This window comes from Emticicia agri, assembly GCF_004168285.1.
Taxonomy (GTDB): Bacteria; Bacteroidota; Bacteroidia; order Cytophagales; family Spirosomataceae; genus Emticicia; species Emticicia agri.
In genome coordinates this window covers 1-115343 of the sequence record NZ_SEWF01000019.1, presented here as the reverse complement: position 1 = coordinate 115343, position 115343 = coordinate 1, and the positions used below count along the sequence as shown (strand labels likewise).

75 protein-coding genes (1 of these 75 running past the window's edge) are annotated in these 115343 nt (G+C 38.8%); 27 read left to right on the top strand and 48 right to left on the bottom strand.

Annotation, left to right across the window (positions count from 1 at the left end; translation table 11 throughout):
* The 6 genes from EWM59_RS14235 to EWM59_RS14210 all read right to left on the bottom strand — a co-directional run.
* Positions 1-938, bottom strand: partial view of a TolC family protein gene (locus tag EWM59_RS14235; protein ID WP_130021667.1) — the 5' portion only. It extends 406 nt beyond the left edge of the window; 938 of the gene's 1344 nt are visible here — the first part of the coding sequence; its start codon is at positions 936-938; its stop codon lies beyond the left edge, outside the window.
* A complete protein-coding gene (locus EWM59_RS14230) occupies positions 938-1786 on the bottom strand; it encodes an efflux RND transporter periplasmic adaptor subunit (RefSeq protein WP_229239362.1) in 849 nt (282 codons plus the stop codon). The genes EWM59_RS14235 and EWM59_RS14230 overlap by 1 nt, the downstream gene beginning before the upstream one ends.
* 8 nt (positions 1787-1794) lie before the next feature.
* Positions 1795-2025: an FXYD domain-containing ion transport regulator gene (locus EWM59_RS14225; RefSeq protein ID WP_130021663.1), complete on the bottom strand. Its 231-nt coding sequence runs from the start codon at positions 2023-2025 to the stop codon at positions 1795-1797.
* A 51-nt stretch (positions 2026-2076) separates the two neighbouring features.
* Entirely contained in the window at positions 2077-5292 is a 3216-nt protein-coding gene (locus tag EWM59_RS14220; RefSeq protein ID WP_130021661.1) for an efflux RND transporter permease subunit, read from the bottom strand.
* Positions 5293-5369: 77 nt separating this feature from the next.
* Positions 5370-6194 carry an aldo/keto reductase gene (locus EWM59_RS14215; RefSeq protein ID WP_130021659.1) on the bottom strand — a complete coding sequence of 275 codons (825 nt, stop codon included), beginning with the start codon at positions 6192-6194 and terminating at the stop codon, positions 5370-5372.
* Positions 6195-6398: 204 nt separating this feature from the next.
* Entirely contained in the window at positions 6399-7316 is a 918-nt protein-coding gene (locus tag EWM59_RS14210) for a helix-turn-helix domain-containing protein (RefSeq protein WP_130021657.1), read from the bottom strand.
* Between the two features lie 216 nt (positions 7317-7532).
* Between EWM59_RS14210 and EWM59_RS14205 the strand changes: the two genes are divergently transcribed.
* Both EWM59_RS14205 and EWM59_RS14200 read left to right on the top strand, forming a co-directional pair.
* Complete coding sequence (locus EWM59_RS14205; RefSeq protein ID WP_130021655.1) at positions 7533-7868, top strand: PadR family transcriptional regulator; 336 nt, start codon at positions 7533-7535, stop codon at positions 7866-7868.
* A gap of 78 nt (positions 7869-7946) precedes the next feature.
* Positions 7947-10451 (top strand): PspC domain-containing protein, encoded by a 2505-nt coding sequence (locus EWM59_RS14200; protein WP_130021653.1) that lies wholly within the window; start codon positions 7947-7949, stop codon positions 10449-10451.
* 186 nt (positions 10452-10637) lie between these two features.
* On the opposite strand, the gene EWM59_RS14195 is transcribed toward EWM59_RS14200, so the two are convergent.
* From EWM59_RS14195 to EWM59_RS14175, 5 genes are all read right to left on the bottom strand, one after another.
* The gene (locus tag EWM59_RS14195; protein ID WP_130021651.1) at positions 10638-12554 is read right to left on the bottom strand and encodes a histidine kinase; all 1917 of its coding nucleotides are present in this window, start codon (positions 12552-12554) and stop codon (positions 10638-10640) included.
* A 68-nt stretch (positions 12555-12622) separates the two neighbouring features.
* The gene (locus tag EWM59_RS14190; RefSeq protein WP_130021649.1) at positions 12623-13315 is read right to left on the bottom strand and encodes a hypothetical protein; all 693 of its coding nucleotides are present in this window, start codon (positions 13313-13315) and stop codon (positions 12623-12625) included.
* Positions 13316-13623: 308 nt separating this feature from the next.
* Positions 13624-15069, bottom strand: a complete 1446-nt coding sequence (locus EWM59_RS14185; RefSeq protein ID WP_130021647.1) for a hypothetical protein — start codon at positions 15067-15069, stop codon at positions 13624-13626.
* A gap of 11 nt (positions 15070-15080) precedes the next feature.
* Positions 15081-16439 carry an OmpA family protein gene (locus tag EWM59_RS14180; protein ID WP_130021645.1) on the bottom strand — a complete coding sequence of 453 codons (1359 nt, stop codon included), beginning with the start codon at positions 16437-16439 and terminating at the stop codon, positions 15081-15083.
* Between the two features lie 192 nt (positions 16440-16631).
* Complete coding sequence (locus EWM59_RS14175) at positions 16632-17384, bottom strand: LytR/AlgR family response regulator transcription factor (RefSeq protein ID WP_130021643.1); 753 nt, start codon at positions 17382-17384, stop codon at positions 16632-16634.
* Positions 17385-17803: 419 nt separating this feature from the next.
* Here EWM59_RS14175 and EWM59_RS14170 point away from each other — a divergent pair, with 419 nt between their 5' ends.
* Positions 17804-18025, top strand: coding sequence for a DUF2795 domain-containing protein (locus tag EWM59_RS14170; protein WP_015028821.1), 222 nt, complete (start codon positions 17804-17806; stop codon positions 18023-18025).
* A 64-nt stretch (positions 18026-18089) separates the two neighbouring features.
* Here the strand turns inward: EWM59_RS14170 and uvrA are convergent, their stop codons facing one another.
* From uvrA to mutL, 8 genes are all read right to left on the bottom strand, one after another.
* Complete coding sequence (gene uvrA, locus EWM59_RS14165) at positions 18090-20933, bottom strand: excinuclease ABC subunit UvrA (RefSeq protein WP_130021641.1); 2844 nt, start codon at positions 20931-20933, stop codon at positions 18090-18092.
* Positions 20934-21011: 78 nt separating this feature from the next.
* On the bottom strand, positions 21012-21224 hold the full coding sequence (locus EWM59_RS14160; RefSeq protein ID WP_130021639.1) for a hypothetical protein: 213 nt from the start codon (positions 21222-21224) through the stop codon (positions 21012-21014).
* Positions 21225-21227: 3 nt separating this feature from the next.
* Positions 21228-21713: a DUF6932 family protein gene (locus tag EWM59_RS14155; RefSeq protein ID WP_130021637.1), complete on the bottom strand. Its 486-nt coding sequence runs from the start codon at positions 21711-21713 to the stop codon at positions 21228-21230.
* A 49-nt stretch (positions 21714-21762) separates the two neighbouring features.
* Positions 21763-23697: a 1-deoxy-D-xylulose-5-phosphate synthase gene (dxs, locus tag EWM59_RS14150; protein ID WP_130021635.1), complete on the bottom strand. Its 1935-nt coding sequence runs from the start codon at positions 23695-23697 to the stop codon at positions 21763-21765.
* Positions 23698-23939: 242 nt separating this feature from the next.
* The gene (locus tag EWM59_RS14145) at positions 23940-25061 is read right to left on the bottom strand and encodes a tail fiber domain-containing protein (protein ID WP_130021634.1); all 1122 of its coding nucleotides are present in this window, start codon (positions 25059-25061) and stop codon (positions 23940-23942) included.
* Between the two features lie 206 nt (positions 25062-25267).
* Complete coding sequence (locus EWM59_RS14140; RefSeq protein WP_165372182.1) at positions 25268-26176, bottom strand: rhomboid family protein; 909 nt, start codon at positions 26174-26176, stop codon at positions 25268-25270.
* Between the two features lie 37 nt (positions 26177-26213).
* Positions 26214-26867 carry a rhomboid family intramembrane serine protease gene (locus EWM59_RS14135; protein WP_130021632.1) on the bottom strand — a complete coding sequence of 218 codons (654 nt, stop codon included), beginning with the start codon at positions 26865-26867 and terminating at the stop codon, positions 26214-26216.
* A gap of 10 nt (positions 26868-26877) precedes the next feature.
* Positions 26878-28779 carry a DNA mismatch repair endonuclease MutL gene (gene mutL, locus EWM59_RS14130; RefSeq protein WP_130021631.1) on the bottom strand — a complete coding sequence of 634 codons (1902 nt, stop codon included), beginning with the start codon at positions 28777-28779 and terminating at the stop codon, positions 26878-26880.
* 331 nt (positions 28780-29110) lie between these two features.
* On the opposite strand from mutL, the gene EWM59_RS14125 reads away from it, so the two are divergent.
* From EWM59_RS14125 to EWM59_RS14105, 5 genes are all read left to right on the top strand, one after another.
* Positions 29111-29635, top strand: coding sequence for a DUF2911 domain-containing protein (locus EWM59_RS14125; RefSeq protein WP_130021630.1), 525 nt, complete (start codon positions 29111-29113; stop codon positions 29633-29635).
* Between the two features lie 34 nt (positions 29636-29669).
* Complete coding sequence (gene prmA, locus EWM59_RS14120; protein WP_130021629.1) at positions 29670-30503, top strand: 50S ribosomal protein L11 methyltransferase; 834 nt, start codon at positions 29670-29672, stop codon at positions 30501-30503.
* Positions 30504-30709: 206 nt separating this feature from the next.
* Positions 30710-35473 carry a hypothetical protein gene (locus tag EWM59_RS14115; RefSeq protein WP_130021628.1) on the top strand — a complete coding sequence of 1588 codons (4764 nt, stop codon included), beginning with the start codon at positions 30710-30712 and terminating at the stop codon, positions 35471-35473.
* A 183-nt stretch (positions 35474-35656) separates the two neighbouring features.
* On the top strand, positions 35657-37552 hold the full coding sequence (locus EWM59_RS14110; protein ID WP_130021627.1) for a tetratricopeptide repeat protein: 1896 nt from the start codon (positions 35657-35659) through the stop codon (positions 37550-37552).
* A gap of 121 nt (positions 37553-37673) precedes the next feature.
* Positions 37674-38072, top strand: coding sequence for a MerC domain-containing protein (locus EWM59_RS14105; protein WP_165372181.1), 399 nt, complete (start codon positions 37674-37676; stop codon positions 38070-38072).
* Here EWM59_RS14105 and EWM59_RS14100 read toward each other — a convergent pair whose 3' ends face one another.
* From EWM59_RS14100 to EWM59_RS14080, 5 genes are all read right to left on the bottom strand, one after another.
* Positions 38073-38420 (bottom strand): hypothetical protein, encoded by a 348-nt coding sequence (locus tag EWM59_RS14100; protein ID WP_130021625.1) that lies wholly within the window; start codon positions 38418-38420, stop codon positions 38073-38075. It lies immediately after the preceding gene.
* Positions 38421-38457: 37 nt separating this feature from the next.
* Positions 38458-38838: a DUF596 domain-containing protein gene (locus EWM59_RS14095; RefSeq protein WP_130021624.1), complete on the bottom strand. Its 381-nt coding sequence runs from the start codon at positions 38836-38838 to the stop codon at positions 38458-38460.
* A gap of 171 nt (positions 38839-39009) precedes the next feature.
* A complete protein-coding gene (locus tag EWM59_RS14090; protein WP_130021623.1) occupies positions 39010-39366 on the bottom strand; it encodes a hypothetical protein in 357 nt (118 codons plus the stop codon).
* Positions 39367-39410: 44 nt separating this feature from the next.
* Positions 39411-40817 (bottom strand): serine hydrolase domain-containing protein, encoded by a 1407-nt coding sequence (locus EWM59_RS14085; protein WP_130021622.1) that lies wholly within the window; start codon positions 40815-40817, stop codon positions 39411-39413.
* 174 nt (positions 40818-40991) lie between these two features.
* Positions 40992-41366: a hypothetical protein gene (locus EWM59_RS14080; protein WP_130021621.1), complete on the bottom strand. Its 375-nt coding sequence runs from the start codon at positions 41364-41366 to the stop codon at positions 40992-40994.
* Between the two features lie 412 nt (positions 41367-41778).
* Between EWM59_RS14080 and EWM59_RS14075 the strand changes: the two genes are divergently transcribed.
* On the top strand, positions 41779-42225 hold the full coding sequence (locus EWM59_RS14075; RefSeq protein WP_130021620.1) for a thioredoxin family protein: 447 nt from the start codon (positions 41779-41781) through the stop codon (positions 42223-42225).
* A gap of 99 nt (positions 42226-42324) precedes the next feature.
* On the opposite strand, the gene EWM59_RS14070 is transcribed toward EWM59_RS14075, so the two are convergent.
* Positions 42325-43530 carry an RsmB/NOP family class I SAM-dependent RNA methyltransferase gene (locus EWM59_RS14070; RefSeq protein WP_130021619.1) on the bottom strand — a complete coding sequence of 402 codons (1206 nt, stop codon included), beginning with the start codon at positions 43528-43530 and terminating at the stop codon, positions 42325-42327.
* Positions 43531-44150: 620 nt separating this feature from the next.
* On the opposite strand from EWM59_RS14070, the gene rpoB reads away from it, so the two are divergent.
* From rpoB to EWM59_RS14055, 3 genes are all read left to right on the top strand, one after another.
* Complete coding sequence (gene rpoB, locus EWM59_RS14065) at positions 44151-48008, top strand: DNA-directed RNA polymerase subunit beta (RefSeq protein WP_130021618.1); 3858 nt, start codon at positions 44151-44153, stop codon at positions 48006-48008.
* Between the two features lie 84 nt (positions 48009-48092).
* Entirely contained in the window at positions 48093-52406 is a 4314-nt protein-coding gene (gene rpoC / locus EWM59_RS14060; protein ID WP_130021617.1) for a DNA-directed RNA polymerase subunit beta', read from the top strand.
* 311 nt (positions 52407-52717) lie between these two features.
* Positions 52718-53281: a fasciclin domain-containing protein gene (locus tag EWM59_RS14055; RefSeq protein ID WP_130021616.1), complete on the top strand. Its 564-nt coding sequence runs from the start codon at positions 52718-52720 to the stop codon at positions 53279-53281.
* A 93-nt stretch (positions 53282-53374) separates the two neighbouring features.
* Here the strand turns inward: EWM59_RS14055 and EWM59_RS14050 are convergent, their stop codons facing one another.
* The 3 genes from EWM59_RS14050 to secA all read right to left on the bottom strand — a co-directional run bounded on the left by EWM59_RS14050 (position 53375) and on the right by secA (position 58051).
* Positions 53375-53932, bottom strand: a complete 558-nt coding sequence (locus EWM59_RS14050; RefSeq protein WP_229239361.1) for a methylated-DNA--[protein]-cysteine S-methyltransferase — start codon at positions 53930-53932, stop codon at positions 53375-53377.
* A gap of 225 nt (positions 53933-54157) precedes the next feature.
* The gene (locus tag EWM59_RS14045; RefSeq protein ID WP_130021615.1) at positions 54158-54694 is read right to left on the bottom strand and encodes a hypothetical protein; all 537 of its coding nucleotides are present in this window, start codon (positions 54692-54694) and stop codon (positions 54158-54160) included.
* A 30-nt stretch (positions 54695-54724) separates the two neighbouring features.
* The gene (gene secA, locus EWM59_RS14040) at positions 54725-58051 is read right to left on the bottom strand and encodes a preprotein translocase subunit SecA (protein WP_130021614.1); all 3327 of its coding nucleotides are present in this window, start codon (positions 58049-58051) and stop codon (positions 54725-54727) included.
* Between the two features lie 307 nt (positions 58052-58358).
* Here secA and EWM59_RS14035 point away from each other — a divergent pair, with 307 nt between their 5' ends.
* A complete protein-coding gene (locus EWM59_RS14035; RefSeq protein ID WP_130021613.1) occupies positions 58359-61280 on the top strand; it encodes an FAD-binding and (Fe-S)-binding domain-containing protein in 2922 nt (973 codons plus the stop codon).
* 61 nt (positions 61281-61341) lie between these two features.
* Here EWM59_RS14035 and panB read toward each other — a convergent pair whose 3' ends face one another.
* From panB to EWM59_RS14015, 4 genes are all read right to left on the bottom strand, one after another.
* On the bottom strand, positions 61342-62157 hold the full coding sequence (gene panB / locus EWM59_RS14030; RefSeq protein WP_130021612.1) for a 3-methyl-2-oxobutanoate hydroxymethyltransferase: 816 nt from the start codon (positions 62155-62157) through the stop codon (positions 61342-61344).
* 127 nt (positions 62158-62284) lie between these two features.
* Positions 62285-63556: a murein hydrolase activator EnvC family protein gene (locus EWM59_RS14025; RefSeq protein WP_165372180.1), complete on the bottom strand. Its 1272-nt coding sequence runs from the start codon at positions 63554-63556 to the stop codon at positions 62285-62287.
* Positions 63557-63587: 31 nt separating this feature from the next.
* Entirely contained in the window at positions 63588-64418 is an 831-nt protein-coding gene (gene lolB1, locus EWM59_RS14020) for a lipoprotein insertase outer membrane protein LolB1 (protein ID WP_130021610.1), read from the bottom strand.
* 106 nt (positions 64419-64524) lie between these two features.
* Positions 64525-66249, bottom strand: coding sequence for a tetratricopeptide repeat protein (locus tag EWM59_RS14015; protein WP_130021609.1), 1725 nt, complete (start codon positions 66247-66249; stop codon positions 64525-64527).
* A 283-nt stretch (positions 66250-66532) separates the two neighbouring features.
* On the opposite strand from EWM59_RS14015, the gene EWM59_RS14010 reads away from it, so the two are divergent.
* Positions 66533-68587, top strand: a complete 2055-nt coding sequence (locus EWM59_RS14010) for a tetratricopeptide repeat protein (RefSeq protein ID WP_130021608.1) — start codon at positions 66533-66535, stop codon at positions 68585-68587.
* Between the two features lie 3 nt (positions 68588-68590).
* On the opposite strand, the gene EWM59_RS14005 is transcribed toward EWM59_RS14010, so the two are convergent.
* The 5 genes from EWM59_RS14005 to EWM59_RS13985 all read right to left on the bottom strand — a co-directional run bounded on the left by EWM59_RS14005 (position 68591) and on the right by EWM59_RS13985 (position 76092).
* Positions 68591-69418 (bottom strand): NAD(P)H-binding protein, encoded by an 828-nt coding sequence (locus EWM59_RS14005; RefSeq protein ID WP_130021607.1) that lies wholly within the window; start codon positions 69416-69418, stop codon positions 68591-68593.
* Between the two features lie 60 nt (positions 69419-69478).
* A complete protein-coding gene (locus tag EWM59_RS14000) occupies positions 69479-70084 on the bottom strand; it encodes a Uma2 family endonuclease (RefSeq protein WP_130021606.1) in 606 nt (201 codons plus the stop codon).
* 110 nt (positions 70085-70194) lie between these two features.
* Positions 70195-71700, bottom strand: coding sequence for a lipopolysaccharide biosynthesis protein (locus tag EWM59_RS13995; RefSeq protein ID WP_130021605.1), 1506 nt, complete (start codon positions 71698-71700; stop codon positions 70195-70197).
* 29 nt (positions 71701-71729) lie between these two features.
* Positions 71730-75038, bottom strand: coding sequence for a VCBS repeat-containing protein (locus EWM59_RS13990; protein ID WP_130021604.1), 3309 nt, complete (start codon positions 75036-75038; stop codon positions 71730-71732).
* 178 nt (positions 75039-75216) lie between these two features.
* Positions 75217-76092, bottom strand: coding sequence for a pirin family protein (locus tag EWM59_RS13985; protein ID WP_130021603.1), 876 nt, complete (start codon positions 76090-76092; stop codon positions 75217-75219).
* Positions 76093-76382: 290 nt separating this feature from the next.
* Between EWM59_RS13985 and EWM59_RS13980 the strand changes: the two genes are divergently transcribed.
* Positions 76383-76721: a winged helix-turn-helix transcriptional regulator gene (locus EWM59_RS13980; RefSeq protein ID WP_130021602.1), complete on the top strand. Its 339-nt coding sequence runs from the start codon at positions 76383-76385 to the stop codon at positions 76719-76721.
* Between the two features lie 43 nt (positions 76722-76764).
* Here EWM59_RS13980 and EWM59_RS13975 read toward each other — a convergent pair whose 3' ends face one another.
* The 6 genes from EWM59_RS13975 to EWM59_RS13950 form a co-directional block, all read right to left on the bottom strand.
* On the bottom strand, positions 76765-77832 hold the full coding sequence (locus EWM59_RS13975) for a DUF4249 domain-containing protein (RefSeq protein WP_130021601.1): 1068 nt from the start codon (positions 77830-77832) through the stop codon (positions 76765-76767).
* Positions 77832-80351, bottom strand: coding sequence for a TonB-dependent receptor (locus tag EWM59_RS13970; RefSeq protein WP_130021600.1), 2520 nt, complete (start codon positions 80349-80351; stop codon positions 77832-77834). Before EWM59_RS13970 ends, EWM59_RS13975 begins: the two co-directional genes overlap by 1 nt.
* Before the next feature lie 216 nt (positions 80352-80567).
* Positions 80568-83897, bottom strand: coding sequence for a VCBS repeat-containing protein (locus EWM59_RS13965; protein WP_130021599.1), 3330 nt, complete (start codon positions 83895-83897; stop codon positions 80568-80570).
* Positions 83894-87235, bottom strand: coding sequence for a VCBS repeat-containing protein (locus tag EWM59_RS13960; protein WP_130021598.1), 3342 nt, complete (start codon positions 87233-87235; stop codon positions 83894-83896). The genes EWM59_RS13965 and EWM59_RS13960 overlap by 4 nt, the downstream gene beginning before the upstream one ends.
* 92 nt (positions 87236-87327) lie before the next feature.
* The gene (locus tag EWM59_RS13955) at positions 87328-88809 is read right to left on the bottom strand and encodes a RagB/SusD family nutrient uptake outer membrane protein (protein ID WP_130021597.1); all 1482 of its coding nucleotides are present in this window, start codon (positions 88807-88809) and stop codon (positions 87328-87330) included.
* A 41-nt stretch (positions 88810-88850) separates the two neighbouring features.
* Positions 88851-91865 (bottom strand): SusC/RagA family TonB-linked outer membrane protein, encoded by a 3015-nt coding sequence (locus EWM59_RS13950; protein ID WP_130021596.1) that lies wholly within the window; start codon positions 91863-91865, stop codon positions 88851-88853.
* A gap of 775 nt (positions 91866-92640) precedes the next feature.
* On the opposite strand from EWM59_RS13950, the gene EWM59_RS13945 reads away from it, so the two are divergent.
* The 3 genes from EWM59_RS13945 (at position 92641) to EWM59_RS13935 (ending at position 98463) form a co-directional block, all read left to right on the top strand.
* Positions 92641-95571, top strand: coding sequence for an FAD-binding and (Fe-S)-binding domain-containing protein (locus tag EWM59_RS13945; RefSeq protein WP_130021595.1), 2931 nt, complete (start codon positions 92641-92643; stop codon positions 95569-95571).
* Positions 95572-95787: 216 nt separating this feature from the next.
* Complete coding sequence (locus EWM59_RS13940) at positions 95788-96879, top strand: alpha/beta hydrolase (RefSeq protein ID WP_130021594.1); 1092 nt, start codon at positions 95788-95790, stop codon at positions 96877-96879.
* 105 nt (positions 96880-96984) lie between these two features.
* Positions 96985-98463: a leucyl aminopeptidase family protein gene (locus tag EWM59_RS13935; protein WP_130021593.1), complete on the top strand. Its 1479-nt coding sequence runs from the start codon at positions 96985-96987 to the stop codon at positions 98461-98463.
* Between the two features lie 29 nt (positions 98464-98492).
* Here the strand turns inward: EWM59_RS13935 and EWM59_RS13930 are convergent, their stop codons facing one another.
* Entirely contained in the window at positions 98493-99029 is a 537-nt protein-coding gene (locus EWM59_RS13930; protein WP_130021592.1) for a cupin domain-containing protein, read from the bottom strand.
* Positions 99030-99323: 294 nt separating this feature from the next.
* Here EWM59_RS13930 and EWM59_RS13925 point away from each other — a divergent pair, with 294 nt between their 5' ends.
* Positions 99324-100838 carry a serine hydrolase gene (locus EWM59_RS13925; RefSeq protein ID WP_130021591.1) on the top strand — a complete coding sequence of 505 codons (1515 nt, stop codon included), beginning with the start codon at positions 99324-99326 and terminating at the stop codon, positions 100836-100838.
* A 37-nt stretch (positions 100839-100875) separates the two neighbouring features.
* On the opposite strand, the gene EWM59_RS13920 is transcribed toward EWM59_RS13925, so the two are convergent.
* On the bottom strand, positions 100876-102420 hold the full coding sequence (locus EWM59_RS13920; RefSeq protein ID WP_130021590.1) for an ELWxxDGT repeat protein: 1545 nt from the start codon (positions 102418-102420) through the stop codon (positions 100876-100878).
* Between the two features lie 190 nt (positions 102421-102610).
* On the opposite strand from EWM59_RS13920, the gene EWM59_RS13915 reads away from it, so the two are divergent.
* Complete coding sequence (locus EWM59_RS13915; protein ID WP_130021589.1) at positions 102611-104449, top strand: tetratricopeptide repeat-containing sensor histidine kinase; 1839 nt, start codon at positions 102611-102613, stop codon at positions 104447-104449.
* 2 nt (positions 104450-104451) lie between these two features.
* On the opposite strand, the gene EWM59_RS13910 is transcribed toward EWM59_RS13915, so the two are convergent.
* Positions 104452-105093: a response regulator gene (locus EWM59_RS13910; protein ID WP_130021588.1), complete on the bottom strand. Its 642-nt coding sequence runs from the start codon at positions 105091-105093 to the stop codon at positions 104452-104454.
* A gap of 247 nt (positions 105094-105340) precedes the next feature.
* Here EWM59_RS13910 and EWM59_RS13905 point away from each other — a divergent pair, with 247 nt between their 5' ends.
* The 3 genes from EWM59_RS13905 to EWM59_RS13895 all read left to right on the top strand — a co-directional run bounded on the left by EWM59_RS13905 (position 105341) and on the right by EWM59_RS13895 (position 109009).
* Positions 105341-105919, top strand: coding sequence for a hypothetical protein (locus EWM59_RS13905; protein WP_130021587.1), 579 nt, complete (start codon positions 105341-105343; stop codon positions 105917-105919).
* A 268-nt stretch (positions 105920-106187) separates the two neighbouring features.
* Entirely contained in the window at positions 106188-106574 is a 387-nt protein-coding gene (locus EWM59_RS13900; protein WP_130021586.1) for a BlaI/MecI/CopY family transcriptional regulator, read from the top strand.
* 35 nt (positions 106575-106609) lie between these two features.
* Positions 106610-109009 carry a M56 family metallopeptidase gene (locus EWM59_RS13895; RefSeq protein WP_130021585.1) on the top strand — a complete coding sequence of 800 codons (2400 nt, stop codon included), beginning with the start codon at positions 106610-106612 and terminating at the stop codon, positions 109007-109009.
* 160 nt (positions 109010-109169) lie between these two features.
* Here EWM59_RS13895 and EWM59_RS13890 read toward each other — a convergent pair whose 3' ends face one another.
* Entirely contained in the window at positions 109170-109952 is a 783-nt protein-coding gene (locus EWM59_RS13890; protein ID WP_130021584.1) for a 3-keto-disaccharide hydrolase, read from the bottom strand.
* Positions 109953-110940: 988 nt separating this feature from the next.
* On the opposite strand from EWM59_RS13890, the gene EWM59_RS28580 reads away from it, so the two are divergent.
* The 4 genes from EWM59_RS28580 (at position 110941) to EWM59_RS13875 (ending at position 112311) form a co-directional block, all read left to right on the top strand.
* A complete protein-coding gene (locus EWM59_RS28580) occupies positions 110941-111072 on the top strand; it encodes a hypothetical protein (RefSeq protein WP_262709277.1) in 132 nt (43 codons plus the stop codon).
* A gap of 9 nt (positions 111073-111081) precedes the next feature.
* Positions 111082-111315 (top strand): T9SS type A sorting domain-containing protein, encoded by a 234-nt coding sequence (locus EWM59_RS13885; protein ID WP_130021583.1) that lies wholly within the window; start codon positions 111082-111084, stop codon positions 111313-111315.
* A gap of 110 nt (positions 111316-111425) precedes the next feature.
* The gene (locus tag EWM59_RS13880; protein ID WP_130021582.1) at positions 111426-111800 is read left to right on the top strand and encodes a T9SS type A sorting domain-containing protein; all 375 of its coding nucleotides are present in this window, start codon (positions 111426-111428) and stop codon (positions 111798-111800) included.
* A gap of 121 nt (positions 111801-111921) precedes the next feature.
* Positions 111922-112311 carry a hypothetical protein gene (locus EWM59_RS13875; RefSeq protein ID WP_130021581.1) on the top strand — a complete coding sequence of 130 codons (390 nt, stop codon included), beginning with the start codon at positions 111922-111924 and terminating at the stop codon, positions 112309-112311.
* A gap of 180 nt (positions 112312-112491) precedes the next feature.
* On the opposite strand, the gene EWM59_RS13870 is transcribed toward EWM59_RS13875, so the two are convergent.
* The coding region (locus EWM59_RS13870; protein WP_130021580.1) for a BspA family leucine-rich repeat surface protein at positions 112492-115343 on the bottom strand (2852 nt) is incomplete at its 5' end.

Genomic DNA, 115343 nt, shown 5'->3' with positions numbered 1-115343 from the left:
TGTCTGATAATGTTTCTTTGTTCAATGGTTTTCAGTACATCATTTCCATTGATATTTTGCTGAAACAAATGTCTTCCGGCAGTCGTAAATCCGCCTGAAGCAACCAGTTGTGGTTTTAGATTAGACTGAATAATTGGCGTTCTGAGCGCAATAGCTTCTCTTTGTTGTTTGAGGGTAAGCAAATCATACCGTTTGTTATAGGCATTGCCTACTAAATCCTGATTTGAAAGCGTAGGCAGACTTTCGTCCGGTAAGTCCTGAAAATCATAGTCGCCTGCCGGGAGGTTCAACCGACGAATCAGAAAAATCTTGTGGTTTTGTAAGAGGTTCTTTGCGGTTATTACCTGTTGTTCGTCCAGACGTGTCTGGGCTTGTTGCTGATACAGCTCATTAGGTAATCTTAAACCTGCTTTCACGAGGTCGGTTAATATGGTGTCTCTTTCCTGTGAAAGGTGCCAGTTCTGGGTGGCAATCTCTATTAGTCGTCTATCTAAAGACAGTTGTAAAAAAGCAAGGCTTAAATCGTTGATTACCTGCTGGCGGGTAAATTTCAGTTGCGAATTAGCAGCTTCTTCTGTTTTCTGCGCTACCTGTACCTGAGATTTTCTGGCACCCCCATCGGCTAACACATAATTACTGTTTGCCTGAAAATTCAGACCTGTAAAGGTACTGGCCACTAAAGAAGGGGTTGCTATCGTGAGCAGGTTACTGCCTGACTGAAAAGTAAAACCTCCGTTAAAAGTAGCATTAGGTAAAAACATATTTTTGGCACCATAGACATCCCACTTAGCTGACTCAATGGTATTCTGTGCTTTTCGGATACCCACATTCTGCTGAATAGCCATTTGCAAGGTTTCCTGAAAACTTAATACTTTGGTTTGTGCCGAAAGACTGACACTATAACACCCTATACATATAAGCAAAAAGACTCTTTTCATTATTTCGTTTGCGGTTTATTCGCCACTTTTACCAGTGAACTATCTATTAATGAATTACCGACATTCAGGGCTACTACGTCTCCTTCATTCAAGCCGGAATAAACACGGTATTGCAACCCGTCGCCTGCACCAATTTTAATAGGTCTGTAATAAATACGATTGTCTTTGATAACAGGAGCGAAATATTTTTCTCCTTTTACTACCAGTGCCTGTGCCGGAATACTGATAAACTCCTGCGCAGGTAAATGAATCAGTACTTTCAGGAAACTACCTGCCAGTATCTGGTTATTGGCATTGTTATATTCTATCTCGGCCAGCATCATACGTGTGCGGGCGTCTAATTCGCCTGTCATACGTGTAATTTTAGCGTGTAATGTGTCGGCAGAACCCGGTATAAGCATATCAACAGGTGTTCCCGGGCGTACCGTTCCGGCATCTGCCTGTTCAATAAAAATAGTAATCCTTAAACGATTCACCTGCGAGATAGTAGCCACAGGCAAAGCACTGCTTTGTGATGAAGTAGCTGCTTGTAATAAAGCGCCTACATCGGCATAACGGGCTGATACATTTCCGGCAAATGGTGCTTTGATGGTTGTATAAGATAATTTTTCTTTTTGAGCATCTAATCTTGCCTTAGCCATTTCTACATCTGCTCGGGCTTTATCTGCTTCCTGGTCGGTTACATATTTTTTAGCCAATAATGATTCTATTCTTTGCAGATAGCTTTGCTTTTGCTTCAGGTCGGCCTCTAAAGCTAATTTTTCCTGCTCCAAATCAGGCGACTCTATGATGGCGATGGTTTGGCCTGCCTTTACGTCTTGTCCTTTATCTACATATAGTTTTTGCAGATAGCCACTTATTTGGCATAAAGGGTTACTGATTGGTAAGGGCGTGCTTCCGCAGAAAGCATAAGGGTTCTGCCTGATTTTTGCTGACTGATAGTAGTAGTAGTTACGGTTACTCCTTCAGATTTGGTGGTAGCAGGAGGCTCTGCAGAACCACCTGTGCAGCTTATCACAAAAATCCCGACGACTACCAAGACGATAGCTAATAATCCGATTCGGCGAAGATTTTGTTGATTTTTCATAATATATATCTGTTTTTGAATGTCTGTTATCATGTCTCTGATTATCTGTTTTTATGCTACTACATGCGTAGTTTCTTCCTGGTCTTCTAATAAACTTACTTTAGCCTTTGCTTTGCCTTTATATAAACCTGCATAAACAGCCGGAACAACAAAGAGTGTAAAGAGTGTGGCGATAATCAAACCACCGATTACGGCACGAGCCAGCGGGGCGTTTTGCTCAGAACCTTCTCCAAGACCAATCGCCATCGGAATCATACCTAAGACCATCGCAAGGGCAGTCATCAGAATAGGACGAAGACGGGTTTTTCCGGCTTCAATTACAGCTTTTAGTACTGAATAGCCTTCCGACCGTAAATCATTCGCATAACTCACTAAAAGCGTAGCATTAGAAGCCGCAATACCAACCGCCATAATAGAACCCATCAGCGACACTACATTAATAGTTGTACCTGTAGCATACAGAAACAAAAGAATACCTACTAAAGCACCCGGAATAGCTACCAATACAATCAATGGGTCTTTTAGCGACTGGAATAAAACCACCATTAATACATATACCAACAAAATAGCCAATACCAGACCCTGTGCCATATTTGTAAAAGATTCGTTCATAACCTGTCCTTGTCCTCTTACGGTAATACCAAATCCTTTGGGTAATTGTCCCAGCCCTTTCACAATGCGGTCAATATCAGCCGAAACCGAACCTAAATCTCTGCCTTCTACATTGGCCGAAACATTGAGTACCCGCTGAATATTTTCATGATTAATCTGGCTTGGCATTACACCCGGTTTTATGTCTGAAACATTGCGTACTGTCTGGGCAATTTGTCGTGGCACATCAGTTGGTTGAACGGTTGAATTACTATTTAATGCACCTGCTGCGGCACTGGTAGTTAAGGGTAGATTCATTAAATCACTTACCGACTGAATTTTGGACGTAGGCGATTTTACTACTACCGTATAGTTCACGTTATTGGCCGGATTCAGAAAGTAAGAAGGAGCAAACAACCCACTCGACGATAAGTTTACCAATAGGTTACTGGCTACGTCTCTCTGGCTTAAACCCACCTGTGCGGCTCTGATACGGTCAACATCAACTTTCAGGGTAGGGTAGTCTAATACCTGTTTTATAGTAACATCTTTCAAGCCTTCTACTTTTTTGAGCGAATCTCTCAGCACTTTGGCTAACTCATAACCTTTGTTATAATCATTTACTTCTACCTGCAAATCAATGGGCGAACTTAACCCAAAGTTTAATACCTGACCTACCATGTCAGCAGTCTGAAAATAGGATTGTGTACCGGGGAAATCGTTATCTAATGCTTCTCTTATTTTGTTCCGGTAAATTTCGGTCGGCTTATGGTCTTTTTTGAGCGAAATCATAATTTCAGCATCCATACCATTCACATTATCCGACTGCACGTAGGCTAAGTTAAAGAAAATCGGTACCCCTATATTGGCACTTATTGTACCTAATTCTTCGGGCGGTATTATTTTCTTTACCGCTTCCTCAATCCGCTCAACATACTTTTCTGTTTCTTCAATACGTGTACCGAATGGGGCTCTGAAATGTAACTTCATAAATCCTGTATCGGTAGTCGGAAAGAAGTCTGTACCAACCCTTGGAGTTACTAAAATTACTGTTAAAACCACTAAGACCAAAGAACCAATTAATACCCAACCTTTTCGCTTCAAGGTTTTGCGCAATCGGCTACCATAGGAATTTTGCAAGCGTTCAAACTGATGGTCTCTCCAACGGTCAAATTTTGTGGTATGTGCCTCATGAGCACCTGCTGAAAGCATTAATCTTGATAATAAGGGAACAAGCGTTCTTGACAATACATAAGAGGTAAGCATGGCTACCACCACCGATAGGGCCATTGGCACGAATAAATACCCTGCAGGGCCTGTAATAAATAATACCGGAATAAACACAATACATATAGAAAGTGTAGCTACCAAGGCAGGCGTAGCAATATCAGCTGCACCATCTAATATAGCTCTTACCAATGATTTACCCATACTCAGGTGTCGGTGGATACTTTCTATGGCTACAGTAGCATCATCTACCAACATACCAACTGCCAGAGACAGTCCTCCGAGCGTCATAATATTGAGCGAATTACCCGTCAGGTCTAATACCACAATGGCTGTCAGAATAGCCAATGGAATAGAGGTAACTACAATAAATACGTTTCTCCAGTTACCCAGGAAACCAAAAATCATGAGACCTACCAGAAAAATAGCCAGACCCATTTCGTGCAAAACGTTCTCAATAGCAGCACTTACAAATATACTCTGGTCAAAATCAGTCCCTACTTCCAATCCTTCGGGGGCTACTTCCTTGATTTTCGGAATCATGTTTTTAGATGATTCAACGATAGTGAGGGTCGAGGCACTTGATTTCCGCAGGATAGTCAGATAACTGGCGTGTTTACCATTGATACGTACAATATTAGTCGGGTCAGCAAAAGAGTCTGATATTTTGCCTACATCTTCTATCTTGATAGTTTGCCCGTTGATTACTTTTACAGGTATATCGTAAAACTGGTCAATTGTGCTTGGGCTGGCATTCAGGGCAATGTTATATTCTGTTTGCCCCATTTTGGCAGTACCAGCCGGAAGAATAACGTTTGAGCTTTGTAAGGCAGAGATAACATCAGCGGCAGAAAGACCTTTGGCCGTTAATTGAGCAGGGTCAATATCTATATTAATCTGGCGTTGCTTACCCCCATAAACGCCGGGTGTCTGTAAGCCCGGAATAGTAAATAAACGCAATCGTAAAAAGTTATTGGTATAATCGGCCACAGCATCTTCGCCCATAGTTTCACTCGAAATAATCATGTGCAATACAGGTAAATTCGAGGCATTATAAGGCAATAGCACGGGAGGCTGCATACCCGGAGGCATCTGGCGTAGTGCCGTAGAAGATACTGCTGAAATCTGGGCTAAAGCCTGACCTAAATCAGTTCCCGGTTGAAAATATACTCTTAACAGACCTATACCCGGAATAGAGCTTGATTCGATACGTGATACCCCTTGTACCTGCGAGGAAATTCCACGTTCGTTGTTGATGACAACCCGACGCTCCATATCCTGTGCTGAAAGACCTGGATATGCCCATACAATATTTACAACAGGTATATCAATTTTAGGAAAAATATCCGTTTGCATAGAACGGATTGCCATAACACCTCCAAGCATCATCAAAAAAGCCATGACTGCAATGGTATAAGGGCGGTTGAGGGCTAATCGAACAATCCACATAGTAATTCAGGTTTTAATCGTAATAAGGATAGTTAATCCGTCAATGTATAAGGTATGCTGTACCAGATATGCTGTGCTTAATTCAACACCGAGGGCATCATATTCCATACAGCGAGGTTTTCCTGCAAATGCTTTTCCGACGAGGTGCCGGGTATTGGTATAATATTCGGTGCTTTTTCGAGCAACCAGAGCAAAGATAATTGTGGTAAAGTAATACCCATTTCCACTGCTTTCTGCTGATATTTAGGTGCTTTGTCGGTGTCTATCATGGCAGTAGGGCAGTATGCTATGAAAGCGATATTTTCACTGGCACAGGTCTGGGCAAATTTCAGATGTGTCTGATTGGCTATACTCAAAGAATTTTGTACCGAAGCAATTCGGGTTATGTTCTGTGCTAAACGGAGTTGGTCTAATTTGATGTTGGATAAACCAATCTCACGGATTTTTCCTTGTTTTTTCAAAGTAGCGAGCATCCATACCGATTCTTCAATCGGCACTTCGGGGTCAACATGGTCTAACTGATACAAATCAATGGTTTCCAAATTTAACCGACGCAGACTGGCTTCAACGGTTGTTTTCAAATAACCGGGCTTGCCACTGGCAAACATTTTTCCGGGAGCATATTTAACTGAGCCACCTTTGGTAGCTACTATAACTTCTTTCTTAAAAGGCTCTATGGCTTCGGCCAAAATCAGTTCCGAACAACCAGGGCCATAGGCATCGGCAGTATCGAAAAAATTGACACCTAACTCGTAGGCTTTTCTTATTACCTTAATTACTGCTTGTCGGTCAGCAGGTTCTCCCCACGACCCTGCGCCTGTAGTAGCCCGCATTGTACCCAAGCCAATCCGGTTGATGGCCAAAGTGTCTCCAATAGTAAATTGTTTGTTGAGAACCTCCATGAAACTGTTATTGGTAAAATACCATACAAAGTTCTACCTGTCAAGCCGTAAAATCACGGTAAGTTTTGCAGGAAGAATGGTAAAAATCGAAGATTCAGGGATTGAAAAAGGATAAAATATAGGATTATACTGAGATTTTTTAGGAAGGATTGCTTAAGCTGATCAATATGCAAGAATGATTTTGTGCAATAAAATAGTTAAATATTACGCAGTCTGCATACGATACTCCCTTGGAAGTATTCCGGTAGATTTTTTGAAGAATTTGGTAAAATTGGTCGGCTCATCAAAGCGCAGACGGTAGGCAATTTCTGTTACCGACAACTCAGTGGTATGTAATAAAGATTTAGCTTCAAAAACCAATCGTTCATTAATCAGTTGTTTGGCCGATTTACCTAACTCTTTTCTTAAAGTATTACTCAGGTGGTTAGGGTGTACATTCAATTGTTCGGCAAATTCATTTACTGTGAATACTTTCCCTGTTCTTCCTTTAGACAATAGTAGAAAATGTTCTTCTAACAGGCGCTCAAAAGCTCTGCTTAGTCTATAGTTTTTAGCATGGTCGGTAATGGTATGGGTGTGTATCTTGTAGGTTTCCTGCCCCTTAATAAAAAAGATGTGTAACAGATGGCGCATTACCTCCCAACGGCAAGCAGAAGTACTATTTACTTCTTTGAGCATCAATTCAAATAAATCTATAAAGGGTTTTTGTTCGTCGGCAGATAAATCAAATACAGCTCTACCCTCTAACTGAAACATCGGTAGTTCGCGTATGGTGTGTAGCCCTTCGGGTGTAGCCGCAAAGAAATTATCATTAAAAAAACAGACGTAGCCCGTCAGGTCTTCTAAGCGATGGTATTGATGCAAATGCCAGGGACTAAGAAAATATAAGGAACCTGCCTGCATCATGAAATCGGAGATACCTACTTTAAAAGCTAATTTCCCGCTTGTAATAAGGGCAAATATATAAGAATCACTCCGATACACAGGGCTAATGGCAGGTCTTGTCCGCATCGCTTCTTCAAATCTATACAATTGAAAATCGGGCGAATGTGGGTCGGGCAAACCCAAAGCCTGCATCAGTTTTGTGATGCCAATAAAAACTTCAAAATCAGGCGTTTTCACAAACGAATGGTTAATGTCTCAAAAGTACAAACAGAATCCCTATCAATGGTTAAAAATCAATAAATTCGTCCTTAAAAATTACGATTTACTCATGGTTTTTTACCGTTCATAACAATTGCAGGATTTTTTTTGCCAAGTATCTTGCATTGCATAGTACCTTTTATTAACTTTGTATCATTAAGTTCAGCAGAAAATGCTTTAAACGCTATAGATAATATGGATTTAGAAAACGCCCAAGTGCAGATGCGGAAAGGAATATTGGAGTACTGCATCTTACACATTATTTCGAGGGGCGAAATTTATGCCTCCGAAATTTTAGACGAACTTATCAATGCCAGAATTATGGTAGTTGAAGGTACGCTCTATCCACTCCTGACCCGCCTGAAAAACTCCGGTCTTTTAGATTACAAATGGGTTGAATCAACTTCTGGCCCGCCAAGAAAATACTATGTGCTAACCGATACAGGACAATTGTTTTTGGATAATCTTAATAGTACATGGAATGAACTTTCGGAGTCGGTAACAACGATTATCAGTAAGAAAACCAAATAAGACCTAAAACACTGAAGACTTACCTTTCATTTATTTAGCCACTACGGCAATTGCGTGTGGTACTTACAGTTTAAGACAATGAAAAAGACAATACAAATTAATATAGCAGGCGTAGTTTTCAATATAGAGGAAGATGCCTACGACAAATTAAACAATTACCTGCGTTCCATTCAGCAGTACTTCTCGTCATACGAAGGGAATCAGGAAATTGTTTCAGACATTGAGGCCAGAATTGCTGAGAAGTTCTGGACAAAAGATAAATCAGATGGTGCTTCTCAGGTAATTACTCTTGAAGGTGTAAACGACCTTATCAAATCGATGGGTAGTGTAGCCGATTTTGAAGCCTTTCAGGAAGAAGAAGATTTAAAAAGCTCTTCTTACACCAAAGCTGAAAGCAAAAGTTTTTCAGGAACTCCTGCAGAAGAAAAAACTACTTTTGGTAGCGAACAAGCTACTACAGCAGGGCCAAAACGTTTGTATCGTGATGTAAAACGTAAAGCTTTAGGTGGGGTTTTGGCAGGTCTGGCACATTATTTCAATATTGATGTGGTTTGGGTACGCATTATCTTCTTATTACTTTTCCTGGGTGTACCACCATTGATTGATGAGCTGGCTCCTGTTTCAGGATTTGTTTTCTTAGGCTATTTTGTGTGCTGGTTAGTGTTTCCGCCCAGCACAAACCTCGTGGAAGACGAGAAAATCAAGAAGTTTTATCGGGATAACGACAATAAGGTGCTAAGTGGTGTCGCCAGTGGTTTAGCAGCTTATTTCGGAGTGGATGTAACCGTTATTCGTTTACTATTTGTATTGAGTGTGCTACTTTTTGGTACGGGTATTTTGGCCTATATTATTCTATGGATAGTAGCACCTAAAGCACAGACACTTACCCAGAAAATGGAAATGAAAGGCGAACCTGTAACACTGTCTAATATTGAAACCAATATCAAAGAAGGTTTAAAAGTGGACAAAAGTGCACCTGAAAATGCAATTACTAAAATCCTTCTGTTCCCTTTCCGTTTAATTGCGATCGTTATCAAAGGAATTGGTGAAATTCTGAAAAACCTGGGGCCTGTAGTAAGAGTTTTAGTAGGTATCTTCCTGATGCTTTTTGCCTTAGCTATGTTGGTTGCAGTAGTTGCTTCCATTGCCGCTTTCTTTGGCTTAGTAACAGGTTTTGAAGGAGATTTCTTCGACCATAGTCCTTTCAGAGTCTTTGCTGATGATATTAATCCTATGGCAGGTTTCTTTGGTTTCCTTGCCGGTTTCACACCATTCCTGGCGCTATTATTTGTTGGTTTGATATTAATGACCAACCGCCGCATAGGTACCCGTAACTTCTGGATTTCATTATTAGGCTTATGGTTAATAGGTTTAATGGGAACGGGTATTTTAGCAACAAAATATGCCCTAAACTTTAAAAACAGAGCCAAAGTAGAAGTAATTAAAAACTATGCTGTACCAGCGCAAACCTTAGTACTTGATGCTAATAATTATTATGATGACGAAGATGGTTTAGAAATAAAAGAAGGTGTAGATGTAGCTTTAGAGGGGTATGAAGGTACGGATTTAAAATTGGAGCAAAGATTCAGATCGGCAGGCCGCTCAAGAGCTGATGCTGAAAACAATGCCAAAAATGTACTGTACAATATAAAGCAGAAAGATTCATCGCTTGTTTTTGACAGATACCTGCTTCTTGGTGAAAAAGCACGCTTACGTGACCAGGATTTAGACATGACCTTGTACATTCCGTTCGATAAGCCTTTTAAACTTACCCGTAGTTTCTACGATATTTATCATGGCCGTTGGAATGACCATACAAACTTTGATGTAGACCGTGATGATGTGGATAAGTACACCTTTGTGATGAAACGTGATTCCGGTATGATTTGTAGAGACTGTCCGAAACTGAGCGATGAAGAAAGAGAGGCTCTGAGAGACAGAAACAATCACTATGATGAAGACGGTAACTCATTCAATATGGAAGTATTTGAGGGTAAGGGACAATTTGAAAAGAAATTCGATGTCAGAAACTTCAGTAAGATAGATATAGGTGGAGCCTTTATAGTTACCGTTCGTCAGGGAGAGTCATTCAATGTTACAGCGGATTCAGATAGTCAGGATAATATTGATGATTTAGATGTAGATGTAAAAGGCGAAACACTTGAAATTGAATACAGAGATAAGTTCTCGTTCAGCCGCCGTAATGAAAGAACCAGAATCATTATTACCATGCCAAAAGTAGAAGGGCTTGATTTTTCAGGCGCTTCAACAGCTAAAGTAATAGGCTTTAAAGACAAAAATCAGGATATTGATATTAACCTGACAGGGGCAGTAAAAGCAGCCATAGATGTAGATGCCCGAAATATAAATTTAGATGCTACCGGAGCTGCTAATGCTGATTTCCGTGGCTCGGCCGACAGAATGGATATTGACGTAACAGGTGCCTGCCATATTGATGCCAGAAAAATGGAAATTAATGATGTAAAAGCCGAGGCAACCGGCGCAAGCCACGTAGAATTAGGAAGAGTGAAAAACCTGAACTCTTCTAATACCAGCGGTGCAAGCAAGATTACGAGAGAGTAATAGTAATTATCTCTGATACAAGAAAGAGATCGTTCAGTAGAGCGGTCTCTTTTTTCCATCAAATCAGAAAATATTCATTTGCAGCCAAAAGAAATAAGTTTAAACAGTTTCTTATATATTATGTATTCTATTGTCTAAAGTATCTATTGACTCTGATTACAAATTTCAATGTAGAATAAAGGAAAGTTATAACTCGTACAAAATTCTAACCATTGTACCCACAGAATTATTATGCTCGTATAAGTCGTTAGTAGAAATTGCTATCTTGTTTGAATAATTCCTGTTAAATAGCTCAACTCTCTGGTTTGTGATTTCCGTTCCCTTAGATTGGTGGTTTTTCATTGATTTTACTTTTAGCTCATTAGCTTTAATCCGCCCAATTCCGTTATCTTTAATCAGAAATTCTACCATTGTTTCGTTGATTTTCTTGATAAATACTTCTATTCTTTTGTCGGGCTTAGTGCTGGGCATCAGGCCATGCCAGATAGAATTTTCTACAAACGGTTGCAGTAGCATAGGTGGAATCTGCAAAGCTTCGGCTTCTATTTGCTCATCAACCATAACAGAATAGCTGAAATTATCGCCAAAACGCCTTTTTTCTATATCCAGATAAAGGCGCAATGCTAAGAGTTCTTCTGATAAACGAATAACGTTCTTTTCAGAATGATTAAGAATCATCCGTAATAATTTTGAAAACTTCGACAGATAGTCGCTTGCATTTTCATTATCGTTTATCATTACCATGTATCTGATAGAGTTCAGACTATTAAATAAAAAATGTGGATTCATCTGGCTGCGCAGTGCCATCATTTCTACCTGCATGGTTTTTTGTTCGAGTTCAGTTTTTATGTTGCGTTCTTCTTCAATTTTTTTGGCTATGGCCAGTGCAAAGACGATTATTTCGATAAGAATTGCTAACGGAAGCGTAAACAAGTGATTAAAAATCCCATACCAGTGCTGATGATTCAGTATTCCGGCTTTAAGCCATGCCAGCATGCCAAATACGATTAAAAACCCATTGCCAAAGAGCAGGTACTTTACCATCGATGAGCGTACATTTCTGGCTATATAAACTATCGTACCCGTGTATAACAAAAATAATGGAATACGATTGTTGTTAAACAACCATACTTGCAGGCCGGAATCGTTTGTGAGTAAAAGCCAAAAAAACACAAGAATACTATATACAATAAAACCCTTACCTAATCGACTAAGAAATTTAGATAATTGATGATGGTTTTTCCGAAGATCGAGTAATTCTGTTACAAAAAAGAGATAGACTGCCAAGCCAAGCCACATAATAGTTTCGGCGGCATAAAACTTAATCATTGGTACTAAACCTAATAATCGTCCGACGTAGGTAAAACTCCGGCTCTTGAATAATGTAAAAGCAAAAGCAGATAATACATAGAGTAAATAATAAAGATAAATTTTTTCATGGCGATTGCGGTAGAAAATTAAAAAAGCAATCACCAGGATAATCCCGAGTCCTCCCTGATAAAAGGTTCTTACCTGTAATTCTTCCAGATTGTGCACATAATAATTATCAAGCCATTGTTCAAACCTCTTCTCGTTTAATAGTGCGTAAGTTGTTTTAATGGCTCGCTGGGGAAATAATCTTAAAAAAGGAATTACTCCTTTATGGTTTGATGCCTTAATATACAATTCGATAGTTTCGCCGGCAGCCAAAGAGAAGTCAAACACGCCCAATAGCTCGTTTCGGCTCATTCCCCATGTAGATACAAACTCACCATTCTGATAGTGTTCTATTTGCTGATTATTCCTGAATATATAGTAATCGCTCTGTTCGTTATCAGGGTTTCTGATAAAATATTGCTGTGGTTTATTGAATTGATTTTTCAGACTAAATCTTATCCAGACAATCTGATTACGAGGAACCTGATACTCTTTTGTAAGAATTTGCCAATGTTGATTTCTGTTCGCCTTTTCGATTGTTTCATCTGATGTAGATGCATAAATCTCGCCGAAATGGTATAGAGGAACGTATGCTGAGGTATCTGTTATTATTAAGGTATCTCTTTTTCCTATAGCAGGAATAGTCAGGCACAAAAACAAGACTATCTTCAGGTAACTTTTACTCATGTAGTCAAAAAAATCATGCTCCTATCGAATAGCATTGCTTAAAATTGGCAAATCTTATGCAGATAACCTTAGTTTTTCGTGTATTTAAAGTTTATTTTTATTCGGCATGTGGGTAAATTAGGAATTTTAAATGTGTAATTCATGGTTCCACTCATACTTTCAGGGCTAATTACTTTAACATCATATATGGTTGTAATTACATCACTGTCGGTTAGTTGTAAAATACACTTATAAACATTTGGTTCAACCGGAAACCATTTAGCTTCTTTGGCGGGTAATAAAGCAACTGGAGAGAATGGTTTATCAAATGTTTTATCACCGCTTTCAAGCATCTTTACTTTTTCGAGTTGGGTTTCTACTCCTTTAGGGCAATTCCCAACTTGTGGTTTTTCGCTTGCTATTGTCCACTTTCCATCTTCAGGTTGTATGTTCTGATGAATGGACATTGACCAAGGGACTACTAACGGCTCTCCTTTACCCCCAAAATACTCATGTAATTCTTTTGGTGAACGTTTCCGGTCAGGATAATTCATTCTTTCCCCAATAACATTGGTTACGAATGCCAGAATACCTTTTTTATTTTCATAAGTACCCAAATAATCAAACATCAAATCCAGTTGTTTATAGGTAAAGGGGTGGTCATAGAAAACACAACCCTTTGGAAGTTGGCAAAACGCCACTTTAGGTTTATCGTTGGACTGTGCAAATGTTCCGAAGGTTGTAATCAGCGTTAGTAGAGCAACCAATAAGTTTTTTTTCATGATATAATATAGTTTATTACTGGCTTTGATATGCGTTAGTATGTCTTTTGGTACAGATAATTTTTAACCTTTTGTCCTTACCTGTTAGTTGCATTTTTTCAATACCTCTAATGCAAGTTTTTTGGCAGTTTCAATATTTTCATCGGCATCAGCACTTATATTTACAATTACCCTGAAGGTAACCTTTCCTGACAATATAATCAGATAATTGCTGCTGTACTCCCAGGTTCAGACTCATCTAACACCAGGAAAATTGGGAATACTATCAGGCATATACTTAAAATAAATTTGTAAAACAGTTTCATAAATTAATATTGATAAGTTATAACCAGACTATGAAACTGCAAAGTGTTGCCAGCCCAGTTGCCAACCGATGAGACATTGACGTAATAAGAATAATCCAGATTAGAGATGGTTTCATTTGCCACAACGCTATTAATACTCCTTATACTGCCAATAGCACCACTAGTTGTAGCTGTTGCAATGGTGGTAAAGCTATTAGTTGTGTGGGTGTTACGGCTAAAAGTAAACGATAGGTCAGATGCCGAGTTGTCTAAAACATATATTCTTACATTTGTTATTTTTACACCATCAGGAAGGTTAACTGGTAAGTACATGGTAGCTCCCGTAGTGGTTGTATTAAACCATGCATAGCCGCTACCCTTACGTAGCTCGTCATCCCAGTCCTGTGCTTGCACATGGCTGAAATTATAGCTCATGTACTGATTAGAACTATTATCGACACGCAGAATGCCATCTTTATCAGCAAATACATGCCGACGTTCAAGCAAATTTGTTTCTGTAAAATCAAGCAGGTTTGACCGTATGGTACCACCCACATCAAGATTCGCCTTTGCGGCTATATATTCACTACCAGAATAAACAGGTCTGACGGTTACCTTCCCTTCATCATCTATGCGCATAGCATAATTGCCATTTACATTATAGTTTTGTTGCTTGGCTGAAGAAAAGAAAAATAAACCCGTAGAAGATAATGAACCGAAATCTTCAAGTACACCTCCTGAAAGGGTTTTTCCGGCCCTCAAGGTTAGCTGATCATGAATTATTACCTGAGAAAAATTAGCGGTAGTATTTTTGAATGTAGCTACCGTATCATTTGCGCCCTCTACATGAAAGGGATATTTAGGACTGCTCACACCAATACCTGTAAAACCTGTGGTGCCATTAATGACAAAGCGGTTTTTATTATCAGACCTGAACAGAAAAGAACCAGTTGTGTTAGATTCAATAGTTATTGCGGCATCTCCGGCAATTTTAAAATTACCTATGCCTGATGTCAAATAAGCCTTGTTATTCAGACTGACGGTAGTATTTCCATCAACATTCGTATTACCAAAAAAGGCGACGTTTTCATCGTTTTCAAGAACATTCAGTCTGTAAAAGCCAGCGTTAGCATTGTCGGCTAAAACCAGTTTGCCATTAGCATTCAGGTTAAACTTTGGCCCAATAGTAGAATCCACACTCGGGAATAGCAAAATACCGTTTTTTCCGAAAATCTGCATACTGCTATAGGAAGTTGTGATACGCCCATGCAATTGCCCATAATTATAAAAGTCAATAGGGGTAAGGTGTAAATCAGATGTAATCTTTAATGGTTTTGTATGCTCTGACCTGATTTCAGTACCAATAACTGAATTGGCAAACACACTTTTGCCCGGCTCAATGCTTACTGTCTGTGCCATTGTCTGGCTAACTATGCCAATTAGCAATAGAATAAATAATTTTACTTTCATGGTCTAAAAATTTAAAGCTTAATAAACTCTACTCTACGATTATTAGCTTTTCCTTGTGGGGTAGTATTGGGCTCAGAAGGCTCACTTTCACCTTTACCATCGGTCTCCATTTGTGTAGGAGCAATACCAAACTCTGTAGCAAGCGAATTTTTTACAGCCGCCGCACGGCGTTTAGATAAATCAAGATTTTTGGTGTCGTCGCCATCGCTATCAGTATGCCCTATTATTTTTACTTTGAGTGTAGGATTCTCTTTTAGTACTGTACCGATTTCTTTTAGCACACCATAAGATTCAGGTTTGAGTTTATCAGAGTTTACATCAAACAAAATTCCTCTCGTTACCAGCTTGCCCTCAGTGAGCAATTTATTCCGGGTATCGGGTGCCCCTACCGCCAAGCGAAGATTAGTAATATATGGCAACCCACCGTTAGTATAAGTAGCAAATAATAATGAATATTTAATATCTGTTATAAAGGCTCTTGGCAAATCCCATACTTTAAGCTCATTGATATAAAGTCTTATACGATTTTTTTGTCTCCAGATAGAAATTCGGTTCGCTTCTTTAGGCCTCCAGGCGATTTGATTAGAATTATCAAGCGTTTTAGTGTTCTTGTTGTCAATAACCCAGGCAAGAGATACACCATCTCCATCGGGTAATGGGTGTATGTCAAAATTAACTCGTGTCTCCCCATTAAAATGCTGGTCATAAATAGTATTGCGTTGACTTAATTCCGGAAAAATTACTTTCAGACCTGACCCATTATTATCAAAGTCTTCAGAAATCATCATATCAAATTCTATCGTAAAGTTATCAGGCAGTTCGTTCACGAATTCTGGATAAAAAATTCCTTGTGTCGGGAGTTGCAACCATTTGAAAGAGTTATTCTCTATATTCACTATTTCGCCGCTGGCATTGGTATTCCATTTGGCTGGGAAATCTCCCACGGCATCTTGTGCAAAATCTTCAATGGCTATCACTTTTTCGCCAGGTATAAAATCAAATTTTGAATAGGTCTTCATCGATGGTTTAACAGGCGTTTGCGAGGGAGGTTGAGCTGATGCAGTTGTTTCGTTATCCTCTGCTATTTCCTCATCAGTTGTAGCAGATTTCTTCTTTGTTTTAATTTTAGTGTCTGTTTCCTCTTCAGTATCTTCTGTTTCCGACTTCTTGGCTTTTTTGTCCTTTTTCTTGAAAATACCTCCAATGCCTTCTTCAATTTTATCTAAGCCTTTATCAATATTACGGTCAATGCCATTATTGATACGGTCGTTTGCTTTACGTTTGGCAGTTTCTTTAGGGTTAATAATTTGCGCAAAGGCCATGCCTGACATCAGCAATATAGCGAAAGATAGATAGATGAGTTTTTTCATGGTATGGAATACTGATTTGATAGTACTCCAAAAGTAGAGTTGATGAAAAAATAAAAAGGAGAGAATTTATTAAGAAGAGTGTATGAATTACTAATCAGTCATTCTCATTGATTATTTAACAAGAACAGCCTCTATAAAATGTATTCTATTATTAACCTGAGTGAATAGTATATGAGCAAAAACAGGAAACTCTTAGCTGAAAGTCAGAAAATTCAGTTTGTTTATCAACTCATCTTTGCGGCTTCTTGAAACGGTAATCTGAGTACCATCCTGCATTTCAATATACCCTCCTTCACTTTTTATATATTTTCTCAGGTACTTCAAATTAATGAGATGCGATTGATGAACACGCACAAAATTCATTTCTTCCAGTAATTCTTCGAAATCCTTTAATGTACGTGAGACTAATATAACAGGTTGATTGCTAAGAAAAATTCTTGTGTAATTACCATCAGATTCACAACGAATAATGTCTTTTATCTCGATAAACTCAAACCCCTGTGAGGTAGGTACAGCTATTTTCTCAATAGATGTACCTGTATGTTTTATCATTCTTTGGAGATATTCCAGCCGTGACTTCAGTTGGAGTTTTTCCTCCTGATATTTAGCTATACAACTTGCTAAATCTTCTATTTCAACAGGTTTTAGTAAATAATCGAAAGCACTATATCTGAATGCTTTCAGGGCAAACTGGTCATAGGCTGTTACAAAAACTACTTCAAAATCATCTTTCTGAATTTCCTGTAACAAATCAAAACCATTCATTCCTGGCATTTCTATATCCAGGAATAACAAATCAAAATGATTTTTTTGTAGAAATTCAATGGCACTTAATGAATCATTAAATTTCCCTACCACTCTTATATCAGGAAAATTGTTTTTCAATAAGATATCCAGTGTTTCTGTGCTATCTTTTTCATCATCTACTAATACAGCATCTATCATACTATTGCTTAAATTGATTAGAGAGTGAATCTATGGAGATTCGCTTTGAAATATTTACAAAGGTTAAGAAAGCATGAATTAAATCCAAATAAGATGCTTGAAGAAACCTTGAAGTTTTATAGAATAGAAATGTCTCCAGATCATATTGAGATTAGGTAATTAAATTATCAGAATCAGACTTAAACCACAATAAAAAAACTCCTTTTTATTTGCTTAAAAAGGAGTTTTTTTTATTTTTGTAAATCATTGATAATCAAAAGTTTTATAAAGAGATTATATATTTTTTGCAGAATATATAATATTTTCTAAAAAAAACGTTTGAGAAATAATACATTTTTGGGTCAAAACACTTGACAAATTAAAAATTGTTATACTTTTGCAGCCACAAATTTTTTGTAACATTAAATAAGGAATAAACTATGTATTGGACACTCGAACTTGCGTCATACTTAGAGGATGCACCGTGGCCCGCTACAAAAGATGAGTTGATAGATTTTTCGATTCGTTCGGGAGCACCCATTGAAGTTATTGAAAATTTACAAGAATTAGAAGACGACGGACAACCGTACGAAAGTATTGAGGAGATTTGGCCTGATTATCCGACCAAAGACGACTTTTTCTTCAATGAAGATGAATATTAGATTTCAGTAATAAAAAGAGCAATAAACAGGGTTTATTGCTCTTTTTATTGATAAGCTATCATTTTTATTTTAACTCTTCTTTCAGGAAGTAACCCGTATAGCTGCCTTTTACTTTAGCCACCTGTTCGGGGGTACCTTCGGCAATTATCTGTCCGCCCTTATTACCACCTTCCGGCCCCAGGTCTATCACATGGTCAGATACCTTGATTACATCTAAATTATGCTCAATAATCAGTACTGAATTGCCTTTGTCGGCCAGTTTCTGTAATACTTCTAACAATTTCTGAATATCCTGAAAGTGTAAACCCGTAGTGGGTTCGTCTAAGATATAAAGCGTTTTGCCTGTATCTTTTTTAGAAAGCTCTTCAGCTAATTTTACCCGTTGTGCTTCTCCGCCCGAAAGGGTAGTGGCGTGTTGCCCCAAGGTAATATAGCCTAAGCCTACATCAAAAAGGGTTTGTACTTTTCTGAAAATCTTGGGTTGAAACTCAAAGAACTCTAAAGCCTGCTCAACAGTCATATCTAATATATCGGCAATAGACTTGCCTTTGAAGCGCACTTCTAAGGTTTCACGATTGAAACGTTTACCCTTGCAGGTTTCGCAGGCTACGTGTACATCAGGTAGAAATTCCATTTCAATTTTTTTCATACCCGCTCCCTCACAATCTTCACAACGCCCGCCTTTTACATTGAATGAAAAACGCCCTGGTTTGTACCCTCTGATTTTAGATTCCGGTAATTCAGCAAATAAAGTTCTGATGTCTGAAAACATACCCGTATAGGTAGCCGGATTACTTCGTGGCGTACGTCCGATAGGGCTCTGGTCTACCTCAATTACTTTATCAATAGCCTCTAAGCCCTCAACTGATTTGTAGGGAAGCGGCTCTCTTTTGGAGTTATAGAAATGACGATTCAGAATCGGGAACAATGTTTCATGAATCAAAGACGATTTTCCGCTACCGCTTACGCCTGTAATTGAGAGCATTTTTCCCAAAGGAAGTTTAAGCGTTACATTTTTCAGGTTATGGCCGGTGGCACCTTTAATCACCAACGCTTTCCCATTGCCTTTCCTGCGTTCTTTCGGAATTTCAATGCTTGACCTGCCACTCAGGTAGTCAGAAGTAGTACTTCTGTTGGCAAGAAACTCTTCAGGCGTTCCCTTGCCTACGATACTTCCGCCATGTCGGCCTGCACCCGGGCCAATATCCAATATATAATCAGATTCGAGCATCATGTCCTTGTCGTGTTCTACCACCAGAACTGTATTGCCCAAATCACGTAAATCTTTCAAAGCCTGAATCAGTTTCACATTGTCTCGCTGATGAAGTCCGATACTTGGTTCATCCATAATATATAATACGCCCACCAGTTGTGTACCAATCTGTGTAGCCAGACGAATCCGTTGAGATTCTCCACCGGATAGAGTTCTTAAGGGTCTATTCAAGGTCAGGTAATCCAAACCAATGCCTAACAGAAAACCTATGCGTTTACGGATTTCTTTCAATATCTCTCGGGCGATGGTATTTTGTCGGTCAGATATCCGGCTTTCAAGATTATCAAACCATTCGCCAATTTCCCGAATGTCCATTTCAGCTAATTCGGCAATATTTTTATGGTCAATCTTAAAGTGTAAAGATTCTTTTTTCAGACGTAATCCGCCACAATCAGGGCAGGTCTTAATTACGAGAAAATCTCGTACCCACTCCTGAATTTTATCATTATCAGAGTCTTGCTGACGTTTCAGAAAAGTAATAACCCCCTCAAAAGTAGAATTCCATTCTGTACCAGGATATTTTTTAGAAGGGACAGATACGGGTTCTTCGCTACCGTATAGAATCGTTTTTAAAGCTTCCGGTGGTAGCTTGTCAATAGGTGTAGATATATTAGATTTAAAGCTTTTCAGAATAAACTCTATCTGCTTGAATATCCATAAATCACGATATTCACCTAAAGGCGCAATACCTCCGCGGCTAATACTTAACGATTTATCAGGAATAATAGAATCTTCGGTTATCTCTTCAATAGTACCCAAACCATTACAGGTAGGGCAGGCTCCATAAGGAGAGTTGAAAGAAAAACTATTAGGTGATGGGTCTTCGTAAGAGATTCCCGATTGCGGGTCGGTCAGGTTCTGAGAAAAATACTGGGTTTTTTTTTGTCCGTCCAACAGCATCATAGAGCCTTTTCCCTGTTTCAAGGCCGTACTTACAGATTGATTCAAACGATACCTATCTTCAGATTTAGGGATTATCCGGTCTATTACTACCTCAATATCATGAATCTTATAACGGTCAAGCTGCATTTTGGGGTTAATCTCCAGTATCTCATTATCTACCCTGACTTTGGTATAACCCAATTTGGCAATCTGCACAAACAACTCACGGTAATGCCCTTTCCTACCCTTTACTAAAGGTGCCAGCAAAGTAATTTTCTGACCTTCATGCTGATGTAAAATCTGGTCGATAATCTGGTCCTGAGTTTGTTTCACCATCTTTTCGCCTGTAACGTAGCTGAATGCTTCACTGGCACGGGCAAAAAGCAAACGAAGAAAATCGTAGATTTCGGTAGTTGTACCTACTGTAGAACGTGGGTTTTTAGAAGTAGTTTTCTGCTCGATAGAGATTACCGGCGACAGACCATTAATTTTGTCAACATCGGGGCGTTCCATATCTCCAATGAAACTTCGGGCATAAGAAGAGAAACTCTCCATATAGCGCCTTTGTCCTTCGGCATAGATGGTATCAAATGCCAGAGAAGATTTACCACTACCCGAAATACCCGTAATAACCACTAATTTATTGCGGGGAATATTTACATCAATATTTTTAAGATTATGTTCTCTGGCACCTAAAACTTCTATTTGGTCATAGCCAGTCAGGTCAATGTCATTCAATTGTTTTTCGCTCACTATTAATGGGAGATTATTTAGGAATTAACGAAAATTGTGGGCTTGTAGTTCCTGTTTTAAAAAGCGAAGAAAGAAGAATTAAGCAGCCATAGCGTAGCTTGTATTACCAATAACTTCCTTTAAAATCTGATTTAATTCTTCAAGATATTTAGCACGAATTTCCTCGTATTGCTGCTTCATAATAGCTATCCCGCCCTCTTGACTGTGTAAGCCAATCATTTTATTTACCTCTTCAATCTGATGAAGTAAATTTAAGACTTTATAATCTCTTTCAGAAAGTTCCTCTTTCATGGCTCAAATAATTTTAATTTGTATAAAACCCTTTGAAAATTGTTTCCCTTTGTTGTCTGGAGTGGTTCTTGAAAACTGATTTAACCAATAAATTCTGTCAATATCAGACACGAATCTATTCTTATGATTTTGTGGGTATTCAATCAAAAAATATAAATCTAAACCAGTTTCTTTCAAAAAGTTTAATGTTTTATATTCTGCAAGTTTAGTTTGATTTTTTTGATAAAAATCGAAATCCAGAAATATCAATAAATCAATATCATTGGGATTATCTTTTTTGGTCGCAAAGCTTCCATCTATCCAAATAACAAATTCTTTTAATATTTCTTCTTTAAATTGAAGAATAAATTTTTCAAAACTCTGAAAAATTTTGTGTCTGGAAGTTGAGGTATCAAAGTTATTAACAAAAGCTTTATGAAAAATCGACAAACTTAGCTCAATAGCTTCATAGGGTATTAGATTGCCATTTACATCAAAACTTACTTCCATCCATGCATATATAGAAAATACAAACGAGAGACTTAATTTTATCAAACTTTTAATACACCAAAACTCTGTTACTCACCATTTCTCTGGCGGCATTGGCGATGCCTTCCGGGTCAAAGCCACATTCATGATGTAATTCAATCTGTTCGCCATGCTCTACAATACGGTCAGGAATACCCAGGCGTTTTACTTTGGCAGTGTATTCGTGGTCGGCCATAAATTCCAACACAGCACTTCCCATACCACCTTTCACACAACCATCTTCTACGGTCAGCACTTTATCAAATTGCTGGAATACTTCATGCAATAGCGCTTCATCTAAGGGTTTTACAAAGCGTAAATCATAATGAGCTGCGCTGATGCCGTCTCTTTGCAATGCCTCACAAGCCTGTACCGCATAGTTGCCAACGTGCCCGATGGTTAGTATGGCTATATCGCTACCGTCTTTTATTTTTTGTCCTTTACCAATAAGTATTTTTCTTAAAGGTCGACGCCAGTCAGGTAAAACACCCTCACCACGAGGATAACGAATCGTGAAAGCGGTTTTTAGTTTTTGTATCTCCTCTAACTGAAAAGTGTACATCATATTACGCAGTTCCTCTTCGTTCATTGGTGCGGCAATCACCATATTCGGAATACAACGCATATAGGCAATATCATAAGCACCATGATGCGTAGGGCCGTCTGCTCCTGCAAAACCTGCACGGTCGAGGCAGAAGATAACGGGTAGTTCCTGAATACATACATCATGAATCACCTGGTCGTAGGCACGCTGCATAAAGGTTGAGTAGATATTGCAATATACTACCAGACCTTGCGTAGCCATACCTGCCGAAAATGTTACGGCGTGTTGCTCTGCAATACCTACATCAAACGCTCTGTCAGGCATCGCCTTCATCATGATATTCAATGACGAACCTGAAGGCATAGCAGGCGTAACACCCATGATTTTATCGTTCACCTCTGCCAATTCTACAATTGTATGCCCGAAAACATCCTGATATTTCGGAGGCATCGGATGGTCATATATCTTTTTCTTGATTTCGCCTGTTACCTTATCAAACAAACCCGGTGCGTGCCACTTGGTCTGGTCTTTTTCGGCTGGTGCATAACCTTTACCTTTTACGGTTAAACAGTGGAGTATTTTAGGCCCCGGAATATTTTTTAAATCTTCCAGTACACTTACCATATGGTTAAGGTCATGACCATCTATAGGGCCAAAGTACCGCAGATTCAACGCTTCAAACAAATTACTCTGGCTCAACAGAGCGCCTTTCATGGCGTTTTCTACTTTTTGCACAATTTCTCTGGCACTTTTGCCAAAGTGGCTCATTTTCCCTAACAGCTTCCAGATATCGTCTTTGGCTTTATTATAGGTCTGAGAAGTAGTTATATCTGTCAGATATTCTTTCAAGGCACCCACATTCGGGTCAATCGCCATGCAGTTATCGTTCAGGATAATCAACAGATTAGCATCTTTCAATGAACCTGCGTGATTCATAGCCTCAAAAGCCATTCCGGCGGTCATGGAACCATCACCAATTACGGCAATATGCTGACGTTTTTTGTCGCCATTGTGCATAGAGCCTACAGCCATACCCAATGCTGCAGATATAGAAGTAGATGAATGGCCTACACCAAAAGTATCAAAAATGCTCTCTTTACGTTTAGGAAAACCCGAAATACCACCGTAGAACCGATTGGTATGAAATTGCTTTCTACGACCTGTCAGAATTTTATGCCCGTAAGCCTGATGGCCTACATCCCATACTAACTGGTCGTCGGGCGTATTAAATACATAATGTAAGGCCACACTTAACTCAACCACACCTAAGCTGGCACCAAAATGCCCACCATATACTGATACCACATCAATAATAAACTGTCGTAGTTCGTCGGCAAGTTGTGGAAGTTTTGATCGGTCAAGTTTTCTTAGATCGGAAGGTTCATTGATGTTTTCCAGAAGTTCGCCGGCGGTGATGAGCATATCTTTAAAGCAAATTACGAGTCAATTGTTCTGTCTAAACCAAACATAATCTAAAATGTTTGATTATATGAAAAATATTTACATTTATTTTAGGTCAGGACAGAATTACATCATACTTTTCAAGTATAATGCCAGATAGGCTTACAAAGATAAGGGAAATTTTAATGATTATGTGTGTTTAATTTTGTGAATTAAATAAGTGAGTATTCAGCCTGAAGATTTAATATCAGATAATGGTAAGATTATTTTTCACTATTTTTTTGTGCGGAAATTTCTGTTTTTAATTTAATTATTTCGGCTCGTAATTCTTCTACTATCAACATTCGATCTTCTAAAGCATCATTTTTAGCTTTTAGCTCCTTTACAGCATTTACTAAAGGCATTACGAAGTCTGAGTAGGCTAATGAGTACATACCATCATCAGATTTTTTCAATCCGCTGAATGAGACCTCCAATTTTTCAAGAATTTGTTGAATGTCCTGAGCAATAAAACCATCATAGCGGATTTTGCCTTTATCTGCTTTATAATTGTATGATGCTGTCTGTAATTGAGAAATAAAATTAAGCCCTAATTGATTGGTATAGATAATGTTTTCTTTTAATCGTCTGTCTGATGGATTGCTCCATGATACTTGGCCTTCTATCGCAGTAATACTGGCATCTCCGATGCGTACTTTATTATTTGCGTCAACCACAGCATTTGCCCCAATAGCTATTGCATTAGTAAAGTCAGCACTGGCATTAGTATTATAGCCTAAAAAAGTGTTTAAAGCTCCGGTTGAAATGGCATTCCCGCTATTGAATCCTATTGCAACATTGCCTGACCCCGTTGTATTATTAATAAGCGCTTCAAAGCCATTGACAGAATTGTAATTGCCCGATGTATTTTTGTTTAAAGCACTTTGGCCAATAGCAGTATTGTTAGAGCCGGAAGAATTAAAGCCAAGTGTATTTTGCCCAATAGCAGTGTTGCTATTCCCATTTATATTTAAAAAAAGAGCAGCATATCCCATAGCAGTATTAGAACTCCCTTTGGTATTGCTTTTAAGAGAATAAACGCCGTTAGCAGTGTTAAAATAACCTATGGAATTAGATGTCAGTGCATCTGTTCCAGTAGCCGTATTATAACGACCCGTGGTATTAAAACGGAGAGCTGCGTTGCCAATGGCTGTATTAGCGATACCGCCGCTATTAGTAGAAAGAGCTGACCCTCCTAAAGCAACATTACTTATGTTTGAGTCATTGTTATTACCTCCTCGTAAACCATTCGGTGTAATTGTAATCGAGCTATTAACGGGATTCAACGTAAGGATTTGTGCTTTAACTATTAAAGTACTAAATAATATAAGGGCAATGGTTTTCATAAGTATTTCTATTGAAGTTGTTTTTTTGAATAAGGTAGGTTTTTACGTCTCATAAGGTCATATAAGACATAAAGAACTTTACATTTTTCTGTACAAAAAAATGAAATTCAATAGAAGTAAATAATGAGTAGAATCATTAAAAGAAATGACTTTTGGCAGCAAATAAGTATGTTATCACCTTGAACCAGACTAAAAGTTTAATACATTTAATCTTTTCTTTGGCTGGCTCTATAGAGTTTTTGCTTCTCTTCTTTAGTGAGGCTTTCATAACCAGACTTGCCTATTTTATCTAAAATAGCATCAACCTCATCTTGGTCGGGGAAATAATTGGGGTCGAGATTGGTGCTACTCAGACCTTTACTCGAAACAGTAGATTCGCTATATTTTCTTTGAGGAATTTTCATTTTAGGCTTAGGTCTCCACAAGTTGCTCCACCAGTCGCCAATGGTTTCAATGGGGCTTCCTAAGTCAATACCTTTCCGTAATAAATAGATGTAGGAATACCCGGCCATTGCACCGCCCAGATGTGAGATACCGCTACTTGGGACAATGAACGACAAAAGCAGGAAAAACCAGGCAATGTATTTGATTTTAATCAGAAACAAGCCAAAGAAATAGAACTCATATTCGGGCAGTAGCGTAACTGCTGCAAACATAACTGCACAAACAGCGGCAGAGGCACCTAAAACGGTAGAATTAATATTGTTGACCTGTGGGGTAAGCGATAGCAGGTTATAAATACCAATATAGACCAGACCACTAAAAATACCCCCTATAATATAAATATTCATCAGTTTACGGCTGCCTATAAACTCTTTTACTAATGTGCCAAACCAGAATAAGGTAAGCATATTGAAAAGCAAATGCCAGAAACTATAGTGCGTAAAACAGTAAGTAAGGAGTGTCCAGGGTTTCCAGATAAACTCCTTAACCGGTGCAATCAGCAGAACGTTGTCATTAATCGCTTTATTAATGACATTTCCTTCGGGAAAAAATGATAAAATAGCTCCTGTCAGAATTAAAGACAAAAAAACTACTGCATTGATGAGCATCAACTGCACCAATGTATTCCCGCGTCGGAAAGGATTTTTTATGTCGTCTAAAAAATTTGCCACTAACTCGTTTTTCCTTAAAACAAATTTACGTAATAAATTAATACCGGGCTTTCCCGAAGCCAAAAAATCTTAATAAAATAAACCCTATTAATAAACCACCTATATGGGCAAAATGGGCTATTCCCATTGATGTGCCTTTCACACCTGCGTATAACTCGTATATAGCATAAAAAGCCACCAGATATTTGGCTTTAATAGGTATCGGAAAAGGGAAAATAATCATTTCATTATCCGGAAAAAGATAAGCATAAGCTATCAGAATCCCGAAAATCGCTCCCGAAGCACCTACCATTGGTATTCCGGCCATTATCCAGTAAGCTTCTGAATCAGGTGAAAATTGTAGCATGTCATACATATTCACCATAGAGTAAATAAAACTTGCGCCAATGCCTGTAATCAAATAGTATATTAGAAAACGTTTAGAACCAAAAAATGTTTCGATTCCCGAACCAAAAATTAATAAAGCAAACATATTACTCAATAAATGCCCCAGACTACCGTGCATAAACATATAGGTAAATGGCTGCCATATTTTGAAATTAGGATTCAATAATTCAGGGCTTCCGGGTAGAATCGGGTTAAAGAAGGCAAATTGCTGGGTAATATAATCCTGATTTAAAAAATATGATAGAAAAAATACTACTACATTGGCAATCAGTAAATTACGGGCAACCGGGCTTAAATAAAACATAGCTTTTCTTTTATTTTTTAATTATCAGGTCGGCTAAACGTTCCAGCGACAATATGGTCATAATGGGTTCTCCATTAGGAGTATAAGCCGGAACAGCCGTTTCAAAAAGTTGATGAATCAGTAAATTTATTTCAATTTTCGATAGTTCGCCAATATATTTGGCAGAAGATTTTTTTGAGAACGAACGAGCCACGTTTTCTATGCTATCGAGTTGCAAATTGGCTTGGTTGGTTTTAAATTGTTGTACCAGCCCTTCAAAAATCTCTCTCTCGTTTTCTTCCTGTACTTCAGGCGGTACACCTGTAATTTTAATTGTATTTTGCCCGAATTCTTCAAACGAAAAGCCCAAAGCCTTGATTTCTTCCTGAATCTCAATGACTAACTGAAAATCAGACGGGTGTAAATCGAGGGTTTTAGGAAACAATAACTGTTGTGTAAACGAATTTCTGTTTTTTAAGTTATTGTAATATTTCTCATATAAAATTCGCTCATAAGCAGCTCGCTGATCTATCAGCATTAAGCCATTTTTAGCCTGTGCTACAATAAACCTGTTCTGAATCTGAATAGCACTGATGTCTTTTATTTCAGCCAGACGCTTACTTTCGTCAGTAATATCATTAGCTTTACTACCTAAGGTCAGGGGTTCTTCTTTCTGGTATTCTGGCGTATGAAAATCAAGATTAGCCTGATTATTGGGTTTAAAACTATCTAATCCTTCAAAAAGTTTTCGCCAGTTATCTGTATTCGCTTTGTCTCTGAAAGCATCGTCTTTTGCAGGTGGCAGAGAAGAACCTGAACCCTGACGAGGTTTCTCAAAATCGGCTATTCCCGGATTAATGGGTGTTGGTACGTCATTAAACCTGTTAGTAGAAGTAATATTCCCAAAATTAATATCCGATTCAAAATCAATCGTTGGCGTAAGATTATAAACACCAATGGCTCTTCTGACGGCTGACCTGATAATAGCATATACAGCACGCTCATCATCAAACTTTATCTCGGTTTTGGTCGGATGAATGTTGATGTCGATGTGCGACGGGTCAATTTCTAAAAATAAAACATAAAAAGGACTGCTTCCCTCCGGAATAGTGGCTTCAAAAGCACTCAGAACTGCATGATGCAGGTAATTATGTTTAATATAGCGTTTATTAACAAAGAAAAACTGTTCGCCACGTCCTTTTTTAGCCGATTCGGGCTTACCTACATACCCATCAACATTCACAAAGGGGGTTTCTTCCTCACAGGTTGCTAATTGTTCACGATAGTTTTTACCAAAAATATCTACAATTCTGCGGCTTAGTTTACCGGAAGGCAGGTTATACACTTCTACATCATTATGATACAGTGTAAAAGTAATAGTAGGGTGAGCCAGTGCAACCCTTTGAAATTCGTCTAAGACGTGCTTCATTTCAACCGGGTTCGATTTCAGGAAATTGCGTCGGGCAGGCACGTTAAAAAACAGGTTCTTTACCTGAAAATTAGTGCCTTTTGGACAAGAAACCGATTCCTGGTTTTTAAATTCAGAGCCTTCAATCCGAATGGCTGTACCTACTTCATCAACCAATCGACGGGTACGGAGTTCTACCTGTGCCACAGCTGCAATAGAAGCCAGCGCTTCGCCTCTGAAACCCATCGTACGAATAGCAAACAAGTCATCGGCTGTTCTTATTTTAGAAGTAGCGTGTCTTTCAAAACTCATGCGGGCATCAGTAGCCGACATACCTATGCCATCATCAATAACCTGAATGAGTGTCCGGCCTGCATCTTTCACAATTAAATGAATGGTATTGGCACGGGCATCAATCGAATTTTCCAATAATTCTTTTACTACCGAAGCCGGTCTTTGCACAACTTCCCCTGCTGCAATCTGGTTTGCAATAGAATCTGGTAGTAAATGAATAATATCTAACATATCTTAATTTTTTGCCGGCTAAACTCTCAAATTTATTTAATTAACCTTAACTTTAAGGAAATTTGTTCCATTACTCAAATATTTCGGTAATAATTGCCCGATATTCTTATCAAAAAAACTACTCATTTCCGGATTTGATAAGAATCATATACTTTTCTGATACCTATTTCTGTAGTTCTTATGCAAAATTGTTTTTTTCTGAAATGAAATCAGCAAAAAACTTTATTTAATTTCAAAAAACGCATAAAGTTAAAAACAATTTCTCTATATCAATCCCGAACTTTTTTATAATACTGCAATGTTAAACTTTCAATTATAAAACCTACGAAAAATGAATAAAATTGTAAAAATTATCCTAATTAGTGTGGTTGTGTTAGCCCTCGCATTTTTTGGTTATATGACCTTTACGAAAAGCAAAAGTCCTGCCGATACTGCTAAATTTGACCAGAACGGCTTATCGGTCCAGGTAGATTACTGCCAACCTTATAAAAAAGACCGGGTTATTTTCGGGCAACTGGTGCCTTATGGCAAAGTATGGCGTACAGGTGCCAATGAGGCTACTCTCATTGACGTAAAACAGGATGTGAAAGTTGCCGACAAACCACTAAAAGCAGGAAAATATACACTTTGGACTATTCCGAATCCTGATACATGGACTATTATTATTAACGGACAAACAGGCCAGTGGGGTACTATGTATGATGAAACAAAAGATGTGATGAGAGTAGATGTGCCCGCAGGCAAAACCACCGGAACTGTAGAGCAATTTAAAATTGACTTTGCTCCGGCAGAAGGCGGAAGTGATATGCTATTGCGTTGGGAAAATACTGAAGTAAAAGTGCCGATAAGACTTTAATAAAAATTCCGGAAGAATTTCCGAACTTTACGGCATGGATTATATAGAATTAACACTACAAATAGATGCTGATTTTGTCGAGATTCTGATGGCAGAGTTAGGCGAGTTAGGTTTTGAGTCTTTTGTTGAAACAGAAGATGGATTGGAAGCCTATGTTCAGGAAGAAAGTTTTGACGATGTGGCTGTGAAGCAGATGCTGGAAGACTACGCTGCACGCACAGCCATTTCTTATCAGTTTAAGAAGATAGTCAGGCAAAACTGGAATGAAGAATGGGAAAAGAATTTTCAGCCGATTCAGATAGGCGAGCAAATTTATGTAAGGGCCGATTTTCATGCGCCTAAGCCCGATTTTCCTTATGAGATTATAATTACCCCCAAAATGTCGTTTGGTACAGGCCATCACGAAACTACTTCTATGGTGATGGAACATCAGTTGCATCTTGACCATACCCATAAAAAAGTGCTTGATGTGGGCACAGGTACAGGAATTTTAGCTGTATTGGCTTCAAAATTAGGTGCATCTCAGATAAGTGCCTTTGATATTGATGAATGGTCGGTAGAAAATACGCTTGAAAACATAAAGCTGAATAATGTATCAGGCATAGCTGTAAGACAAGGTACCATTGAAGATGAACCTGAAGATATCTATGATATTGTGCTGGCAAATATTAACCGTAATATTCTGATTAGCCAGATACCTGCTTATGTAACATTCCTTAAAGAAGGAGGGGAGTTAATTGTAAGTGGGTTTTATGAAAAAGATATAGCTGATATTCAAACAGTTGCCGAATCGGTTGGCTTAAAAAAAGTAGCTCAACTAAGCAAGAATAACTGGGCGGCAGTCGTTTTTAAGAAACTGTCTGAGTAAGGCTTTTAAAGTCAAAATAGATTAATTTTTGCAAAGACAAGGAACAACAACCGGAGTTTAGCAGAGCTAAATGAGCGGACGCTGCGCGGGATTGTTGTGACGCAGTATTTGTGAAAATTAATCGTTTTGACAAAAATAAGATTTACTCAGACAGTTTCTAACATCAGTAAATTAAAATAGCGAAAATACTCGCTGCTCTTTCACTTATGCGGCATCTTTCTATCATCTTCTGTTGTGGGATTCTTTTGTCATTTTCCGCAAAAGCACAGTCAATCAGGTTATCGGATAATCCGCAAACCTTTATCAGTGAGATAAAAACTGTAATGGCTACAGATAATAATGCAATAGCCATTGCAATGGGAAATAAATTTGAGTCTTATTGGGCAAGCCGTTTTAGTGCTAATCAGAAAACAATTCTGATGAATACTGCTAAAAAAATGGGTACTAAAGGCCATAAAATGGCTCAGTTTTATTACTTCTTTTTGATTATAGACAAGGTAATTGACCAGGAAAAGTATGACGATACGAAACTGGATAATTTCCTGAGTATGACACAAAAAACAGTTGAACTCTATGATTTAAAAACAGCTACCAGAATTTTTGAGACTATTAAAGATTTTTTAGAGAAACGAAGAATTTATACTTCCGGCTTTAACCGTCTTTATGCACTTGGAGGTACGTTTGATTTTAAATTTTTAGATACTAAAACTCCGGAAACGGCTACTCCTCAACAACCTGCAACTAATGGCACTACGCCTGCTCCGACAGAAACCTCAAAAGTCCTTGATAGCTGGGATACGCCAGTTACTCAGGAAGCCCCGAATGCTGTTCAATCACTACAGGATTTTAATAAGAAGCCTATGCCCGTTTTAGGTGGTGTAGCCATTGAACTGAATAATGTGGATTTGATTCTGGCAACAGCCAGCGACTCGGCTACTATTGCCAAAACATCGGGTACGGTTGCTTTAAAAGAAGGAACCTATGTAGGTAAAGGTGGTACTATTACCTGGGAAAACCTCGGCTTACCGCAAATTTCGGCAGTATTGGCAGATTATACTTTCGAAATCCGCAACCCTCGCTTTGTCGGCGAAGATGTTACGCTTACTTATGCCGAACGTCTGACGGCTCCTATCAAAGGTATATTAGAGTTTAAAGGCGAAAAACGTGCTAAAAATGCGCAGGCAAGCTATCCACGTTTTATGTCGTATCAGAGTGATGCTTTTATTAAGAATATTGACAAGAGTATTGAATATAAAGGAGGATTCTCAATTATAGGTAAACGGATTTTCTCGTCTTCGGTGCAAAATGGGTATTCAAACATTACGGTTAAGCAAGAGGGTAAGGTGGCTTTCAAAACCACCAGTACCCGTTTTGAAATCAACGATGCTTTTATCAGTGCACAAACGGCCAGTTTTACTACCTATATCGGACAAGATTCCATCTATCATCCTGCCGTAAAATTGAATTACGTACCTACCGATGGTATACTACGCCTGAACAAAGTAGATGCAGGCGGTTTTAAAGATGCTACTTTTACAGATAGCTACCACCAGATGAGCATTAAATGCGATGCCATGCGGTGGAGCCTCGTAGAAGGAAAAATGGATTTCTATATCGTATCTGGTAGAACCCAGATTCCGGCCGTATTTGAATCGTTAGACTTTTTTGATGCAGACAGGCTCACCGGGTTAAACAATGGTGGTGGTTTTAATCCGTTAGTAGTAGCTTCAAATTTCGTACAGAAGAACAATAAACCCATTTTCAGTGTGGCTGATGTGGCAGCCTTTAATAATAATAGAATATCGCCACAGGTGCTTAAATCGGGCTTGATGGTAGCCGTGCAACAAGGCTTTATTTATTATAACCCTACTACCGACCTGTATAATATTTCACCAAAAGGGCAGCATTATCTGTTAGCTAATACAGGAAAAAAAGATTTTGATGAGATACTGATTCCGTCTATTTATGGTACAAGCAAAGACTCTACGGCCAATGCTACTTTGAACCTGAGCGACAAGAGTCTGGTAATCAGAGGAATCAGACGCTTTAACCTGAGCGATTCATTAAGAGCTTTTATTGCACCTTATGATAAAATCATTAAAGTAGGTAAAAACAGAACCTTTACTTTCAATGGCCAGTTTAAGGCTAAAAACTATCGTTTTTCAGGACAGGATTTAGTGTTCGATTACGAAAAATACATGCTTACCTTACCCAAGATAGACTCTATTACTTTTACACCACCACAGGTATATGCCAAAGGAGGCAGAAGAGAAATAGGCGGACGAATCAAGTATGATAATCCGGGAGTCGTATATCTGAACAAACCTGATAACAAGTCGGGTAAACAATCGTTGCCACAATACCCGATGCTGAAAATAGATAAAGGGACTATTGTGTATTTCGACGACGATTTCAGAGGTAAAAAAGCCTATAACAAAGAAGTACGTTTTGAAGTACCCAAGATTGATTTCGATAGCCTGAATGTGAGAGACATGGAATTTGCCGGAACATTCTATTCAGGTAATATATTCAAGCCTTTCAAAGAAAAACTGCGTATCATGCCTGATACAACCATCGGTTTTTCTCATAAAGTACCAACAGGTACTTATCCTGTATTCGGCAACGAGACTTCAGTTAAATTTGCTTCAGCATTGGTAATGGATGGTAACGGCTTACATGCAGAAGGTGATATTAAGCACTTAGCCGCTACTCTTACAGCCAAAGAAATATTCTTTGCTACCGATTCACTACTTGCTAAAGGTGAACAGGGAAAAGTGATTGAGACCAATAAGGCAGGCGCTTCTTATTTCCCGCAGGTAGAAATTAAAGACTATACTTTGAAATGGCTACCAAAAGCAGATTCAATGCTGATTGCTTCAAAAGAAGGCTTCAACTTCTATGCAGGCTCGTCTTTACTAAAAGGAAAAGTATTAGTGCGTAAAGGAGGTTTATTCGGTTTGGGGCAATTGATTCGTACAGATTCAGAAACGGGTTCAGACCAGTTTAAATTTAACAAAGAAGGTTTCATAGCAGATAAATCTCAGTTTAGCATTAAATCTACTACCGCCGCTTCAAAATCGGTATTATTGGGTAGAAACGTAAATGTGAACTTCAATGTGAATACAAGCATTGTAAACATTGCGACTAATGAAGGCAATTTTAACGACAGTACACAACAATCGTCTTTTGAGTTCCCTTATGCCGCCTATAAAACCAATATAGACCGTGCTGAATGGAATATCAAGAAGAAGCAAATCAGTATGAAAGGAGATGTGGCTACGTCAGTATTTACATCGACCAATGCAGCACAGGAAGGACTGGCGTTTAATGGTAGTTCGGCTGTGTATGATATTGAACAACTGACTTTCAATATCGGTGGCGTACCATTTATCCGGTCGGCTGATGCCAAGATTATTCCCGATAAAGGTCAGGTGGCTATTCGTGGAAATGCAGAAATTCTGCCTTTCAAAAATGCACGTTTAACGATAGATACCTTAAATGCCTACCATAACCTGAGAAATGGTAATATTCAGATTCTCTCTAAAAACAAATTTACCGGAGATGCATCTTATCAGTTTGTGAATGTGAAGAAAGATACTTTTAATATCAAAATGGGAGATTTTGAATTAAGAGAAGTGAATATGATAGCAGGTACAGACGGAAAGAAAACCAAAGAGAAAGGATATTCGACCTTTGCCCATGCTTCAGTGAAAGAACGTGATAGTTTATATCTTTCACCAAAAATCATTTATCAGGGTGATATTGCCATGTCGGCACCTGTCAAGAACCTGAGTTTAGATGGTTTTGTATTACCTGTATTGAAAAAATATCCGAAATTAGGCGGTTATTGGATACCATATAAAGGCGATAAATCAGAAGAAGTAGCTATTACCGTTGATAAGAATCTGAAAAGCAATGAGTCTCTGTTGTTTGCAGGCTTGCATTTCAGAACTACGGCAACCAGTAATGGGTTATATCCGACTTTCCTTTCCGCTAAAGAAACAGAGGAAGACCAGGACGTTTTTGTAACAACCGGGGTATTACGTCGGGACGAACCTAATCAGTTATTCAGCATTAAACCTGATGGCGAAAAAGCCCCAATCAGCAATAAATATGAACTGATAGAAGATAAGGGTATTATTAATCTGGAAGGTAAGTTTAATCTGTTGAGTGCCGACCTTTCACAATACCTGCAAACTTCAGGTTTTGCCAAGTTACGTCTGGATACTGCCAAGCACGAGTTTAATACACTTATGCAGGTAAATTTCCCGGTTGTGGCACCTATTCTGGCTCATATGGCTAATAAAATCGTAAAAATTAACCTCGATGCAGGCGTGAATGAAGCCGCCATAGAACTGAATTCGCCGGAATTAATTTCAAAAATAGGCCATGTTGTAGGCGACAAAGACATAGAAGATTACAAGATGCGCTCGGCCAAGGAATATGTGCCTTTGTTTAAATTCTCGCCTAAGTTTCTGAATACGATGGTATTCAGTAACCTGAAATTGCAATGGGAGCCTAAGCAGAATGCTTATAGAAGCGTAGGTAAATTAGGCATCTCTAATATTGACCAGACAGACATTAATGCAATGGTTGACGGCTATGTAGAGATTCGTAAAAACCCTGTGGGTGGCGATGAAATGTATATTTTCCTGGAGTTATCGGGTGAAACCTGGTATTACTTCGGCTATAAAGAGGGAGAAATGGGTATTATTTCTTCTGACGATGCTTTTAATGCGATGGTAACCAAAGGCGAAAAGAAAAAAGACAAAAGCTATCAGGTAATTGCCGTTGACTACTCAGAGGCTATCCTCTTCCGCAAGGTATTTCTGGAAACTTACAGAGGTATTAAAGAGACAGCCAAAGCCAAGAAGACTGACCCTAAGAAGTTAGCAGAAGTACCCAAAGAAGAAACGCCGAAAAAAGAAGAGGCAAAAAAGAAAGCAGAAGCAGAAAAAGAAGGATTTTAATTGTAGAAACCCCATCCCTAACCCTTCCCCAACAGTGGGGAAGAGGATGAAAGTCTCTCTCCCCACTGTTGGGGAGAGAGATTTAGAGAGTGGGGTTTTTCTTTTGATGTTCACCAATTTCGTTTTGTAGAATTGGCAAAGAAATTGCTATATTCGCTGTGAGAATTCAAATAGTACTCAAATATGGCTAAGAATAAACAAAGACCTAAACAAAACATTCCTCCTCAGGCAACAAACCCAACTCTAAAAGCGGCAACACTCTCCAGTCAATCAGCCAATGATGGCTTTTCGTTGAATCCGGTTGTGGCATCTATTATTATTACAGTAGCCGTTTTGATTGCCTTCTGGGCAGGATTCTCTAACGATTTTGTGCTATGGGATGATAATATGTATGTAACAGAAAATATCATGGTGCAGAATCCTACGTTTGCCAACCTGATTCGTCTGTTAGGTGTTGAAAGTGCTTTGAACTATCACCCTGTTACAATGGCCTCTTTGTGGCTCAATTCGGCGTTGTTTGGTAAAGCAGCAGGTTCTTTTATTGTAGTGAATACACTCATTCATTTAGCCAATACTTTACTTATTTTTCAGTTTACCCGTCAGCTTACCAAAAACAATATGTTAGTGAGTTTTCTGGTAGCACTTTTCTGGGGTATTCACCCGATGCACGTAGAATCGGTTACATGGGTTTCTGAGCGTAAAGACGTACTCTATACTTTGTTTTTCTTTTTAGCTTGTATTCAGTATGTCAAATATATAGAGCAAAATCAACGCAAATACTATATCTATTGCTTTGTTTTCTTTGTGTTATCCTGTTTATCAAAAGCTATGGCAGTAGTATTGCCTTTAGTGTTGTTGCTGATAGACTACTGGTACGACAGAGGATTTTTGACCGTAAAAAACATTACATCAAAGATTCCTTTTTTTATTGTGGCTTTGCTGTTTGGTGCTTTAGCGGTGCATATACAGGGCGGGGGTAATCTGGGTGGGAGAATCGAGAAAATGACAGCCGATGTAGCTATTGCCAATGTATTTGATATGGGTACCAAGCTGAAATTCGGCTTTTATGGTTTCCTTGTCTATATCGTTAAAATGTTTGTGCCTTTTAATCAACATAATTTCTATAGTTACCCGGGGACAGATGAATACAATGCCATTCAGTTCATTACGGCTCCACTCTGGGCATTGATTGTGCTGGGATTGGGAGTATTGGCTTATAAACGTCAGAAAGCCGTATTTTTTGGTGTTTTCTTTTTCTTCTTTACCATACTACTGGTACTACAGTTTCTATCAGTAGGGGGCGCAATTCTGGCAGAACGTTATTCCTATATTCCATATTTTGGGGGGATATTCTTAGTGTTTTATTACTTAAACCAGAAAGTACAATCAAAAAACCTGATATTGGGAGGTAGTGCCATAGTGGCCGTTGTTTTTATGTATCTGACTTACAAGCAAACACTTACTTATAAAGATACAGGCACCTTATTTGCTAATTCTTATAAATACGAGCCTACTTCGCCGGTAGTAAACGAAAACCTGGCCAACCATTATGGTCGTTCAGGCGAAATCAATAATGTATTGTTATATGGCGAATATGCCCTTTCAAAAGGAGTAGAGTCTTATGCCTTAATGGGGGCATTGGCCAATGCTTATTACCTGAAAGGCGACTATAAAAAAGCCCTGGATTTCTATCAGAAGAGTATCGATAAATCGCCTGACCACCGCAAATTTGTGGCTTACTATAATAGAGGTATTGCTAACCGTGATGCAGGTAATTTTGACCAGGCTGCCAAAGACTTTACGACGGCCATGGAAATGGGCGAAAACAAAACGGCCTATCTGGGTATGCGTGCTTTTGCCAACCTGAAAGCCAATAAGTTTAAAGAAGCCTATAATGACTATACCCGCATGATAGACTTAGGTATGTCGGTAGATACGGCTTATAACGATAGAGCTGTGGCTCGTTATAGTCTGGGAGATACCGAAGGGGCTATTAAAGACTTGAAGGAAGTAATGAAGCGTAACCCGAACTACGTAGATGCCCGTAATAACCTTATAAAATTAGGCGTTCAGCCTTGATGATAAGAAAGTATATTTTTCAGAATGAACTAAATTATTTGCAATGATGTTGCATAATAGTTGTATATTTGTGTCAGGGCTTCGGTGATATAGTCACCTGGTGACGCAATTTCTCATGCTTATGCGAAAAATATTCACTCATTATCATAATCTCAATAAAGTAGGTCTGTGGCTATCTATTCTTTGCACGGTGCATTGTCTGGCAATGCCATTCCTGCTTACTTCGTTGCCATATTTAAGTAAAAATGCCATCAGCGAGCAATCCGAAATTTTGCTGATTGGTGTCAGTGCAGGATTAGCGATTTTCTTGTTGAGAAAAGATTATAAAAATCACCATAATTCTACCCCACTAAGACTTCTTTTAGTAGCCTTAATTTTCAATATTTTAGGTATTTTCTTCGTACCTCACGCTTACGAAATGTTCTTCAACGTAACAGGCGGTTTATTAATGGCTTCGGCTTATGGGCTGAACTGGTACTGGCATAAAAGGGCTTGCCATAGTACTGGTCATCAGCATTGATTAAAATTTAACTTCAAATTTTAGGTTACCTTTAGTATTGTTCTGATGCCTGAAGACAATATCACCCCAATCAGCATATATATCAGAACTTCCTACTGTATCATTAACAATTCCCTTTTCTAATATGTATGTTTGCTTAATAACCTGATTATCAGGCAACTTACCTTCTTTAAGAATTAGCATGCAATCCTCTTCAAGTTCTCCTTGTACTATCACAACCATTCGATTTTGATGTGGTATTTTCCGCTTGACATGAATGGTTGTATCAGTCTTGGTGCTTATGCTAAAATATTGTGTAGAGTCACTGCTTGTCAGGCTTAATAGTAACAGCAGGTATTTGATTTTCATAAGAAATTATAGATAACCGTAATTTGCACTTTTTTATTTATGCCCAGTAATAATGTTTACCATCACCTGCGGGAGTTGTAAATCCATCAATTTCTCTATCAATAATCCAAACACTACCAGCAGGACAGTCATCCATAAACCACCAATAAGAAGCAACTTCTTTCATTCGTTCTTCAGTAGGGAACGCATTTTTGAAAAGTTTAATCTGGTCATCTATTGTACCTTTTAAAAATTCCCCATTTTTGGCAAGGCGAATACGTTCCTCTTCTATTAATCGTCTAAGTATAATAAAAAATACTTCTATTCTTCCTTCATAGGTTTCTGAGTAGTCTTTAGTACTGCTCCATAATGGCCCTCCTAATGCCATTAGTTCTAAATTTTCTATGAGTTCGTTATAGCTAGTTTCTGATATTATCATGAATTTAATTTTTCTTCAACAATTCAAACCCCATCGTTGCCACTTCTCTCACGATATTAGGTAACACTAATACTACTATCCCTATTTTACAAGCGGTTAATGGCTTGGGCTTATGGTTTGAACTGGCATCGGCATAAAAGAACTTGTCATAGTATTGGGCATTAGCATTGATTAGAAATTGATAGTTAATTTCAATTTCCCTTCACTCACATTTTTGTGAAAGTAAACTATTTTGAAAGTTCTATCATAAAGATTAGTTAAGCCTTGCTTACTATTATTATATCCCTTTGTTAAAATAAGGTCTTTATGCAAGTTAAAATTACGTTCATCGGGATGTTGCATACGAATTAAAGCACTATCATTAATATTCCCAATAACTTTAAGTCCAGCAGAGTCAAAGCCGCCTCTTTTTTCTAGTAGAAGCGTAGTATCTTTTGTTGCATCAATTTCTATAGTCCTGACTATAGGCCCTTTTGTACAAGCTGAAAGTAAGCTACTAATAAAGATTAAAACAATTGATGATTTCATATCCAATTTATACATGTTTCTTTCTGCTTTTTCTTTTAACCTTTCTACTTTTTCAACAACGCAAACCCCATCAGTGCCACTTCTTCTGCCGTATTAGATAATACCATTACCCCTATTTTATTCTCCTTATCAAAAGCTACCAAAGTTCTGAATCCTCCTGTGCCGCCTGAGTGTTGGAAGATGGTCTGCTCTTTCATTTTGCCAGTATGCCAGCCTAAACCAATAATGGTCTGGCCTTTTTCGAAAGTAACCTGATGGGTCAGGTCAATCGCTTTTTGCAGTTTTTCGGGGGCTTTGTCCATGTGGGCATTGATATACTTCACTAAATCATTTACAGTAGAACGGATACCGCCTGCGCCTACTAAAGTGTTTAAATCCCAGGGTGCGGTTGCTTCGCCTTTTTCATTATAGCCTTGTGCAAAATCCGAAGCCTGTTTTGATGGTATGGTAACAAAGGTATGTGTCATTTTTAAAGGCTTAGTGATGCGTTCTTCCATCAGTTTTTCATAAGATATATGATTTTGCAAAGCTAAAATATTCCCTAAAAGCCCAACCGCAAAGTTTGAATACTCATAGTTAATGCCTACTTCACGATAGGGTTTAAAGTTTTTCAGATAGGTGTACATCCGTTGTGTATCATAGTTCTTATAAGGGTCATCGGCAGGGTCTCCTTTTTTATAAAGGTTGATTGGCAGGCGAGGAAAACCGGAGCTATGGTTAGACAAGGTTTTGAGTGTAATTGGCACGCCATTGTATGTCATATTACCAATAGAATCCGGCAGGTATTTGTTGATAGGGTCGTCGAGCGACATCTTGCCTTTAACCACTTCGTCGGCCAATAGCACAGCCGTAAAGGTTTTGCTGATAGAGCCTATTTCATATAAGGTTTTGTCAGGGTCAGGTAAAGTTTTATTATCCCGTTTGGTTTCGCCATAATTATAAGTATATACTTTGCCATCTTTAATAATAGCCAAAGCAACACCAACCGTATGTTTCCACTGAATGTAGGGTCTAACTATACTGTCTACCTTTAAATCTAATGGCGTTACCATTTTATTATCAGTAGCTACGGGATAATCTTTTTTGGGTTTATCGCCTGTATAAGGCTGAAAAAGAAGCGTAGCTATTTTGTCTTGATTATCTAAGCCCAAATAGACATTCTGATTGGTCTTATCAAATACGCCTTTGTAGTAGGCTACGCCATCAGTATTTTTCTGAAACTCCGACGACTTCCATAAACCTAATTCGGCATGTAGTCGTGTAATCACTTTGTTAATTTCTGTTTCAGGCAATTGTTTCCGAAACGATTCGCCCGTCAACTCATAAATTCCGGCGGCGTTTTTTTCATTATAAACTTTTTCAAGTAGCACCCTTACAGAGTCAATCTTTTTCTGAGTCGATTGAGCAAAAGTGGTATAAGAGAGCAGAAAGAGGAAGAGTAGTTTTTTCATAGAGGATTGAAGTTGGTTAATCAATAAAGAATGATTTTAATGAATCACAAGCTGATAAAAGTATAGCTTTTACAAAAATAATTTATTCGGTCAAATTATTCACCTGCTTTAAAAAGAAAAAAGCCCATTACGGGCTTATATTTTTCAAAACTATATTGCTATTGATACTATAGCTTATGGACAAACTACCATTGTCATTTTAGTATTAAATCCAGTGAAATTCATTTCAAGATTGGTAGCAGAAGAAGAGATTAATTCATAGTCCCAGTTTTTTAGGAATTGAGATTTACCAACCACATTGGTAATGAAGATTTTTTTCTTATCATACGATAAACTCCAGTTGCCTTTATCATTATCAGCTCCGCCTGTTTTAGAGCCTTGTTCCCATGTACCATCTGATTTGAAATACTGTGACGACAATTTATTGTTGGAATCACACCACCATTTGTCAACTATAGCGGCTATTGGGTCAGGCGTAGCTTCTTCTTTACTACAAGAAGCAAGAGCAATACATGTGCTTATGAGGAATAATTTGATGAGTGTTTTCATAATTTTTGCGATTTATATTGATAATCATTAACAAAAGACCAGAAAATTCAGCTTATTGAAGGGTGCTAAGAGAGTCAGACTCAATGTTCGAATTAAGAAGTTGTGAAAGGATTTATCTATGCAATGTTACAAAGAGTAAACTGTATTCTGAAAGATGGAGAGAAAATCAAGCCTATTTTTTACTGAGTGGTCATAGAGAAATCAATCGTATATGCTTAGGCATTAAGAAAATATACGCTGACTATCCCCCAATTGAATGGCATTGTATTAGAATTGGTAAGCCTGTATTGAAATAAATTTAGATGATTGACGGGCATACTTTGGTGTAAAATTTGCTTTATTTTTAAGCTAAGAAACTAAAAGCCAAAGTTTTATCGTTAATCTTGTGTAAAATTCAAATCTTTTCTTGCAAATGAACAAAAAATTATTGGTTACTACCCTTGGACTATTACTTAGTTTGTCAACCTTTGCTCAACACGCCTCTTCAACCTCAGGAATCAAATTCGAAGAAAAAACTTCCTGGAAAGAACTCATTAAAAAAGCTAAAGCAGAGAAAAAACTTATTTTTATGGATGCCTACACGACCTGGTGTGGCCCATGTAAGATGCTTCAGGCAAGAGTATTCCCTGATAAACAATTAGGAGAGTATTTCAACCAGAACTTTGTGAATGCTGCCATAGATATGGAAAGCGACGAAGGCATGAGATTATCAAGTATCTATGAAGTAAGAGGTTATCCGACATTGTTCTTTATTGACCCTAATAATGGTAAGGTAGTACAATCAATTTTAGGATATACAGAAGCAGACCAGTTGCTGAATACAGGCAAACGTGCCGCTTCTAAAAAGAGAAGTATTTAATACTTGAAGGAATAAATATATCAAGAAAAGGGGTAACATTGATACATATCAGTGTTACCCCTTTTTTACATAGGTACGACTTGAAAAGTCGTGATACACTTATTTTCTTTCAATGAGTGCCATATAAAAACCATCAAAACCATCAGTAGCCGGAGAGGTACGTTGTTCTTTGATAAGTGTGTACTCCGGGTTTTGAGTGAGAAATTTCTGCACTTGTTCTTCGCTTTCTGAGGGTAAAATGCTGCAAGTAGCATACACCATTTTGCCGCCATGTTTCAGCATTTTTGAGTAATTAGTAATTATCTCGCTTTGTGTTTTTTTGATATTTTCTAAAAACTCAGGCTTCAGTTTCCATTTAGCATCGGGATTTCGTCTTAATACGCCTAAGCCTGAACAAGGCACATCTAATAACAATCGGTCGGCACTTTCTTTAAGTCTTTTGATTGTTTTGGCTTCAATCAGCTTGGTTTCTACATTGCCGATACCATTGCGTCTGGCACGTCTTTGTAATTCCTGTAGCTTATACTCTTCTACATCCATCGCTATAATTCTTCCCTTGTTTTCCATCAATGTTGCCAAGTGTAGCGTTTTACCTCCCGCACCTGCACAGGCATCTATTACCCGCATACCGGGTTGTACTTCCAAGAAAGGCGCAATCAACTGACTTCCGGCATCCTGCACTTCAAAAAGTCCATTTTTAAAAGCCTCTGTCGAAAACACATTGGCCCTTTTTTGCAAAACCAAAGCATCATTAACCGTAGGAAGCGTGTCTGTTTCAATACCAATCTCATGAAACTTTTTTCGTAAATCATTCTGATTGGTTTTAAGGGTATTGGTGCGTAGTACAACAGGGGCCTGTTTATTCATGGCTTGCAGTTCAGCATTCCATTCTGTGCCTAATTCCTGTTCGCCGATAGTATCCAGCCAATCCGGTACTGATTCTTTTATTTTTCTTATCTGTTGCGCTTCTTCCAATCGGGCTAATATTTGTTTGGCGTTGACTTTAGCAAATTCCTGCCATTCGGGGAGTTTATCGCCTTGCAAAATACGCCACGCCGCGAATAATTGCCAGAATTGGGCAACTTCAGTTACGGAGGTGCCTGAAAGCTGAGTAACAAATTTTAATAACCGCCACCAGCGAACAATTTCATACGTATTTTCTGCAATGAAGGCTCTGTCGCGGCTACCCCATTTCTTATTCGATTTCAATACATATTCAATGACTTTGTCGGCCTGTCGGTTCTCTATAAAAATCTGTTGTAAGGCATACACTATGGCTTCGACCAATACTCTGTGGTATTTCATACTATTCTGGTATCTATATCCTAAAAAACACAAAGGTCAGGCTTTTTTGTGGGATGATGAAATGGTGGGGGAAATATTTGCGGAATGGGGTGGTTTTAGGGTAAATAATGATGGTGTATCCGCAATTACTCGTGTTCCCCGAATAAAATTCGGGGTCTAAGACAACAAAGGAAATTTTACATGTAAGCCGGACTTAAGTCCGGCGCAGTATGAAAACAGACCTTTGTTATCTTAGGCGGCGAATTTTATTCGCTGTCATTCTAAGATGGCTTTGAACTCCTGAAAAACCTGAAAACTAACTCAATACAAAATATTTCAAATATTATCTATATTTCTATAATAAATATTTGTTTTTTCAGTTGTAATTATATAATTTCGCACCTTATTTAGCGATACTCTCTTTAACAGCGCTTATCATTCATGAGATTTTTGTCCGATACACAACCGTTTTTCCGTAGGGCAGTTGCACAGGGTCAATCATCTTCTTCACTACGAAATATATATTTTCAGCTTGTTTTATAGCATAAGTTATAGACTCTTTATTCAGGAGTACGGGTCTGCTTGTCGCTGATAGTAAACAGCTTAGTTTAAAAAATTATAAACTTAAAACTTTCAAAACCTTGAGTCTGACTGTAACCGGTAGAAAAAGTTTTGCAACGGTTCATCCCTCTGTAGATTATCCGGATTTTCTGGATGTACAGGTGAAATCGTTCCAGGATTTCTTCCAGATTGACACACCAGCCGAAAGCCGCAAAAAAGAAGGGCTTTACAATGTGTTTGCTGAAAACTTCCCAATCGCCGATTCTCGCGAGAACTACGTGTTGGAGTTTGTTGATTACACTATTGACCCACCAAAATACTCAGTTGATGAGTGTATTGACCGTGGTCTGACGTATGCAGTGCCTTTAAAAGCCAAATTACGTTTGATTTGTAACGACGCCGACAACGAAGATTTCGAAACAATCGAGCAGGAAGTATTCCTGGGGAATATCCCTTATATGAACGAAAGAGGTTCTTTCGTTATCAACGGTGCCGAGCGTGTAATCGTATCACAGCTGCACCGTTCGCCGGGTGTATTCTTCTCAATGAGCAAGCATACCAACGGAACAAAATTATATTCAGCCCGTGTAATACCGATGAAGGGTTCATGGATTGAGTTCTCTACTGACGTAAACAACGTCATGTATGCTTACATTGACCGTAAGAAAAAATTCCCTGTAACTACACTTCTTCGTGCCATTGGTTTTGGCTCAGATAAAGAAATCTTAAACCTGTTTGGTCTTTCAGAAGAAATTCCGGGCACAAAAGATGCTTTAACCAAAGCTATCGGCCGTCGTCTGGCAGCCCGTGTTTTAAGAACATGGACTGAGGACTTCGTAGATGAGGATACAGGTGAGGTAGTATCAATTGACCGTAACGAGGTAATCTTAGAGCGTGACTCTATTATCTCGGAAAGTGATATTACTACCATTTTGAATACAGAGCAAAAATCGGTGATTTTACACCGTGAAGATGCCAACGTATCTGAATTTAACATTATCTATAATACGTTACAACGTGATAGCTCAAACTCTGAAAAAGAAGCTGTTGAGCAAATCTATCGTCAGTTACGTAACACCGAAGCACCTGACGAAGCAACAGCCCGTGAAATTATTCAAGGCTTGTTCTTCTCTGACAAACGTTATGATTTAGGAGAAGTAGGTCGCTACCGTGTCAATACAAAATTAGGCTTAACCACACCATTGGAAACAGGGGTATTAACTACTGAGGACATTGTTGAAATCGTTAAGTTTTTAATCAGTTTGATTAACTCTAAGGCGGTAGTCGATGATATCGACCACTTGTCAAATCGTCGTGTGCGTACTGTAGGTGAGCAATTATACGCCCAGTTTGGTGTAGGTTTGGCTCGTATGGCACGTACCATCAAAGAACGTATGAACGTTCGTGATAACGAAGATTTCAAACCGGTTGATTTGATTAATGCCCGTACGCTTTCGTCGGTTATTAACTCATTCTTCGGTACCAACCAGCTATCACAATTCATGGACCAGACCAACCCATTGGCTGAAATTACGCACAAACGTCGTATGTCAGCTCTTGGACCAGGAGGTTTGAGCCGTGAGCGTGCAGGTTTCGAGGTTCGTGACGTACACTATACCCACTATGGCCGTTTGTGTACTATTGAAACACCTGAGGGACCAAACATTGGTTTGATTTCTTCGCTTTGTACATATGCCAAAATCAATGGTATGGGCTTCATTGAAACGCCATATCTGAAAATTGAAAATGGTAAATTGACCAACGAACTGGTTTATCTGACTGCCGAAGAGGAAGATGGTAAAAACATTGCGATGGCAACAGCAGACGTAGATAAAGATGGTAATTTCTTGGTAGATACGTTGAAATGTCGTTACGAAGGGGACTTCCCGATGAAAACGCCTGATTCAATCGATTACATGGATATTGCCTCAAACCAGATTGTATCGGTGGCGGCTTCATTGATTCCTTTCATTGAGCATGATGATGCCAACCGTGCCCTGATGGGTTCAAACATGCAACGTCAGGCTGTACCATTATTACGTCCTGAAGCTCCGATTGTAGGTACAGGTTTGGAAGGCCGTCTGGCTCGTGACTCACGTACCCTTGTTGTAGCAGAAGAAGATGGTGTAGTTGAATTTGTTGACGCCAATGTAATCAAGGTTCGTTATAACTGGACTAAAGAGCAGACATTGGTTAGCTTCGATACCAATCTTACTTCTTATGAACTAATCAAACATCGTCGTACCAACCAGGATACCTGTATCAATATCCGTCCAATCGTATTGAAAGGACAGGAAGTGAAAAAAGGACAGATTCTGGTAGAAGGTTATGCTACACAAGGTGGTGAACTGGCTCTTGGACGTAACCTTTTGGTTGCTTTCATGCCTTGGCAAGGATACAACTTTGAGGATGCCATCGTAATCTCTGAAAGAGTAGTACGTGAAGATATCTTTACTTCTATTCACATTGAAGAATACGAACTGGAAGTACGTGATACCAAACGTGGTGAAGAAGAGTTAACGGCTGAGATTCCGAACGTTTCGGAAGAAACTGTGAAGAACCTTGACGAAAACGGTATTGTTCGCACTGGTACAAGAGTAAAAGAAGGAGATATTCTGATTGGTAAGATTACACCAAAAGGTGAGTCTGACCCGACTCCTGAAGAAAAACTATTACGCGCCATCTTTGGTGACAAAGCCGGTGACGTGAAAGATGCTTCTAAGAAAGCACCACCATCAATGGACGGTGTGATTATTGATACAAAATTATTCTCTCGCCCAAGTAAAGAAGAACGTTCGAAACATAAAGACGAGTTAAAAGCTTTGATGAAAAAACACAGCAGAGCATTACTTGAATTGCGTGAAAGAATGTTGGACAAAATGGTAGAATTGCTTGATGGCAAGACTACTACAGGCGTGAAACATAAATTTGGTGATGAGTTAATATCGAAAGGCATGAAATTCAACCGTTCGAATATCACGAATAACTTATTTCCGGATAAAAACAATTATGTTGACGAAAGCCAGTACAACGTACCGGAAGAAGTAAATCTTTTAGGTGATGTGATTCTGGATGGTTGGACTGACGATTTAGCACTCAACAAACTAATTGTTGCCCTGAGCAAAAATTACTTAGCTCGTCGTAGTGAAGTAATCGGTCGTTTCAAACGTGAAAGATTTGTATTGGAAGTAGGTGACGAACTACCTGCAGGTATTGTGAAATTAGCAAAAGTGTATATTGCTAAGAAACGTAAACTGAAAGTGGGTGATAAAATGGCGGGTCGTCACGGAAATAAAGGGGTTGTTGCCAGAATTGTACGTGATGAAGATATGCCGTTCACAGCAGACGGAACACCAATGGACATCGTATTGAATCCACTTGGGGTACCTTCTCGTATGAACATCGGACAGCTTTATGAGGTTGTATTAGGTTTGGCGGGTCGTAAATTAGGTCGTAAATACGCTACTCCAATCTTTGATGGTGCTACTGAAGCAGAAGTATCAGCAGAGTTGGCAGAAGCGGGATTACCACCATACGGTCGTTCACAACTATACAACGGATTAAGTGGCGAGCCATTCGACCAGAAAGTAACGGTAGGTATCATGTATATGATGAAACTGGGCCACTTGGTTGATGATAAAATGCACGCCCGTTCAATTGGACCATACTCACTCATTACGCAACAGCCATTGGGTGGTAAAGCACAATTTGGTGGTCAGCGTTTCGGAGAAATGGAGGTATGGGCATTGGAGGCATTCGGTGCATCACATATCCTTCAGGAAATCCTGACAGTTAAGTCTGATGACGTGGTGGGTCGTGCAAAAGCATACGAAGCCATCGTTAAAGGCGAAAACTTACCAAAAGCAAATATCCCTGAGTCGTTCAACGTATTAGTACACGAATTGAGAGGCTTAGCACTTGAGATTACCTTGCAGTAAGCAATATTAACAGGTGTGTCCTGATTGCAGAATTAAGACACACCGGATTTTTAAAAAATCATTTTCACATCAATCATAAGGAAAATGTCTTTAAAGAAAAATAAAAAACTTAATAGCGACTTCAACAGCATCACCATTAGTCTGGCTTCACCTGAGTCAATTCTGGAGAGCTCGTTTGGAGAAGTAACACAGCCGGAAACAATCAACTACCGTACCTACAAACCAGAAATGGGCGGTTTGTTCTGTGAGCGTATTTTCGGACCTGTGAAAGACTGGGAATGCCACTGTGGTAAATACAAACGTATTCGCTACAAAGGTATTATCTGCGACCGTTGCGGAGTTGAGGTAACCGAGAAAAAGGTTCGTCGCGAGCGCATGGGACACATCGAACTGGTGGTTCCGGTGGCACATATCTGGTATTTCCGTAGTTTACCAAACAAAATCGGGTATTTATTAGGGATGTCGTCGAAGAAACTCGACCAAATTATTTACTACGAACGCTACGTGGTTGTTCAACCTGGTATCAAAGGCGAAGATGGCATCTCTGCCAATGACTTCCTGACAGAAGAAGAGTATCTGGATATAGTTGACAAACTGCCAAGAGAAAACCAGATGCTTGACGATAAAGACCCGAATAAATTTATCGCCAAAATGGGTGCAGAAGCATTGGAAATGATGCTTTCTCGTATCAAGTTAGATGAACTTTCTTATGATTTACGCCACGCTGCGGCAACTGATACTTCTCAACAACGTAAAGCAGAAGCTTTAAAACGTCTGAAAGTAGTAGAGGCCCTACGTGATGCCAATACTCGTATCGAAAACAAACCAGAGTGGATGGTTATCCGCATGGTTCCGGTTATTCCACCAGAATTGCGTCCGCTTGTACCTTTAGATGGTGGCCGTTTCGCAACTTCTGACTTAAATGACCTTTACCGTCGTGTGATTATCCGTAACAACCGTTTGAAACGTTTGTTGGAAATCAAAGCACCAGAGGTAATCTTACGTAACGAAAAACGTATGTTGCAAGAGGCTGTCGATTCATTATTCGACAACTCTCGTAAAGTAAACGCCGTTCGTTCAGAGGGTAACCGTGCTTTGAAATCTCTTTCAGATATGTTGAAAGGTAAACAAGGTCGTTTCCGTCAGAACCTTTTGGGTAAACGTGTTGACTACTCGGGTCGTTCGGTAATTGTGGTAGGTCCAGAATTAAAACTACACGAGTGTGGTTTGCCTAAAGATATGGCCGCTGAGTTGTTCAAACCATTTATTATCAGAAAACTGATTGAGCGTGGAATCGTGAAAACAGTGAAGTCTGCTAAGAAAATTGTTGATAGAAAAGATGCCGTAGTCTGGGATATTCTGGAAAACGTATTGAAAGGACACCCCGTTCTGCTCAACCGTGCCCCTACGCTTCACCGCTTGGGTATTCAGGCTTTCCAGCCTAAATTGGTTGAGGGTAAAGCTATCCAGTTGCACCCGTTAGTTTGTACGGCCTTCAACGCCGACTTTGACGGTGACCAGATGGCGGTACACGTACCATTGGGTCAGGAAGCTATCATGGAAGCATCTATCCTGATGTTAGCTTCTCATAACATTCTAAACCCTGCTAACGGTGCGCCAATTACTGTACCTTCTCAGGACATGGTGTTAGGTTTGTATTATGTAACGAAAGGACGTAAATCAAGCGAAGGAGACAAAGTACCAGGAGATGGAATGACTTTCTACTCGGCAGAAGAGGTAATCATTGCTATGAATGAGGGTAAAGTTTCAAAACATGCCCACATTAAATGCCGTGTGAAAGTAAAAGACGAAAATGGTCAGTTAGTTGATAAAGTTGTTGATACAGTAGCCGGTCGTATTCTTTTCAACCAATGTGTGCCTGAGGAAGTAGGTTATCTGGACGAATTATTGACCAAGAAAAAACTGCAACAGTTGATTGGTCGTGTATTCAAAGAAGCCGGATACGCTCGTACTGCCAAATTCTTAGATGATATTAAAGAATTAGGATACCAGACAGCCTTCAAAGGTGGTTTGTCTATCGGTTTGGATAACATCATCGTACCGGAAGAAAAAACGAAACTCATCGCTGATGCTAAGGCAGAGGTAGAAGAGGTACAAAACAACTATATGTTTGGTATTATCACAGAGCGTGAGCGTTACAACCAGATTATCGACATCTGGGGCCGTGTAAACACACGTATCCGTGAGGTATTGTTGAAACAATTAGAAGCAGACCAGAAAGGTTTCAACCCAATCTACATGATGATGCACTCGGGTGCACGTGGCTCGCAAGAGCAGGTACGTCAGTTGGGTGGTATGCGTGGATTGATGGCGAAACCACAGAAAAATATCCAGGGTTCAGTAGGGGAAATCATCGAAAACCCAATCTTGTCAAACTTCAAAGAAGGTCTTGACGTATTGGAGTACTTCATCTCTACCCACGGTGCCCGTAAAGGTTTGGCCGATACAGCCTTGAAAACAGCCGATGCAGGTTATCTGACTCGTCGTTTACATGATGTAGCGCAAGACGTGGTAGTAAATGAAGAAGACTGTGGTACACTCCGTGGTATCCAGGTATCTGCCCTGAAAGACAACGAAGATATTGTTGAACCATTATCTGAGCGTATCTTAGGTCGTACATCCGTGTATGATATTATTGACCCATTGACCAAGAAACTGATTATCAAATCAGGAGAGGAAATCACCGAAGAAATTGCTGCACAGATCGATGAAACAGCGATTGAAACTGTGGAGATTCGTTCGGCATTGACTTGTGAAACCCAGACAGGTGTTTGCTCGAAATGTTATGGACGTAACCTTGCTACAGGCCGTATGGCGGATATGGGTGAAGCTGTAGGGGTAATTGCCTCGCAATCAATCGGTGAGCCGGGTACACAGCTGACACTTCGTACGTTCCACACAGGGGGTACTGCCCAGAACGTTGCTTCTGAAGCCAACATCAAAGCTAAATTTGGTGGGGTAATTCAATTAGAAGAAATGCGTACTGTACCATCGGTTGACCGTGAAGGGAACGAAATTACTATTGTTTTGGGTCGTCGTGGTGAGATTCGTATCCTTGAAGAAGGGACTAATAATATCCTGATTACTAACAACGTACCTTACGGGGCTACGTTGGAAGTGAAAAATGGAGATATAGTGAAAAAAGGTGATGCGCTTTGTCACTGGGATCAGTTCAACGCCGTTATCCTTTCTGAATTAGATGGTACTGTCGAGTACGAAGCTATCGAAGAAAATATCACGTATAAAGAAGAAGCTGATGAGCAGACAGGTTTCCGTGATAAGGTAATCATCGAATCGAAAGACCGTTCTAAAAACCCTGCTATCATTGTAAGAGTTGGAGGAGACGAAGATAAAGCTTATAACTTACCTGTAATGGCTCGTCTGACTGTTGAAAATGGTCAGAAGATTAAAGCAGGTCAGGCTTTGGCAAAAATCCCTCGTGCCATCAACATGAACCGTGATATTACGGGTGGTTTGCCTCGTGTAACTGAGTTATTTGAGGCTCGTAACCCATCGAATCCTGCGGTTGTTTCTGAAATTGATGGTATTACACAATATGGTTCTGTTAAACGTGGTAACCGTGAGATTTTCGTAGAAGCAAAAGACGGTGTTAAAATGAAATACATGGTACCTCTATCAAAACTGATTCTGGTACAGGATGGTGATTTCGTTTTAGCTGGTGACCCTCTGTCAGATGGTGCCATTACTCCGGCCGATATTCTACGTATCAAAGGACCTACCGCCGTGCAGGAATACTTAGTAAACGAAGTACAAGCCGTTTATCGTCAACAAGGGGTGAAGATTTCAGACAAACACATCGAGGTAATTGTACGTCAGATGATGCAGAAAGTTGAAATCGTAGATTCAGGAGATACCTTATTCCTTGAATACCAGATGGTTGATAAATGGGTGGTTCGTTTAGCTAACGACAAGATTATGGATAAGAAAGTGGTGATGGATGCAGGTGCATCGGATAAATTCAAACCAGGTCAGATTATCAGCGGTCGTGAGATGCGTGATGAAAACAGCCGTTTGAAACGTGCCGATTTACCACAAATTCAAGTGCGTGATGCCATGCCGGCTGTATCTCGTCCGACCCTACAAGGTATCACTACTGCGTCTTTAGGTACTGAATCATTTATTTCTGCAGCCTCGTTCCAGGAAACTACGAAAGTATTGTCTGAAGCGGCTGTAAGAGGTAAACGTGATATGCTTGAAGGTCTGAAAGAAAACGTTATCGTAGGACACTTGATTCCTGCCGGAACAGGTAACCGTAAATATCAGAACATCATCGTTGGTAACAAAGCAGAACTGGAAGCAGCCGCTGAAAAGCGTAAGTCACAAGAAGCAGCGAAACAACGTAGAGAATATGTTTAATTAACATATGATATAAAAAGGTAGGGGTTTAGAATTTTGAACCCCTACGTTGATAAAAATCCTCCTTATCATCAGATAGGGAGGATTTTGTTTTTATAACAAATCAGAACCTGATGAACGTATCTTATTATACTCTTAGCTCCCTGAAATAAGATAAGGGGAAAAAAATCCCCAAACTATCCGCTTATATTATATTTAACTGTTACTTTTTGCTCAAAATACCCTTTTTCCCTACTGGAACAGTTTCTTTACTATTATTCATGAGCCTATTTTGGCTCACAAATAAAGTATTTACAAAAACTAACAAAAGCATGAAAACTATCTCATTATTATTAGTGTCTGCTTTGATTTCATTGGGGACATTTGCGCAAGAAACGAGCGATAAAACAGTTATGGTTGGTGGCTCTGAAATGAGTTCTCATAAAAATTTGGTTGCAAACATTACGACCTCGAAAGAGCACACAAAACTTGTGGCAACACTGAAGTCTGCGGGTTTAGTATCAACTTTACAAGGACCTGGTCCATTTACTGTTTTTGCTCCTACTAACGATGCTTTTATGAAGATGGGTGCTACACCCTCCAAATCAACCTTAACAAAGGTTTTGAAATACCATGTAATTGATGGTAAATGGGATTCGAATGATATAATGTCAGCTATGAATAGTAATGGTGGTACATTCTCTGCGAAAACCATGCAAGGAGGTACACTTAAATTCTCTATGAGTGGAGACAGATTGATAGTTACTGACGAAAACGGTATGACTGCCACAGTTACTACCAAAGATATTTATCAAAGTAATGGTGTAGCGCACGTAATTGATTCGGTGCTGATGCCATTTGATAATAAGAAAGTGGTAAGTATGAGTAATAAATAGATTTTAATAGTCGGTTATAAATAAGGTAGCAGTAAAGGGTTCAGCGTTTTACTGCTATTTTTTTGCTTTTGCTTTCTCAGCTGCTTGATTTGGTTAAAATAAACGCAATTGTTCTTCTTTAGGCAGGCTACCTTCGTGGCGTAAAAGCCATTCTTTTCGCCACAAATCACCTCCATATCCCACCAGGCTTTTATCAGAGCCTATCACTCTATGACATGGTAAAATGATGGTTAAAGGATTATTGCCATTAGCAACCCCCACGGCCCTGATGGCTTTTTCATTGCCAATGATATGTGATAACTGCAAATAAGAAATAGTTTTGCCATAAGGAATACTTTTCAGGCTTTCCCAGACCAGCTTCTGAAATTCGGTTCCTTCCGGTAGAAGGGGCAAATCAAAATCTTTCAGTTCTCCTTTAAAATAAGCATCAAATTGCCTGATACATTCTTCAATAATAGGTGAATTTTCAAAGGTTTCCTGCAGTTGACGGCTGGGCTTTTTCTCTGCTTCCCGGAAAAGCACGTGGGTGAGGTGTGTATCTGTAGCGATGAGTTCTAATGCTCCCAACGGAGATTCATAATGTTTGATATAGGTCATACTGGTTAAATTATCATAAGGTTTCATGTGGTGAATCTCTTTAGTATGATACAAATTTTATTCTGATTTAGTGCGTTTTTATGTTTGTAGAGACGACATGCTGGCGTCTCCACAGGGATATTCAATCCAATAAAGTGATTTTAGGAATAAAAATAGAAGATGATATTTTGTACTCATAGGCCTTAGGAGACGCATGCAATGCATCTCTAAGAAAACAAAAGAAGCCACTAAAACTTAGCGACTTCTTTATTATGTATAAGACTTAAAAGCTTATTCAAATTACATTTTTTCTCTTACTAATTTCAACCTTTTAGTTGCTCTTCCTTCCTTTAAGAGAGAAACCTCATCAAAAGCTATGACATTAAATGTATAAATAAGTTGATTATGCTGAAGTATTCTCATAATCGTTTGATTATTTTCTTCAACTATGGCAATTGTATAAAAGTCCTTATTTGTTACCACTTTGGCCCTTGCAGCACAAATATTTTGTTCAACATGAGCGAAAGCGGTTTTTCTATAGAAAACTAAGGCTACAAAGTCGCAACAATTTTTCGTCTGAATATAGTAATTATGAACTTCGGCTCTATTAAGATAATTACTAACATCATATAAATAAAGAGTATCTGATGTATAGAAAGAACTATCTTTATTAGGTATTAGCCAAGAATCACTCCTCAGATTACCACTCCTTTTACTATCCTGGTTAATACTTGATTTGAAAATCTTAAATAGCTGAGTTTTTGACGGCCTTAAAGCTTGCCCGAATAATTCTTGCCCTAAAAATGATAAAGCGAGAAAAATACCTATCAGCCTCATCTACTTAAGATTATCAGTTTATCATATATTTTAATCAACCAATACAGCCTTCCCGCTCATTACATCTTCCTCCACGTGTTTGTATTTCACTTCACGTTTCACCGTACCATCTTTGTACTGCACACTCACACGTTGGTTTCTGTCTGCAATTTTCTGAGTACGTGCTGGAGTAACAGGGCGTGAGCCTGAATCTGGACTTCCGCTGCCACCTTCTTCACTGGCCTTATTGGTTTGCAATTTTGGTTTTTCTTCTTTCGGAGGCGCCAATTGCTGGAATCTTAATTCTACTACATTGGCTTTCATCAGGAAGCTCACTGTATCAGCATTTACCTTGTTCAGGAAGTTTTTAAACAACTCTACGGCTTCAAACTTATAAATCAACAATGGGTCTTTCTGTTCGTAAGAAGCATTCTGTACCGATTGTTTCAAATCATCCATATCACGTAGGTGCTCTTTCCACTCCTGGTCAATAACGGTTAACGAAATATGTTTTTCTATTTCTTTTATCAACTCTCTACCATCACTTTCCACAGAGTTTTTCAGATTACAGTACATACCAATATTTTGGGTACCATCACCAACAATAGCAATGAACTGCTCATCTACTAATCCACGACGGTCTTTTAATACATCAGTCAATACCGGAACCATGTTCTTGCGAATGTTATCATTCTTGGCTTTATAGGTTCTTTCGGCCTGCTGGTAAAGTCTGTCAATTAATTTGGTATTACCTTTCGAGAACTCGTTACGTTCGATTTCAGGTTTGATACCTAATTTCTGGATACTACGAAGTTCAAATTCGTCATAATTGCCTTCTGCATTCATCACAATATCACTACAGGTATCGTACATGATGTTGGCTATATCTAACGATAAACGGTCGCCAAAAAGGGCATTTTTCCGACGTTTATAAATGGTATCGCGCTGGATATTCATTACGTCGTCATACTCAATCAAACGTTTACGGGTACCAAAGTTATTTTCCTCAACTTTTTTCTGTGCTCTTTCAATAGAGTTGGTAATCATGGAGTGCTGAATCACTTCACCCTCTTCCATACCCATTCTGTCCATTACTTTCGCAATACGGTCAGAACCGAATAAACGCATCAACTGGTCTTCTAATGATACAAAGAATTGCGAAGTCCCAGGGTCTCCCTGACGACCTGCACGACCTCTCAACTGACGGTCGACACGACGGGAATCGTGGCGCTCAGTACCAATAATAGCCAAACCTCCGGCGTTTTTACTTTCAGGGGTCAGCTTAATGTCGGTACCACGACCGGCCATGTTGGTAGCAATCGTAACTGTACCTGGTTTTCCGGCTTCTGCTACAATATCGGCCTCACGGGCGTGTTGCTTGGCATTCAATACCTGATGCGGTATCTTGCGGAGCGTAAGCATTCTGCTCAGAATCTCCGAGTTTTCTACCGAAGTTGTACCTACCAGTACCGGACGACCAATGTTTACCAATTGCACAATTTCATCAACTACGGCATTGTATTTTTCACGTACGGTTTTATAAACCTTATCTTCTTCGTCTTTCCGGACAATCGCCCTGTTGGTAGGAATAGACACTACGTCTAATTTGTAAATCTTCCAGAACTCCCCTGCTTCTGTTTCGGCAGTCCCCGTCATACCTGCTAATTTGTGGTACATACGGAAGTAGTTCTGCAAGGTAATAGTGGCATAAGTCTGCGTTGAGTCTTCTACTTTTACATTTTCTTTCGCTTCAACGGCCTGGTGTAAACCATCAGACCAGCGACGACCGTCCATGATACGACCCGTTTGCTCATCAACAATCAGTACTTTATTATCCAACACCACATACTCAACATCTTTTTCAAAGAGTGTATAAGCCTTCAATAATTGATTGACTGCATGAATTCGTTCAGCTTTTAATGAATAATCACGAATTACTTCATCTTTTTTCAGAATTTTGTCCTGCTCTGTGGCATCTGATTTTTCGATAGCCGCCAAATCAACACCTAAGTCCGGCATCAGGAAGAAGTTATGGTCTTCACCTTCTCCGGTAATAAAGTCTAAACCCTTATCGGTCAACTCAATAGAGTTGTTTTTTTCTTCAATAGTGAAATATAATGGTGCATCAGCTTCCGGCATTAATTTCTGGTTTTCTGCCAGATAAGTTGCCTCGGTTTCATGCAAGATTTGTCTCATACCTTGTTCAGACAAATACTTAATCAAAGGCTTGTTTTTAGGCAACCCACGAAACGCACGGAACAATGCCAGACCACCTTCTTTTTTATTGCCTGCTGCAATTAACTTTTTAGCTTCATTAAGATAGCTATTAGTTAAAGTCTTTTGTGCTTCTACAATGCGTTGGATACGTGGTTTCAGTGATAAGAAGAGTTCTTCGTCTCCTGTGCGAGACATGGGTCCACTGATAATTAAAGGCGTACGGGCATCATCTACTAATACTGAGTCAACCTCATCGACCATTGCATAGTGGTGTTCACGTTGTACCAGTTCCTCCGGGTCATTTACCATGTTATCACGTAGGTAATCAAAACCAAACTCATTGTTAGTACCATACGTGATACCTGCCGCATAGGCAGCTCTACGATTAGGTGAGTTAGCGGCATGTTTATCAATACAATCGCAGGTAATCCCATTAAACTCAAAAATTGGCCCCATCCACTCAGAGTCACGACGAGCCAGATAATCATTCACCGTTACGATATGTACACCTTTACCTGCCAAGGCATTCAGAAATGCCGGGAAAGTAGCCACAAGGGTTTTACCTTCTCCGGTGGCCATTTCGGCAATTTTTCCTTTATGCAGGGCCGCACCCCCTATAATCTGTACATCATAATGTACCATATTCCAGGTAATCATATTTCCGGCGGCTAACCACTGGTTTTGCCAGATAGCCTTATCGCCTTCAATTCTGATATGGCCTTTTTTCATGGCCAGTTCACGGTCAAGATGGGTGGCAGTAACAGCAATTTCAGTATTTTCAGTAAAACGTCGAGCCGTTTCTTTTACTATCGCAAATGCTTTCGGTAGAATCTCTAAAAGAACTACTTCTAATTCTTTGTTTCTATCTAATTTCAATTCATCAATTTTTCTGAAAGAGGCTTCTTTTTCATCAACCTCCATATCAGGATTCTGGTCGATGTTTTCTTTCAGCTGACTAATCTGGTCGTCGATATGCGAAAGTTTCTTGGCTATATAGTCTTGTAACTCGGCAGTTTTGGCACGAAACTCATCATGGGAAAGATTTTTCAACTTGGCAAATTCTTCATTTGTCAGTCCTACATAAGGTTGTAACTCCTTATTATCTCTATCAGACTTTGTTCCAAAAATCTGGGTGATTCCCTTGGTTAAAAAATTCAGCATCTGTATATCTTGTTCTTTATTTCTTGTTGATATGAATGTTTACCTGTCAAATACCTCTCCAAATCTTTAAAATCTGCCATTTTGTCAAATTTTAAATGACTGATGGTGAAGCATTTCTATTTTTAAGGCTGCAAATTTACGCTTTTATGACAGTTTAATAACAACAAAATTAGGGGAATATTGTTAATAAATGTCCATGTTATGTGGTGAACGGCGAATTTTTAAAGTTTATTTAATTCTTTTCTTTTTGGATACTTAGTAAATCTGCCTTTTCTTCCTCAAATTTGACCCCAAAATACAGAACCCAATGTTTGAGTCATTGCTGAAAGATTTTGAGGGAGAATTATACTTCAGAAATACCACTACCGACGAGGCTATCAGAACGGTTTATGCTACTGACGCCTCTGTTTATCAGGAAAAACCAATTGCCGTAGCCTTACCAAAGAGTGTTCAGGATATTCGTCAGTTAATACAATTTGCCAATACCCATGAACTTACTTTAATTCCACGTGCAGCCGGAACCTCTCTGGCAGGACAAGTTGTAGGCAAGGGGTTGGTAGTAGATATTTCTAAAAACTTTATCAATATTTTAGAAGTCAATCGGGAGGAGAAATGGGTAAGAGTACAACCCGGAGTAATCAGAGATGATTTGAATGCTTATCTGAAACCTTATGGATTGATGTTCGGGCCGGAAACTTCTACTTCGAGCCGTGCCATGATTGGCGGTATGATAGGCAATAATTCCTGTGGTTTACATTCTATTATCTGGGGAGCAACCAGGGATAATCTGTTAGAGGTAAAAGCCTTGTTATCTGATGGAAGTGAAGCCCTTTTTGGAGCAATTAACGCCGTTGAATTAACTAAGAAAAGTCAGTTAAAAAGTAAAGAAGGTGAGATTTATAGAGAATTAATTGCCCTGATTGATAATCAGGGAAATCAGGAGGCTATCAGAAACGGATTTCCTAAAAAGACCATTACCCGTCGTAATACAGGCTATGCTCTTGATGTCATCGAGGAGATGTGGCAACACAAAGAGGATAAGCCTTTTAACCTGAGTAGCCTGATAGCAGGGTCTGAGGGAACCTTGTGTTTTGTTACAGAGGCTAAACTCAAACTGATAGATTTACCGCCTGCCGAAGTGGGCATGGTAGCTGTCCATACCGTAAGTTTGCACGAAGCCATGCTGGCGAATCTGATTGCCTTAAAACATAAATGTTCGGCTTCGGAATTGGTAGATGATTTTATTATGGAGTTTACCAAAACTAATATTGAGCAGTCGAAAAATCGGTTTTTTATAGAGGGTGGGCCAAAGGCGATTCTGATGGTAGAGTTTTTTGCTGAAACAGAAGCAGATTTACGAGCAAAAGCAGAAAATCTGATAGCAGAACTGAAAGCCAATGAATTAGGCTATGCTTACCCGATTTTGTTGCAGGAGGATGCAAAAAAAGCATGGGAAGTACGCAAAGGTGGTTTAGGCTTGTTAAGAAACTTGCCGGGTGATACGCAACCCGTGAATCTGATAGAAGATTGTGCGGTTGATGTTGAAGACCTGCCTGCCTATATTGCCGAATTAGAGGTGCTACTCAAAAGCCATCAGGTACAGTACTCGATGTATGCGCATGCAGGGGCAGGAGAATTGCATGTAGAACCGATGATAAATCTGAAAACCTCTGAAGGCAGAAAGCTATTCCGTACAATTCTGGCAGAGACAGCAGCATTGGTTAAAAAATATGGTGGCTCGCTTTCAGGTGAGCATGGGGATGGACGTTTGCGAGGAGAGTTTATCCCGTTTATGATGGGAGAGAAAAACTATAATTTATTCAGACAGGTAAAGCAGATTTTTGATGCAAAAGGTATATTTAACAAAGGCAAGATTGTAGATACCCCTCCGATGAATGAGTTTCTGCGTTATGAAGCTGATAAAAGTATTCCGGCACAGAAAACTGTCTTTGATTTCTCTAAACAAGAGAGTTTTTTGCGATTGGCGGAAAAATGCAGTGGCTCAGGAGATTGCCGGAAAACTGAAGTAACAGGCGGAACGATGTGCCCGAGTTATATGGCTACCCGAAGCGAAAGAGATACTACCAGGGCAAGGGCTAATATATTACGGCAATACCTGACAGATACCGCTGAAACAAAAGAAGTAGGCTTTAATGAAACCAAAGAGATTTTAGACTTATGTCTCTCGTGCAAAGCCTGTAAGTCAGAATGCCCTTCAAGTGTGGATATTGCCAAAATGAAAGGGGAGTTTTTGCAGCAATACTACGACGAGCATGGCATCCCTTTCCGCTCAAAACTGATTGGGACTTTTACGAAGCAGATGCGATTGGCAAGTTTATTACCTTGGGGATATAATTTTATATTCAAAACAGATTTTACCCGTCGCATGGCCAATCGGGTTGTTGGGTTTCATCCCGACCGCACCATGCCTTTGCTACATAGCCAGACTTTAAGAAAGTGGTACAAAAATGCCAAAGAGGTAAAAGAGTTTACTTCAACCAAAAAAGTCTATCTGTTTTGTGATGAGTTTACCGATTTTAACGATGTAGCAGTAGGGCAGAAACTGATTTTACTTCTACAGAAATTAGGCTATCAGGTATTGATTCCGAATCATGTAGAGAGTGGAAGAACGTATCTGTCGAAAGGTATGATTCGGGAAGCACAGAAAATTGCTGTACAGAATATAAATGCACTGAAAGATTTAGTAAAAGAAGATATACCTATTATTGGCATAGAACCATCGGCTATTCTGACATTGAAAGATGAATACCTGGAATTAGTACCGGAAAACCTCAGAGAATCAGCTCAACAAATTGCACAGCATACCTTTATTTTTGAAGAATGGTTTGCCCGTGAAATAGATAGAGGTAACATTAAAAAAGAACGATTCTCTACTGAAAAACGACTGATAAAACTGCATGGACACTGCCACCAGAAAGCCTTAGCATCACTTACACCAAGTAAGAAAAGTTTATCATTACCTGCTAATTATGAGGTGCATCTCATTCCATCAGGTTGTTGTGGCATGGCGGGTTCATTCGGGTATGAAGCTGAACACTACGAAGTTTCGATGAAAATAGGGGAATTAGTACTATTCCCAACGGTGAGAAAACAACCGGAAGAAGTGATAATTGCCGCCCCGGGAACCAGTTGCCGCCACCAGATAAAAGATGGAACGGGCAGAATTGCCAAGCATCCGGCAGAGATTTTATTTGAAGCGCTAAAATAACAATTGTGGCGCGAACATCCTGTTCGTCGCAAAAGCGAACAGGATGTTCGCGCCACAAATATTAATAAGACTCTTTCTCGTTAGGGAAATCTGATGATTTTACGTCTTTGGTATAATTCCTGACAGCATCTGTCATAATCGAATGTAAATCGGCATATCGGCGTAAGAAGCGAGGTGAAAACTCTTTGTTAATGCCTAACATATCATGTACTACTAAAATCTGTCCGTCACAATGTGGCCCTGCTCCGATACCTATGGTAGGAATGCTAACACTTTCGGTAACTCTTTTGGCTAAATCTGCAGGAATTTTTTCTAATACTACTCCAAAACAACCCACTTCGTCGAGCATTTTGGCATTTTCTATTAATTGCGCAGCTTCTTCTTCTTCTTTAGCTCTAACAGCATAAGTGCCAAACTTATAAATAGATTGTGGCGTAAGACCTAGATGACCCATGACCGGAATACCTGCACTCAGGATACGTACAATTGATTCTTTTACTTCTATACCGCCTTCTAATTTCACAGCGTGTCCCCCGGATTCTTTCATGATTCTGATGGCCGAGCGAAGTGCTTCCTCTGAATTGCCCTGATACGAACCAAAAGGTAAATCTACTACTACTAATGCTCTGCTTACTGCTTTTACTACGGCCTGTGCATGATAAATCATGTTATCGACCGTAATAGGTAAAGTGGTTTCATGACCTGCCATTACGTTTGATGCCGAATCACCTACAAGAATTACCTCTACACCTGCGCCATCAACTATTTTAGCCATTGAGTAATCATAAGAAGTAAGACAGGCTATTTTTTCACCTTTACGTTTCAGTTCCTGTAGGGTATGGGTAGTAATGCGTTTGATTTCAGAATGAGTAGACATAGAAGAATTAGTGAATTAGTGATTGAGTGAATTAGCGATTAGAACTTATTCACTTTACTATAACATATATGCTTTGGATTAGTTCTTAAATCAGCTTCTTAATGTACCTTATTGAATAATTACTCAATTACCTCGGTACCAGCCATTTTTCAGGGTTTAGCCTTTCTGTATTGTGCCATATCTGAAAATTGATTTCGGTTGCGCCACCTGATATTCCGGCTGTGCCAATGGTTTCTTTAGCACTTATTTTTTGTCCTACCGATGCAAACACCTGATTGAGATTTGCATAGACTGTGAAATAATCGCCATGTTGCACGGCCACTACTTTGCCTAAACCCGGAATTTCTGTTATGTCTTTTACAACCCCATCATATACCGACCTGACGGTGGCATTAGAGGGTGTCTGAATATCAATACCATTGTTGTTAATTAAAACGCCATGCAGAACCGGGTGTTCTTTTACCCCAAAACGGTCGGAGATAAATCCTCTTTGCACAGGCCAGGGTAAACGTGCACGAGATGCTCCAAACGAACGCCCTAAAGTTGTTTCTTCTGCGTCTAAATCCAGAATAGGTTTATTCTTTTTTCTGGTAGGGTTTGTTTTGGCTAATTTGGCATCTGTATCTTGTTTTCTTTCTCGTTCCTTATTCTTTTTCGCAATTTCTCTGGCTACTACATTGGCTATGAGGTTATCTAATTTCGTAACAGAGCGTTTAGTTGCCTCAATTTCTTTTCTTAAATCAGTCTCTTTTTTTGATAACTCACCCACCATTTCAGTTTGTTTGGTTTTGAGTTGTTCAAGATTCTTCGTTTCTACTACTTTCGCCGAAATTAATCGGTTTTTAGCCGTACGTTTGCCTTCTAAATTGGTTTGTCTTTCACGTAGCAAAGCCGCTACCTTGTTCATTTGCACTACTTGTGCTTTACGGTTTTCGGTATATTGCTGCAGGTACTTATATCGCATCAGCAATTCGTTAAAGGAAGAAGAAGAAAACAGAAAACTGAGCTTGTTTAGTTTGCCGCTATATTTTGAAGCAGAATAAAGCATGGCGGCATATTCCTGTTGCAGTTGAAGCAGTTTATTTTCAAGGTTTTCTTTGGCACCGATAATATCCTGCATTTCTACATCAATCAGTTCCATATCCTGCTCCATCAATCCAATCTGTTCTTCTTGCGAAGAAATCTGCTCTTTAATAGCCTTTATATTACCAACTGTAATCTCTTTTTTTGCTCTTGCGCTTTCTAAAGCCTTTTTAGTTTCAGCAATTTTTTCCAGATTTCTTTTCTTTTCATTTTCTAACTGCGCACGGCTTTTTCGGGTGCGTTGGGCAAACGCTTGTTGATTGACCAGTAAGCAGAAACAAAAGCAGGTAAGAAAAAAATATGTAAGACTTTTCAAAGACATCAGGTTTGGTTGAGGTTTAGCCCTGCTATTTAGGCGAATACCCTTTAGGAATACTGAACGAGAATCCAGGACTTTCGTCTAAAAACTCGATTCTATTATGCTGCAAATTTATTAAAGTCTGGTTAGTTTTATCATCTTTTGGGGCATCAATCTTGGCAAGAATAGCTTGCGGGAACAAAAAATTATTGATAGCCAGAAAATTACTGTAATCAATCTGCATTTTACTGCTGCCTGTTGCATCTGCAGCTATCAGTTTTTGTAGCTTTAGATTAGGTGCGGCAATAAAGTTTTCAATCTGTACGGTATTCTCTTGTTGTCTGATTATAAAATTATCTTCCTGTTTCATAACCTCATCGCCCTCACGTTTTTTGATAGGCATATTCCCAATCAGAATAGATTGTACGAGGTCATAGCTGAGATTGAAATTAAATTGTCGGCTCAGTGTAGCAAAATCGTATTTATAATAAGTACGATGCAGTCTGTCTAAGAAAATGATAGAATCTTTGGTGATAAGCCCTCTGGCAGCTTCTAAACCTACTGCAATTGATAACCATATTTTATTGTCTTTTTCGATATGAACTGTAACCGGAAAAGATTGACTTTCACTACCTGATGAATAATCTATTTTGGAACGTATTTTCAAAAACTTAAAATCTATTTCGGCAGGAGCTACATCTACTTTGGCTATAGGTGTCGGGCTGTTAGCTGTATCTGTATTGGCAGGTATATCAGTTGGCGTTACCACTACATTGGTAGAGTCTTTGGTTTCGGTTTTATGAATTTTCTGACGTTTGCAAGAGGTAGTAAATAAAACTATCAGACAAGAAAAAGTCAGAATGATATAACGGCTTGACATATTTGTGTGAGTTTTAAAGATTTGCTTAGCATCCTTTGTTCCGGTGCAATTATCGGAATAAAGTCTTTATCGGGCAAATGTATCAGCAGGTTTAATAAGGTGAGGTTTATTCGATTAACTGGCCGGACTGTATTTTCTTATCTATATTGATACTGTTTTCACCCATCTGTCGGGCTTTTTTCCATTGTTCAATAGCTTTGTCCTTTTCGCCTAACTGATAAAGAACATCGCCATAGTGTTCTACAATAGTACCACTTACGCCACTGCTTTGTTTAATGGCACGCTCCAGAAACTCACGTGATTTCTGATAATCTTTCATGGTATAAAGTACCCAGGCATGCGTATCTAAATACGTAGCATTATTAGCAAATTTTTCTGCTAATTTGCCTGATAATTCTACTGCACGACTCAGTTTATCTTTTCTCAACGAAAGATAATAGGCATAGTTATTCAGTACGTGCTCATCGTTAGGGTCAACTTTCAGTACAGCTTCATACGCATCGTCAGATTTACTGTATTGTTTAGCCTCATTGTAGGCATCGCCCAATAAGCCGTTTACAAATTTTGTTAATTCCTTATTATCTAAAGCCAGATTTCTTGCTTCTTCTAACGACGAAATAGCTTTCTCAAAATCTTTTTTAGTGAAATTGGCTACTCCGTTATGATACCAGAAAAAAGCCTGATTGGGAAAGTACTCAATGGCTTCTTCCGAATGTTTGGCCAGACTGTCGGTATTATTCAATTTTGAATCTATTTCAACAATGGCTAACCATACTTCAAATACTGATTTGTCAAATTGGGTTGACTTGACATAGTTGTCACGGGCACCAACCATATCACCTTTTTTCATCAACAAATCGCCCATTACCACGTATGCTTTTGCTTCTGATGGTGCCTGTTTGATTAATTCATTAGTAAGGCTTATCAGATTATCTAAAGTTTTACCACCTTTATCATCTTTCATCATCAGCATATAGCTTGATAAAATCTTGAATTTAACATCTGATGAAAGATTCTTATTCTTAAAAGCCACTTGTAGCTCCTGACTGCATTTGTCTAAGTCTCCTTTTTTGCGATAAATTTCAGCTAAAAGCACGTGCGCTTCTGCAAAGTCAGGATTGCGTTTCAACGAACTTTCCAGCATTTTTAAAGCCTGGTCATAGCGTTCGTTTGAAATCAGAATCTGGGCTTGTTGTACTACATATTCTGGTTCTGTCGGTTCTGATGCAATCAGCTTGTCGCCCTCTTCAATGGCTTTTTCAAGTTTGTTTTGTTTCAGATAAATCAATTGTTTCTGATGCGTGATTTCTTCGCTCATCCCAATTGTTTTCTCTATTTTGTTGTATACGTCTACAGCATCAGAATATTTCTCCTGCATAATATAGGCATTCGATAAATCAAGATAGTTATCAACGTCAGTCGGATATTTATCTGCTAATTTCTCATAAATCTGAGCCGCTTCTTTGTAGCGTTTTTGCTTAACATAAATATCCCCTAAAAATTTCTTGTAGAATTTATTATTCTCGTCCAGTTTTGCAGCTTTTTCAGTATAAAGTGTAGCATTGGCAATATCGTTGGTAGCTAAAAACGATTTTGCAATCATAAAATTGGCACCCGAACTTGCCGGGTTCATCTCGGCAGCTTTCTTGAAATGCGTAATGGCTTTATCGTAGGTTTCGGCAATAAAATACTTCATGCCGTCAGTAAAAACTGCTTCGGCTTGGAGGTCTTTTTCCGAGATAGCGCCATCACCGGCTTTTTTGTTTTTCTGGGCCATACCCACAACAGGAAGCCACAGAAATGCCCATACTATGATTCTATATACTTTCATTCATTAACTTATTGTAGGTATTTTAACGCCTGAATTGCCTGAATATTGCCTATTGTTTGGCAACATTCCTGCCAAAGACTTATCAAAGTTCTTTAAATTATTGCATATAACAAAATAAGAACTTTTTATGTGGTAATATGTTTGAGGTTATCAGGCAAGCTATATATTTTATATGAAATTAACAAGAAGAAGCGTATGAATGGAAAATAAGGTACATAAAATTACGAAATATTGCTTTGGCAGGATAATTGAAATATTTTTGTAAACCCGATCAATCCATTAAATGGCAAAACATAAGTCTCAACCTAAACAAGGTATCAGAAGAGAGGTGGTTCAAAACCCTGCATCCTCAAAAACAATAGAAACTCCTGCATCAAGCAGCAATTTTTCGATTGACGAAAAATGGATTCCTGCCATTCTCAGTGTTTTAGTATTTGTTAGTTATATTCCTGTCTGGCAGAATAGTTTCGTATGGGATGATAAACCCTATATTCCTATCAACGACATAGTCAAAAACTTTGATATTAAAGGTATTTTTTCTGAATATGTGGTTGGAAACTACCACCCGCTTACGGTACTGAGCTTAGCTATTGAATATGCTTTGGTAAAGGAGCAGACATGGCTGTATCATTTAGATAATCTGATTCTTCATATCCTGAATAGCTGGCTGGTTTTTAGACTTATTCAGAAACTCAATAGTAGTTTTTTAGTTTCATTGGTTACAGCAGTTTTATTTGCCATTCATCCATTGCACGTAGAGTCGGTTGCATGGGCTGCAGAACGGAAAGATGTGCTTTATACCTTGTTTTTGTTGCTTTCGCTGTGGTACTATATTCAGTTTGATGAAACCGGTAACAAAGTACATTATGGAGTTTCAGTGCTGTTATTTATTGCATCGTGTATGTCGAAAGGTATGGCGGTGGTACTACCTGCTATCCTGATTATTACAGATTATTGCTTCTTAAAGAAACCTATAGGCGTTAAGATGCTTGTTAATAAAATTCCTTATTTTATCATCACATTTATATTTGCTTATTTGGCTACGCATGCACAGAAAGATGCAGGGGCTGATGCTTCGAGCGTAATCGGAAGTGCTTATACCACAGGCGAGCGGATTTTATTAACTGCCTATGCTTTCTGTTTTTATTGGGTAAAAACTTTGTTGCCTTATAATCTTTACCCGTTCTATCCTTACCCTAATAAAGCCACAGGTAGTATTCCTGCTATTTATTCATTAGCCCTTTTAGGGACTCTGATATTAATTGGTGGGATTATATGGTTTGGAAGAAAAGATAAAAGAATCTGGTGGGCAGGTGCCTTTTTCCTGATTGCTATTTCTACAGTTTTGCAGATACTGCCAGTAGGTAGTGCCTTAGTTGCCGACCGCTACTATTATCTGTCTTCTATTGGCCCGTTGTTTCTGATTGGGCTATTAGTCAATAAATTCTACGCAAGTGCCAAGGGTGTTCTGGTCGGGTTTATCATAGTAACTTTGCTATTATGTGGGATGACTTTTGTACAGACAGGCAAATGGAAAAACGAACTACTACTTTTTACTGATGCTGATAAGGCATTTCCGAATGATGCCATGATTCTGAGTAATTTAGGTTGGTATTATTTAGATCATAAAGATTTTCAGACAGCCAAGCAGTACCTGATGCGGGCAGATGATGGAGGTTTTAAAAACGCTGATGTATGCCGCACCATCGGGTCTATGTTTTTAGATGAGGGAGATAATGCGACGGCTTTAAAGTATTTTCAAAAAGCTACACAGTATTTACCCAAATCTAATCGTACTAACTGGCTTTTAGCGACGGTTTATTATCGGATGGGAGACTATAAGAATGCTAATTATTATTATAAAATAACACTTGACAATGAACTTGCTAATGCCGAGTACTGGACTTCCTACGGTTTATCGTTAATGGCAAGCAAAAAGTTTGAGGAGGCAAGAAAAGCATTTAAAAAATCTATGTCTATTAAACCGGATTATTGGGACGCTTATCTGAATCATGCTTTTTCTTACAGACAGGAAGGGAATTTTAATCAGGAAATAAAAGAATTAGATGAACTGATTGTGAAAGCACCAACCTATTTGCCAGCTTACAAGAATCTTGGGGTAACGTATGTCGATTTAAAATTGGACGATAAAGCCGTAGAGTATTGGTCAAGAGCAGCTGTGAGAGATTCAACAGGAGATTTTGAATACAATATTGGTATTAATTATGTAAATAGGGGAGACATTGAAACAGCCAAACAATGGTATATTAAATCAGCCAGCGAAGGCAACCTCAATGCTAAAAACATTTTAAAAAATAATGGCGTTCCGGGTTATTAGTAACTACTCAGGAAGCTGATAGAAATAATCTAATGGATTTTTGAATATGAAATGATAGCCGGATTTCTCTAACCATTTATCAGGACTGATAATCTTATAGGGTTGTGGCGTAGGTGATGCCACAAATTCTGGCATTTCAAAACCTAATTCCTCGCAGTTCCGGATATAAATTTCTTTTCTTATCGGGTGTATTGGCGAAACAATATTAAAGGTATCGCCCCAGATATTTTTCTCAATAACGGTTTCTATGATTCTGATTACGTCGTCCCGGTGAATATAATTTACCGGAATATCTCCGGTGGTAAGTCCTTTCCAACCTGCAAAATATTTAGCCGGAATCCGGTCATAGCCCATGAGTCCTGCTGCTCTTAAAATGGTTACATCTGCCGTAAAATCTCTGAGCAGATTTTCAGCTTTTACCATCGTAGGGCTGGCTGATGTTTCAGGTGTCAACACATCTTCTTCTACTACTTCACGATTAAGCTCAGGATAAACCGAAGTAGAGCTTATATAGATAATCTTTTTGATAGAAGAGTTTTCCACAACTTTTAGCAGATTCGCTATCTGTTCTACGTGGGCATCGGTCTTTTGTAAGCTGATTTTAGGTGGAATATTGATGATTAGTACCTCACTGTCGAGAAAGTTATCCACATATTCACATTCTAATTGTGGATTAAGTTTGAGTAAATAAGGCTCAACCCCATTTTCTTGTAGAATAGCTAATTTTTCAGGGTGTGTAGTACTACCTTTTACGAGGTAATCTTTTTCAGAAAGATATTTACCTAATGGTAAACCTAACCACCCACAACCTATAATGCTTATTGTTTTCATGTGTTTCTGCGTTACCGTAGCACGTCTATAATCCCTTGCCTCATTTAGTAAAGGAGCTATCTATTCAAAAATCTCTTTAACGTTAATTTTGAAGCCTGTAATTACCTCAGATGCTAATAGCCCATCTTTTAACTTTTGCGATAATTCAAATTTCTTATTTGTTGATAAATACTGTTCAATAGTCTGGCTATCAGTATCAACTATCCAATACTCCTTTACCTCATGTAGGGCGTAGTCCTCCATTTTTATCCCGTAATCACGCTCTTTAGTAGAGTCAGATAAAATCTCCACTACAAAATCAGGCGGTGGTAATGCCGATTGCTTTTTTTCGAAGTCTCGGGCTTTTTCTTTATTCCAGAAGCAAATATCGGGTTCATAATCATTTCGGGTAAGCCTTACCATTACCTTTTCGTAGGCAACTTCCCCAAGGTCATTGTCATATACAAAAGGAATCAGATGTCGGGTGATTCTTGTAGAAGCTTTCCAATGGCGACCATATACCGGAGAATGGTAAATGATTTCCCCTAAAATAAATTCAGCTTTTATGTTTTCGTCCACAGTTGCCCAGAACTCATGCCGACGTTTTTGTTCATCTGCCCATACCTGCTCTAATTCGTCAAGCACTTCTCTTAAATTGGGTGCCTGTAATAAATCTGTGATACTCATCAATTTCAGAAATTATAAACGAATTTAAGGGTTTATTTTCAGAAGAAAAAGACAAAAGTTTAACCGCAGCATGTGCTCATTAGGAGACAGGTATAAGCGTACAACCGTGGTTAAAAACGAAAATATTTACTAATTCCCAGGCTCTTGCGCTCTATCACAACAATCACAATTAGAAACAAGAGAGTTAATAATAAGTGGAAAGGAATAGAGTAATAAGGATTCTCTATTTTGATTTGCCATGAGGTATATATCAGGATACCTGCGCCCACCAGATAAATAACAATATTGCTTAGCTGATAAGGGATAGGATAATATTTTTGCCCAAACCAATAGCATAGGACCATCATGACAAAAGAAGAGATAGCAAAAGCTAAGGCACAGCCTACATATCCCATCAGAGGAATCAGAATGAGGTTTAAGACGACCGAGATAAACATACCAACAAAGGTAAGAATAGTGCCAAAATGTGTTCTGTCACTTAACTTAAACCAGATAGACATATTCTGATAGACTCCGATAAACAGATTGGCTAATAACAGAATAGGGACTACTTCAAGACCAAAGCGATAACTTTTGCCTAATATCAGGCTAATTAAATCTATATTCAGACTTACGCCTACCCATATTATCACACAGGCAATAGTGAACCATTTGGTAGCCAGGGCTATCATAGAGGGAGAGTTTTTGTCTTCGGCTTTCGAAAAGAAAAACGGGTCGGCAGCATAGCGGTAGGCTTGCACAACTAAAAGCATAAAAATAGATAACTTATAGACATTGGCATAAATACTAAAAGCATCATCAGTAGTTAAGCCCTTATAGAAACCCTCCGGTAAAATTTCACGGAACATAATACGGTCGGCCACCTGATTAACAGCACCCGCTAATCCCATAATTAAAAGCGGATAAGCGTAGGTAAAAACAGGCTTGAATTTCTTGAAATCAAAAGCGAAACGGAACCCGACAAATTCTTTCCACAGTAATAAAAGCGTAACCAGACTGGCAATGAAGTTTGCCCATACAATGTAATCGGGCCCGATTCTCGGATTATAAAAGAAGTCTGCAAAAGGTTTCCAGTTGGAGAGCATGACACCTTCATGGATATATTTACAGAACATCAGATAAAAAACATTCAGACCAATATTGATAAAGATGTTAATAAGTCGGATGGCTACAAACTTTTTAGCACGGTTTTCAGCCCTTAGTTTAGCAAAGGCAATGGCTGCCACAGCATCTGTTGCTATAATGATAGAAAACCAAACGATAAGTCTTTCTTTACCCGGAAAGCCCATCGCATTAATGATAGGCGTAGCAGCAAAATAGATAAGGCCTGAAAAAATGACACTTGTAAGAATAATGTAAGAGAGAATAAGATTATAGTACTCCTGTTGGTTTTCTTTTTTACTGGCATATCGGAAGAAAGCTGTTTCCATGCCATAAGTGTAGATGATATTAAGCAGAACGACCCAAATATACAACTGATTATTATCTGCGAGCTGGCTTTGTTCTACGAAAACACGGGTATGTACTGCTACTAAAAGCCAATTCAGAAATCTGCCAACAATGCTACTGATACCATAAAGGGCTGTATCGCTCGCTAATTTTTTTATTACGCTCATGTGTTAATTTCAGGGGAGTGAGAGGATTCTCAAAAACCGATTACTTGAACCTTATCGTTATTTTTCGCCAAAATTAACATATTTTTCTTAGCTCCCTTTACTATTTTCATTCGGCGTACCTGTCCGGTACTGAAAAAACCTGTATCTTTTGATTTCAGTACTTCAAATTTTCCTTGCCCTTTGCCATGTAAAACCAGCCCATGATTACTATCATAACGGCCAATTTCGGGTAGTACATCAAAGAAGTTTCCGGTCAGGATAATATCTAATTTATTATCATGGTCGTAATCACAGGTTTCAATGCCATATACCGGAGAAAACTGTACTTCTATGGGTAAAGGAACGATGCTGAAATTGCCTTTACCATCGTTGATAAAGAAAGAAGTTTGCGGATTAACCACAGTTTTTTCAATCATGCCTTCTTTTTGTGCACTGGTAAATATTTCATCAACCGACTTATTGGCATAGTCTTTATGATACACAAATCGCTCTTTGATGGACGGGATAACCCTTTGCAAATCAGGCTTTTGCATGAGTGGTACTAATTTGCCATTGTTATACACACAAATCAATTGCTCTACCAGCCCGTTTTTATCAAAATCATTGACACAAAGCATGGCAGGTTGGTCTTTAGAGGCAGTTAATTTGGAGTTAAGCCCCAGATTACCTACAATTAAATCGGGGTCACCATCATTATCTATGTCGGCCACTTTAATCGTATTCCACCATCCTGCTGAGTCGGTTATAGGTAGAGGTGTAGGAGAAATTTTTCCTTTCTGATTTTTGAGAATACTTATAGGCATCCAGTCGCCTGCCAATACCAAATCAGGCCAACCATCCTTATCAATATCAACCCACGAAGCGTCAGTTATCATGCCTATCTCCCCTAAATTTTCGGGGGTAAATTTGCCTTTTCCATCGTTTTTTAATAGATAGCTATCGGGGCTTTTACCGTATTGGGCGCTTATCATACGAGAGCCTACAAACAGGTCTTCATCACCATCTTTGTCGAAATCTGCCGCTACAACACATGAATTGTTTTCGTAGAGTGCAGGTAAAGTGCCCGAAGAGAAATTGCCTTTGCCGTCGTTGATATATATATAATCAGCAAGGGAAAGGTTATCTTTCGGAAACTCATTACCTCCGGTGGCGATATACAAATCAAGGTCTTTGTCTCCATCAGCATCAAAGAAAATAGCTGCAACTTCGTCAGCATGCGGATTGGCACTGAAAATGCTTTGTTTAGATAACTGGAAGTTTCCTGTACGGTTCTGTAAGAATAATTGTCCGGTAGAATTAAGTGCAGCCCCTAAATAAACGTCTTCCAGTCCATCGCCATTGACATCACCTACGGCTAAAGCAGGTCCTTCTCTGGAGTACATTTGTTTAAGCGTGGCGTCTCTGTTATAGTCAACAAACCCATTTTCTGCATGCGTAAAATTTAAACCTGATTGCTCACTTATATCAGCAAAATACCTCGTAGCAACAGGTGGTTTAACTATATAAGTTTCATTGGCATTTTTTTGCTCCAATACCAAATCAGTATCAGCTTTTGGGCTTTTGATGGTTTGTTTTTTATCATTCTGCCATATAACTGTCAGCGAGTCAATGGTCGGGTTATTGCCTAAACCAAAAACCAAGATATGGTCGCTCGAAGACTGGAAGCCGTGATTGGGCATAGATTGTAAAAACTGCATTTTGCCTTGCTGATACAGATATACTTTTGCCCCGATGCCCAAAGTATTTTTGTCGATGCCCTTTAAATTAACCCTTAAGAAATGCTTTTTCAGTTTTTCAACAGCGTTGTTTCTGTAAATCGATAGTGGCATATTGTTATTATTCACTATCAAATCAAGGTCGCCGTCATTGTCTAAATCCCCGTAGGCAGCACCATTCGAAAAACCGGGCTCACCTAAACCCCAGTCTGGTGCTTTATTTTCAAATTTCAGATTCCCCTTATTCTGAAAAGCATAATTGGCAATGGGTTGAGAGGGCATTTTCTCAACCATTTTATTGATATTGAGTTTGCCATTCTGGTCGAGCATCTGAGGTACAGTGTTCTTATCTGCCAGAAAACTGATAAAATCCTGGTCAGTAAGGTCATGGATAATTCCATTGGCTACAAAAATGTCTTTCATGCCATCGTTATCCATGTCGAAAATTAAAGCTCCCCAGCTCCAATCAGTAGAATAAATGCCCGAAAGTGCAGCTATTTCACTGAAAGTTGGTACCCCATTACGGTTGTCGCCATTATTGAGTTGTAGGGTATTGCGGGTGTATTGATGGTAGAAATCTCTTTGTACTTTTATTTGTTCTAATTCATAGGTTTCGAAACTTGACGTAGTTTTCAGGCGATAGTCGTCATTGGGCAACATATCGGTTACAAAAATATCCGGTTGTCCGTCGTTATTAATATCTCCAATATCAGCACCCATAGAATTAAGGCTTATATGCCCCATTGATTCTTTTACTACTTCTTTAAAAGTGCCGTTTTTCTGATTGATGTAGAGATAATCACGCTCATAAAAATCGTTAGAGATATAAATATCTAACCAGTTGTCATTATTTACATCTCCTACGGTTATACCCAGACCAAACCCAATCAGGCTACCGTAAATACCTGCCTGCTCACTTACATCGGTAAATTTATTATTATCGTTTCTGAATAATTTATGTCCGCCTAAGGGGTCTCGCTGGGTACGTAGGTTCTGGTATTGCAGTTTATTGACCTGTATAAAACTATTGTTGAGCAGATACATGTCTAAATCTCCATCACGGTCATAGTCAAAAAAAGCGGCATGTGTAGAGTAGCCTCCATCAAATAGCCCGTATTCTACTGCCATTTCCTTAAACGACGGAATACCATTCTGTCCTACGCCCTGATTGATGAACAACTCATTGCCTCGGGTATCATTCCGTAATTCACCTGAATTACATACATAAATATCTAATAGACCATCACCATTCACGTCGGCAAAGGTTACGCCCGTGCTCCAGGCTTTGGTACCACTTACACCGGCTTGTTTGGTAATATCTTCAAACTGAAAAGAACTGCCGTCTTTTTTGCCTTTATTCAGATACAATTTATTCTCTCCCTGATTGGCCGTCAGATAGACATCTGCAAACCCATCGTTATTCACATCGCCTATGGCTACGCCTGCGCCATTGTAGAAATTGCGGTAATTGATGATATTCATTTCGGGAGTATCTTCAATTTTATTCATGAAGTCGATACCCGTTTGAGAAGCCTCAAGAGACTCAAATAAGTAATCCTGCGAACGCTCTTTGCATGAAAGCAGCACGGTCAGAAACAAGCAATAAAACAGCGATTTTGTCATCAGATAAATATAAGCCTGTAAAAATAACAATAGAAATCGATTTCTATTGTATATACTTTGTGTGGTTTAGCCTGACAGTAGATGAGCTGATAAAGAGCGGAGAAGAAAGGAGATAATTTGAAGATAGGTTTTAAAAAAGTCAGAGTGCCATTGCTGACACTCTGATTATAATACTTGCTTAAATAAGTGCTTCTGCTTTACGGTGCCACATTTTGCGGCTTTCGGGCAGGCTGTTCAGATGAGGCATCTGTCCGGCATGATATTCATTATACAAGCGTATAATGTCTTTATTCATATCTCCAATAAAAGGACCATAACTCACGATAGGGGTTTTGTGCGGCTTTCCTGCATACAATACAAACCTTGCGCCCTGTTCGCCTGATGTGAATGTTAGGTTACTTTCGCCCGATTCATGGCTTTTATCTAACCACTCAACCTGACCCTGAGTAATTTTGTTTTTCCCAACGATTATATCACCCGCTAATACATAGATAAAGCCATTGTATTCAGCAGGGATTTCCTGTTCTGTTACTATACTTTTCCCTAACTTAAAGTCTATCAGTGTAAAAGGCGTATGGTTTTGCAGAGGTAATTGTAATGCCTGGCTACTACCACTGTAAACCCTGATTTCGGTCTGGTCGGTTTTTAGTGTAGGCACATCTTCTAACAAAATCTGTTGCCACAAAGGCTCTATCCATCTTTTTTCGGGGGGTAAAGCCAGCCATAATTGTAGAATGTGCATATTAACCTTACCAGAGATTTCTTCTGTATGAATAATGCCTTTGCCGGCAGTCATTAATTCAAGGCTACCGGTGTGCCAGTCTTTTTCATCGCCTTTCAATACAAGTGTTACAGTTTCAAAGCCTGCATGTGGGTGAGGCCCGCCCACAGGTTTACCACCCGGAAGATTCAGGGCGTCGTCCATCAGGAGAATAAAGGGGTCAGTATTTACAAAATTCTTCCCGTCAATTAATGCTTTTGCTGTATGACCCTCACCTAAAAAGCCCTGATGGGCTTCAGGTATGATTATTTGTTCTATGGTTCTCTGTTTCATTGTTTTAACATTTATTATTGTTTAACTATAATTTGTGCAGCCGGAAATAATTGCTGCAGAACAGTCGGATAATGTAACATAAAAGCTATACAGACTAAGACCTGTACAACAACAGCTATTAGAATGGGTTGCTGATGTTGCAGGTTATAGATAAGCCCTAACCCTCAATTTTGTTTATTTTCTTTGGCATTGGTTTAAAATTTAAACATGTTCACAATGCAAATTTCTGAAATATATGCTATACATTTGTTATCTGTTACAAAAAGGATAGCGATTACAAAAAGGATACTATGGTACATACAGACGAATCTTGCAGAAAAGCAAGACTGGCCGTAAGAGATACATTAGATGTAGTAGGTGGCAAATGGAAACTGGTATTACTTACGATATTAAGACGTGGGAAGCGGAGATTTCGTGAATTATCAAGAGAAGCAGATATTTCACCCAGAATATTGTCGAAAGAATTGCAGGAAATGGAAATGAATGGCCTGGTGAGCCGTACGGTTCTTGATACCAAACCTATTACGGTTGAATATGCACTAACACCCTATAGCGAAACGCTCGACGAGGTATTAAATGCGATGGAAAAATGGGGGCAGCATCATAGAGAAAAAATAATGTCTACCTGAATTGCAATGATAAAAACACCCCTTCAGGGGCTGGGGGCTTTTATCATTGCAACAAAGGAGGCAGGTTATGCCCAATATTGTATTCAATCCATCCGGCAGACTGGCAATCCCAGAGTTTCAGTTTTGAATAACGATAATCGAAAATACCAATATCTGCCACCATTTTCTGATACGCATCAGTCGGAATATTAGTAAAACGGTCAATAGATAGACGTTGCTTGTTTACTCCTCCCACTACAAATGCTCCTAAAACTTCCTGACGAGGGTCTGATGTACATGTCAGATTTCCTACAATTTGTGCAGGTATTTTATCAAAGATTCCACCCCCAACATTTCTTTGGTCTTCAAGTCTTTGCCAGTAATTATAAATGGTTTTAGAGACCGAATAAATATCTAACTGGATAATCCAATCTGTATAATCTTTATAATCGACACTACCTATCGGTATCGGAATATTTCTGCCATTTACCAGAAAATCTTTGAGCAATACAGGTTGGCTATTGAAAGGTGCCCGCCAACATTTGGAGTAACAAATAGGTACGGGAGCAGGTGGCGGCGGCGGTTCAGGGCAGGTAGTAAGAAACTGGATAAAATCCTGACGTTTGATGAAATAATAATCTTCTGTTGCTGCCGGGTCTTGTATCTCTGCCGTTACATTAAACTTCATATCAAGCGCTTTTTCAGCATTTACAAAGGTATAATCAAACTTGTTGAACACAGCGGGGGCTTTTAGTTCAACCAAATCAGACTCAATGGCTTTGCCATCGCTTGTTGTTATTTTTAGTTGGTATTTTTGCCCTACTAATCCTTTAAACATGGGTGATGCTTCGTAATAACCTGCTTGTACTTCTGCCATGTCGTAGATATTACCCGAGCCATCTACAATTTTTACCTGCGCATTGGTTATGGGTTTACCCAGATACTCTGAAACATCATATGGGTCGTAAGCAGTAGTTGTATTCAATCGTACATGATAAGGCCCTGAAAGATTATTCACCTCTCCGTATACCACAATCGCATTAGTCTGGTTGCTTGCTTCAAAGTCAGTTAATTCAGTTTCGCATGAAGTCAGCCAGCCTATCAGGAATAAAAACAGAAATATCTTTTTCATCAGAATTTGAAATTGTAAGTAAGTGATGGAATAGCAGCCCCTAAAACCGAAAGTTTGTAGGTTTTAGCCTGTGTACGCAAACCTGTGGCCGATTTAAAATAGATAGAATAGGCATTCTGACGAGCGAGAATATTATAGATAGAAAAATTCCAGCTACCCTGCCATTTTTTCTGCTCTTTGGCATCAATGGTAATCCCTAAGTCGAGGCGCATATAGTCAGGAATCCGTTCAGCATTTCTGAGCGTGAAACTTGGTGTAGAATACCCATCTAATAACTGATAAATAGTAGTGGGTTGTAAAAACTCATAAACTGCACCATTATATACATAAGTACCTTTATCAAACCCTGCTCTGGGGTTTAGTCCAACTTTTACCATGTAGTCATATACCTCACTGAATGCGATAATTTTATACCGGCCATTGGGATAGGTAATAGGACGACCTGTATTATAAGTAAAATTGGCATTGAATGTCATGCGTTTTGTCCATCGGTTATTCAATACCAGTTTAAAATTATGAGGAGAGTCGAAGTTAGCAGGGAATCTTAAACCGAAATTGGCTGATATCTGGTTTTCGGTAGCAGGAATCTGGCGGAATGTTCGGGAGTAGGTATAAGAAAACCAACCAGTCAGTTTTTTACCCCGGGCTTTTTTCAGAAAAAACTCTGCCCCGTAGGCATAACCTTTGCCTACTAATAGCTGGGTTTCTATGGTTGGATTCAGGTAAAGTGAGGCACCATCAATATAATCTACTACGTTTTTGAGGTCTTTGTAGTAAACCTCCAGAGAGGTTTCATAGACATTGCTTTCACGGCCTACAAAATTCTTGAAAAAGCCTATCGAATACTGGTCGGCTATTTGTTGGGGTATTTGTGGATTACTGTTTTTCCAGAGGTCTGCGGGCGAAATAGCCATTGTATTGGAAATCAGGTGCATGAATTGCTGCATACGGTTGTACCCCAGTTTGATAGAGAAATTAGTGTCTAATTTAAAAGCTAAAGAGACACGCGGTTCCAAACCTCCATACGATTGGATAATTGCGCCTTTTCTATAGTTTAAAGTATCTGTAATAGTCCCCACCTCACGTGGTATGCCTGACTGATAATCATAAAATTTGCCCGGACCGAGTAATTGATAATAGGCGTACCGAAGACCATAATCTAAACTAATAGCCTTTCCCAAGCCAATGCTATGCCCCACATAAACAGCCATTTCTCTTGATTGCTCAACAGGCATGGCGAAGTTATTAACGATTGACTCTGCAGTAGAAGGCGAAAGACTTCCGGCATCGTTTGTATATTGGCTGAACTCCAGACCAAAGTCTAATCTGCTTTTGTTAGATAGCTCATAACTTAAATCTTCTCTGATAGATTTCTGTACAATAGAGGGTTGCCATTGGTATTGATAGGGTGCGCTTAGTCCCTCAATACCATATTTATACTTACTCAGAAAGGCTGTGAAATTGTGTGCAAGCCTACCATTGATTAAAGCATTGTGTTTTAAGCTGACATTACTTGTATTCCAGAAATACATTGTATCCTGACCAAATTTAAAGGCATCGTTGCTGGCATAAGCGGATAAAGAAATGCGTTGGTTCTGGCCGAATTTATGGGTAACTTTTATATTGAAATCGTAAAAATTGGCCTTGCTTTGTTTAAGTGCTTCGTTAGGAAAATAACGCAGATAAAAATCAGATAATGAACCTCTTGCGGCAGCAATAACAGAGGTTTTGCCTTTCCACAAAGGGCCTTCTATTAGGAGCCGACTTGAAATAGGGCCGACGCCTCCCTGTAAACTCCATTTGTCGAAATTCCCTTCTCGTAAACGTACATCTAAAACCGAGGAAGCCCGACCGCCATACATTGATGGAATACCGCCTTTAAACAGACTTATATCCTGAACCATATCTGCATTAAAGGCTGTAAAAAAACCAAACAGGTGAGAAGTATTAAAAAGTGGTACACCATCAAGCAGAACAAGGTTTTGGTCAACATTGCCCCCTCTCACATTAAAACCTGAAGCTCCTTCGCCAACAGTTGAAACACCCGGCAAAAGCATGATACTTCTGATTACATCGGCCTCACCCATCAGATTAGGCAACTTTTTTAAAGTTTTACCCGATAGTTTCTCTACCCCCATAATTGTGCGATTCACATTCGCATCTGCTTTTTCGGCTGTAATCACTACTTCATCTAACAGGCGTTCAGTTTTTTCCAGACTTACTTCAATAGTAGTGTTCTGGTCTAAAACTATTCTATCGGTTTTTATTTTATACCCCAACATTCTGATGGTTATCTGATACGTTTTGGGCGGAAGATACAAGCCAAAATAACCCGATGAATCGGTCTGGACGCCAATTGTCATACCCGAAAAAAGGATACTGGCATTTCCAAGTGGCAGATTAGTGCCTGCTTCTTTCACTATTCCTGAAAAGAGAAAGGTTTTCTTCTGTGCAAAAGACACTGCGTGCATACACAGTAAGTAAAGCATCAGGTAAAAAGAAAATAATTGTTTAGACATTCATCAGTTAAGGTTAAGTATATCGTATAACAAGCCAGAGTGAACTGACTATCTTAGCTGAATAAATAATAGGGAGTTTATTTTATGATATGACGAATTTTAAAGTCTTTTAGTTGGACTGTAAAGGCTATCAATATAGACGAAATAATATATTATCTCAGATAGCCAAAACCTAATAGGGTTGTTATATCATCCCCATTAGGTTTAATAGATAACTTATTTCAATTTCCTGAATACCTGCATTTTGTCGTTGTTTCTTAATATAAAATAGAGCTGTCCTTTAGGCGTATTAATTACTTTCATGTCTCGTACATCACCCTCTTGTAAAAAGCCTGTATCAGTTGGTACTGCTGCCTTGAAATCTCCTTTACCATTGCCTTTGAGAATCAAGCCATAAGACGCATCGTAGCGTGCCTGATACATATTGGCACCATAAAAATTGCCACCTATCAGTATATCTAAATTACCATCTTTATCTACGTCTTCTGTGCGTAGGGTCATAATTTTTGACACTTGTGCCAGACTTGGTAAATGGTTTAGTTTAAAAGTTTTATTACCCAGGTTTTCAACATAGACCGACTCAAAAGTATTGATTAATTTTTCGTCAGCACCATCTAATTCCTTCGAACTGAATACCTGTTCAATGGTTTTACCTGAAAAATCTTTATAGTCGTTATATTTCTTATTGATAATACCCGGAATCTGCTTGCCCATTTCATCTTTGCCATTTACCGGATACCATTCGTCGCCTCTACTATAAGCTAAAATGTGGTCTAAGGCATCGTTCTTATCAAAATCTTTGGTAAACATTTTCAACTGACCGCCTTCATGCTTTCTGAATTTGGTATTAGTACCTAAATTACCTACTACAAAATCAATGTCTCCGTCTTTATCAAAATCTCCTGCGGTAATACTACTCCAGAAACCTGAGAATTTGCCTAATTGATTGTCTATCAGCTTAAATTTTCCCTGATTGTTTTCAAAAGTTTTAATAGGCATCCAGTCGCCTACAACAGTCAGATCAAGGTCGCCATCTTTGTCTATGTCAGCCCAGATGGCATCTGTAACCATACCTGTTTGCCGAAGTTCGGGAGCAATATTTGTGGTTACATCACTGAATTTGCCTTTGCCATTGTTTACCAATAAATAAGAATTAGGCAATTGTCCATATTGATAGGCAACAACCCGCCCGCCAACAAACAAATCAAGGTCTCCATCTTTATCAAAATCGCAGGCACGTACACACGACTTGTTATCGAACATAGGTGGCAAAGCATCAGTAGCTTTTATAAAGTTTCCTTTCCCATCATTCAAATAGAGTCGGTCGAGTTGCTCAATCATTTGTCCATAAAACTCATTACCACCTGTTACTACATACAGGTCTAAATCTTTATCACCATCAGCATCAAACAATAAAGCATCTACATCTTCCAGTAAAGAATCGGCTTCAAAAGTTGCCTGTTTACTTTTAACAAAACCATTGCCTTTTTGCAGATATAATTCTCCTGCCTGATATTTGGCTCCACCTACATAAAAATCTTCCAGACCATCGCCGTTTACATCACCTACTGCCATTTTTGGTCCTTCGGTAGATACTTTAAACGGGATAAGTAATTCACGGGTGAAATCGAAATACACATTTTCTTTATGCACAAAAGGAATGTTTGCAGTAGCAGTAATATTCTCAAATAATGGCTTTTGTGGTATTTCAAATAAATAAGTACTGCCATCTGCTTTCGCATTGTTCTGGTCTACAATGAGGGTTTTATTAATAGCAGGATTAGTGATTACCTCCATCTTCTGATTCTCCCATATCACTATCAGCGAGTCTATTTTAGGCGCTTTACCGATTCCGAAAATCAGAGACGGCTCAACCGAACTCATAAAGCCACGGGTGGGCATAAGTTGCTGTAATTGCTCTCCTTCGCTTGTTTTCAGGATTATCTTAGTACCTATACCAAAAGTATTTTTATCGTTGCCTTTCAGTTTTAGCTTTATGTAATTGTTGCCTAAGGTTTCTCTGCTTTGGTTCAGGTAGATTCCGGCGGCTTCGTTCAGATTATTGGTAATTAAATCCAGGTCTCCGTCATTGTCTAAGTCGGCATAGGCACTGCCATTAGAAACGTTTGCTTCTTCAAAGCCCCAGGCAATAGACTTATCCTGAAACTGTAATTCTTTTGTGCCCTTGTAGAGGTAATTATGCCACTTGCCACTTGGCATTTTGTCAATAGCCTGTTGGTCGAGTTCGTGAGAGGTGGGGAGGTTGTAATGAAGCGAGTCGCTGGCAATGAATTTCAGATAGTCTAAGTCGTTGGGTCTTCTCAGAATACCATTGGTAATAAAAATGTCTTTGATACCATCGCCATCATAATCAGCCATCAGGGGGCTCCAGCTCCAGTCAGTAGCGGCAACGCCTGCCATAGGTGCAATGTCACTGAAGCGTTTGCCTTTCATGCTTAGTTGCAGACAGTTGCGGCTATACTGATTAAAATAGCCGAATTGCAGTTTATAAAGATAAATATCAAGAGGGTCTTCACCAACCGATGATTTTTCTACTTTTTCGTCTTCAGGATACATGTCCAGCGTCATAATATCCTGAAAACCATCATTGTTAATATCGGCTATATCAGAGCCCATCGAAAAACGGCTCAAGTGAGTAAAATGTTCTTTAACAGCTTCTTTAAAAGTGCCGTTTTTCTGATTGATATAGTAGTAATCATCTTCATGGAAATCGTTACTTACATAAATATCCAGCCAACCATCATTATCAATATCGGCTACCGAAATCCCTAATCCATAACCCATAGCTGCCTGGTAGATTCCGGCTTCTTTGCTCACATCGGTAAATTTGCCATTGTCGTTGCGGTAGAGGTAATCTCCGGCCTCGTTGTCTTTCAGCATGCGGGTATTTACACGGTCATAAGAACGGGTATTATGCACGGCATGATTGAGCAGGTAGCAATCTAAATCACCATCTTTGTCGTAATCAAAGAAGGCAGCCTGGGTAGAAAAACCTGTGAAATCTAAACCATATTCGTTGGCTTTTTCGGTAAAGGTCAGGTCGCCATTATTAATATATAATTCATTTGAGCCTTCTAAACCTTTGTAGTTAGAGACAGCACACACATAAATATCCAATAGACCATCGCCATTAATGTCAACCATTGTTACCCCTGTTTTCCAGTCAGAGAAACCACCAATTCCGGCTTTTTCTGAAATATCTTCAAATTCAACAGGGCTATTCTGGGTTTTGCCTTTGTTTAGGTAAAGTTTGCTTTTGCCCTGATTCGATACAAAAAACAGGTCGGTCAAACCATCATTATTAATATCTCCTGCGGCTACGCCTCCACCATTGTAGAAATACAGATAATCTAAAATATTGAAATCTTTGGTTTCGATAATGTTGTTGGCAAAATCGACTTTACTTTGGGTAGATGATAACTTGTTGAAAAGTTTTACCTCTGCTTTCTCCTCAGCTTTTTTACAGGCACTAAAAACGGCAACCGATAAACTGATTATACTTATAAATTTTACTATTGACTTCATTTTTTCTGTTTTTTAAAACTAAATACCTGCGCCTTATCGTTGTTCTTTGCCAGCACAAGCATTTCTTCAGTTGTATCAGGGTTGTGGGTTTTTACTTTATACATTTTGCGAACCTGTCCCAGTGTTCTGAAACCTGACTTATCAGGGGCAACAGCTTCAAATTCTCCTTTGCCTTTTCCTTGTAAGAGTAGCCCATAGTTAGCATCAAAACGACCCCATTCCGGCAATACATCAAAGAAATTTCCGGCTAAGGCAATATCCAATATGCCATCATTATTAAAATCTCCCGTTTCTATGGCATAAACAGGTGATAACTGTGCTTGTATAGGCAGGTCTTTGAGAGAAAAATTACCTTTGCCATCATTGATTAAAAACTGGGTACGGGTAGTAGTAATTTTTTTACGTATGCCATCTTTCATCTGTTCAGCCGTAAAAATATCGGTGATAGATTTATTGGCATAGTCGGTATATTTAATAAATTTCTTTTTAATAATAGGCAAGGCCCTTTGCAGCTCACCTTTCAAAACCATCGGGTAAGTGTTGCCGTCTTCTGTTACGCACGAAATTATCTGCTCGGTAGTACCATTTTTATCAAAGTCATTTACATCTAAATAGGCCGGATACTCAACAGAGGCTTTTAGTTTGGTATTTTTACCTAAATTACCTACAATAAAATCCATGTCTCCATCGCCATCAATATCGGCAGATTTCAGACAATTCCACATGCCTTCTGAATCTTTGATGGTTTCTTTCAGCGTGAGTGTACGACCTCCTTCGTTTTTAAAGACTACAATACCCCCCCAGTCCTGAGTAACTACTAAGTCTAAAAAACCATTTTTATCAATATCTACCCATTCGGCATCGGTTACCATGCCTAAATCGTTAATTTGAGGCATATAGCGTTTTGATAAATTCTTAAATTCGCCTGTGCCATCATTGATATACAGGTTACTTGGCGGATTCATGCCATATTTGCCGGGAATCATACGAGAACCTACAAACAAATCAAGGTCTCCATCTTTATCAAAATCGGCTGCGGCTACACAAGAGCCGTTTTCGTTGATAGGCGGAAAGCGCAAGTCTCTCTTAAAGTTTCCTTTGCCATCGTTCAAGTATAATACATCATGAAGCTCAGGGGCATTTACTTCAAACTCATTGCTGCCTGTTACTACAAATAAATCAAGCGCACCATCTTTATTGGCATCAAAAAACAAAGCATCCGTATTCTCGGTAGTGCCATCAAAAGCAAAATCAGGCTGATTAGACTCTACAAACCTGCCATTTTTTTGTTGAATATATAGTTTCTTGGCTTGCCCTGCCGCACCGCCAAAATAGATGTCGTCCAAGCCGTCACCATTTACATCACCTACGGCTAAAGCAGGACCTTGTGTAGAATATTTCTGCTTTAATAATACATCACGGTCATAATCTACAAAACTGCTTTCCTGATGCGTATAGTCGAGTGTGCTGTTGGTAATATCTGTGAATAATAGTTGCTTTACCGGTTGAGTGGCTATAAATAGCTGAGTGGCATTTTTATAGTCTAAAGTAAGATTGGCATCGGCTTTAGGATTTTTAAGTACCTCCATTTTGTCATCAGGCCATACAATTTTCAGAGAGTCGATATTGGCGTTCTGGCCTAAACCAAATACAATCTGGTGGTCGCTTGATGACTGGAAGCCTCTGTTAGGCATTTGTTGCAATACTTTTTTCTCACCTTGCTGATAGACTGTAAGAGTAGCCCCGATTCCATTCAGATTTTTAGCTGTGCCTTTCAGGTTTATGCGCAAAAAGTGATTTTTGTTTACTTCGTTGGTTTTGTTTTTATAGACCGAAAGTGGCGCATTCACATTATTTACTACTAAATCTAAATCGCCATCATTGTCCAGGTCTCCATAAGCTGCCCCATTTGAAAAACCCGGGCCTTCTAACCCCCATGATTTAACCGTATTGGTGAATTGCAGATTTCCGTTGTTTTTATAGGCATAATTCGGGATAGGAACAGAAGAGATTTTGTCGGTAAATTCTTTATAATCAAATTTTTTGCCTTCCAGCATCTGTTGCATCGTGTTACGGTCACCCAAAAACTCTACAAAATCCTGGTCGGTCAGGTCTTTGGCAATGCCATTGGCTACAAAAATATCTTTCAGTCCGTCATTGTCCATGTCAAAAATCAAGGCTCCCCAACTCCAGTCGGTAGCATGTACCCCTGAAAACTCCCCAATTTCGCTGAATGTTCCATCACCATTATTCAGATGTAACATATTGCGCATATACTGATGCCAGAATCCACGTTTCAGCTTCATTTCCGACAGATTGTAGCTTTCAAATGTACTGGTAGTTTTTAAGCGTCTATCGTCGGCAGGTAACATATCTGTTACAAAAATATCCAGATTGCCATCGTTATTAATATCTGCAATATCTGCCCCCATAGAACTCAGGCTGATATGCGCCATCTGCTTTTCTAACTCTTCTTTGAATGTACCATCTTTCTGATTGATATACAGGTAATCACGTTCATAGAAATCATTAGAAATGTAAATATCCAACCAATTATCATTATTTACATCTCCAATGGTGATACCTAATCCGAAACCAATCAGACTGCCATAAATGCCTGCCTGCTCGCTTATATCTGTAAACTTTAAACTGCCTTTTTCGCTATCGTTTCTGAATAATTTATGCCCGCCTAATCTATCACGTTCGTTGCGAAGATTCATAAATCCTAAGCGGTCGATAGGGGTGAAGCTATTATTAAGAAGATACATATCTAAATCGCCATCACGGTCGAAATCAAAAAAAGCAGCATGCGTAGAGAATCCTCCATCTTCTAAGCCCACTTCCTTAGCCATCTCCTTAAACGACGGAATGCCATTCCGTCCAACGCCCTGATTCATGTATAACTGATTACCGCGTTGGTCCTGGCTACCCGAATTACATACATATATATCTAAGAGGCCATCACCGTTTACATCGGCAAATGTTACACCTGTTGACCAGAATTTTTTACCTACAATACCTGCCTTGATAGATATATCGTCAAACTGAAAAGATTTACCGTCTTTTACTCCTTTATTGAGATAAAGTTTATTGTCTTCAAAATTAGAAGTAACAAAAATATCAGAGAAACCATCGTTATTCACGTCACCAATCGCCACTCCGCCGCCGTTATAGAAGTTACGGTAATTAAAAATATTAAACTCTTTTTTCTCTAAACTTCTGTTCACAAAGTCGATACCTGTTTCAGTAGCCGGAAGAGACTCAAACAGGGTATCTTCTTTTTTGCTGCAGGATAAAAGCAAGAAAGAGCAAAAAATAATTGAAAGTAATTGTTTCATTGGTATAGGTTAAATGCCGGCAGCTTGGTCTACCGTCTGTAAAATAAAAAGGCAGACCACACCTGATCTGCCTTTTTTAAGCTTATAAAGTATTAATACCCAGGATTTTGTTTCAATAATGGGTTGGCATCAATACGTGGTTGAGGAATCGGGAACAATTCTCTTGTTTTATCCGTATTCTTCATAAATTTTCTTTCGTTCGAGAAAGTACCGAAACGTATCATATCATTACGTCTCCAGCCTTCCCATGCAAATTCGCGACCTCTTTCTGCTAAGATGTCAGCAGCAGTCAAAGTAGTTAATGGTGCAATGCCTGATCTTGTTCTGATCATGTTTACACCTGTTAAGGCCTCTGCAGTTTTACCTAATCTGAAAGCTGCTTCTGCTCTTACCAGGATAGCATCTGCTAAACGGAATACTACCAGGTCATTGCTTTGGTCGCCATTAGGGTTATTTCTCTGAATCTCATATTTTTGAGAACGAGCACCTGCTACCTGAAACTCAGGGTCAGCATCAGTCATCTGGTCTTTGTTAAAATCAGTAACAAACGCCAGAGGTTGGTTTTTAGCATCTAATAGTGGCGTACCATCAGCAGCATATTGCTGACCTGTCAACCACATTTTGATACGAGCATCTTTAGAATCAAAAGAGTTATAGAACTCAGCTAAAGTACAGAAACCATTCCATGGAGCATTACCTAAGTTATAGGTGCGTTGATTAGCATAGTGTAGGGTTCGCATCTGGAAGTTCATACCCCCTGCTTTGAAGTTATCGTAAGGTACAGCCCAGATATTTTCAGTTGAACCCTGGTTCTGAACCACGAAGTTATCAAGCGTATTAGCTGATAAAGTATAGCCATTGGGTGAAGTGATAACTTTATTAACAGTATCGTAAGCCTTCTGCCATTCAGGCGTGCCTTTATATACACCTGCATTCAGGTATAATTTAGCTAAAAGCATATTCGCTACGTCCTGATTCATACGGCTATATACTTTACCTGTATTCAGGTTCGGAATAACAGCGTTCAATTCAGACTCGATAAAAGCATATACTTCTGCACGGGTTTTTGTACCTGCATTTGAAGCGGCATCAGTTACAATAGGTACATTACCGAACAAGTCAATAGCCATGAAGTAATAGAAAGCACGAATGGCACGAAGCTCATCAACCGCTTTCTGGTTACTTTTTACTACTACCATTAACTGATTTACCTGTGAGATATTACCGAAGATAAAGCCCCATACACCATTGATAGGGCCATGTTGAGAGGTCCAGGTATGGCGAGAATAAGCTAACCAGTCTCCGTTATCAAACCAGTCACCACCACGTGTAGGCACAATCAACTCATCAGATGTTGCTTCACTTGGGTTAAACCAGTTATCAGTCATACCTCTTAAACCACCATAGGCAGGTCCTAATACAGCCGCAATCTGGTCGTCAGTTTTAGGAAAATTACCGTCGTCAATGATAGAGCTATACACAGGCTCTGTCAGGTCAGTACATGACTGTAAGCTGATTAGACCCAGGCTAAGTGCAGATACAGAAAGTACTTTTATGATATTTTTTCTTTTCATTTTATTGATAGTTTTAATCAGTCTTTTTTAAAAATATGCTATTAGAAAGTAAGGTTAATACCTGCTGTTAAACCACGTGTTTTATAGTAGGTTTCACGTACGTCGATACCCGGAGCTCTCTGGTTATCTCCATCTACTTTTAATGCCTGACTAATTTCAGGATCTACACCTGAGTATTTAGTAAATAATAGTAAGTTGTTACCAGCAATATAGATACGTGCTCTTTTCAGAACGCCTAAGTTAGCAGGTAAAGTATAACCTAATGAAGCATTGTTGACACGAACGTAATTTCCAGATTCAACGTAATAACTCATCGGAATTGTCTGGTTATCGTTGATAGGTGAAGTTAAAGCCGATACAAGCGCATTAGATTCAGCAAGACGACCATCTTGTCTTCCAAGCAACAACTGGTTGGTATTCATGATTTTTGCACCCAGGTTGCTTGTCAACTGGAATTGGAAATCGAATTTTTTGTAAGTAAAGCTGTTTGTTAAACCACCTACAAAGAATGGATTCGGGTCTCCAAGGTAAGTTCTGTCACCAGCACTTTGCTCTATTTTGCCATCACCATTCAAATCTTTGAATACATATTTACCATTTTCAATTCTGTCAACTACTGCTCCGTAGAATACACCAACTGGTTGTCCGGCTTGTAGAACTGAGAAGTTTACAGCCGATGTACCTCTTAGTGCACTACCTAAGTTAGTAGTTAAGAATATCTGGTTCTGAGCCTGGAACAAATCATTCGACAAGCTAAGTACTTTGTTTTTGTTGAATGAACCTGCGAAAGTAGAGCTAAAGGTGAAATCTTTTGTATCAACCCATTGGTAAGTTAGCATAATTTCAACCCCTCTGTTTTGCATACTACCTACGTTAGCAAGGATAGTTGGGAACACATACCCTTTTTCTTGCGGCGCATTTACTACATATAACAAGTCTTTGGTCTGACGAGTGTACCAGTCAATCGAACCTGTCAATCTTGATTTCAACAAAGCAAAGTCGATACCGGCACCGTAGTTTTCGTTAACCTCCCATTTCAGGTTCGGGTTCGGGTTACCTTGGATAGCGTATGATGGTAAGAAGTCGTTAAGTGTTGCATCGTAGTAAGTACCACTTGTACCGTAGAAACCTCTTGAACGCAAAGGTGCGATACCTTCAGAGTTACCGGTTCTACCCCAGCTTACACGAAGTTTCAAGTTGTCGATAGTAGGGTTTCCTTTTAAGAATGGCTCTTCGCTTAAAGTCCAACCAACTGACACAGATGGAAAGAAACCCCATTTGTTGTTATCTCCGAATTTAGTTGAACCATCACGACGCATATTAACCGTTGCAAAATATTTGTTCATTAAGCTGTATTGCACACGACCTAAGAACGAAATCAATTTGTATTCGTTTTTATATGAACCCAAAAGGTTTGGATTGCTTCTGATACCAAGACCTGCACCCAGGTTGTTAGGACCAAAAACATCTGTTAAGAAGTTATTGTTTGAAGCACCAAAACCATCAGAAACAACATCCTGATAAGTATAACCTGCCAATACACTTAAATTACTGTTAGAAGTAATGGCTTTTGTATAGTTTAAAGTAGTTTCTAATTGTCTATCAACTACAGCATCCAAACCTCTTGAAGCCGCATTTCCACCTACTATACGAAGTAAGTTATCAGTGGTAGATTTTGCGTAGAAACTTGAATTTTTGTTTTGGGTACGTAATGTACCACTTACGTTGAAGAATAAACCATCAATAATTGTATAACCTGCCTGTGCATTGAATAGAAGGTCTTGCAGTCTTTCTTTCTGAGAAACACTTTCAAGTACCGCTAATGGGTTAAAGTTACCGAAAGTACCAGGAAGCTGGAAGTAGTTACCATTAGGAGAATAAACAGGGTCGGTAGGACGCATATTCATAGCAAAACCAATGGCTCTTTCCTGAGCAAAACTGGCATCTGCCTGCGAAGCTGACATGTTGAATTTCATCAAAAGTTTTCCATTCATTCCTTTGGCATCCAGATTCAAACGACCATTTAGACGGGCTTTGCTTGAACCAATCAAAGTACCAATCTGGTCCAGAAACCCTAAAGAAGCTCTGTATGAAAAGTTTTCAGAACCACCTGAAACACCCACGTTATGGTTTTGAGACATGGCAGTACGGGTAATTACTTTCAACCAATCGGTGTCAGCACCGCCATCATCAAAAGTCTGGTTGTATTTCTGAGCAGCTTCTCTAAACTGTGCAGCATTCAATAAGTCAGGTCTTTGTGAGATTTTTTCCTGACCAACATATCCGTTGTAATCAACCGTAGTAGCACCTGCTTTACCTCTTTTAGTGTTAATCAAAATTACACCGTTTGAGCCTCTTGAACCGTAAATAGCAGCAGAAGAAGCATCTCTCAATACATCCATTGTTAAAATATCTTCCGGAGCAACGTTTTCGATAGGTGCACCAATCACACCGTCAATTACATATAAAGGCTCACTACCAGCACTCAACGAACCTGTACCACGCAGACGTACAGTAGGACGAGCGTTAGGGTCACCACTACTTTGTGTAATTACCAGACCTGCCACTTTACCTTGTGCAGCCGCCAATGGGTTAGTAACAACCCCAGGGTTAAAATCACGGCTTCCAAGACTGGTTACAGTACCTGAAATTTCTTTTCTTTTCTGCGTACCGTAGCCTACTACCACTACTTCTTCAAGCGCTTTGGTATCGTCTAATAGCGTTACATCAACAACAGTCTGGTTGCCAACAGCAACTTCTTTAGTTTCCATTCCCACGAAACTAAATACTAAAGTTGCATTTTTAGAAATGCCTGATAGTCTGTACGTACCATCAACGTTTGTTTGAGTACCTTTCGAAGTACCTTTTTCCTGCACAGTTACACCTGGTAAACCAGTACCATCAGTACCTTTTACAGTACCCGTAACCGTGACATCCTGTGCCATTACCGCAAATGTAAATGATGTGAGTAACAATACAGCGAGAGTGAAAACAGAATTTTTCACACAAGCCAATAGCCGCTCTGTGAAGCGACCTACTTGGTAGGAATTCATCATAGGTTGTAATTAAAGTGAGTTAATAAATTTTCGTAAAAACTTGTCTATCAGAGTTTTGCCTTATCAGTGTTCCGTTTAGTTTATCCCAATAAAATTGGAATATGGCGAGACAAGATAGAACATTACTGCTAATCAACTTTCAAAACTACAAAAAGAAATATTTAAAGTCCAAAAAAATGAATTAAAAATTAAAGAATTTTAGAAAAAAACTTGCACAAAACACATATTTAGTTGTTTTCTGGGCATAATTCTCGTGATTTTATCCGCTACAACCGAAGAAGATTGTTTGAGAAAGATGAGAAATTATATTTTGCAGCTATCATTCAATTTGTCAATGGCCAGAAATTACTGCTTCAGGTATAATTTTTAGTGAATCACTTTAAATTAAAAAAATACTAATTGATATGCCGTTATATACGTCTTTTTTCTGTGTTTTAACCGCTTTGCAATCGTTTCCATTAGGTAATAGGTGTTCAAGAGAAATATTAGAAAAATGCTAAAATGTTTTATTGGATAACCCTCTCTGTTTTTGTAAAAAACAAATTCTGAACAGGTTTAAAATGCAAAGAATACTTTGGTAAAAAACTGATATTTAAGTACTTGAAAAATAAATTTTAGGATAATGTTTTGAACTTCTTTCAATATACGAAAGTAAATTTTAATGGACATTTGAAAATAATTCTTTTGTACTTTTTAAATAAGTTAGCAGCATATTGACTAATTTTGAAGTCTGATAAAAACGAGTACAGGACATACCCATTAGAATCGACAGAGAATGCTTGACGACCAACTGAAACAGCTTGCCGCAAACCTCGAAGGTGAACTTCATTACGACAAAGTGATGCGAACCCTTTATGCTACTGATGCTTCGGCATATCGTGAAATGCCTTTGGCAGTAGCTATTCCTAAAAACGAATCTGACTTAAAAAAACTCATATCTTTTGCTAAAGAAAACAATACTTCCTTAATCCCCCGTACCGCCGGAACTTCACTGGCAGGGCAGGTAGTTGGGAGTGGTATTGTGGTAGATGTGTCAAGAACTTTTACAAAGATTTTAGAACTGAATAAGGAAGAAAGCTGGGTGAGAGTACAACCCGGAGTGGTGCGTGACGAACTGAATTTATTTCTGAAAGAACATGGTTTGTTTTTTGGGCCGGAAACCTCGACAGCCAACCGTGCCATGATAGGAGGTATGGTAGGAAATAACTCTTGCGGCTCAAATTCGGTAGTTTATGGATCGACCCGTAACCATCTTATGGAAGTAAAAGGCTATCTGAGTGATGGCAGTTTTGTGGAGTTTAAAGACTTAACTATATCTGAATTTCAGGAAAAAAGCATGGCTACTGACGATAGCCTCGAGACAAAGCTTTATCAGCACATCAGTCGGGTATTAAATGATAAAGCTAATCAGGTCGAAATCAGAAAAGAGTTTCCTAAAAGAACCATCGAGCGCCGGAATACGGGCTATGCTATTGATGAATTGCTTGAAACAGAAGTATTTGAGGCAAATAGTAAAGAACCGTTCAATTTCTGTAAACTGATAGCCGGTTCAGAGGGTACGCTGATTTTTCTGACAGAAATTAAAATACATGTAAACCCACTTCCTCCGCGATGCACCGGACTGGTGTGTGTTCATTTCAATTCGGTTAATGAATCTTTAAGAGCCAATCTGATTGCCCTGAAATATAATCCTTCAGCTGTTGAATTGATTGACCATTATATTTTAGAATGTACCAAAGAAAACAAGGAGCAACGGCAGAACCGTTTCTTTGTACAAGGAGACCCGGGTGCTATTTTAGTAGTAGAATTAGCCCGTGATTCGGTAGAGGAAATTCAGCAATTAGCTGCCGGAATGGAAGCAGAAATGCGTGCAGCTGGCTTGGGCTATCATTTTCCGGTCTTGTTTGGCGAAGATACCAAGAAAATCTGGACGCTAAGAAAAGCGGGTTTAGGCTTATTGTCTAATCTTCCGGGTGATGAAAAAGCAGTAGCCGTTATAGAAGATACGGCGGTTGATGTAAATGATTTACCCGAGTTTATCATTGATTTCAATAAGGTATTGGCCGAAAATGGTATGTCGGCAGTACATTATGCACACGCAGGCTCGGGAGAGATACACCTTCGTCCGATTATTAATCTGAAAACCAAAGAGGGGCATCAGCAATTCAGACTAATTGCCGAAGAGATTTCAACCCTGGTTAAAAAATATAAAGGTTCATTATCAGGTGAGCATGGAGATGGCCGTTTGAGAGGAGAGTTCATCCGCCAGCAGATTGGGGAGAAAAACTATAATTTAATTAAGGAGTTAAAACAGGTCTGGGACCCACACAATATATTCAACCCGAATAAGATTGTGGATACTCCGCCAATGGATAAGTTTTTGCGTTATGAGGCGGGGCAACAAACACCGGAGTTTAAGACGATATTCAAATTTCATAACCAAGATATTCTGCAACATGCCGAGCAATGCAATGGCTCAGGCGACTGTCGTAAAACAGAATTAAGTGGGGGTACTATGTGCCCAAGTTACATGGCTACCCGTAATGAAAAAGATACCACACGTGCCAGAGCCAATATTCTGAGAGAGGTATTGACAAAATCGGAAAAACTGAACCGATTCGACAGTAAAGAGGTAAAAGAGGTAATGGATTTATGTCTGGTATGCAAAGGTTGTAAATCAGAATGCCCGTCGAATGTAGATGTAGCTAAACTCAAAATGGAGTTCTTACAGCACTATAACGAAGAACATGGTGTGCCTGTTCGCTCATGGCTAGTAGGTAATTTTTCTAAAATGAGTACCCTTGCTTCTTATGTACCCTGGGCTTATAATCTGATTTTTGATAATGCACCGCTTCGCAAAATAGCTAATCGGGTAGTAGGTTTCCACCCCGAACGTACCATGCCGCTTTTGCAGAAAGATACCCTGAAAAAATGGTATGATAAGCATGTAGCAAAAACAGTAAATAAAAACGCTGAGAAAAAGGTATATCTGTTTTGTGATGAGTTTACTAATTTTAACGATGTAGAAATCGGTAAAAAAACCATATTTCTATTACAAAAATTAGGTTATCAGGTTATCATACCAGACCATGTAGATGCAGGCAGAGCCTATCTGTCAAAAGGGATGCTGAAAGAGGCACAAAAACTGGCGAACAAAAACGTGAGCTTGTTGAAAGACATCATTGATGAAAATACCCCATTGATTGGTGTGGAACCGTCAGCTATTCTGACGTTCAGAGACGAATACCCTGATTTGGTGGCAGATGAACTGATACCTTATGCCAAAAACCTGGCAAAAAATGCCCTGATGGTTGATGAGTTCATAGCCCGTGAAATAGACAGGGGGAATATCAGTAAAAGCAGCTTTACAGAAGAGAAACGGTTAATTAAACTGCATGGACATTGCCAGCAAAAAGCAGTAGCTTCTTTGACTCCTACTAAAAAGATGCTTTCGTTTCCGGCTAACTATGAGGTACATCTGATTCCGTCAGGTTGTTGTGGAATGGCAGGTTCGTTTGGTTATGAAAAAGAACATTTTGATATTTCGATGAAAATAGGCGAACTGGTACTTTTTCCGACTGTCAGAAAACAACCCGAAGAAGTAATTATTGCCGCACCCGGCACAAGTTGCCGCCATCAGATACACGATGGTACAGGCAGAACAGCACTGCACCCCGTAGAAATTTTATGGGAAGCACTCGTATAATTTTATGCTATTAAGTTAGTGTTAAAATTGTATTATTTTTTGAAAACCTGCTTTGGAATAGAATTATCCGAAGAAATTGTGTTTTTAATAGCCACACAAGTATTTGATTTTCAATCTGTTGATAGATTAAAATTGATATTTTTTTTGAACTCAAATATGCAAAAGAAAGTTTTCTTATGTAAGTTTGATGGTTATTTAGGATACAAAGAGTAAAAAATGAGTAATCGTACACTATTAAGTTTAGAACTGGCAACACCTATAGATGATGAGAGACCTGTTTACTTAGCCGGAAATTTTTCTGATTGGTACCCAGATTTAACGGAGTTTGAGATGGAAAAGGTAGGTAAAGGTAAGTACAAGTTTAGTTTTTCGCCAGATAAGAATCTTCCTGAAACCATAGAATATAAGTACACACGCGGAGGCTGGGATTTTGTGGAATTAGATTCGTATGGAAATGCCCCGGCAAACCGTATTGTTACTAAAAAGCAAGGCAATGTAAAGGATTATGTGCCTTTCTGGCGACAAGATAGCTCAACAGCTTCAATCCCTAAGCTGATGCCCAAGGTACAGGTAGTATCTGCAAACTTTCAGATTCCGCAATTAGGCACGACCCGTGCCGTCCATATTCTGCTCCCATATGATTATGAAACCAATACCGATAAGCGGTATCCGGTATTGTATATGCAGGATGGCCAGAATTTGTTTGGAGAAGGGTCAAGTTATGGTAACTGGGAAATAGATAAGCGATTGTCTTTATTAGCCAAGCAGAATAAAGCCGATGTAATTATAGTTGCCATTGACCACGGCGACAAAGACCGTTTTAAAGAATATTCCCCTTATACAGTCGAGAAAAAAGGCAAAGGTATGGGTATGAAATACGCCAATTTTATTGTGCGTACACTCAAACCCTATATTGATAAAAATTATAGAACCAGACCCGAAGCACAATATACAGGTATTGGCGGGAGCTCAATGGGTGCTCTGATTAGTCTGTACACAGGCTTGATGTACCCTGAAACCATTGGTCGTCTGATGGTTTTCTCTCCGTCTTTATGGATTTCTACCAAGATATATTTTGATATTGCCGAGTTCTTTAGTCCTATCAATAGTAAAATCTATTTGTATGGTGGCGGTAAAGAGGGCGCAACGATGATTCCGGGCGTGAGAAAAATTAAAGACACGATAGAGAATCAGCGTTGGAGCACAGATAAAGTAGAGGTAAAACTTTCGCTCGATTCAAAAGGAGCGCATACAGAAAAGCGATGGGGTCAAGAATTTTCTAAAGCTATTGAATGGCTGTTTTATTAAGATTTTAAATGAATTGTTATATAACCACGATTGAATCAGATGAAAGTTTGATGTCAATCGTGGTATATTTGTTTTAACAGCATACCCATTATAAACAGTACTCTCATGAAAATCAATATATCTTCTCAGCAAACTTCACCACAGGCCATAGTTTATCCTTTGAAAGACGATGAAAAATTAGCGGAAAATCTTGCTAAAATTGCCCGTCAGGCAGGTTTAAACCCGGAAATATTACAGAGGGATTTTAAAGCAGGTCTGAAAGAAATGCTCACGCTTTATCCTGCCAAAAAAGGTGTTGAAAAAATCTACTTGATTGGTTTAGGTAAAGCCCCTAAATCTATGGATTTCATTAAAGTATTCCGTTCGTTTTTTTATCAGAATAGGAAAAAACTGCCCCTTTCTATCAGTATCGACCTCAAAACAGGCAAATTAGAAAGCAGTATCGAATATGTGGTAAATGGTGCCTGTCTGGCAGAATATGAAATAGGTATATTCAAGACTGATAAAAAAGAAGGAACAGATTTCTTTGCTGCCGAATCGACTCTTCATATTTATGTAGCAGAAAAAGGGATAGAAAAAACCCAATTGCTGGCACAAATCGGTGAAGAAACCGCCAAGACTCAAATCAGAATCATGACTTTGGTTGATGCTCCTGCTAATAAGAAATATCCTGAAAAAATGGCAGAATATGCGCTGAAAACCGGAGAAATGTATGGGTTTGATGTGAAGGTTTTTGATGAAAAAGAATGTGAGGGTCTGGGTTTAGGTGCATTATTGGCTGTAGGCAAAGGAAGTACAGAGAACCCTCCCAGATTTATTGTAATGGAGTATAACCTATCTGCATTGGCAGATAAACCCTTAAAGAAAGTAGGTTTGGTAGGTAAAGGTGTAACATTTGATACTGGTGGCGTTTCTATCAAGGGTGCTGGTAGTATGAGTTATATGAAATCTGATATGGGAGGTGCCGGAGCAGTTTTAGGAACAATAGAATTAGCTGCCAAATTAAAGCTGCCTGTACATCTGATAGGGGTAATTCCGGTTACAGAAAACTGTGTAGATGGGAATGCCCTGAAACCAAGTGATGTAATCAATACCTATTCAGGCAAAACCATAGAAGTAATAGATACCGATGCCGAAGGGCGCATTATTTTAGCCGATGGACTGTCTTATATCAAGAAAAACTATGAGCCGGACGTAATCATTGATTTGGCAACGCTAACCGGAAACTGTATTTCAGCTTTGGGTTATCATGCGGCAGGTTTATTAGCTAATAATGATGATTTAGCCAACCAATTATTTGAAGTTGGTCAGTTAAGCGGTGAAAAACTTTGGCGTTTGCCCTTGTGGGATGATTACAAAGACATGATGAAATCAGATATTGCTGATGTAAAAAACCTTTCTTCACTTCCTTTAGCCGGAGCAATCACAGCCGCTAAGTTTTTAGAGATTTTTATTGATGGCCATAGCAACTGGGCACATCTGGATATTGCCGGAACGGCCTTTAGCGATTCTGAATATGGCTCGATGAAGTCGGGTACTGCTTTTGGTGTACGATTATTAACTACATGGTTAAGAGGGTTGTAATTGTTTGACTATCAGTTTTACAGGCAGTGTTAGTGCACTGCCGGTGGGGCATCTGCAAATTTCCTGAACTTCCCTGTGATTTTACCAATGGCCAGAAGAATAGGAAATACTAACAATTTGACAGGTTTAGGAATCACAAGCATATCCATTTCTGATTTATATTTTGTCAGAAGAAAGGCTGCATCAAACGGATTTGGCTTGTCATCATTGGCTTCATTAGAAGACTGGTAGATGTGTCTGATAAAATATTCATAATTGTTTGAGGGTTTTACATAGCCTGAGTAATGCAATGGCTCGGTACCCTCATTCCAGAACTGATGCGCTTCCCCGGCTGCGAATGTGTATTCCTGTCCTTCGGTCAGTGAAAACTCTTTTGTGTGCGTTTTGACACGCATTTTGCCTTTGGTAATTTTTACTTTCTCCTCTTGTTTGAAATGAACGTGCATAGGTGGCCCGATGCCCGGCTCTTCAATACCTTCAAATTCAGTTACTTGTCCGTTTGTCTCTGCTGCAGACTTGGTGATGATAAGTGTCTCACCATTTTTTTTGATTGTAAGAGTTTCCATAGTAAGTGTATAGTGTTTTATGAATAATAGGTACAAACTTCGGAACAATCCCTATTTTGAGCAATATTCCAATTTTATATCAGGTTCAATCATAGCCTTGAAAATTTCACATAATTTACCTGAAGTTTTTCTAATATCAAATTATCTGAGAAGCTATTTATCAATAGGAACGTGTCTTTAAGAAGATATTTTAGTTTTAGTGTTCAGACGCATGAAATTCAATATAATTTCGAAGGATTTAGAAAATTCTCATACGTTTTTTCTTATTTTTGGTCATAACCTAAACTGAATCTGATGAAAAATATTTATTTGCTTCTTCTCCTGTGTATCTTCTCTCCGACACTTGCACAAAAGAAAAAAACAAAAGCAGTTGCTCCGGTTGATACACTTCAACAACTGGATGTATTTGTAAATAGTATGCTGGCTGAATGGGCAGTGCCGGGTACAGCCCTATGTATTGTAAAAGATGGCAAACTGCTATATGCCAAAGGCTATGGGGTTAAAGATATTAAAACCAAAACTCCTGTTACGGCAAATACTTTATTTGGCATTGCTTCCTGTTCTAAATCATTTACGTCGGCTTGTTTGTCTATTCTGGCAGATGAGGGTAAATTAGACTGGAATAAACCTGTGAAAGAGTATATGCCTGACTTTCAGTTGTATGACGAATACGCTACCCGTACCCTTACTGCCCGTGATTTGGTTTCTCATCGCTCCGGCCTGCCCCGTCATGATTATGTATGGGTATCAGCACCTCTGAACAGAAAGGAAATGTTTGACAGGCTGAAATACCTGCCATTGAATAAGCCTGTCTATGCGCAGTACCAGTATAATAACCTGATGTATATGGCCGCAGGGGTATTGATTGAACGCCTGTCGGGCAAAACCTGGGAAGAATTTATGCGTGAGAAAATCCTTTACCCGATAGGTATGAAAACCACCGTGCTGACTTATCCTGAAATGTTGAAAAATAAGGATTATTCGCTTTCATATGATGATGAAAAGAATCTGGTGAAAGAAGCAGGTTTTGATAGCAATGTAGATGGTATTGGCCCGGCCGGAGCTGTAAAAGCCAATGTAACAGAAATGTCGAATTGGTTGCTATTGCAGTTAAATAAAGGGAAAGTAGGAGATAAAGTAATTATTTCTGAGAAAAATCTTAACGAAAATCATACCCCTTTAGCCGTAGTACAACCTGCCGAAGCCAAGTATCCTGAATTAGGGTTTGGTACTTATGGGATGGGGTGGACAATCAATACCTATCGTGGGCATTTACGTCGCCAGCATGGGGGGTCAATTGAAGGCTATCGCTCACAGATGACCGTTTTTCCCAATGATAATCTGGCTGTATTTATTACGACCAATACGGGGGTTGTCGGCTATAATTTTGTAACAACCATTACTAATTATATTGCAGATACCTATCTGGAAAAAAACGTGATAGACTGGAACAGCCGATTGAGAAAGGATTTTGTGGAAGCCAAAGAGAAATCGGCTAAGGCAAAAACAGATAACGAAAATCAGCGACAAAAAGACACTAAACCTACCCACGCCTTGGCCAGTTACGCAGGTACTTTCGAGCATCCTGCTTACGGGAAATTAGTGATTAATGTAGATAGCGATGCCCTGAAAGCTGATTTTCATACGGAGAAAATTTCTTTACGCCATTACCATTACGATATTTTTGAGGGCTTAGGCGATTGGGAAAACATCAAGTTTAAGTTTCTGATGAATTCTAAAGGTGAAATAGACAGAGTATCCTTAGAAATGCCTGCCGCTGCTATGGATATTGAACTGAAAAAGAAATGATATGAAGTGCCTTCTGAAAATCAGGAAGGCACCCTTCTCAGTTACAGCCAGCCAATATCTGTGCCTTAAAAATGGTACTGCCTTGTGTTCGGAAACCCGGATTGAGCTGTACATAATTGCCTGCCTGATAGGTTACATTTGCGGCCACTGGAATGGTATTTATTCCGGTAGTACTCACGCTTGTACCAGCTTTCTGATTGGTAGTAATATTTCCTGTAGGGGCAAGGGTAGGTGGGCAATTATTTATTATATCTATTTTCCATAGTTCTACATCAAAAGCATAGCTGGTAGCACGAAAGAAAACTTTGCCATTTGCTTCTGTAAAATACCCAGGAATAGAAGAGAGTGTTCCGCTGGCAATATCAGGTAACTGAAAAGTATTGGCAAGCGTGCCGTCGGTCTGCCACAATTCATTGCCATTGGTGGGAGTATATGCCTGAAAATAAATTTTTCCACTTATTGTTTTAAGCTGAACGGGGTCAGAACTTCCACTTCCTTCATAAATATCTTTAAATAGTACGGTTCCGTTTGCTGTTCCGTTCGTTCTCCAGATTTCTGTACCATTTATATTATCATTGGCAGAAAAATAAAGGTAATTTCCTAAAACAACTGCCGAATGAGTAGCACCTCCCTGAAAACCGGATGGATTGATGTCTTTTAATAAAACCGTTCCGGCATTTGTACCATCCGATTTCCAGATTTCTACGCCATACGTAGCCGTATTAGCGGTAAAGTATAAAGCACCGTTAAAAACAATCGGGTCGCTTGGTGCAATGGCGTTAGAGGGATTATAAAGACCCGATTTTACCAATACTGTTCCTTCTGAAGTACCATTACTTTTATATAAGCCCCAACCACCATTATCGTTATCAAAAGCAAAGAAGTAAAGCATATTATTGAAATTGATTAATCCGGTTGGGTTTGAACTGCCATTCGTATTAATCTCCTTTACTTTTACAGTCCCTACGCTTGTACCATTACTTTTCCAGATTTCTTCGTTCAGAGTGTTTGCATCATCATTGGCTACAAAATAAAGTGTTCCATTTACATTAGTCAGATTACGGGGAGAAGCATCTCCTGAAAGAACAATATCTTTTACTATGACAGTACCAGCTACTGAACCATTACTTTTCCATAATTCACCATTATTTGCATAATAGGCTGTTGTACTAATATTAGTAATTTCAAAACCTGACATCGTACTTAATTGAATAGTACCTGCTGTTGTACCATCAGTTCTATATAATTCACCCAAACCGCTATAACCAGCAAAAAAAACATAATTACCTATGGTGGTAAATAAGATAGGGTCTGAGCCTTTAAAGTATGGGTTGTCGTTAGGCTTAATATCTTTTACCATTACAGTGCCGCCAAGAGTACCATCACTTTTCCATAACTCAGCACCTACTGTGCCATCATTTGCACCAAAAATGAGTACGCCATTCAGATTGGCCATCCTTGATGATTCTCCATAGTAAGCCATAGAACCCATGGTACCGTTATAAATATCTTTTACAAGTGTAGGAGTCTGCGCAACGGCCGTTTGAGCAAGCATATACAAAATGAGTAAAGTTTTTTTCATGACTGTGGGCGATTAGTATAAGAAAAAACTGGACTAATTGATACTCCAAAATTCCCCATATTTATCAAGCATTTCAATACAGAAAATCCTTCATTTTATATACAGGTTTTCCTGTATTTTGCGACATTTTCTTGCAAATCCCTACTTTTATCTGCTATTTTTACTAATACCTCAATACACTTTTCTGTCAATGATTAAACTATTTTGTTACCTATTGCTTATTAGTTTATCGTTGAAAGGTTTTGCACAAAACCCTTCACTTGATTCATTAATTAATCAGATTCATTCCTTAGCTAAACAAAACCAGTCTTTTCAACGTGATACAGTAATTATCAGTAAACTGAATCTATTAACCGAACGCACCATTAATCTGGCTGACAAACGTGCAGACGGTTTCCTGGATTCTTTACTACGCCTTACGAATAAAACAGACTGGCTTAAAGGTAAAGGGCTGTATTATAGAGCATCAGGTAAAAAACAAGACCGTAACGGAAATTATACCGAAGCCTTGAAACTCTACTCGAAGGCAAGTGAGATTTTAATAAAAGCCGGTGGCGATCCTTCTGATTTGTGCTATACTTATATACTTACAGGATTTGTACTGAATAACAATGGCAGACCAGACAAGTGTCTGGAATATATGGAGAAAGCGCTTCCGTTGGCAAAAATGTCTTATAATACCAATAATCTATGCTGGATTTTAGATTACTACGGCGACTATAATTATTACGATAACTTTGGTATAAAAAATTACAGAAAAGCCCTGAGTTATTATCTACAGGTTGAAAGCCTATTGCCCCGTGCCACCAGTGCCAATCTGAAAGCCGATAATCCACATTGTATTGCCAATTGCTATACACAATTGGGCAACGAGCATCTGGCAGCACATTACCGTGATAAGGCACTGAAATATGCCCAGGAAACCAACAACAGAGTAGTGATTTTTGCTATTTACTCTGATTTAGCAGAAATCTATGAAAACAAAAAGCAATTTGCCAAGGCCATAGAATACCGGAAGTTAAGCCTTGAATACGCCAGGCAATCGGGGTGGATGGAAATTATCTCGAGGGCAGAAAATCAGATTTATCAAACCTACGAAATGGCAGGCGATAGTGGTAATGCCTTGAAATTTCTGAAAGCTTACAAAACACATGAAGATAGTTTGGGTAGGGTATCGGTGAATCAGAAATATGCCGAACTGGAAGCTGATTATAATTTTGTAAAACAGCAGACCCGCATAAAAACACTTGAATATGAAGCACTCAAACAAGCTGATGAAAAGAAAAGTCTGATAGGGATGGGCTTGATTTTTAGCCTTTTAGTAGGTATTATTCTGATTGCCTATGTATTCTGGAACAATAAACAATTGAAACAAATCAATGCCGAACTGGTTCAGAAAAATGAAGAAATTCAAGGAGCATTACTGAAGGGGCAAACCATAGAGCGCAAGCGTGTGGCCAGCGAACTACATGACAATATATCGGCAAAAATTGCCAGTTTACGCTGGCGATTAGAAGCCATCAACCCAAGTTTCCAGACTGAGAAAGAGAGTAAAATTTTTAATTCAACAGTAGAGGCATTATCAGAGGTTTATACAGACGTACGTTTGCTTTCGCACAATCTTCTTCCTGCCGAACTCGAATTACATGGGCTTGCCAAGGCATTAGAAAATATGGTGAAAGAAATAAATTCATTAGGTAAGGCCAATTTTTCTTTGAGCATCTCTACACACGACGAGCGTTTTGCCAATAAGATAGAATATGAATTATTCAGTGTCATACTCGAACTCTCTAATAATGTTCTCCGCCACGCACAAGCACCAGAAGCTTTTATTGCTTTAACGCAGATTGATGGCAAGTTGCAGTTGGTTATTAAAGACAATGGAATAGGTATGCCAGAAAAATTCTTTAAAAATGGCATGGGTCTCAACAATGTCAGAACCCGTGTAGCCTCATTACATGGCGAAATTGATTTTGTGAGCTTGCCTGAAAAAGGGACAGAAGTAGTAGTAAAAGTGCCTGTTGTCTAAACCTATACTATCTTATTATTAACAGCATACATGACGATGCCAATAGAGTTTTTAACACCTAATTTTTTCAGAATATTGTGTCGGTGAGTTTCTACTGTGGCAGGACTAATAAAGAGTTTATCAGCAATCTGATTGGTTGATAGCTCCCTTGCAATCAGCCTGATGATTTCCAATTCTCTTTCGGTCAATAAGCCCGTAGTACTTGTTTGCTGTACTAAATCTCCTATCTTTTTGTCTCTGTTCATTAATTCAAATACTACCGATTCGCTATAATACTTTTCTCCTGAAGCAATAGTATTCAATGCTTTCTGTAGTTCAGCTTTCCCTGCTTTTTTCATCACATACCCTGATACTCCCGCTTCAAATGCCTCTTTAATCGTATCAGCGTCTTCTGATACAGTAAGCAATAATATTTTTATATGCGGATACTGCTGCCTGATTTGCCTCGTCATGTCAATACCATTGAGCTCACCCATATTATAATCAGACAAAATAGCATCAATATTACTATTCTCTTCTAACGCATGTAATACTTCTGTTCCGTTGCTGTAAGTACCTATCACTTCATGTTCAGGCATGGTAGAAATCAGTAATTCAAGGCTATCTAATATAAATTTATGGTCGTCTGCAATCAATATACGCATATTATACAGGGTTGATACAGATTATTTTGGGCATCATCAAACAAATATCCAAATTTTCAGTTAAAAGAAAGAAGATATTGCTGTAATTGTTCGGATAGACTGTATATTAGATAAATAACAGGGCTATTCACTCAAAACTCTTCAAGTTTTATCACCTCACCACGGTTTACTTACGCTGATTTTATCAGAAATATTGCTGTTGACAATAGTTAAACCATTTCACGACATCAATTATTATTAAACAGTTATGAAAAACTTATTGACTCTGGTGTGTCTGTCGTGCCTTCTATTCACGATGACTGCTTGTCCGAAAAGAGAGGTTGAACCCACCGCTTACCCAACTACAGGGTCATTATCGCTGACTATTGACGGCGTAAACTATAACTTTACCGTTGATTATAAAGCTACCGGACAGCAAAATGCTGCTACACTTTTCACAACGGTTTCTTCCGGTAATACCACTACGCTTACTGCTGCCAATATGGCTGACGGAACGGCTTTTGCCATTAAGGTAAACAAAGCTATTCAGACAATAGGCGATTATACAGTTAGCCCTTCTAACGAAACCGGGGTAGTTACTTTTAGTACCAAAACCAAAAATTATCAGCAGTTTTATCAGAAAGAATGTGATAATACTATTCTTTATACCAATGTTACCTTAGGAATTTCTAAGTTAAGTAAAAATAATCTGGTAGCCGAGGGGAGCATCAATGGAAAAATGGTAGTAGCCGATGGGCAAGTTGATTGCCCTACCCTAAAAGTTACTAAATGGAAGCAAGTAGATATAACAGGCGCATACAGGCTTTATTGGGCTAATATGCCATAATTTTGTGGGGTGAGCCAGAAGCTCGCTGTTTCTTAGAGTATGATTTAATGTAGCATTTAATATCTCCAATAATTCTTCGAAATGCGAGTTGGAAGCTCGCATCACAGTCGTTTTTGTTAAAAAAACTTAATTTCTTTTCATCTACGAAAATTTTCGTAATAAAATTTGGAAGTCTTATTTCTTTTCTATTACATTTGCTACGAAATCATTCGTAGATGTCTGCTGTCAGGTAAAACTGACAAAATTATTATCAGTTAAATTTAAAATTATGGAAAAGCAAATAAACATCAAGCCCACCGAGTCTGAATTAGAAATCTTACAGATTTTGTGGGCTTTAGGAAAAGCAACGGTTCGACAGGTGAACGACGAACTCTCTAAAACCAGAGAAGTGGGTTACACTACTACACTTAAACTCATGCAGATTATGTTTGAGAAACACCTGGTAAGTCGTACAGACGAGGGGCGTTATCATGTATATGAAGCAGCCGTAGGTGAAGAACCCACCCAACACATGCTTTTAGACAAATTCATTGGCACTACCTTCAGGGGTTCAGCAACCAGAATGGTGATGCAAGCGCTGGGTAATCAGCAAGTGAGCAAAGAAGAGTTAGAAGAGATTAAGAAATTAATTGATTCTATCGAAAAAGGTCAGTAACCTATTAAACTAACAACATTATACTTAATTTAATTATGAAAAAGCTTTTTGATTTTACTGCCGGAATTCCCGAAAACATCAGTTCAGCATTAGGCTGGACACTCATTCACTCATTGTGGCAAGGGCTTGTTATTGTAGTAGCCTTTAGTATTTTACGCCATATTTTCAAAACTTCTAATGCCCGTTACTGGCAAGGCATAGGCGCATTAAGTTTGCAGTTTATCAGTGCTGTGGCTACCTTTTTTATGGTATATGAGCCAGCCGAAGTCTTAGCCGGAGGTAAGCCAAAGTTTACAGCATTTTTTATTCAGAATGCCGCTACCAACTTAGAAGGTATTTCAGTGTTTGCTCCGTCTGAATTAACTTTTATCCAACAGGCAGAACTATTCATGCATAATAACCTGGATACTTTCGTACTATTCTGGTTTATAGGCGCCAATCTTCTGTTGCTACGTTTAATTATAGGTTTTGTATATGTGCAACAACTAAAAGTACAGAAAATAAATCCTGTAAGAGACGAAGTATTAGGTATTATGGAAGACTTACAAGAGAAAATTCAGTTGAATATACCTATCAGATTGGTTGAGTCGGCTAAAGCTGTTGTACCTATGACTATCGGCTGGATAAAACCAATTATTCTGCTTCCGGCAGGTATTATGTCAGGGTTGAGTATCACTCAGTTAGAAGCAGTTTTAGCCCATGAACTGGCACATATCAAACGCTACGATTATCTGGTTAATATATTCCAGAGTTGTATTGAAATTCTGTTTTTCTATCATCCGGCTACGTGGTTTATCTCGGCACAGGTGCGTGACGAAAGAGAAAACTGCTGTGATGATTTTGCAGTAAATATCTGTGGCGACAGACTGGTATTAGCCAAAGCATTGACACAGGTGGCTACATTTCAGCACCAACCACGTCTGGCTATGGCTTTCGGGGCAAAACGTCAGACCTTTATGGACAGAATCAAACGTATTGTGGGCATTAATGATGCCAAACCAATGAGCTATGGCAACTGGGCGGTTTTTGTAGGTATGGTACTGATTGCCGCTATGGGTATTGCTTACGGGCAAGACAGAATAGCCAAAAATGACCCGTCAGCAAAAAATACAAACAATGAGCGTATTAAACCGGAAGAGCAGTTTGATTTCTACTTTTTTGAAAAAGACAAAAAAAATGTAGGGGTATATAAAAACCAAAAAGGAGAAATTGTAAAGATTGTTGTAGAAGGGAAAGAACTGGCAGGCAAAGAATTTGATAGCATGAAAGCCTATGCGGTTGGCTATCTGAAAGCGAAGGATGCAAAATTTGCAGTTGTGCCTGGTATTGTTGAGGATGAAATGGAAGAGGTAAATGAGCAATTCTTTAGTACAGAATTTAGTGAAGAAGCCTATAGTGCTGATACTTCAAGACTGAACGAAGCAGAAAAGGAAATGGAGCGATTGGGTAGAGAAATGGAGAAATACGGCCAGGAAATGGAAAAGTATGGTAAGCAAATGGAGGAAAAATACGGGAAACTGATGGAAAAACATGGCAAAGACATGGAGCAGGTTTCGTTAAAAATGCGTGTGCCTCAAAGAAAAATGGAGAATATTTCTTTAGAAATGCAGGAAGTAAGTTTGGCTATGCGAAAAATAGAAAATCAGTATCGTGATGCGAGAATGCCTGCTGATGCAGAGCAAAAAATACGGACACTTGAGAAAAAAGAACGAGACCTCGAAAACCAACTGCACTTGGTAGAAGAAGAAATGCGTAAAGTAGAAGAGGAAATGTTGCCTATCCAACACAAAATGGAACGCCTGAACAACCCGATGGATAGTTTGCAGAGACTGATGAGTAGGTATGAGAGACCAATGGATAGCCTGGGGCGTTTGATGGAAGAAAAAGGTAAGATAATAGAAAAATTAGCCAAAGAAGAGGAGGCACGTTTTAAAAAGGAGTTCAGAGATTTTGCTGAAATGCTTTTCAAAGAGGGTTTGATTAAAGACAAGAAAGATTTTGAGATACGTATTAAAGGTGAGAAATTATTAATCGATTTAGAGTCTCAATCGCCTGCAACGTATGAAAAAGTATGGAACTGGATTAACAAAACATGGGGAAGCCGCATGAGAGGTATCAAGGAAAAAGATTTTACTATAGAGGCACATGGAGATAACATTAATTTCAGTACGTACAGTAATGATGGGCATATGTATCATCGCTTTGGTAGTGCTGTGCCGCCTGTGCCACCAGTACCAGCTGTGGCACCCACACCACGAGCAGCTGAAAGAGCCGCCTATGCTGCTGCAATAGCTCCAACTCCGCCTGCTGAACCCAGAGCCTATTTAAGAACGCCTTCACCTGTGGTTGCACCAACGCCTCTATCAAGATATGTCAGAACTCCGACACCAGTAATTGCTCCCAGACCAGTCAGAGCACCACGCATATATAACTAACAGCCATATACTTTATTCTATCGTCTTCTTTGGGCGATAGAATAAGGTAGAGCAAGACTAAATCGGACTTTACGACAAACCGGAAATTCACCCTACAAACACCAATGCCATTCCGGTTAAGAAATGGCATTGGTAAATAGCTAAGCTTATTTGGGGCAAATTACAGTTTTCTGATCCAGATATTTCTGAACTGAGTTTTGTTGCCGTGGTCTTGGAGGTGAATTACATCATCACCATGCGCTTCAGGATAGGTATGTAACCCTATATAAAGTGTCAATCCAAGAATAGTTGTATTATTTTGAACTACCACACCATTATGTAATACAGTAATGCGGGCAGGGTAATCTATACGGCCGTCTGGTTTGAAACGAGGAGCGGTATAAATAACATCATAAGTATTCCACTCTAATGGGCCACGGGTTACGTTTACTAATGGAGCAGCATCTTTATAAATACTTCCGGCTTGTCCGTTACGGTAAGTACGGTTCTGATATGAATCCAATACCTGAAGTTCGTAGCGATCCTGAAAGAAAACGCCGCTATTGCCACGGCCCTGGCTTACGCCTTTTACTTCATCTGGTGCGCTCCATTCAATATGTAGCTGGCAGTCTCCGAATTTCATTTTGGTTTTAATATCGCCTGTACCCGGTGCTACTTCCATTATGCCATTAACGATATTCCATTTGGCAGGTCCGCCATCTTTGGCACTTACCCATTGCGATAAATCTTTTCCGTCAAAAAGTATGATAGCATCAGAAGGAGCATCACCCAAATTTTTACCCGGCGTTACCACAGGTACTTCCGGATTCCAGATTTCTGTCATATCAGGTTTCATAGGAGCCGGTGAAACTTCCGGTACGGTAGATTTGGTTTGGGCATTGGTGTTACAACTGATTAAAACTGCAATGGCAAATGAAGAGGCTAAAATCTGTATTTTTTTCATCTTGAGTAAATAAGGTTGAATGTTACTATCTATACCTATTCTATTGATATAGATTTAAACTGCAAGCTACAAGTTTTTTTAAAAAAATTACTTCAAAAATTTGATAAAAATTATTTATCTGCCACCCGAAAGTGTTCTTTTTACTCTTTTAAACTATAGTGTAGTTTGCCAAAACTACCAAAGTTTTTTGTACGGGTGTACGAAAATGGAATAAAAACGTACGAAATCGGACAAATTTCGATATTCTGGAAATTTTTTTGGCACACTTAAGTTTGGTTAATTGATTGATTATAAGAGAGTTATATAAATTTTAACAAATTTTAAAATTTTCTGGCACGAGTTTGTCATATATATATAATGTAAGCATGAGGCGAAAGGGCAAAACGAAGGGTTTATCAAAATATTATTTTGTTTGTAACCTTTTTTAAAAAGCAAAGTATATACAGATAAAATATAATTTTGCCAAACACCCGAATTGCGCCAGAAATAAGAAAGAAGTAACCGTTCGTAAGTTAGCATTGACCGTTTATAAATTGTAAGTTATCTGATTAAAAAAAGCAGTATAATTTTGAACCATCAAAGCAACAACGAAAGTAGTAAAGAAGAGGGAAACGGAAATAAGGAATTTTAACAAAAATTAACATTTTGCAAAATATTGTTCTGTGAGGCTCTTTTTTAAAGTTAGTTAAAAGGATTTAACGAAATAAAATTTTACAAAAAATGAATTTCAAGGCTGTCAAATCTAATTACCGTTTATCCTTTTAAAATAACCACTCGAGTAGTTTGTAATGCACAGTACCAAGTAAAACATATAACTTTGAGTCATCAAAACAAAAACAAAATTAGTTAAAGCAAAAACAGAGACATACCGAGAGAAGAGGTTCATCACAAAATACTTTACTTTCATCACAAATGTTACACTGAAAAACAAAGCCGGGCTAATTTTAAACCATCAAAACAATTAAATAAAATTTTAAAAAATACAATTATGAAAAAGTTAACATCAACCATCGCCATAGCTTTATTAGCCACTACTTTAGCTTTCAACGCAAATGCAGAAGACAAAAAAATTGAATATAAAAGCAGCAACCTTAATGTAGGTATGTACGAAGCAGGTTAAACCAATTCAATGAAATTGAACATGAACCTGACAAAAGATAAAGGAGTATCTGCTACTATTAAATTAATGAATGCCGACGGAAGCATCTTGCACGAAGAAGTATTAGGTAAAAAAGTTAGTTCATACAAATTGTGTTTTGATATGAGCAATGTAAAAGCCGGTAAATACTATGTAGAGGTTAAAAACGGAGATCGTATCATCACTAAAGAAATCGTAAAAGGTACACAGACTTTAAGTTACTAAGCTACCAACCGTTTATCAGGCTATAAAGCCGATTAACGTAAAATCTGACACACACAGCTCTAAGAAAGCATCTATTATTTGAAAAAGCTAAAATTTAAAAAATTAAAATTATGAAAAAGATAACATCAATCATCGCTATTGCTTTATTAGCATCTACTGTAGCATTCAACGCCAATGCTGACGATAAAAAAATTGAATACAAAAGCAGCAACCTTAAAGTAGGTATGTACGAAGCAGGTTACACCAATTCAATGAAATTGAACATGAACCTGACAAAAGATAAAGGAGTTTCGGCTACCATTAAATTAATGGACGCTGACGGAAGCACGCTACACGAAGAAACATTAGGTAAAAAAGTTGGTTCATACAAATTGTGTTTTGATATGAGCAACGTAAAAGCCGGTAAATACTACGTAGAGGTTAAAAACGGAGACCGCATTATTACTAAAGAAATCGTAAAAGGTATACAGACATTAAGTTACTAAGCCACCGACCGCTTATCAGGCTATAAAGCCGATTGACTTAAAGTTTGCAACACACAGCTCTAAAAAAGCATCTATTTAATTGAAAAAAGCAGATTACTTAACATTTAACAAAATTATGATTATGAAAAAGCAAGTAAAAAATTTCGCATTGGCTCTTGTAGCAGGTTTATTCACATTCACAGCGGTTTCAGCAACCGAACTACCAGAAGGAAAAACATTTGATGTGGGCATGTATCGCGTGGTGAACACCATGAAAATCAATGTAATGATTGCTAAAGAACAAGGTAACTGGGTAGAGATTCGTTTGAAAAACGATAAGAATGAGACAATCTATGTAGAGGTTGTTAATCGTAAGGCAACACAGTTTGCAAAGAAATTCGACTTGCAAGGCTTAGAAGATGGCAAATATCGTTTTGAGATTACAAACGGAAAAGAAACAATCACCAAAGAAGTGAATCTTCAGACGAAAGTGCCAACTGTAACAGATTATAGAACTGTAGAAGTAAAATAATATATCATTAGTATTTAGTTTAGGGTAATCAGACAGCGTTGTGGTCCTTTCCGCAACGCTGTTTTTCTTGTGTACGTTTAAGAGATAGCGTTAGTTGAAAAATGTGACATTTCAGAGAAGGTTTATAGATTCAATAACCTAAGACCCTATTAGTTTTTTACTTGTAAACTTTGTGGAAATTTAATTACAACCTACAATATTTACTTTAAAACTTGAACCTGTACCGGATACGACCTGAAAACCTGCTGTCAAATTAATGGCTTTTCCTGCGTTATATTCTACTATCGATACCCCGGAAATAGCATTGCTTGCATTAATAGTCTGAGTAGCCTTTTTTATTGAACTTCCAGAAGAAACATTATTTGTTGGACTTACCAGATTCCAGTTTTGAGGATGAATCGTTAATGCGCTGTTATTGCTATTACCTGAAACTACCGGATTGGTTGATACAACTTTGATTCTATAATTTACTCCCGCAATTGTATTCGCTGGAACCGTACAGTTTACACTTCCTGGACTGGTTGTTGTGCCAATAATTTGAGAAGCATTGAAACTGCCATTAGCATCTGAAAGTAAAACATTAAATTGATTGCCATTGGCAAAAGTGCCTATAGTAGTAAAACTTATACTGACATTGGTACCTGCACAAAATTCAACCCCTGTGAAAGTCGGGCTTGAAATAGTATTAGCTACTACTACGCTACAATTACCTGAACTGAGACCATCGTCTGTGATAGCCCAGCCTTTAGATGAAATCAGATTTGCCCTTGCAGCAGATGCTTGAGACCCATATTGGCGTCCTGCAGCGTCTAATCTTATATCATTTGGTGTATTACTATTGGCATTCCAGCCAATCAAAGTAGCAGTGTAATTACTACAATCCATGCCAGAGTTATCAAGCATATTATTCATAAATACAACTTTGGAAAGATTCCAGAATCGAATAGGCTGGTTAAAAACGCTTGCATTTCTAAACATATTTCGCATATCGGTAACCTTGGCAGTATTCCATGAACCAATCGGCTGGTTAAAGGCGGATGCACCATCAAACATTCCATGCATATTAATAACATTGGCAGTGTTCCAGGAACCAATTGGTTGGTTAAAAGCTTTTGCGTTATGAAACATCCAAAGCATATAAGTAACATTAGCAGTATTCCATGAAGCAATGGATTGGTTAAAAGCAGATGCACTATTAAACATTCCCGCCATATTAGTAACACTGCTTGTATTCCAAGAGCCAATTGTCTGGTTAAAAACGCTTGCATTTCTAAACATATTAGACATTTTATTAACCTTGGCGGTATTCCATGAACCAATCGGCTGGTTAAAGGCGGATGCGCCATCAAATATAAAAGACATATCAAAAACCTTGGCGGTATTCCATGAACCAATCGGCTGGTTAAAAGCAGATGCACCTGCAAACATAGAAGACATATAAATAAGATTAGCAGTATTCCAGGAATCAATGGGCTGGTTAAAAGCGGATGCATTTGCAAACATTGAAGACGTACTAATGACACTAGACATATCCCAGGAATCAATAGGCTGATTAAAAGCAGATGCTCTTGCAAACATGTTAGACATTGTATTAACATTGGCAGTGTTCCATGAAGCAATCGGCTGGTTAAAAGCGAATGCACCTGCAAACATTGAAGACATATTAATAACATTGGTAGTGTTCCAAGAACCAATCGGCTGGTTAAAAGCGGAGGCATCTTCAAACATCTCATACATTGTAGTAACCTTGGAAGTGTTCCACGAACCAATAGGCTGATTAAAAGCAGATGCCCTAAGAAACATACCAGACATATCAGTAACCTTGGAAGTGTTCCACGAATCAATAGGCTGATTAAAAGCAGATGCACTAAGAAACATAACTGACATATCAGTAACATTGGAAGTGTTCCAAGAACCAATCGGCTGGTTAAAAGCAGATGCACCTGCAAACATAGAAGACATATAAATAAGATTAGCAGTATTCCAGGAATCAATGGGCTGGTTAAAAGCGGATGCATTTGCAAACATTGAAGACGTACTAATGACACTAGACATATCCCAGGAATCAATAGGCTGATTAAAAGCAGATGCTCTTGCAAACATGTTAGACATTGTATTAACATTGGCAGTGTTCCATGAAGCAATCGGCTGGTTAAAAGCGAATGCACCTGCAAACATTGAAGACATATTAATAACATTGGTAGTGTTCCAAGAACCAATCGGCTGGTTAAAAGCGGAGGCATCTTCAAACATCTCATACATTGTAGTAACCTTGGAAGTGTTCCACGAACCAATAGGCTGATTAAAAGCAGATGCCCTAAGAAACATACCAGACATATCAGTAACCTTGGAAGTGTTCCACGAATCAATAGGCTGATTAAAAGCAGATGCACTAAGAAACATAACTGACATATCAGTAACATTGGAAGTGTTCCAAGAACCAATCGGCTGGTTAAAAGCAGATGCACCTGCAAACATAGAAGACATATAAATAAGATTAGCAGTATTCCAGGAATCAATGGGCTGGTTAAAAGCGGATGCATTTGCAAACATTGAAGACGTACTAATGACACTAGACATATCCCAGGAATCAATAGGCTGATTAAAAGCAGATGCTCTTGCAAACATGTTAGACATTGTATTAACATTGGCAGTGTTCCATGAAGCAATCGGCTGGTTAAAAGCGAATGCACCTGCAAACATTGAAGACATATTAATAACATTGGTAGTGTTCCAAGAACCAATCGGCTGGTTAAAAGCGGAGGCATCTTCAAACATCTCATACATTGTAGTAACCTTGGAAGTGTTCCACGAACCAATAGGCTGATTAAAAGCAGATGCCCTAAGAAACATACCAGACATATCAGTAACCTTGGAAGTGTTCCACGAATCAATAGGCTGATTAAAAGCAGATGCACTAAGAAACATAACTGACATATCAGTAACATTGGAAGTGTTCCAAGAACCAATCGGCTGGTTAAAAGCAGATGCACCTGCAAACATAGAAGACATATAAATAAGATTAGCAGTAT

Bases quoted from the DNA above. Each gene is read 5' to 3' on its own strand.
- EWM59_RS14225 (WP_130021663.1), bottom strand. From the start codon at position 2,025: ATGAAAAATCAACAAAATCTTCGCCGAATCGGATTATTAGCTATCGTC.
- EWM59_RS14220 (WP_130021661.1), bottom strand. From the start codon at position 5,292: ATGTGGATTGTTCGATTAGCCCTCAACCGCCCTTATACCATTGCAGTC.
- EWM59_RS14215 (WP_130021659.1), bottom strand. From the start codon at position 6,194: ATGGAGGTTCTCAACAAACAATTTACTATTGGAGACACTTTGGCCATC.
- EWM59_RS14205 (WP_130021655.1), top strand. From the start codon at position 7,533: ATGGATTTAGAAAACGCCCAAGTGCAGATGCGGAAAGGAATATTGGAG.
- EWM59_RS14200 (WP_130021653.1), top strand. From the start codon at position 7,947: ATGAAAAAGACAATACAAATTAATATAGCAGGCGTAGTTTTCAATATA.
- EWM59_RS14195 (WP_130021651.1), bottom strand. From the start codon at position 12,554: ATGAGTAAAAGTTACCTGAAGATAGTCTTGTTTTTGTGCCTGACTATT.
- EWM59_RS14190 (WP_130021649.1), bottom strand. From the start codon at position 13,315: ATGAAAAAAAACTTATTGGTTGCTCTACTAACGCTGATTACAACCTTC.
- EWM59_RS14185 (WP_130021647.1), bottom strand. From the start codon at position 15,069: ATGAAAGTAAAATTATTTATTCTATTGCTAATTGGCATAGTTAGCCAG.
- EWM59_RS14180 (WP_130021645.1), bottom strand. From the start codon at position 16,439: ATGAAAAAACTCATCTATCTATCTTTCGCTATATTGCTGATGTCAGGC.
- EWM59_RS14175 (WP_130021643.1), bottom strand. From the start codon at position 17,384: ATGATAGATGCTGTATTAGTAGATGATGAAAAAGATAGCACAGAAACA.
- EWM59_RS14170 (WP_015028821.1), top strand. From the start codon at position 17,804: ATGTATTGGACACTCGAACTTGCGTCATACTTAGAGGATGCACCGTGG.
- EWM59_RS14160 (WP_130021639.1), bottom strand. From the start codon at position 21,224: ATGAAAGAGGAACTTTCTGAAAGAGATTATAAAGTCTTAAATTTACTT.
- EWM59_RS14155 (WP_130021637.1), bottom strand. From the start codon at position 21,713: ATGGAAGTAAGTTTTGATGTAAATGGCAATCTAATACCCTATGAAGCT.
- dxs (WP_130021635.1), bottom strand. From the start codon at position 23,697: ATGCTCATCACCGCCGGCGAACTTCTGGAAAACATCAATGAACCTTCC.
- EWM59_RS14145 (WP_130021634.1), bottom strand. From the start codon at position 25,061: ATGAAAACCATTGCCCTTATATTATTTAGTACTTTAATAGTTAAAGCA.
- EWM59_RS14135 (WP_130021632.1), bottom strand. From the start codon at position 26,867: ATGTTTTATTTAAGCCCGGTTGCCCGTAATTTACTGATTGCCAATGTA.
- mutL (WP_130021631.1), bottom strand. From the start codon at position 28,779: ATGTTAGATATTATTCATTTACTACCAGATTCTATTGCAAACCAGATT.
- EWM59_RS14125 (WP_130021630.1), top strand. From the start codon at position 29,111: ATGAATAAAATTGTAAAAATTATCCTAATTAGTGTGGTTGTGTTAGCC.
- prmA (WP_130021629.1), top strand. From the start codon at position 29,670: ATGGATTATATAGAATTAACACTACAAATAGATGCTGATTTTGTCGAG.
- EWM59_RS14115 (WP_130021628.1), top strand. From the start codon at position 30,710: ATGCGGCATCTTTCTATCATCTTCTGTTGTGGGATTCTTTTGTCATTT.
- EWM59_RS14110 (WP_130021627.1), top strand. From the start codon at position 35,657: ATGGCTAAGAATAAACAAAGACCTAAACAAAACATTCCTCCTCAGGCA.
- EWM59_RS14105 (WP_165372181.1), top strand. From the start codon at position 37,674: ATGCGAAAAATATTCACTCATTATCATAATCTCAATAAAGTAGGTCTG.
- EWM59_RS14100 (WP_130021625.1), bottom strand. From the start codon at position 38,420: ATGAAAATCAAATACCTGCTGTTACTATTAAGCCTGACAAGCAGTGAC.
- EWM59_RS14095 (WP_130021624.1), bottom strand. From the start codon at position 38,838: ATGATAATATCAGAAACTAGCTATAACGAACTCATAGAAAATTTAGAA.
- EWM59_RS14090 (WP_130021623.1), bottom strand. From the start codon at position 39,366: ATGAAATCATCAATTGTTTTAATCTTTATTAGTAGCTTACTTTCAGCT.
- EWM59_RS14085 (WP_130021622.1), bottom strand. From the start codon at position 40,817: ATGAAAAAACTACTCTTCCTCTTTCTGCTCTCTTATACCACTTTTGCT.
- EWM59_RS14080 (WP_130021621.1), bottom strand. From the start codon at position 41,366: ATGAAAACACTCATCAAATTATTCCTCATAAGCACATGTATTGCTCTT.
- EWM59_RS14075 (WP_130021620.1), top strand. From the start codon at position 41,779: ATGAACAAAAAATTATTGGTTACTACCCTTGGACTATTACTTAGTTTG.
- EWM59_RS14070 (WP_130021619.1), bottom strand. From the start codon at position 43,530: ATGAAATACCACAGAGTATTGGTCGAAGCCATAGTGTATGCCTTACAA.
- rpoC (WP_130021617.1), top strand. From the start codon at position 48,093: ATGTCTTTAAAGAAAAATAAAAAACTTAATAGCGACTTCAACAGCATC.
- EWM59_RS14055 (WP_130021616.1), top strand. From the start codon at position 52,718: ATGAAAACTATCTCATTATTATTAGTGTCTGCTTTGATTTCATTGGGG.
- EWM59_RS14045 (WP_130021615.1), bottom strand. From the start codon at position 54,694: ATGAGGCTGATAGGTATTTTTCTCGCTTTATCATTTTTAGGGCAAGAA.
- secA (WP_130021614.1), bottom strand. From the start codon at position 58,051: ATGCTGAATTTTTTAACCAAGGGAATCACCCAGATTTTTGGAACAAAG.
- EWM59_RS14035 (WP_130021613.1), top strand. From the start codon at position 58,359: ATGTTTGAGTCATTGCTGAAAGATTTTGAGGGAGAATTATACTTCAGA.
- panB (WP_130021612.1), bottom strand. From the start codon at position 62,157: ATGTCTACTCATTCTGAAATCAAACGCATTACTACCCATACCCTACAG.
- lolB1 (WP_130021610.1), bottom strand. From the start codon at position 64,418: ATGTCAAGCCGTTATATCATTCTGACTTTTTCTTGTCTGATAGTTTTA.
- EWM59_RS14015 (WP_130021609.1), bottom strand. From the start codon at position 66,249: ATGAAAGTATATAGAATCATAGTATGGGCATTTCTGTGGCTTCCTGTT.
- EWM59_RS14010 (WP_130021608.1), top strand. From the start codon at position 66,533: ATGGCAAAACATAAGTCTCAACCTAAACAAGGTATCAGAAGAGAGGTG.
- EWM59_RS14005 (WP_130021607.1), bottom strand. From the start codon at position 69,418: ATGAAAACAATAAGCATTATAGGTTGTGGGTGGTTAGGTTTACCATTA.
- EWM59_RS14000 (WP_130021606.1), bottom strand. From the start codon at position 70,084: ATGAGTATCACAGATTTATTACAGGCACCCAATTTAAGAGAAGTGCTT.
- EWM59_RS13995 (WP_130021605.1), bottom strand. From the start codon at position 71,700: ATGAGCGTAATAAAAAAATTAGCGAGCGATACAGCCCTTTATGGTATC.
- EWM59_RS13990 (WP_130021604.1), bottom strand. From the start codon at position 75,038: ATGACAAAATCGCTGTTTTATTGCTTGTTTCTGACCGTGCTGCTTTCA.
- EWM59_RS13985 (WP_130021603.1), bottom strand. From the start codon at position 76,092: ATGAAACAGAGAACCATAGAACAAATAATCATACCTGAAGCCCATCAG.
- EWM59_RS13980 (WP_130021602.1), top strand. From the start codon at position 76,383: ATGGTACATACAGACGAATCTTGCAGAAAAGCAAGACTGGCCGTAAGA.
- EWM59_RS13975 (WP_130021601.1), bottom strand. From the start codon at position 77,832: ATGAAAAAGATATTTCTGTTTTTATTCCTGATAGGCTGGCTGACTTCA.
- EWM59_RS13970 (WP_130021600.1), bottom strand. From the start codon at position 80,351: ATGTCTAAACAATTATTTTCTTTTTACCTGATGCTTTACTTACTGTGT.
- EWM59_RS13965 (WP_130021599.1), bottom strand. From the start codon at position 83,897: ATGAAGTCAATAGTAAAATTTATAAGTATAATCAGTTTATCGGTTGCC.
- EWM59_RS13960 (WP_130021598.1), bottom strand. From the start codon at position 87,235: ATGAAACAATTACTTTCAATTATTTTTTGCTCTTTCTTGCTTTTATCC.
- EWM59_RS13955 (WP_130021597.1), bottom strand. From the start codon at position 88,809: ATGAAAAGAAAAAATATCATAAAAGTACTTTCTGTATCTGCACTTAGC.
- EWM59_RS13950 (WP_130021596.1), bottom strand. From the start codon at position 91,865: ATGATGAATTCCTACCAAGTAGGTCGCTTCACAGAGCGGCTATTGGCT.
- EWM59_RS13945 (WP_130021595.1), top strand. From the start codon at position 92,641: ATGCTTGACGACCAACTGAAACAGCTTGCCGCAAACCTCGAAGGTGAA.
- EWM59_RS13940 (WP_130021594.1), top strand. From the start codon at position 95,788: ATGAGTAATCGTACACTATTAAGTTTAGAACTGGCAACACCTATAGAT.
- EWM59_RS13935 (WP_130021593.1), top strand. From the start codon at position 96,985: ATGAAAATCAATATATCTTCTCAGCAAACTTCACCACAGGCCATAGTT.
- EWM59_RS13930 (WP_130021592.1), bottom strand. From the start codon at position 99,029: ATGGAAACTCTTACAATCAAAAAAAATGGTGAGACACTTATCATCACC.
- EWM59_RS13925 (WP_130021591.1), top strand. From the start codon at position 99,324: ATGAAAAATATTTATTTGCTTCTTCTCCTGTGTATCTTCTCTCCGACA.
- EWM59_RS13920 (WP_130021590.1), bottom strand. From the start codon at position 102,420: ATGAAAAAAACTTTACTCATTTTGTATATGCTTGCTCAAACGGCCGTT.
- EWM59_RS13915 (WP_130021589.1), top strand. From the start codon at position 102,611: ATGATTAAACTATTTTGTTACCTATTGCTTATTAGTTTATCGTTGAAA.
- EWM59_RS13910 (WP_130021588.1), bottom strand. From the start codon at position 105,093: ATGCGTATATTGATTGCAGACGACCATAAATTTATATTAGATAGCCTT.
- EWM59_RS13905 (WP_130021587.1), top strand. From the start codon at position 105,341: ATGAAAAACTTATTGACTCTGGTGTGTCTGTCGTGCCTTCTATTCACG.
- EWM59_RS13900 (WP_130021586.1), top strand. From the start codon at position 106,188: ATGGAAAAGCAAATAAACATCAAGCCCACCGAGTCTGAATTAGAAATC.
- EWM59_RS13895 (WP_130021585.1), top strand. From the start codon at position 106,610: ATGAAAAAGCTTTTTGATTTTACTGCCGGAATTCCCGAAAACATCAGT.
- EWM59_RS13890 (WP_130021584.1), bottom strand. From the start codon at position 109,952: ATGAAAAAAATACAGATTTTAGCCTCTTCATTTGCCATTGCAGTTTTA.
- EWM59_RS28580 (WP_262709277.1), top strand. From the start codon at position 110,941: ATGAAAAAGTTAACATCAACCATCGCCATAGCTTTATTAGCCACTACT.
- EWM59_RS13885 (WP_130021583.1), top strand. From the start codon at position 111,082: ATGAAATTGAACATGAACCTGACAAAAGATAAAGGAGTATCTGCTACT.
- EWM59_RS13880 (WP_130021582.1), top strand. From the start codon at position 111,426: ATGAAAAAGATAACATCAATCATCGCTATTGCTTTATTAGCATCTACT.
- EWM59_RS13875 (WP_130021581.1), top strand. From the start codon at position 111,922: ATGAAAAAGCAAGTAAAAAATTTCGCATTGGCTCTTGTAGCAGGTTTA.